Consider the following 115,343-nt stretch of genomic DNA (forward strand, 5'->3'; position numbering starts at 1 on the left):
CAATATCAGAACCAAGGCCTTACATTACCCGATTTGATCAACGAGGGCAACCTCGGCCTGATCAAAGCCGCACAGCGCTTTGACGAAACCCGTGGATTTAAATTTATATCCTACGCCGTTTGGTGGATCCGTCAATCGATTTTGCAGGCTTTGGCCGAGCAATCACGTATCGTACGTTTGCCCTTGAACAAAATCGGTTCCATCAACAAGATCAATAAGACTTTTGCTTTCTTGGAGCAGGCTCACGAACGTATGCCCAGTGCCGAAGAAATTGCCAAGGAATTGGATATGACCGTCGAAGACGTAAAACAATCCCTGAAAAACTCCGGTCGCCATGTATCTATGGATGCACCTTTGATCGACGGTGAGGATTCCAACCTGTATGATGTACTTCGTAGCGGGGAATCGCCCAACCCCGATAAGGAACTTTTGCAGGAATCGCTTCGGGTAGAGATCGAACGCTCTTTGGAGACTTTGACCCCAAGGGAAGCCGATGTCATCCGTTTGTATTTCGGTCTCGCCGGACAACATTCGATGACCTTGGAAGAAATCGGCGAAACCTTTGACCTTACCCGGGAACGCGTTCGCCAGATTAAGGAAAAAGCGATACGACGATTGAAGCATACCTCTAGAAGCAAGATATTAAAAACCTATTTAGGTTAAATAAATGCCGTATCGAGCCAAAAAAATTGTGCGTTAAATAATCCTTAAATTGGAAAATTGGCATATAAGTTGTAATTTTAAAGTAACAACAGTTTATCATGACTGTTCGTTTTTTGATTGATGAATAAACTCCGGCTGATTACCGGAGTTTTTTCGTTTCGGTGGCAGCCCTTCTTTACAACTTTGACAAAGTTTAATCGGCAATTTTTACTAGAATGACAACTGCTTACGTATTTTTGTTTTGATTATGAAAAACAAGGCATCAAACCAGCCCAACAACCCACTACACGGAGTAAAGCTAACGGATATTCTTGAACAAATTACCCAGAAATACACTTGGGAGCAGCTCGCCGACCGTATTGACATCAACTGCTTCAAAAGCAACCCTACTATAAAATCATCGCTAAAATTTTTAAGGCGCACACCTTGGGCTAGGGAAAAAGTCGAACACCTCTATTTAAAATCCATCAAAAAATAATGGCGTTCAACATTGTGCTTATTGAACCTGAAATACCTAATAATACGGGAAACATCGGCCGTTTGGCTTTGGCAACCGGTTCACATCTACATCTTGTAAAACCCTTTGGATTCGAATTGATCGATAAGCGCCTAAAACGTGCAGGACTTGATTATTGGCAGTACTTGTCAATATCCATTTATGAAAATAGTGATGCATTTTTCTCCCAGCATTCGGATAAAACCAAGGTCTATTTTTCAAGCCATGGCGAAAGGAACCATTGGTCCATTGATTATAAGGACGATCTTTTTCTGATTTTTGGGAAGGAGTCCGTTGGGCTATCCGAAGAAATCACTGAAAAGCATAGGGACAACCTGTATAAGATTCCACTTTATAGCGAACACATACGCAGTTTGAATTTGGCGAATGCCGTTGGTATTGTGGTTTATGAAGGGTTAAGGCAACAAACGAACCCGTAGCGAAACTCCCTTGGGCCAGCATAGCAATGAGATGAACCCTGAAAAAGTCTATCCCACAGTCACAATCAAAGCTATTCGCCATAATCGTTTTAGCAAATCCTAAAGAGTGCAACGTATTCACTTCCTCCACCACAAAAAAACCATCATTGCCTTGAGACTGATATAAGGGCATAAAGATAAAAGCATCCCAAACGCTTCGGATGTTCGCTCCGTTTTGAATAGCCGAAAATTCCCCTTTTTTGATGGACTGAAAATTATTATAACCGGGTTGCATCCCGAACTGGTCGTATTCTTCAAGACTTTGCCTATGAATAATTTCAAAAGTCCTTTGATTACCAACTTCTTGCACGGAGATGCAGGGCAGGCTGTCGGAGGAAGTGCTATGGCAATCCAAGAAATATCTTTTAGGCGATTGCGCCTTGAGCGCATCGATAATCTCGAACATTTCTCCCTTCCCATTCGTATCTTTGGCTCCCGAATCCACATTTTTTTCGATCCAGGTCCGATTAAGGTTCTTGTCTATGTAGCGTAGCGCTTCGAACGCCCACAATTACGTACCTTTGTATTTTATTTATAATAAACCGATGTGTTAAAGTATACCGATGAGCGAAACAAAAATAGCCCCTTCCCTACTCGCCGCCGATTTCGGCAACTTACAGCGAGATATCGAACTGGTCAATAAAAGTGAGGCAGATTGGCACCATATCGATATTATGGATGGCCTCTTCGTACCCAATATCTCCTACGGTATGCCCGTAGTAAAGACGATTGCCCAATATGCCACAAAACCTTTGGACGTACATTTAATGATTGTAGATCCCGACCGCTACATCAAGACTTTTGCAGAACTGGGAGCCACAAACCTCACCGTACACTATGAAGCCTGTACCCATTTGCACCGAACCATACAGGCTATCAAAGCAGAAGGTATGAAAGCTGGTGTAGCCCTGAACCCACATACCAATATCTTGCTTTTAGAGGATGTTATAAAGGATATCGATGTCGTACTAGTCATGAGTGTAAACCCGGGCTTCGGTGGGCAGTCCTTTATCGAAAATACCTATGAAAAAGTAAGGGCATTGCGGGAACTCATTACGAACAAAAAATCAAAGGCTCTTATCGAAATCGATGGAGGAGTTACCTCTAAAAATGCGAAAAACCTTGTAAAGGCAGGCGCAGATGTACTGGTCGCCGGCAGTTTTGTTTTTAAGAGCGATGACCCGACCGCGACTATTAAAGAACTTAAAGAAAGTGCAGACCAATGAAGCAGTTTGATGTCATTATTGTAGGGGGCGGCCCCATCGGAATTGCTTGTGGTCTTGCGGCGAAAACGAAGGGACTGAGCTACGTAATCCTTGAAAAAGGGCCCATTGTAAATTCCCTTTTCTACTATCCGGTAAACATGCAATTTTTTTCTTCATCGGAAAAGCTTGAAATCGATGGAATTCCCTTTATCAGCAACGAAGCCAAACCGAAGCGCAACGAGGCCTTGGAATATTATAGAAGGATTGTCACTTCGAACCAATTGGACATCCAGCTTTTTGAGAAGGTGGAAAACGTTGAAAAAAGGGATGGTCGATTTACCGTTATTTCCAATAAGAATAGTTATTCGGCTTCCAATGTGATAATAGCCACGGGCTTCTACGATTTGCCGAACAGAATGAACGTACCCGGGGAGAATCTTCCAAAAACTTCACACTATTACGACGACCCCCACTTTTACGCCAACCAAAAACTGGTCGTTGTGGGCGCCAGCAATTCCGCGATCGACGCGGCCCTGGAATGTTGGCGGAAAGGAGCGGAAGTTTCCCTGATTATCCGCGGATCTGAGGTGGGGCAGCGGGTAAAATATTGGGTGCGGCCCGATATCATAAACCGAATCGAAGAAGGCAGCATCAAAGCCTACTATAACACCACCATACAAGAAATCAGGGAAACGGAAATCCTTATTGATACGCCTGAAGGACCGGTTACCCTCGAAAATGATTTTGTGCTGGCGCTTACTGGGTACAAGCCGAATTTTGCTTTCCTCAAAAAACTGGGTATCGAACTCTCCGACGATGAGAAAAAACTACCGCAATACAATCCCGAAACCATGGAAACCAATGTTGACGGACTCTATCTGGCCGGCGTTATCTGCGGGGGCATGGAAACCCACAAATGGTTTATCGAGAATTCGAGGATTCATGCGAAGATTATCATGAACGCCATACTTCACGAAAATTCCAAGATCGTGGAGGCATAACGACTGACAGAGAAATACGAATCGGCTTAAGCGCTGACTAGGATAATCTCAACAAACAGTCTAAAGATAGGGACAATTGAGTCCAGATTTTTCAATTCACCTCGGATTCCTTTAAGACTGCGAGAATATCGATTTTTCGGGTTTTAGCCCAACCCCGATACTTCAAGCCTATCGTAAAGCACCGTTATGCGTATGTGTTAAGACCTAAGTCAAAACAAAAAATAAATCCTCTAAAGATGAATCAACTTTTTTCCTTGGCAATACATGGCGGGGCGGGTACCTTGGTGAAAGGCCAAATGACCACTGAAAAAGAAATCGCCTATAAAAAAGTTCTGGAATTTGCCCTTGACGAAGGCTATGCCCTTTTAAAAGAGGGAGCATCGTCAGTAGACGCCGTGGAGCGGGCCGTTGAAGTACTCGAAGATTCCCCACTCTTCAACGCGGGCAAGGGCAGCGTTTTTACCGCCGATGGAAACCACGAAATGGATGCCGCCATCATGAACGGAAAAACTTTGGATGCCGGAGCAGTTTCACTAATTCATGGTATTAAAAATCCCATTAGGCTAGCCCGCGACGTCATGGAAAAAAGCGAGCATATCTTTTTGGCGGCAGAAGGCGCGATGCAGTTTGCCCAAAGCCTGAATTACAACTTAGAGGATGCTTCCTATTTCTATGATGAATTTCGTTATCAACAGTGGCAGGACATCAAGGGCACCGACAGTTTTCAATTGGACCATTCCGGCAAAAAAGAATCCAAATTCGGCACCGTTGGCGCCGTGGCCTGCGATCAACAGGGCAATCTTGCCGCTGCTACCTCGACGGGAGGTATGACCAATAAGCGCTTTGGGCGTGTAGGTGACAGTCCCATGATTGGCGTCGGCAACTATGCAAATAACAAAACTTGTGCCGTGAGCTGTACCGGTAGCGGTGAATTTTTTATAAAGGGAGTGGTAGCCTATGATGTATCTTGCCTTATGGAATACAAAGGCCTTTCGCTGAGCGAAGCAGCTTCAGAAGTAATCAACAAACGTCTGTTGTACATCGGCGGTGATGGCGGACTGATCGCGGTCGATAGTAACGGCAACATCGCTATGCCTTTCAATACAGAGGGAATGTATCGGGGGAGTAAAACATCATTAGGGGAAAAAAAGATTTCAATTTATGGGGAGTGAAAAATTTTTAGTCCACCATAAAAGCTTTATCGGAAGGCACAACTTTTAGGTTCCGCTCTTGAATATTGAAGCGGTCACCATTGGCCAGAATATGGGTCTTGAGGTTTGAAATCGACATCGGCATCCCTTTATTCAATAACTTTTCGTTATTGTGCCTAATTTCGCTCGGATCAAAGAGAATGACCATGCCCGAGCCGATTACCTCGAAGGTATTGCAGTTTTTGATGACCAAACCGGTATCCTCGGCAAGACCGACACCCAGAAGCTCTGGAAACCTTGCTATTGCTTCTGCCAATCGTCCAAAACGCCCTCGTGTAATGAAATGAGAGTCTATGACCAGGTTAGGTATAAATCCCATACCCTGCCTCATTCGCACGGCCCCTTTAATAAAAGCCTCTTTACCGCTACCCCCAGAAATCATTTCCATTGACATGCACATGGCACCGGCACTGGTTCCCGCTATTACTATTTTCTCGTTTTTATACCGTTCCGAAAGAATATTGTGAAGCGTGCTTCCCCCGATCTTTTGGACGATTTTAAATTGACTGCCACCAGAAAACATAACACAATCCGCCTGTTCAATGGTAGCGATATTTTGCCGATTTTCGGAATCTTTTTGCTCTCGGATATCGACGATATTGACATTAGCGCATCCCAATCTATCGAAGGCCTTTATGTAGTTATCCGAAACTTCGTTGGGTATGCTTGAGGCGGTCGGAATTACGGCGATCGATTTATCACATCCCCCACATTCCTTGGCCACCCTGGCCAAAATACCCTCCTCAATAAATTCAAGATGATATTTTTCCTTTGTTTCTATCCCTTTATCTTCGTTTCCCCCGATGGGAATCAGTATACCTTTTATTTGCATCAAAAATTTACAGTTTTGAACGCAAAAATACGGGTATTGTTGTGGAATTTAGGATTATATTTATAAAATTCCAGATATGCACTAATAATCATTACATGAAAATACGAGAAATAAATGCCATGCGCGGCCCCAACTATTGGTCTATTCGCAGAGAAAAACTGATAGTAATGGTCCTTGATCTTGAAGTGATGGAAGAGTATCCGACGAACGAGATTTCCGGTTTCGGGCCACGGCTTAAAAAAATGTTCCCAAGCATGTATGAACACCGCTGTTCCGAGGGCTGTGAAGGCGGATTTTTCATGCGAGTGGAAGAGGGTACTTGGATGGGACATGTGGTCGAGCATGTCGCCCTCGAAATACAGACCATGGCGGGAATGGATACCGGTTTCGGGCGTACCCGGGGTTTTGGAGAGAAAGGGGTTTATCACGTTGTCTTTTCGTATATCGAGGAAAATGCCGGACGTTATGCGGCCAAAGCAGCAGTGGCCATTTGCGAAGCCTTAATTTCAGGGAAGGATTACGATCTGGACGCCGACTTGCAACGTATGCGTGAATTACGGGAAGCCGAACGCTTGGGACCCAGTACAGGTTCAATCGTGGAGGAAGCTGAGAGAAGGGGCATTCCGTGGTTACGCCTGAATAAATATTCGCTTTGCCAACTGGGCTATGGCGCGAATCAAAAACGTATACAAGCCACCGTCACCAGCGAGACAAGTAGTATCGGGGTCGAACTGGCCTGCGACAAGGAAGATACCAAATATCTTCTGGAACAGGCGGAGGTACAGGTACCCCGAGGCGATATTATTTCGAAGGAAAGCAGTCTCAAGACTGCTTGCGATTTTATCGGCTTCCCATTGGTCATCAAACCCATTGATGGCAATCACGGCCGTGGTATATCAGTGGACATCAACACCTACGATGATGCCCTCAAAGCCTTTCGTATCGCCAAGGAAATATCGGACCGCATTATTGTAGAAAATTATATCACCGGTCAAGACTATCGCCTGCTGGTAATTAACAACGTATTGGTAGCCGCAGCCCTACGCTCTCCCGCCCATGTCATTGGCGATGGAAAATCTACCATAGACAACCTGATTGCCGATAAGAATAGAGATCCTAGACGGGGCTATGGCCATGAAAAGGAACTGACCATAATCACGATCAACGATTTGACCAAAACCATCATCGATGATGCCGGATATACCTTGGATTCCGTACTTCCGGAAGGCGAAAAATTGGTATTAAAGGATACTGCCAATCTTAGCACAGGCGGTACGGCGGAAGATGTTACTCATATCGTACACCCTGCCAATGTTGCCATGGCCGAACGCATCTCGAAAATTATCGACCTCGATATCGCCGGTATCGACATCATGACCACAGATATCAGCAAACCGCTATCGGATACCGGTGGTGCCGTACTCGAAGTAAATGCCGGCCCCGGTTTTCGAATGCACTTGGCCCCTACCAAAGGGCTACCCAGAAATGTGGCTGCCCCCGTAGTGGACAAACTTTTTCCACATCAAATGGACAAGGGACGCATTCCCATAGTGGCCATTACCGGTACCAATGGCAAGACGACCACCACCCGATTGATGGCGCATATGGCGAAAATGTCAGGGTATCGCGTTGGCTATACCACCAGCGATGGGGTCTACATCAAAAACAGGTTGCTTATGAAAGGGGATTGTACCGGCCCCCAAAGTACGGAATTCGTATTGCGCGACCCGACCGTAAACTTTGCGGTATTGGAATGTGCAAGAGGGGGGCTTTTACGGGCCGGGCTCGCCTTTTCCAAATGCGATGTCGGCATCGTCACCAATGTAGCCGCCGATCATTTGGGTTTAAAAGGCATTCATACGATAGAGCAATTGGCTCAAGTAAAGGCCGTCATTCCTGAAACAGTGCTGCCCGATGGCTATGCCATTTTAAACGCAGATGACGATTTGGTCTACGATATGCGCAAGGGTTTGGAATGTAACGTCGCGCTTTTCTCTATGGACGAGGATAATCCTAGAATCAAGGCCCTCCAAAGAAAGGGGGGCATTACCGCTGTCTATGAGAACGGTTATGTTACCCTATGTCGCGGTGCTTGGAAAATGCGGATTATGAAGGCAGAAAATATTCCGCTTACTTATAGCGGAAAGGCCAAGTTCATGATTCAGAACATCTTGCCGGCCATCATCGCCTGCAATGTTAAAAACATTACCATTGAAGACATGAAGGCGGGATTGGAAACCTTTATACCATCCGCATCCCAGACCCCCGGACGCCTTAATCTCTTTAAGTTCGAGAAATTCCAAATTCTGCTCGATTATGCCCATAATCCCTCCGGAATGCGGGCTCTTCAAAAATTTACCAATCAGATCGAGGCTACCCACAAGCTGGGTATCGTTGCAGGTATCGGGGATAGACGTGTAGAAGATAACAACCTGATTGGCAGTATCGCCGCCGAAATGTTCGATGAAATCATCATACGACAAGACAAACATTTGCGGGGAAAGTCGGAAGAAGAATTGATCAAGATGTTGAAAGACGGTATCACTTCCAAAAATCCCGACATAAAAACTACGATCATCACATCGGAAAAGGAAGCCATCTTCTACGCAATGAAAAATGTGCCTGAGGGGGCGTTGATTATTTTATGTAGCGATGTGGTATCAGAAGCCCTGGAACTCGTGGAAGACCTCAAGGAACAGGAACAAAAAGGAGCTTCGCTTATGGAGGAAGGATAAAAGCCAGCCACGTTATAACCGTTTTAAGGTATGGTAATTTCCCTAAAATAGGTTGCGTTTACCCCGTCTGGATACCTCTAATTGGTAAGGCCAGAAAAAATTAAATCTATATGGTCGGCACAGAAGCAAAACTAAAAGAGCGCATCAAAGAACTTACCTGTCTCTACGAGGTTACCTCCATCATCGTGAACTCCGACTATGATCAATTGCAAACTTCGCTCGAAGCTATTATTTATTGTCTAAAAAGAGCGTGGCAATTCGATGATGATACCGAAGTATTTTTACAAAACGGGGATTTTCATATTGAAACAAATGGATTTAATCAAGATTTATTTCTTATCAAATCAAATATACGGGTCTTCAACAAATCTGACGGATGTATTCAAGTAGGCTATCCAAAGGATAAGTATCGGCCATCCGATTTTTTGGAGGAAGAGAAAAAATTGCTTGAAAATGTTGCCTTGGCGGTAGGCAACTTGTTGGAAAGGAAACAAGTACATGATAGTGAAGCAGCCATTAAAAGACAAGTAGAGCGCGCGGACCGTCTTCATATCTTAGGGGAAATTACGGCGGGCATCGCCCATGAACTCAACACGCCACTTGCGAATATTCTGGGCTTTACGGAACTATTGAAGGAGAGGATGAGCGATCCCAACGGCATTCGTGACTTAGAGAAGATTGTGGACAATGCCATTTTCAGTCGTGAGGTGGTCAAAAAATTGATGTTCTTTGCTTGTGAAATGCCGCAGCAAATGAAGTCGGTATCTTTAATTCCCGTTGCAGAAAATGTATTGAAACTGCTGGGGCCTTCCCTACAATCCAAAAATATCAAACTGACCAAGGCTTTTAGCGATACAACTATAAAACTGCGCGCCGATACCGTACAGTTGACCCAAGTGCTTTTCAACCTTATCATGAATGCCATCTACTTTTCGCCGGAAGCCGGAAGCATTGATATTAGTATTGATGGACTTGGCAAAATGGCACAAATCCGAATTTCGGACGAGGGAACCGGGATTGCTCCCAAAATTGGGGATAAGGTTTTTGAACCTTTCTTTACGACCAGACCGGTCGGCGAAGGTTCCGGTTTAGGGCTTAGCGTAGTTCATGGAATCATCAGCAGTCACAAAGGCGCTATTTCACACGGACCGAACTTACCAAAAGGTACTATATTTACCGTCGACTTTCCTAAATTGTAGGCATGGCATTGCGCAAAGAAAATATTCTTATCGTAGACGATGATATCCATATTCTAGAACTGCTACAAAGGCACTTACAGTCTATGGACTATCATACTTTTAAGGCCATTTCCGTAAAGGAGGCCCTGTTCATTCTTAAGGACACCGATATCGATTTATTGATTACGGACATTCGGATGCCCGATGTGAACGGTCTACAACTCCTACAATTTGTGAGCGAGCACTATCCTGAAATACCTAAATTGGTCGTCACCGGATATCCCTCAGTGAACGGAGCATTTGAAGTTATCAAATCAGGGGCTATAGATTATCTGAGTAAACCGTTCACAAAAACTGAACTGAAACAAATTGTAGAAAAAACGTTCGCAAATGCTGCTCAAGATCAAAAACAGAAACCTGTTTCCCAAAACATACAAACCAATGATTACGCTGACATGGTCGGGGCGTCGGAGGCGTTCGGCTCAGTAATCAATAGTATAGACCGGGTAAAGAACAACAAGGCCACCGTCATCGTAAAAGGGGAAAGTGGTACTGGTAAAGAATTGGTAGCACGCGCCATTCATTATTCCGGTAAGTTTTCTCGTGCGCCCTTTATAGCGGTCAATTGTGGTGCAATACCCGAAAATTTACAAGAAACCGAACTTTTTGGCTACAAAAAGGGGGCCTTTACAGGGGCCAATGAAAATCGGAGCGGTTTCTTTCAGGCCGCTGAAGGCGGTACTTTATTTTTAGATGAAATCGGCACGGCTTCCCTTACTGTCCAGACCAAGTTACTTCGCGCATTGCAAGAAAAAGAAATAACGAAGGTCGGTTCGCAAAAAGTGGAGAAGGTAGATATTCGCATTATAGCCGCCACCAATGCTGATTTATTGGAAAACATTAAGAACAAAACCTTCAGGGAAGATCTTTATTATCGTTTAACGGTCGTTGAAATCAATGTGCCGCCTTTGCGGGAACGAAAATCCGATATTCCGCTATTGGTGAAAAAGTTTTTACGCAAATACGGGGAAGAATATAAAGACCGGCTCTTTCGGATTTCCGACGAAGCCCTAGGAATCTTAAAACGCTATCAATGGCCGGGAAATATCAGGGAGCTCGAGAATATAATCCAGCGTACCGTCATCATGTCCGATGGTCTTATCGATGTGAAAGACCTTCCCGATTTTCTAAAATTTCAAATTGAGTTTCCCGAGGCAGATTTTCTACCCTTGGGGGAAATGGAAAAAGAATATGTACGTCGCATACTAATCCACACCAAAGGCAATAAGACCAAAGCGGCCGAAATTCTTCAAATAGACCGTAAGACTTTACGCAATAAATTGAGCTGATGAATCGGGGAATCATTCCTCACTCGAGGAATAATTCCCCGATTCAGAAATACCACTTTTTAAAAGATAAAATTTACGTATTGATTATCAATTACTTATGTGTATATCCAATTCCATTCTTTCAAAGGCATGCTTTTTGTATCTAACGGGACGAACCAAGTCTGATCAATTTACAGATCGGAGATTTTTTTGAAATCGATACTCTGGAAAAAAAGTACAAATAGATCGATTTCGCAATACCAAGTTCATCTTCGAAGGATGTGGCATCGCCAGCTACAAAGCCGCGAAAAAGATAGAGCAGTACAAACCCATGCAGCGCATACGTTCACCATCTGATAAGGATTACATACCATTATCAATAGACTCGGCTAAAACGACAAGTTTTAACCCTAAAATTCAAACAAAGAGAACTTCTGTTAAAATAAAAAATAATGACAACAAGAGTAACAAAACAAAAAAAACAACATAAACAGGGTATGCTAGACAATGTCATGCGCCAGTTTGACAATGCTGCGGATATTATAGGCCTTAATCCTAACATTCGAAAGATACTAGAGGTTACGAACAATGAACTTGTGGTCCACTTTCCCGTTCGGATGGACAATGGCGAGGTAGAGGTCTTTACCGGATATAGGGTGCAACATAATAATGCGTTAGGCCCGTATAAGGGAGGATTGCGGTATCACCCAACCGTAGACATTGACGCCGCTAGGGCATTGGCCATGTGGATGACCTGGAAAACATCACTAGCGGGACTTCCCTATGGTGGTGCCAAGGGGGGAATTCAACTAGATCCCACCAAATACTCAAATTCAGAGTTGGAACGGATTACCAGACGGTTCACCTATGCCTTGGGCGATAATATAGGTCCCGAACTGGACATTCCCGCACCCGATGTCAATACCAATGCACAGACGATGGCCTGGATATTGGACACCTACATGTCAACAAAATCACCGGCCGAGCGTTCGACGAACATGCATGTGGTTACTGGAAAACCCATCGGAGCAGGAGGTTCAGAAGGCCGGGACAGGGCAACGGGCTATGGCGTTTTCCTGACCATAAAATTCTGGACGGAAAGCAAAAAAGTCGATTTGAAGGATAAGAAATTTATTGTTCAGGGCTTTGGTAATGTGGGTTATTGGGCCGCACATTTTCTAGAAAAGGAAGGTGCCGTTTTGATAGCAGTACAAGATGCTTACGGAAGTATTACAAACGAAAGCGGAATATCGGTAGAAAAACTTTTCGAGTTTTCCCAAGCAAATAAAGGAAGCATTCTTGGTTTTAGCGATTCCCACGCAATCGACAATACCGATTTTTTCGGATTAGACTGCGATATCATAATTCCCGCGGCGCTGGGCAACCAGATAACGGCAGAAAATGCACAGCATATTAAAGCCTATCTGATCGCCGAAGGCGCCAACGGGCCTACCGACGTGGAAGCCGAAGAAATCCTATTAAAAAAAGGAATTGATATCATTCCCGATATCCTTTGTAATTCTGGCGGAGTAATCGGCAGCTATTATGAATGGCTACAGAATCGCAACGGCGAAATATGGCAATTGGAAGAGGTTATGGAAAAATTGGAGAAAAAACTAAGGGAATCATTTTCCAAAGTATCCGAAATATCCGAGGATAGGAAAGTAGATATGCGCACTGCGGCCTTTATCATAGCCATTGAACGTCTAGAGAAAACGTATGTACAACGGGGAATTTTTCCATAAATAAATAATAAAATGAAATACAAAAATCTGATTATAGAAAAAAAAGAGTATGTGCTCTTAAAACGGTATATGAATCTCTCGGGATACTACCAAGACGAAACCTTGCGTAAATCGGTAAGAAAATTATTAGGAGAACTGGACTCGGCACAGATATGCGACGAGGCCGATATGCCGAAAGATGTCATTCGTTTCAATACCATGGTTACCATCGTTTCGAAAAAAGGATGGCACAAAACATTCACGTTGGTCTTGCCGACGGACAGCGATATGAAAAATGATAAGATATCCATTCTTACTCCGATGGGTGCAGCAGTGATTGGATATGCAGAGGGAGATTCGGTAACTTGGGAATTCCCTTCGGGCGAACAGCAGCTGATCATTGAAAAAGTGGAGCAAGAGAACAAGTACATCAAGGCAAATATGATAGTATGAGCGAGAAAAAAATATTTTATAGTCATGAGCCCGACAGTAAGATTATGGTGAAAAAAGATAGGGCTGAAGTCAATAACTGGACGGATGATCTGGAATATATCATTCAGGAGCTTGAATATCTGTTGGGTATCGAAGACCGAGTGTTAAACAATAGGCCACTGTATCTTCAGTTACATGACCTACGACGTGAAAACCAACTGAAATTAGGGATATTATATAGATATGAAGCAAGCATGCGAAACGCTATCGAATGTGATACCACCGATTGTGATGCCTTCTATCTGCACAAACACGAACAAAACCGGAACGTCTATATCGACCATCTAAAAAAATATAGACGTATTAAATCGGACGTTCTGTCAAAGATTCTCCAATTTGTCGAGAGGTAAGAATACATGAGAAACAGCGAATAGCAGAAGAATACACTTATACATCACAAATTCACCATAATGGGAAAGAAGCTATTGTTGACAACCGATTTTTCAAAAAACTCCTGGGATGCCCTAGTGTACGCCCTAAAATTACATGCCGATCAAGAATGCGATTTTTACATTCTGAATACTTATGTTAAAGATACTTCCGGTATAGACAGTATAGCCTTTTTAGATCCCGACGAGGCGTTCAACAAACTCTACGAAAACCGTTCAAAGGAAGGGCTGGGCGATATATTGCAACGTTTGACCTTTTCCGAAGAAAATACAAACCATCGGATGCATGTGTTATCACGTTCGACGCCATTTGTTGATGCAGTCAAAGATGTGGTGGAAAAGATGCAGATCGATATGATAATCATGGGTGCCAAGGGTATGAAAAATGAACGGGCGCGTAAATATGGCAAAAATACGCTAGCCGTTATTGGGAGCGTAAGAAAGTGTCCCGTTCTAGTAGTGCCAAGAAATGTAAGTTTCAATCGACCCGAAGAAATAGTTTTGGCGACAAATTTTAAAACCGATTTCAGAACTTCCGAAATTAAATATTTAGCTGAAATCGCCAAAAGAATGGAAGCCAGTGTGCAGATACTTAGCTTAGCGGATAAAGGCAAATTCACTCAAAAACAAGAAACTAACAAAAAGCGTTTAAAAAAATACTTTAAGGATGTAAATCATAGTTTTAACATGCTGCATAATGTGAAAATGTCCGATGCGTTGAATTGTTTCGTAGAGATACGCCACAGCAACATAATCAGCTATATAGACAAAAAACCATCGTTTTGGGAACAATTAGGTTTTAGCGAGCCTACTTTGGGTAAATTGGGGTATTATGAAAAGGTACCGGTGCTGGCATTGAACGATAAATAAATATCATAAAAAAGGCCTTGCATTTGCAAGACCTTTTGTGACCGCGGAGGGATTCAAACCCCCAACCCTCAGAGCCGAAATCTGATGCGCTATTCAGTTGCGCCACGCGGCCGTTTATTTTGTTCGCAGTTTGTGGTCTCGGCGGTTCTCCGTTTATACGTGTCATGCACCACTGCTACTGCAAACCGATACCTTTATGATAATTTCTTCTTCACAATAGTCGAAATCGTCTTCCCATCGGCCTGCCCGGCCAATTTTTTGGAGACCATCCCCATGACCTTACCCATATCTTGCATGCCCGACGCACCCGTTGATTCGATGGTCTGCACGACTACTTTTTCGATATCTTCCTTAGAAAGCTGTGCGGGCAAGAATTGTTCGATAACCGCTACTTGCGCCAATTCCGGCTCAGCAAGATCGTCCCTACCCTGCTCCTTAAAAATGGCTGCACTGTCCTTACGCTGCTTTACCAGTTTCTGAACGAGTTTCACCTCGTCTTCTTCGGTCATTTCAGCAGCGGAACCGGTCTCGGTCTGCGCCAACAGCAAAGCGGACTTAATGGCTCGCAAGGACTCCAAGGCAACTTTGTCCTTGGCCTTCATGGCGGTCTTCATCTGTTCCATCACTTGTTGCTGTAAGCTCATTGTTTTACTAATTTTCGGACTGCGAATATAGAAAATATCCCAAGATATAGGATGCAAAAAACCCGAAAAAATTAGATTTTTCCGGGTTTGGGTTTGAGCTAGTAAAGTGTTAGGGTTAAAAACGTTAATCTACATTATCATGTAAAAATGAATTGTTCGAACGCAACTGTATCTCATCGTTGCTATCTTCGCCGAGCGTGGTGCGCGATACCTTGCTGTCTTGCCTTGGGCTGTTACTCAAATCAATACCTTGTCGCTTGTAGGCAGGCTCCTTTTCGATTTCATCGATACTGCTTACGCTATTTTGGAACTTATAATTGAAATCTTTCAATTTTCTACGTCGCTCGTCGGCCCGCTCTTTCAACAAGGCATCGATAGGGCTGTCCATCGGATCAACAGCACCAAACGATTCCTCTTTTGGCGGGTTAGTTTCGGGCATCGGTTTCTTTTCTGGCACTTTAGCTTCGACGATCGGTTTTCTTTCGATCTGCATCTCTTCCTCGACTACTTCCGGTTTATTTTGGGAAGTTATCGATTTTGCACTGGTCAGTCTATTTTCTAAATCCATATAATCGTCTAGACTGTAACGGGTCTCGCCTTTTTTATTGTATTCGAGCACTGTGATTACTTCTACGGGATTTTTCACTTCGATGTCCTTTACATCATCGTCCAGGCTAAAGGTAATCACGTTATCCTGTTCCTCTTTTTCCTCCTCTTCTTGGGTCTCTGCCAAGGGCATATCAAAACTCATAGCCATCTGCTCTTCTTTCAATCGCTCGTATGCCACGGTCACTGGATCGACCACTACCATGTCGTGGAGAGCATCTTTAGAATCTATAATCACGAAATCATCATCGCTATCGCTTATGTGGGCGACTTCTTCGACAATCTCTTCGTAAAACACATTGAAGTTCTTGATGTAGTTGGAAGTGGGTATTAAATCCATACCGGGTTCTTCGACCTCATCGATTAAGGTATGTTTGATGACCTTGGGCTTTGCAGCCTCCGGTTCCGCCAAGGTATGTACGATATTCCTTCTTTCCGTAAGGTCGCGATGGGCCTTTTGCTCGTCTTCAAGGGTATGGATTATCTTTTTTGCCTCGGTATTTACGATTTCGTTCTGTTGGTCGACGTCAAAACCCGTAGCGATAATGGTTACGGCAATAGCTTCGCCTAGATCTTCATCTTCTCCGACACCCATGATAATATTGGCGCCATGGCCTGCTTCTACCTGAATGTAGTCGTTGATCTCTCCGATCTCGTCGATAGTGATTTCCTGTCCGCCGGAAACGATCAGCAATAAAACATTCTTGGCCCCGCTTATTTTATTATCGTTCAAGAGCGGAGAATCCAAGGCTTTGGTAATCGCCTCACTGGCTCGCATGGAGCCGGTTGCCGTGGCGGAGCCCATAATAGCGGTACCGCTATTTGACAACACCGTTTTTGCATCCCGAAGGTCAATGTTCTGCGTGTAGTGATGCGTAATTACTTCTGCAATACCTCTTGCGGCGGTCGATAAGACCTCGTCTGCCTTAGAAAAACCAGCTTTGAAACCGAGGTTTCCGTAGACTTCACGCAACTTGTTGTTATTGATAACAATCAATGAATCTACGTTTGCACGAAGCTTTTCGATACCGATTCGGGCCTGTTCACAGCGCATCTTACCCTCGAATTCGAAGGGCATGGTAACGATGCCTACGGTAAGCACGTCAAGTTCCTTGGCTTGTTTGGCAATTACGGGAGCTGCTCCGGTACCCGTTCCGCCTCCCATTCCAGCGGTAATAAATATCATTTTGGTGGTTCGGGCGAGCATCTGTTTGATCTCTTCCATACTTTCCAAAGCGGCCTGTTCCCCTACTTCGGGATTGGCACCAGCACCCAATCCTTCGGTCAATGAAACGCCCAATTGTATTTTGTTCGGCACGGGGCTGTTGTTCAGTGCCTGGGAGTCGGTGTTGCAGATGACAAAATCCACACCATTGATGCCCGACTGAAACATGTGGTTTATGGCATTACTGCCACCGCCGCCCACGCCGATTACTTTTATTACATTGCTTTGATTCTTGGGGAGATCAAAGGAGATTCCCTCAAATTCAGTATTGTTCATAGTATTTTTTATTACTGGTTAAATTTTATATTTTTTACTCCGCATTGTCCAAAAAATCCTTCAACTTTTCGGACCATTTATCAAAAACGGATTTTCGTTCTCTCGTTGGCTTATTTAGGCCTGCCAACTCTTCCTCCTCTTCATGACCGGCCAAGACCAGTTCCTCTTCTTGGTCCTTTACGGCTTTGGCTGCCTTGGCCTTACCTCCGTTAGAAACGGCATTCATCAAAAGACCTACGGCAGTAGCGTAAAGGGGACTGGCAATTTCGGGATCGGAATCACCCGCCAAATGTTCGTTGGGGTAGCCGATTCGCGTATCCATCCCCGTGATATATTCCACCAATTGCTTTAGATGCTTCAATTGGCTTCCACCACCGGTCAGGACTATACCGGCAATCAATTTCTTTTTCTGCTCTTCGTGGCCGTAGGTCTTGATTTCGGTATATACCTGTTCGACAATTTCTACCACGCGGGCGTGGATTATTTTGGATAGATTTTTAAGCGTAATTTCCTTAGGCTCCCTACCGCGTAGACCGGGAATGGACACTATCTCATTATCTTTATTCTCCCCCGGCCATGCCGATCCGAATTTAATTTTCAGTAGTTCCGCCTGTTTTTCGATGATGGAGCATCCTTCTTTAATATCCTCGGTAATCACGCCCCCACCAAAGGGAATCACGGCCGTATGGCGAATGATACCATCCTTGAAAATGGCCAAATCCGTTGTACCCCCACCGATATCCAATAAGGCCACACCGGCCTCTTTTTCTTCCTTGCTTAAAACGGCATCGGAAGAGGCCAAAGGTTCTAAGGTAATGTTACCCAATTCGAGACCGGCACTTTTAATGCACCTTCCGACATTCTTAATGGACGATACTTGCCCTACGACCACATGAAAATTCGCTTCCAAACGGCCACCGTACATGCCGATGGGCTCTTTTATTTCCGCCTGCCCATCCACCTTGTATTCCTGCGGCAGCACGTGAATGATTTCTTCGCCCGGTAGCATCACCAATTTATACACCTGGTTACAAAGCTTGTCGAGATCTTCTTCGTTAATCACCTCTTCGGAGTCCGCCCGCGTAATGTAATCGCTATGGTGCAAGCTGCGGATATGTTGGCCGGCAATGCCTACGACAACGGTGCCGATTTTTAATCCGGCATTGGCTTCCGCCTGTTCGACGGCCTGTTGTATCGATTTGATCGTTTGGGTGATGTTATTCACCACCCCGCGGTGCACCCCCAAACTTTTGGATTGGCCGATACCCAGCACCTCAATTTTTCCATATTCGTTTTCCCTGCCGATGATGGCGACGATCTTGGTCGTTCCTATATCTAATCCTACCGAATAATTTATTTCCATAACTTAAATTTTGGTGCACACTACTTGATTGTTAAACTCCAGGCTGACGATGTCATAGTTCTCCAAGGTATCGTCCTTATTCGCCTTGGCATAAAACGCTTTGAACTTATTGAACTTTTTCTCAAGATTTTCAACGCCACCTAAGTTCACGGTGAACTGTTCGGTACGAAAACGCAGCTGATACCTTCCCGCTGCTTCGACGTGAATACCTATCACATTTTTACGAAGAAAATCATCGGCGTTGATAAAATTCAATATTTCATAGGCATCCTCAAGACTATCGCCTGTTATTTTGCCCGTAATTATGGGTACCCGAGCGGAATGGCTCGTCGACAACGGCATGCGCTTTCCATCTTCATCGAGATAAAATTTCGCGTCTGCCTCTACACGCCCGATAGGCTTGCGTTGCACGATTTTCGACGCAAGTTTACCGCTGACGGAAAGGAAGACCTGGGCGTTTTTTACCATTTCATTGGCCTCGATGGTTTTTTCGATAGTGTTCAAAGCTAATTTTTCTTTGGGCACATTTTCAAGACTGCCAAATTTTTGTATCAACAATTTATTAACTATTCCCTGTGTGATGTATAAATTTTGGTCTCCGACGAATTCGATGTCGATTCCGTGTATTGTTTTATGTTCGCTTCTGTCATTCGAAAAGGCGTAAAGCCCAGTGATTACTGCCAACAAGGCCATAAATTTTATGTAATTCCAATTAATCTGCATTTTCAAGCGCTGTTTTTAATTTTGTTATTTCGAGTCCGATATCTCCGGCACCCATGGTGACGAGTATTTCAGGGTTCTGTTTTTTAATCTCTTTTATTAGATTGGTTTTTTGTAGGACTTTTTTCTTTGAATGGTCTATCTTTTCCAATAACCATTCAGACGTAATTCCTGCCATCGGTTTTTCCCTTGCAGGATAGATATCCAGCATTAGGATGCTATCGAATTGGGATAGACTTTTTGCGAAATCATCGGCAAAGTCCCTCGTTCTTGAGAACAAGTGCGGCTGAAAGACAGCTAGTATTTTTTTTCCGGGATGCATTTCGGATATCGCCTGATATACCGCATCGATTTCGGTGGGATGATGGGCATAATCATCGATAAAAATGAAATCCTTGCGTTTAATTTTGTAGGAAAATCTACGCTGCACCCCTTTGAAGGTTTCCAAGGCTTTGGCCAAATCACTGGGCGCAATACCGGTCTGTGTTGCCATGGCAAAAGCTACCAATCCGTTGAGCAGGTTATGCCTTCCAGGCTTGTTGAATTTTACTTCGGTCAGGATGGTTTCCGTGGTTATAATATCAAAGATGTAAGTACCCTTTTCAATCCGAATATTTTGAATACAAAAATCCGAACCGTCTTCGATGCCGTAGGTGATGCCGTCTAGTGGCAATCCCTTTCGCACGAACAGTTTACCGCCAGGTTGTATCCGTTCCGTAAATTCCTTAAAGGATTTTTTCAGCTCGTTCTCGTCTCCATAGATATCCAAATGATCGGCATCCATGGAGGTTACACAGGCCACATCGGGAAACAACCGTAAAAAGGAGCGGTCGAACTCGTCGGCCTCGACGACGGAGTAGTCCGTGCCTTCAAAGACAAAATTGCTATTGAAGTCTTCGGATATGCCCCCTAAAAAAGCGGTAAACGAGGTATTCGTTTCCTTCAGCAAATGGGCCAAAATACAGGAGGTGGTCGTTTTTCCATGGGTTCCCGCGACCGCAAAGCAAAAGCTGTCTTTGGTAATTAGGCCCAATACTTCGGAGCGCTTTTTCAATTCGAAATCACGGTTCAAAAAATACAGGTATTCGGAGTGATCTACGGGTACGGCCGGTGTATATATGACCAAGGTGTTGGTCGTATCGTAGAATTTCTCTGGCACCGAATGTATGTCATCCTCGAAATGTACGTCGATTCCCAGACTACTTAGTTCTAGGGTCAGGGGCGTTTCGGTCTTGTCGTACCCTGCCACGTTCTTGCCAATGAACCTGAAATAACGCGCCAAGGCGGACATACCAATGCCTCCAATGCCGATGAAATAGACGTTATTTAGGGTTTTTAGGTTCATGGTTAAAGTTCAAGTGTCAAGTTCGACCCCTCGACTGCGCTCGGGGTGACATTTAATTCAAGTTCAAAAGTTCAAAAGTTTATGGGTTTATGGGTTTATGGGTTTATGGGTTTATGGGTTTATGAAACTAATTTTAAAATTTCATCAACAATATCGCTTGTGGCATTCGGCAGGGCCAGTTTTTTGATGTTGGCGCCTAATTCCCTTTTTTTGTCTTCGTTTTGATGTAGCTCCGCAAACTCCGCTTCAAATTGCGTATCCAAATCCGTTTCACTGATCATTAGCGCCGCGTTTTCGGCGACTAAGGCTTGTGCGTTTTTGGTCTGATGATCCTCCGCTACATTCGGCGAAGGAACAAATAGCACCGGCTTGCCTACAATGCACAGTTCGGAAACCGAACCTGCGCCGGCCCTTGAAATGATGATATCGGCCGCACTGTACGCGTAATCCATCCTATTTACAAAATCGAGGACTTTTACAGTATCGGAGGCGTATTTTTTATACTCCTCGATATACAATTTGCCACATTGCCAGATTAATTGGATATCCCGTTTTTTAAAAAAATCCAAATTTTCAGCGACCAATTGGTTGATACGTCTTGCGCCGAGGCTGCCCCCTAAAATCAGCAGGGTAGATCTATGGCTATCCAACCTAAAGTGATAGAGGGCCTCGGACTTATCTTTAAAATTTTCTACCAAATCGCCACGAACGGGGTTTCCGGTCTTTACTATTTTATCTGCAGGAAAAAATTGGTCCATATTATCATAAGCCACACAGATCTTGGCGACCCTATCCTTTAGCAGTTTATTGGTAATGCCGGCGTAGGAATTTTGTTCCTGCAAAACACACGGAATACCCCTGCCAGACGCCACTCTCAAGGTAGGCCCACTGGCAAAGCCACCGGTGCCGATAACGGCATCCGGTCGAAACTTCTTTATTATTTTACCTGCTTTCAACAAACTACTTATCAATTTAAAGGGAAACATCAAATTTTTCAGGGTGAGTTTCCGCTGTAACCCAGTAATCCATAATCCTTTTATCTCGTATCCCGCTTGGGGCACTTTTTCCATTTCCATGCGATCTTCCGCTCCTACGAACAAAAATTCCGCATCGGGATGTCTTCTTTTCAACTCATCGGCAATGGCGATGGCCGGATAAATATGACCGCCCGTACCCCCACCGGATAATATGAACCTATAATTGCCCACTCAGTACTTCTAAAGGGTTGTTTTCATCGATTTTTACCTTGGCGTTCGAAACGGCACGCTCGCTAGTCTTAACACTTACGCTGAGTATTATCCCGATGGCCAAACAGGTCATCCAGCTACTGGTTCCGCCACTACTGATCAAGGGCAGGGTCTGGCCCGTTACGGGAAACAGTTCAACCGCCACGGCCATGTTCAACAAGGCTTGAAAAACGATGGGCAATCCGACGCCCAAGGCCACCAGTTTTCCAAAAATAGAGGGGCTACTATGGGCCACGATAACGATACGAAAAAGCAACAGCAGGTAAAAGAACATGAGGGCTATACCGCCTATGAGTCCGTATTCCTCCACAATGATCGCATAGATAAAATCGGACGAACTCTGCGGAAGAAAATTCTTTTGTATGCTTTTTCCGGCGCCTTTGCCCATAATGCCTCCTGTGGCAATCGCGATCTTGGCCCTTTCTATCTGGTAATCGGCTTCGGTATCCTGTCCATCGGTAAAGCTTTCAATGCGGCTCGACCACGTATCCACACGGTTCGGGAATACACCGGGAAACGCCTTTGCCGTCAAGATGAAAAGGGTCAATGACAGCATTCCCGTTCCAATAATTCCCAATAAATATTTCATGGGATATCCTCCTAAAAAACAAAGCAACAGCACCATGGAAAAGATGATCCCAGCGGTCGAAAAATTGGCCGGTAGTATCAGGGCGATGACCAGAAATACAGGCATCCATAACGGGAGGATGCTTTCTTTAAAAGTGACGGTCTTATCCTTTATTTTGGTCAGGTAGCGGGCGACATAAATCATCAAAACCACCGCTGCCAAATTAGAGGTCTGGAACGAAATACCCACCAGCGGCACACTGATCCACCGACTGGCATTCGCCCCGTCGATTGTGGTGCCCTGCGCCAAAGTGAATGCCAAAAGCACCAATACAATCGGCATGGCGATAATGGAAAGTCCTTTAAAAAAACGCGCTGGAATACTGTGAACACCATAAATGATTCCGAAGCCCAAGGCCAACAAAAGGGCATGCTTCACCAAATATCCAAACGTGGTTCCACTGCCGACCACATACACCAGATTGCTACTTGCGCTGTACACCGGCAAGAACGAGAACAGCCCCAGTAGCGTTACAACGGCCCAAATGGTCTTATCTCCTTTTATATTTTGTAATATTCCCTTCACGAACTATTGGTTACTGGTTATTACTTAGTTTTTGCGTATCTCAAATTCTATGCTTCGCTATAGGTATGGAAACTGCCTACCTACCTTCTTCTACAAATTTTTAATCGCCTCCTTAAATTGATTACCCCTATCCTCATAATTTTTGAACAGGTCAAAACTGGCACATGCGGGCGATAACAATACGGTGTCGCCGCGCTCTGCAATTTTATAGGCCACTTTTACGGCCTCGGACATGGCGTAGGTCTCGACCAATAGGTCTACTACGTTTCCAAAAACGTCTTTGATCGTTTCATTGTCCATACCCAAGCATACGATGGCTTTTACCTTTTCGCGTACCATGCTCATCAACGGCTTGTAATCATTACCCTTATCCTCGCCGCCAACGATCCAAACAATCGGGGTCTTTATACTGTCTAATGCATAAAATACGGAATTCACATTGGTCGCTTTTGAATCGTTGATATATTGAACGTGATGTATTTTCAATACCTTTTCCAATCTATGGGGCGCCCCCTCAAAATTGGCTATGCTCTCTAATAGGCCTTGCTTGCGTATGCCCACCAACTTTGCAGCGGTCATACCTGCCATGGTGTTCTTTAGATTGTGTTTTCCTTCTAATGTCAGTGCGTCAGTCGTCATTTTTAGTGTCTCGTTTTTGGTTTGTATTCGTATGTTATTTTTTACTAAGTCCGCTCCTTCTTCTACTTCTCGTTCGATAGAAAAAGGAAGTAATTTTGATTTGATCGGATGTGTTTTGAGCCAGTCCCCGATGATCGGGTCATCGGCATCGTAAATGAGAAAATCATCTTCGGTCTGGTTTTCGGCGATACGGAATTTCGAGTCGATATAGTTCTCGAAATTATAATCGTACCGGTCCAAATGATCCGGGGTAATATTCGTCAGAATGGCGATATGCGGCCTGAAATTCGTAATACCGTCCAATTGAAAACTACTGATTTCCAAAACGTAGAAATCAGGGTCGTTCTCGGCCACCATCTTGGCAAAACTGTCTCCGATGTTCCCTGCCATTCCCACATTTAAACCGCCTTGCTTTAAAATATGGTGCGTGAGCATCGTAGTAGTGGTCTTGCCATTGCTTCCCGTAATACCGATAATGGTGGCATCGGTGTAACGCGATGCAAACTCGATTTCGGAGATTACTGGAATTCCCTTTTCCCGTAAGGCTTTCACTAACGGAACGGTATCCGGTATACCGGGACTCTTCATCACCAAATCGGCATTCAGGATTTTTGCCTCCGTATGCTTTTCGGCTTCCCAATCCATATCAAAATGTTCAAGAACGTCTTTGTATTTATCTTTAATTTTTCCTCTGTCGGAAACGAATACCTCGTATCCTTTCTGCTTCCCAAGGATGGCCGTGCCGATACCGCTTTCCCCGGCTCCAAGGATAACCAGTCTGCTTCCTTTTATTTTATCATCCTTCTTCATCCAAGCTTTACCAACATTGTATTTTATCCTAACCTATCGTACCCTCTGCTTTTTAGGCCTTCATCCCGCTTCATCAACACCCGAACTTTTTAGTTCCTCTCCTTTTTGACACTTTACATTTTTTATTACCGCACCTTCAACGTTACGACCGTTATAATCGCCAACAATATCCCCACGATCCAAAATCGGGTAACAATCTTACTTTCATGATAGCCCTTGACCTGATAATGGTGGTGCAGCGGCGACATTAGAAAAATACGTTTGCCTTCGCCCAACTTTCGGCGGGTATATTTGAAATAACCCACCTGCAAAATCACGGAAAGCGATTCGGCGAAGAAGATGCCACATAGCAGGGGAATCAACAGTTCCTTTCGGATAATGATGGCGATCACTGCAATGATCCCACCGATTGTCAAACTGCCCGTATCACCCATAAACACTTGTGCCGGAAAGGCATTGTACCAAAGAAAACCTACAAGTGCCCCTACAAAAGCGGTTATGAACACCACTAGTTCACCGGAGTTCGGAATGTACATGACATCCAAATAGTCCGAAAAAATGACATTACCGGAAACAAAGGCGAAAATACCCAGCGTAAATACGATTATGGCCGAGGTACCGGCCGCGAGTCCGTCGATGCCGTCGGTCAGGTTCGCACCGTTGGAGACAGCGGTGACAATCAAGATGACAATGGGAATAAATATCAACCAGGCATAATTTTTTGCGTTCTCGCCGGCCCAACCGAGAAATTCGGCATAATCAAGCTCGTTGTTCTTAAGTAGCGGTACCGTCGTTCGTGTCGATTTAATTTCAAGTCCCTCGATCTTTTTTACCTCATTTTGTTCGGTAGTTACGGTCGTGCCCTCTTCTTTCATGGTCACCTCCGGATGGAAATAGAGCGTCGCCCCGACTGCAAGCCCCAATACAATTTGACCCATTATTTTAAACCTGCCCTTGAGACCCTGTTTGTTTTTCCTGAAAACTTTGATGTAGTCATCGGCAAAACCGATCAGACCCATCCAAACAGTAGTGATTATCAACAAAATGATATATACATTATCCAACCATCGGGCGAAAAGCAATACAGGAATCAGCGTGGCCATAATAATGATCAACCCGCCCATAGTAGGGGTACCCGTCTTTTGTTTTTGGCCCTCAAGTCCTAAATCACGAATGCTTTCACCGATCTGTTTCCTTTGTAGGAATACGATGATGCGCTTACCGTATGCCGTAGCGATCAACAATGAAAACAGAATAGCCATGGCCGCGCGGAACGTAGTGAACTGAAACAAGCTCGCCCCGGGCAACTGGTATTCCTTTTCCAAATATTCGAAGAGATAGTACAGCATCGTTCGTTTTATTGTTTGGCGTAATGGGTTTGGTGTTTATTGTTTTTGAGCTTAAAAATTATGTGGTCCATTTTAGTATATTATGATACTGGTCCTTTTAGAGTATTTTCTCATAACTCCCTTCGCCCAGTTTTTTTTCATTTCTCATTTGTTCAAATCTTTCAACAGTTCCTTTACAATTTTAAAATCATCGAAATCTACTCGGGTTCCGTTGGTCTCTTGATAGGTTTCGTGGCCTTTTCCGGCTACTAATATGATGTCGTTGGCATCGGCCAATTGGCAGGCGGTCTTTATGGCTTGTTTCCGGTTTTCGATGGATAAAATTTTCTTTACGTTCTGAGGCTCCACCCCTGCTTCCATAGCCGCTATGATTGCGGCGGCGGATTCCGTTCTCGGATTATCCGAAGTGAAAATTGCCTTGTTGCTCATCTCGGAGGCGATATGCCCCATAACGGGACGTTTCGTCGTGTCCCTATCCCCCCCACATCCTACCACGGTGATGACATTTTCATTTCCGGTCCTTAAATTAGCGATGGTTTCCAGTACGTTTTTTAGCGCATCGGGCGTATGGGCATAATCGACAATGGCGGTGATTTTCTTTTCGGAAATAAAATATTGAAAGCGCCCATCTACCGTTTCCAGTTCACTCAAAAGGCGAAGGGTCTCTAGGTGTTCCAGGCCTAATAAATCGGCGGTCGCGTAAATCGCCAACAGATTATAGGCGTTGAAATGGCCGATCAACCTTGACCAGACCTCTTTGTCGTTAATCTTTAATAATTGACCGCTGAACTGGGCTTCCAGCACCTGCCCGCGATAATCGGCGTAGGTTCGTAGCGCATAGGTATGTTTTTTGGCCTTGGTGTTCTGCAACATCACCGCACCGTTCTTATCATCTATATTGGTCAGGGCGAACGCCTTTTTCGGCAATTCATCGAACAGTATTTTTTTGGTATCCCGGTATTCGGCGAACGTCTTGTGATAGTCAAGATGATCGTGCGACAGATTGGTGAAAACCGCTCCGGCGAAGACCAAGCCCTTGGTCCTTTTCTGATGGATACCGTGCGAGCTGACTTCCATAAAACAGAATTCCACGCCCGCGTTGTTCATTAACGATAAATATTCGTTGATGGTTAGGGCATCGGGCGTCGTATGGGTGGTTTTGTACTCCGTTTCGTCTACCAAGATTTTAATGGTAGACAACAATCCCACTTTGTATCCCGCTTTTTTGAACAATTGGTACAATAGGCTGCTCACGGTCGTTTTTCCATTGGTACCCGTTACCCCGACCAGCTTCAAATTTTTGGAAGGATTGTCGTAGAAATTGGATGCCATTACGGCCAAGGCGGTATTCCCGTCCTTCACCTCAACATAGGTTACCCCGTTCACAATTTGCTCCGGGAGGGTTTCACAGACTATGGCCTTGGCGCCCGTATCGATTGCTTTTGCGATGAACAAATGACCATCGGTCAGGGTACCCTTTATGGCAACGAACACATCGTCCATGCCCACCTTTCTGGAATCGAAACGAACGTCGTTTACCAATATATCGGTCGAACCGTTTACCGCGGAAAGGGATACTCCATATAATATGTCCTTTAATAGTTTCACGATAGCTCGAGGGTTATACTGTGTACATTTTTAAGGTCCGTTCCGTGTGAAATGGACTGCTTTTTTACCTTTCCGTTGCCTTTGACTTCCACTTGAATTCCTAGGTTTTCCAAGATAGAAATGGCATCCATACCGCTCATTCCCTGTACGTTGGGCATTTTATGATAAGTCTTTTGCGCCTCGACGTAATATTTTTGATAGGATGTTTCCAAATTTTCATCCTTCATCTTGTCCATATCGACCTCATCGGTCAAGGGCGAAGTGGCATATACTTTTTGTGCGATGGACTTAAACACCGGTCCGGACACATCGGCACCATAATAGCCAACACTTTTGTCCGGTTCATGGATGACCACGATACAGGAATACTTGGGTTCATCTGCAGGAAAATACCCTGCAAAAGTTGAGATGTATTTCAATTTATCCGGGTCCTGCGACGCATAATTCTTCTGTGCCGTACCTGTTTTACCGGCCATCGAGAAATTGGGCGAATACAATTTATGGCCCGTGCCGTGCTCATCCTCGACCACCTTTTTGAGTAGATCTTGGGCCATCGCCGCAGTTTCCTTGGAACAGATGGATGCACTGATCACTTCCTTATCGAATTTTTCGATGGTCTGGTCCCACTCCCTGACCTCCTTAATCAGCCGAGGCTTTACCATTTCACCGTCATTGGCAATCGCATTGTAAAAGGTCAGTGTTTGCAAGGGGGTCAAGGAAACCTCATATCCGTAGGACATCCAAGCCAGCGAAATTCCGGACCATCCTTTATCCCCGGGAGAGCGAATCACCGGTTTTCCTTCCCCTTTAATAGGTAGATCGAGTTGTCGGCCCAGGTTCATTTTCAACAAACGGTTGACGTACTTTGAAGGGTCATCCTTATAATTATTGTGTACCATCTTCGCAAAAGCGACATTCGACGATACCTCAAAGGCCCTGGCCAAGGAAATTTTTCCGTACCCGCCCCATTTGGAATCCTTTACCGTGCGGTCATAGAGGCGCCACCGTCCCTTTTCGGTATCGATAACCGCGCTGGTATCGATTACCTTGTCCTCAAGCGCGGCCACCAAGGACATCAACTTAAAGGTCGAACCGGGCTCATGCGACTCGCCGATGGCATAATTGAGGCGCTCATAATACTTGCCGTCCTTAGTCTGTCCCAAGTTCGAGATGGCCTTTACCTCCCCGGTTTCCGTTTCCATAACGATAACACAACCGTGGTCGGCCTTATACTTTTCAAGCTGGCCCAAAAGCGCGTGGTGGGCGATATCCTGTATATTGATATCGATGGTGGAAACCAGGTCGTAACCATCCTTTGGCTCAACAATATTATCCCATCCGATAGGCTTCCACTGATTATTTGCGATTTTTTGTTTTAGGCGCTTTCCTTCGACACCCCTTAAATAGGGACCGAAAGCCCGTTCAAGGCCGACGCCGGAGTAGTAGCCGTTGTCATCTACATGTTCGTAGCCTACGCTGCGTTCGGCGATTTTTCCCAGAGGATGTTCGCGCACCGTCTTCTGCTCGATGATCAAACCACCCTTGTAGGGTCCGCGATTGAAAAGCGGAAAATCTTTAACGGCCATATACTCCGAATAATCGAGATTTCTGGCGATCAGCGCATACCGATTTTTATGGGCCTTTGCCTTTCGCAACAGCTGTTGGTAATGGGATGATGAACTGCCCAGCATACCCGAAAGGGCATCTGACAGGGGAACGATATACTTTTTGAAATCCGCATCACTCACGGTTACCGCATCAAAACGGATGGTGTATCGGGATACGGAAGTAGCCAAAAGACTACCGTCATCGGAATAGAGATTACCGCGGTTCGGGTCAATTGTGAACATTTTTTCGGTACGCTTCATAGCCAAGGCCTTGTACTTATCGCCTTGTACTACTTGTATGTTCACCAATTTGAACAAAACGGCAAAGGCGAATAGGAACATGCATGTCGTGACGACATACAAACGGGTCATAATATTTTTGTCATTAGTAGGCATTATTCTTTGATTTGGGGTTTTGAATTGATTTGGGGTTTTGAATTGATTTGGGGTTTTGAATTGATTTGGGATTTTACTTTTATTTGCTTCGGGGGCACCTCTGATGGGTAGAGGCCATTTCCTTCGACGATGTGCATTACCGTCGATTCCAGTTTTAACTGCTGCATATCGCTTCGCACATCAACAAACTCGCTGCGTAGCTCTTTGACCTCTTCGTTCAAAGCGGCAATCTGGTGGACTTTCTTATCGGCACTGTGCGAACTGCCGATCATCACGGTCGCCAAAAAGGAAGTGAAAATGATAAACAACCAGTTTTTGGGCGCGTCCCCGCTGATCAGGAATGTTCCTTTTAGGATGTTTAATAGTCCGGTTTTCACGATTGTGCTTTTAGTTGTCTTTTCTACTCTATGGCTCCGCTCAGGAAAAATTTCGGCGGGAATCTTTTTATTTGTCTATGCTTTCTTCTCTTTTTGTTTTATCCTCTCTGGTCGTTTTAAATCTTGACCGCAATTCGCAATTTGGCACTTCGGGCCCTATTGTTTTGCGCTATCTCTTGTTTTGAGGGAACTATCAATCCCCCTACTTTTTTAAAGGGGACGTCGATATTCCCGTAAAAATCCTTTTCCGGCTCTCCTTCGAACTGGCCTGCGCGGATAAAGCGTTTGACCAAGCGATCTTCTAAAGAGTGATAGCTGATAATACTGAGCCTCCCTCCTTCTTCCAACAACTCGGGCATTTGTAAAAGGAACTCTTTAATCACCGCTATCTCTTGATTTACTTCGATACGAATGGCCTGATAGATCTGCGCCAGTACTTTATGCTCCCTCCCTTTGGGCAAAAATTGTTGCAATACCTCTTTTAGTTGCTCCGTGGTCTTTATCGGGGATTGCTCCCGTTGACTCAATACCACCTTGGCCATGGCGTTCGCATTTCGCAGATCGCCGTATTGAAAAAGTACCCTTCGCAATTCTTCGTAATCGTATTTGTTCACCACTTCAAAGGCCGACAGTACACTGCGCTTGCTCATTCGCATATCTAGGCTGGCCTCGAAGCGGGTCGAAAATCCACGTTCGGCGGTATCGAACTGATGCGACGAAACGCCGAAATCTGCCAAAATACCGTCTACTTTCCGTATGCCATAGAACTTTAAAAACTGGGTGACGAACCTGAAATTCTCGTTAATCAGGGTAAAGCGTTCGTCGTCGATCCTATTTTCAAGAGCGTCCTCATCTTGATCGAAGGCGAACAACCGGCCTTTACCGCCCAGCCGTTTCATTATTTCTTGCGAGTGTCCGCCACCGCCAAAGGTGACATCCACATAGGTTCCATCCTTTTTAATATCGAGTCCGTCTACGGACTCCCGCAACAAGACCGGATTATGATACATCGTCATCGTCTCCGTCATCACCCATTACCTCTTCCGCGAGAGCTGCAAAATCCTCGGCCGTATCGGCCAACACTTTTTCGTAGCTATCCTTATCCCAAATCTCAACGATATTGATCGCGGAGGTCAAAACAACCTCTTTATTAATATTGGCGATTTCCACCAAGTTCTTCGGGATCAACAACCTTCCCGTAGCGTCAATTTCAACCGTTTTGACCCCTGCCGAAAAACTGCGGATAAAATTGGCGTTCTTTTGCTTGAAACGGTTTTTCTTCTTCATTTTCTGCATCAACTGGTTCCATTCCTCCATCGGATAGAGCTCCAGACACGGCTGAAAAACCGATCGCTTAATGACAAAACCTTGATTCAAAATCGGGGACATCTGATTTTTTAGGGCAACCGGCAGCATTACCCTACCTTTGGAGTCAGCCTTACAATCATATGTTCCGATGAAATTGATCACGTAGTAATTTTGATATGTGTTAACCGTTAAGGGCGACCCGAAAAGCAACCTACTCACGGTTTTACAGTACTATAACTCAAAAATACAATTTTTATTACCACATTTTACCACAAATTACCACATTGTTAATAAATAATGGCTTTGAGGTCCAGTTTTCTGTGGCGTTTACTGAAAAAACGAAGGGTTGTTTTTCTGACGAAAGAACCATTACAGCAAAACAAACTCCATTTGTATTCCTTTGAATTGTCTATATTTGGCGAACGTGCATTTACCTTTCGTTTGTAACCGAAAAAAAAGTTAGGACGCGTTCGAGTAACCATCAGAATCATTTTGAATGGAAGATAAAATTATCAAGGAAGGGAAATATAGGTATATCGAAAAAGGGGAAGGCACCCCTATCATTATACTACATGGGCTCATGGGTGGCTTAAGCAACTTTCACGGGGTTACCGACCATTTTCCTGAAAAAGGCTATAAAATATTACTGCCGGAGCTTCCGATTTACGGCATGCCGATGTTAAAGACCAATGTAAAACAGTTCGCCAAGTTCGTAGAAGGGTTCATCGAATTTAAAGGATTAGAGGATGTCATTCTGCTGGGTAATTCATTGGGAGGACATATCGGGCTACTACACACCAAAATGTACCCTAATAAAGTCAAAGCCTTGGTAATTACGGGAAGTTCAGGACTCTACGAAAGTGCTATGGGCGATGGATATCCGAGACGCGGCGATTATGATTTTATCCAAAAGAAGGCAGAAAATGTATTCTACGACCCTAAAATAGCCACAAAAGCAATCGTCGACGAGGTATTCGCTACCGTGAACGATCGGAACAAAATTTTAAAAACATTGGCTATTGCCAAAAGTGCGATTCGCCATAATATGGCCGATGATTTACCGGCAATGCCCACCCCGACCTGTATTATTTGGGGGAAAAACGATAATGTAACCCCACCTGACGTAGCCGAACTTTTCAACGAGCTTTTGCCCGACTCCGAGCTTTTCTGGATCGATAAATGCGGGCATGCGCCCATGATGGAACATCCTAACGAGTTCAATGCTATTTTGGACGCTTGGTTGGAGAAGCGCGGGTTTTGAACTTGAACTTTTTCAGCCCATGCACATAAAATCCGCCAATTTTGTCATCAGCAACACCGATGTGGCCAAATGTCCCAACGAGCCGCTGCCCGAATATGCTTTTATCGGCCGTTCCAACGTCGGCAAATCTTCCCTGATCAATATGCTGACCGAACGAAAGAGTTTGGCCAAAACATCCGGCAGACCCGGCAAAACGCAATTGATCAACCACTTCAAAATCAACGGCAATTGGTTCTTGGTCGATTTACCCGGATATGGATATGCGAGGGTTTCCAAAAAAAGTAAGAAGACCTTCCAAAAGTACATCACAGACTACTTCGCCAAACGGGAGCAATTGGTCTGTGCCTTCGTTTTGGTCGACATTCGTCATGAGCCCCAAAAAATCGATTTGGAATTTATGGAGTGGCTGGGCGAAAATGCGATTCCGTTTTGCATCATCTTCACCAAGGCCGATAAATTAAAGCCGAAAGCCCTTGAACGGCAGGTAGAGGCCTATATCAATGAATTACTTTCCGGAGTTTGGGAAGCACCGCCACAATATTTCATTACCTCGTCTTCGAAGGGTATCGGGCGAGAGGACCTATTGACCTTTATCGATGGCGTCAATATGCAGTTTTTTGAAAACACCAAATAAAAAACGGATACCTATTTCGTTGTTATTGGTATGTTCAGAAATATCACGTACAAGCGATGGCTAATTTGTAGTTAGCTAAATAGCTAATACCATTTATAAATTCCTCATCCATTTAAACTTGAATTTACATTTTGACAATATCTCACCATTGAAAATGTTAAAGTATCAATAAATCACCCCTTTAGATTCGATTTTTGTATCCTCTATCCTTTCCTTTTTAGTATCTTAATGTCCCGTTTGATTGGAATAATTTAAAACTACATATATCATGGAAACAATGGAAGAAAAACGAACCACGGTCGAGAGGCCGGAGTTTAAAAAACAATATGAACACTTTATCGGTGGCGAATGGGTGAAACCCAGCAGTGGGGAATACTTTGACAATATTAGCCCCATTGACGGTAAGCCCTTTACAAAGGCCGCCAGGGGTAACAAGAAAGATGTGGACTTGGCCTTGGATGCCGCCCATGCCGCATTTAAAACTTGGTCGGTAACCCCGGCGGCAGAACGAAGCAACGTGTTACTTAAGATTGCGGACATCATCGAAGAAAACCTTGAGTTTTTGGCAAGGGTAGAGACGGTAGATAATGGGAAGGCTCTAAGAGAGACCCGCGCGGCCGATTTACCGCTGGCTGTAGACCATTTTCGATATTTTGCGGGTGCCATCCGCGCAGATGAAAGTTCAATGTCCGAACACGATGCCAATACGGTCAGTATCAATCTTCAAGAGCCGCTTGGCGTAGTCGGTCAGATTATCCCCTGGAATTTTCCATTGTTGATGGCCACTTGGAAAATCGCCCCTGCCCTAGCCGCAGGTTGTTGTACCGTCGTAAAACCAGCGGAACAAACGCCTACCAGTATTATGGTGCTTATGGATCTCATAAAGGATGTGGTGCCCAAGGGCGTGTTGAACGTCGTTACCGGATTTGGACCCGAAGCCGGAAAACCCTTGGCCTCTTCCCCGCGAATTGCCAAAGTAGCCTTTACCGGCGAAACTACGACCGGGCGATTGATAATGCAATACGCATCCGAAAACCTGATTCCGGTTACGATGGAACTGGGCGGAAAAAGTCCCAATATTTTTATGAAAAGCATAGCCGATGCCGATGATGCCTTTTTCGATAAGTGTATTGAAGGGGCCGTGATGTTTGCCCTAAACCAAGGCGAGGTTTGCACCTGTCCCTCGAGAATATTGGTCGACGAATCTATCTACGACAAATTTATGGATAGGGTGGTAGAGCGTACCAAAGCAATTAAAATGGGACATCCGCTTGCGGAAGATACCATGATGGGTGCCCAGGCATCGAACGACCAATTCGAAAAAATCCTTTCGTATTTCGATATCGGAAAAAAAGAAGGCGCCGAGATTCTATGTGGCGGAAAAGCAGCGGAACTTAATTCCGGTCTCGAAAACGGATACTACATCGAACCGACGATTTTTAAGGGTAAAAACAACATGCGCGTGTTTCAGGAAGAAATTTTTGGCCCTGTCGTCTCGGTCACAACTTTTAAAGATGCCGATGAGGCCGTTAAAATCGCGAACGATACCCTATATGGATTGGGTGCGGGACTATGGACACGCGATGCCCATGAAATCTACCAGATTCCCAGAGCGATTAAAGCAGGTCGGGTATGGGTGAACTGCTATCATGCCTATCCGGCTCATGCCCCTTTCGGCGGGTACAAGAAATCCGGTTTCGGTCGTGAAAACCATAAAATGATGCTCAATCATTATAGAAACACCAAAAACATGCTTATCTCTTACGATAAGAATAAGCTAGGCTTCTTTTAGGAGCACGTAGGGTTATTAGTTAACTGTATGGGAAGGCTTCGGCCTTCCCTTTCGTTTAAATTATGCGATATGAAGAATACAAAAATAGAAAGAGTATCCGCAACCCAGGAGGCCCTCAAGGTTATAGAAACCTTGCAAAAGCGCTTTGGCCCGCTAATGTTCCACCAAAGTGGGGGCTGTTGCGACGGCTCCACGCCCATGTGTTTCGAAAAAGGTGAATTCAAGACCGGTGACAGCGATATACTACTCGGCGAAATAGCGGATTGTGAATTTTACATGTCCCGCGATCAGTATGAATATTGGAAGCATACCCATCTTACGGTAGATGTAACGGAAGGACGTGGCTCAAGTTTTTCTTTGGAAATACCTATGGGTGTTCGATTTATTATCCGTTCCCGGGTATTTTCGGAAGAGGAATATGAAATTTTGAAAAAGGAAGATGCCGTTGATGCCGGCTCGTAATATTTAACTAAAGTTTCATTGCCTACGGGTTACGTAACATCAGTATTGAATTTACACTTTTCGTCGACATTAATTATGAGTTAGCACTATGCTTAAATAATTTTCTTATCTTAAACCTTTCCCCTGATATATAATTGAGATTTAGATGCATAAGGGCGATACTTTTTCTTCAGGATTTCAAAAAAAATCCACAGAGGATACACTGATCGACAAGTTAACGGAAGAAATTGCGTCGAATCTTGACAATGATCAATTCGGGGTCGATAGTCTTGCCCAAGCGGTCAGCATGAGCCGATCTAACCTACATCGGAAACTCCACAAAAAACTGGGCATCTCCACCAGCCAATTTATCAGGGAATTTCGGTTAAAAAGGGCTTCGGAAATGCTGAGGGAAGAAAATATTACGGCTTCGGAAGCGGCGTATCGGGTAGGGTTCAGTAGTGCAACTTATTTCAGTACCTGTTTCCATAAATTTTATGGATATACCCCCGGGGAAGCCAAATCAAGAAATACCGATATAACTGAAGAGGGCAATGAATCCTCCATCCCTGAAATAGAGACTGCCCAACCCGCCAATTCTGAAAATTCCAGAACCGAAAAGAGCGGCGCTAAAAAAATCTTGATTTGGGCAGCGTTGATTATAACTATAGTATCGACAGCTTCATTTTTTTATAGCACCACTTCAAAGGAAAATGTCAAAACCAAGGGAATCGCAAAGACACTAGATGAGAAATCGATTGCGGTATTGCCTTTTAAAAATTGGACCGGAAATTCCGATCTGGAATATATTAGCGATGGCATGACTGATGCCGTTATCTCGCGACTGACGAAAATCGGGGCCCTTGATAAGGTAGTTCCATTTACTTCTACATTGAAGTTTAAAGAAACTGATAAGACAACTAATGAAATTGGGACCGAGCTAGGGGTGGTAAATCTTTTACAGGGCAATCTTCAGATTTCGGGCAACCAAATTAAAATTAATTTACAAATGATAGATAGTCGTTCGAACAAGCATCTTTGGTCGGATGAATATATAAGGGAATGGAAAAGCGACGAGATTTTCAAAATGCAGTCCGAAGTGGTAGAGGACATCGCCGGTAATATGAACGCCTTTATCGCCAAAGATGAATTGGCCGTTATTAAAAAAATACCTACAAGAATCAAGCAGGCCTATTCGTATTATCTTCAAGGCGATTTTCAAAGAAATAAAGCAAACCAACTATCGTATTCCAATGCCATTGATTTATATGGCAAAGCTATAGCAATAGATTCAAATTTTGTACAGCCCTATTTAGATATGGCGAATATTTATAACTTGGGAGGTGCCGTATGGGGGTTTTATGATGAGCATGCAGCTTGGAAAAAGGCCAAGGTACTTTTAGAAAAAGTATTGGAAATCGAACCTGAAAATCGGCAAGCTGAAGAAGAATTACATACTGGGGAATTTTTTTATGATTGGAACTTTGAACTTGTAGAAAAATATTATCAAAAAATTTTAAATAATCTTTTCTTCGACAAATCACCGGTAATTTCACTTGATTACGCTATAAAGACAGGAAGGTCCGATGAGGCCTTGAGAGCAGTTGAACATCTTATTTTGATTGATCCATCAAATGTATTTTTTCCCTTTTTCAAGGCAGAGGCATTGATGTTTTTAGACTCCAAAAATGAGGCCATTAAATTGTTAAATTATTCAGACCCTTTATATAGCGACAACTGGTTTTATTTAAGGGAGTCCACAAAATTGTATTTCTATCTTGGAGAATCTGAAAAATCCAAGATACAGCTTGAAAAAATATTGTCCAAATTTTCCGACTACCCCCCTATTCTAATGTGGATGAACGCCGTACATGCCCAAAGGGAAGGTGATTCTAAAAAAGCGATACAATGTTTGGCGGAGCTAAAAGACGAGTACAAAAAAGGTTCATCAGGCAGCCCCGCTTGGTTTATCGCATTATATTACTGCACCTTGAAAGATTACGAACAGACTTTTTATTGGCTACAAAATTCGTATGACAGGCATGAGGTAGAAATGACCTGGCTTAGGGAAGAAACCCTATTAGCTCCAATAAGAAATGATCAGCGGTACAAAGAGCTGTACGACAAAGTCGGATTTTCTAGTATCGGACTATCCAGAAAACCTTCTTCAGAAAATTAATACTCCCCGTACTCATTTCAACGTCATTTAAAGGTTCTGCACCATAATTTAAACTGCTGAACAAAAATTTGACACGCTTTCAACATGCCTGTTAGGCTTCATATTAGCATTCTTTCCATCTTTGGTTCATCAATTTATAGTTCAAATTCTAAGGTTCTTTAGTATAAAATCAAGTGTATACTTAAAATCAGGATTTTGGAATTAAACTGAGAAAAATTAAGCGGATTAATTAGAAATATTTTACCTAAATGAACTCAGTGCCGCATTAACATATTGCACCCTATATAAACCAAACTTTATGAAAAAAGTACTTGTAATCCTTTACGGAATCATCGCTTATGTCGTCTTTCTAGCCGCCTTTCTTTACGCTGTCGGCTTTGTGGGAAATATGTTCGTTCCCAAAACGATTGACAGCGGGGAAGAAATACCGATCCTTACGGCCCTGCTCATAAACGTAGCCCTTTTAAGTCTCTTCGCACTCCAGCATAGCGTGATGGCACGCCCGGCGTTCAAGAAATGGTTTACGCAATACATTAATCCAGCTATAGAGCGTAGTACTTATGTACTGCTTACCAGTCTATTGTTGCTACTTATCTATTGGAAATGGCAGCCCATGGCCACCATTGTCTGGGAGACCGAAAATGCGGCGGCAGTGGTTTTAACGATTCTATTCTTCTCCGGTTGGGCCATCGTTTTCCTATCCACCTTTATGATCAGCCATTTCGAACTTTTCGGCCTTACGCAGATTTTTCAAAATTTCAAGGAACAAAGCCTGACCTATCCCAAATTTCAGGTCAATTGGTTCTACAAATTAGTACGGCATCCGATTATGCTGGGATTCATCATCGCATTTTGGTCCGCACCTACCATGACCACGGGGCATTTTTTATTTGCGGGAGTTACCACGGCCTATATTTTGGTAGCGGTAAAATTTCTGGAAGAAAAAGATTTGAAAAAACTCATTGGAAAGGACTATGAGACCTACCAAAAGAACGTACCGATGATATTGCCGCTTACGAAATTTAAGAAAGGGTGCAAGTGACATTGATGACCACAACTCAGACTTTACATAGCGCTTTTCAGATAATTCTATAAGATTTAATTAATCATAAAACCAATACGTATGAAAATGACCCTAGCATTATCAATTGTTCTTTCTGCCTTTATGTTCCTGTTTGGCTGTAAAGAAAACCAAGAAAAAAACGTCCATGAGGAACCTAAAACGGACTTGATTAAAGATAATTTTCCCGATAAGCAAAAAGAAGTTAAAGCAGTTTTGGATAGTCTGTTTGTCAGCATTCAAAATAGGGAAATAGAGGAACTACTTTCCTATCATTTGTACTCCGATAAGTTTACCGAATTTACGGACGGACTTCCCAGAACCGGTTCAATCGAAAATAAAAAAAATGAGCGCCAATTGATCGAGAACATCGCTGCCTTTGATTATGACCTTGGCGCGCTGAAAATAGACGTTTTCGACGATGTGGCAATCGTAACGTTCAATGCCGATTTTCGGCCAAAAATAGGAGACAATGTCGTTCAACTCTGGAGGCAGGGAACTATAGTTTTTGTGAAATATAACAATGTTTGGAGGATTACCCATGAACATTTTTCGCCTATAAACGTGAAGGAGAACGAAAATTAGCACTGTGCAACACCAAAATATTAGGAGTTTTGGAGCTGAATACTTCACGGGAGTTGCTGATAAATGTGCTTTTAATCCCAGCGGGATTTTATTTAGAGCATTTATCAAAAAGTCCCGAGTAAAACCTTCCCAGTTCATCTATACTTTGAAATTAAGGGTGCACTATAATAACCAACCTTACCAACAATAAAATGCGACGGCCCTACTATAATTTTCTGTTATTAATCCTGCTATCTACCCTATTGCCATCGTACGGCCAAGAAGATATCATCGGGAAAGTGTATGACGAAGCAGGTTCGCCGATAGCCTTTGCGAACGTACTATTGCTAAAGGCAAATGATACCGTTTTCATCAAGGGAACGATAACCGAGGATAGCGGAGCCTTCCAGCTACCGGATATTCCACAAGGCCGATACAGGGTATCGGCAAGTATGCTGGGATTTCGTCCGAAGTCTACCGACCCGTTCGAATTTGATGGAAGTTCACGGGTAACACTGCCACCGATCACGCTTGCGGAAGGCTTGGAATTGGATGAAGTGGTCGTGACATCGAAGAAAAACCTATATGTACAAAAAATAGACCGTATGGTTATCAATGTGGCGAGCAGCATTCTTTCGGGCGGTTCTTCGGCGCTCGAAATCCTTGAACGCTCACCAGGTGTTCTCGTCGACCGGCAGAACAGTTCCATTTCGTTATTAGGCAAAAGTGGAGTTGTCGTTATGATTAACGGCAAACAAAGCTATATGCCGGCATCAAGTCTCGTATCGTTGTTGGAAGGTATGAATGCCAGTAATATAGAAACCATTGAATTGATTACTACGCCACCTGCCAATTTCGATGCCGAGGGAAATGCCGGTTTCATCAATATCGTTTTAATAGAACAGACCGATACCGGTCTCAATGGCTCGTATGCCTTGTCGTTTGGTGTGGGGAACGGCACCATCACTTCCAACAATGTCAACTTTAATTACAGAAAAAACAAGGCCAATCTATTTGGCAACTATTCCTTTTTAAGGGATTCCCAAGGTCAGTTCTTCGAAATCGACCGGAGCTTTTTGGATAACCATGAAAATATGATCGCTATCTTGACGACCTCTGACCGCGAACCCATTTTAAAAAGTCATAATATACGTACCGGGCTTGATTATCAACTATCGGAAAATACTGTTATGGGCTTGTTGTTATGGGCCAACAATAATAAATGGACGATGGATGCGATAAACCAAAGTAGAGAATCGGAAAACGGTATGCCATCGGCCTTTGTCAACTTGTTGCTGACCGAGCGGAACCAACTGCAAAATTTTGGGTCTAATATCAATCTGAAGCACAATTTTAAAGAGAACGGATATTTTAGTATCGATTTGGACTTTTTGAAATATCGTCTTGAAAACCCAACGGAGTACACGAACCGATTTTTCGATGGCAATACTAATTTTTTGAGGGAAGAACTTACCCAGAGCGATAAAACCACCCCGATCGGCATAATGGTCGGTAAGACGGACTATAGCAACCGCATAAGCGACAAGGTTAAGTTAGACCTGGGAATTAAGGGTGCTTTCAGCAATTTTGATAATGAGGTGGACGTAGGGACTTTTCAAGGTTCCGATTTTGTCGAAGATCCCGAACTTACAGAGACCAGCTCCCTTAAAGAAAGGATACTGGCCGGTTACGGTAGCATCGATTACACCATAAGCGATAAGACCAGTTTGCAGGTCGGTCTGCGCTACGAACATACCGATTCTGAACTTATATCCGATAAACAGGGGGAAGTGGTAGACAGGTCGTTCGGCGAACTGTTCCCAACGGCCTATCTCTCCCACAAGGTGAACGATAGCCTCAGCTTTAATTTTTCTTATTCCAGACGTATAACCCGGCCTACTTTCAACGACATGGCGCCGTTTGTGATTTTCATTGACCCTACCACTTTTTTTGCGGGAAATCCGGCCGTTCAGCCCGCTATTTCCAATTCGGTGAAATTGGACCTCAATTACCTCTCCTTTATATTTTCGGCACAATACTCCGTTGAGGACGGGACCATCTCAAGATTTCAGTCCCGATTTGATGAAGCCAACGAACGCTTGGTCTTTGGGGCATCGAATTTAGACCATACCAAAATTTTCACCCTAAGCTCGGGTCTGCCCACAATTTTCACGAATTGGTGGAAAATGCAGAACAACATTACTTACCTGAATACCAGAATTTCGAATAGGGTAGACGGTTCATTGTTGAATTTTGACCAGAATACCTTTAATATTAATCATACCCAATCGTTTACTATGTCCAAAAATCTAAGTTCCGAGATCAACGTCAACTATAATAGTCCATCGATCATGACCTTTACGGGAACCGATATTTTAGAGGCGTTCTATGCTGTGAATTTCGGAATCCAAAAGAAATTCGGCGAGCGCGGGGGTACCTTATCCTTCAAGGTCAACGATTTGTTGGATTCCATGAAATGGAAATTAACGAACGATAATCCTGAACAGAACCTGAATACCACCAACACTTTCGATATGTTCAACCGAACCTTTTTGTTTACCTATACCAACAGTTTTGGAAACAGCAAATTAAAGTCCGCAAGGCAAAGAGGTACAGGTGCCGAGGAGGAAAAGAACCGGGTACAGTGACAATTTAGGTATTTTTAGAATTAATCCACAAAATATATTATACCGAGTAATGTTGAAATAGAACTAAGAGTATTACAAATTTCAAACAAAATCCACCTCGCCAACAATAACAAAATATGGGACAACTTCGGCGACCGCTTCGGCAACCCCAATACCGAAAAGAATGCAGAAGATTTCATAACTTACCAAAACAAAGCCCTACGGAAAAGGTTTTTGCCCTAGATTACACTGGCGAACTCTGAGGCCTAGTCGGTTTTTAATCCTTTAATAAGGATATATATCGAAAATCGGCCGAAATCGCGTTTTGGATCGGCAAACCTTTTTGGGGTCAAAGGTATTGCCACAAAATCAGTCGAATTGATTACCAAATTTGCTTTTGACGTATTAAATCTGATTCGAATCTTTGCAAACATTTTTAAATATAATGCAGAGGCTATGAAAGTTTTGGAAAAAAAAATGTTCTCAGAAAGAGGGCATAGCTAAAAAGGTGGTCTTCAAGAACAACCAAATTTGGAAGGAGCATCGATATTGCAAGCTCAATGAATTCTAAATAGTAGTCCATGCGAAAAATAATCTACTACGTAGCCATTTCAATCGACGGTTTCATCGCCGGCCCTAACGACGATGCCAGCGGATTTATGGCCGCCGGCGATGGGGTCGCAAAATACCTGGAAGACCTAAAGGATTTCAAGACCGTAATGATGGGAAGGCGAACCTACGAGTTCGGCTATAAATATGGTTTGGAACCAGGTCAACCGGCATACCCGCACATGCAGCATTATATTTTCTCAAAAACCTTACAGTTCGAAAAGCAAAGCGAACTGCTTACACTTTGCCATATTGAGCTTGACATTATTAAAGAACTCAAAATAACATCGGAAACTGACATCTATCTCTGTGGAGGAGGCCAGTTTGCGGGGTGGCTGTTGGAAAATGAAATGGTCGACGTTCTTAAAATAAAACTCAATCCCCTAATTTTAGGAGATGGCATTCGTGTATTCGGGGTTTCCCAAAAGCAGTATCAACTTCGACTGACCCAAAATGATATTTTCAATGATGGGCTGGCCCTATTAACCTACGAAATCGACTATTGAGAATGCCTATTTCAAATCTAACTCAACCCTCTTTCCGTTAGGAATTTCAACAAAAGCTGCCCTAAACTCCCCCTAACCCGGAACTTATCTACTTTTAGCGGAACAGTTTTGCAATATTAATGTAATCGGCTTACATTCACCGGATTTAAGAGCATACATAATTATGAAAAGCAACTACAGCAAATGGTACCATCCCTACAAACCGGCAAAGGAATTCAATAAAAGGGCCGCCTATTTCAGTATGGAGTTTGCCATTCATCAAGGCCTAAAGACTTACTCGGGTGGATTGGGCTTCTTGGCGGGGTCTCACATGCGCTCGGCCTTTGATATGAAACAAAATGTTATCGGCATCGGCATGTTGTGGAAATATGGTTATTATGACCAAGGAAGGAACCACGACCAAACGCTACAGGTCAATTCCATAGAAAAAAATTATAGTTTTTTAGAGGATTCCGGATTGGAGGTCGAGGTTCGGATCAATGGCAATGGTTCGGTTAAAGTGCGTGCCTATGTTTTGAAACCGGAAACGGCGCAATCGGCACCAATCTATTTTCTGACCACTGATGTGGAGGGCAACGATTACCTTTCCCGAACGATCACCGACCGTCTGTACGATGGCAATGATGATACCCGTATCGCGCAAAGCATTATTTTGGGCATAGGCGGGGCCAAAATCGTCGAGGCGTTGGGCGGTGCCGATGTATATCACCTTAACGAAGGGCATGCACTACCCGCGTTCTATTATTTGCGCGACCAGGGTCTTAAAAAGTCGCAGATGGTCTTCACCACCCATACCCCCGAAAAAGCAGGAAACGAGGAACGGGGCGGTCATCAACTGAACGATTTCGGCTTTTTCGGAAAAAAATTATCGAACCAAGAACTGAAAAAAGAAACCATCGATGGAGGTCTCCTGAATTATACAGTTTCGGCATTAAGGCTTTCCAAAAAGGCTAATGCGGTCTCAAAACTACATGCCAAGGTCTCTCAAGATATGTGGAAGGATTTTAAGGACACCGCCGAAATTATACCCATCACAAACGCTCAAAACGATGGGTTTTGGCAAGATGTCGGACTCAGAAAAGCCTGGCAAAAGAAAAACGGTAAAACCTTTAAAGAGAAAAAGGTGGAACTTAAAAAAGAGTTATTCGATATCGTACTAGATCAAACTGGAAAGCTCTTTAATCCCAATGTCGCCACAATCGTTTGGGCCAGAAGGTTCGCGGCCTATAAGCGTGCAGATTTGCTGCTTCACGATTTGGAACAGTTCCGTCAACTTGTTTCAAACAACAAATTTCCGGTTCAGATTATCTGGGCGGGCAAGCCCTACCCTACCGATCACGGTGCAATAGAAACTTTCAATCGCTTGGTACACTTTAGCAAACACACCTCTAATCTCGCCGTTCTTACAGGCTACGAAATAGAACTCTCAAAAAAGCTGAAAACGGGATCTGATGTATGGCTCAACACACCAAGGATTACCAGAGAGGCTTCTGGCACAAGTGGTATGACCGCCGCCATGAACGGATCGGTAAATTTAAGCACCAATGATGGATGGATACCTGAATTTGCCAAAAACGGGAAAAACTGTTTCGTGCTGCCCAATATAGACCATACACTGCCAGAATGGGAACAGGACAATCTTGATGCAATCCAACTCTACAAAATCCTGACACAAAAAGTGATGCCGACCTTCTATGATAATCCCGTTAAGTGGCAACAGATCGTATTTAAGGCCATGGAAGATGTTTCGCCTGAATTTTCCAGCCATCGGATGGCAAGGCAGTATTATGAGGAGATGTACAGTTGAACCGGAGTATAGTAAGCCAAACCTATTTCAACTCCAACTTCTCCGCAAAATACGCACAGAAATCCTTCGTGGTCGGTATTTTTTTGGTCTTGCGTGGCTGTTAGAAACTAACAAGTAGCGAGGTTCAAATCAATTTTCTCATCGTATTGACCATTTTCAACCCTTTAATATTGTCAAAAAAATTTCCATGGACGGTCACAGTCGTTTACCCATACGCCAAGGTTAAGTTAACTTAAGATAGTTAACATCGGAACAAGTATAATAAAAATTGTAAAAGTCACTTCAAAAAAAACCGGCCCAAATATTCTGGGCCGGTTTTCTATAGTAAGGTAACCAAACATTTTAAGGCTCCCAGTCAAAGGTTACATAGGCATCTTTACTATGCGAGGTAGTCTTGAAGATATAGGTCGAAAAATACCCCAGTATCGCCCGATCCGATGTTACCATGCGTATGCCATAGGCACAGGCTACGTTTGCTCCGGCGTCGATCATATCAACGCTGGTTAGTTGGGTACCGTTACCGGGATCTGTGGCGCCTATGGTGCCATGATCGTCCAACACTAAAGGTGCTTGATCGTACCGGCTGGCCGCTGGGGTGATGCTAACTCCAGATGAAGCTAAATTGCCCCCGAACAACTCCAAGGAATACGCATTAAAGTGTTGGTCATGGAAATTTCCATAGACTACAACCTTTTCGCCACCCACATATTTACCACATTTTTTTATGGCTACCGCACCGTCCTTGACGATTACCCCTTGCTGTGGTATCGTAGAACCGATGAATGAATAGTGGTCGACATTTTGATTGTCCAGATAAACCGTTACCTGGCAAGCTGGCCCGGCGATCGGATTTTTAAAGAGGTCGGCCAGTTCCAAGCGAATAATATACTTGCCACTTCGCGTTCCGGAATGCCATTGGGCAACGGGGGTGTCGCTATAATTGCCCAGATCGAACAGATAGGTGTTTTTGCTGAACCAGCCATTCGCATCTGGTGTTCTAAAGCCCACTGTGAAATTATTGATTTTATACCTTCTCTTATCGGTGACGGTATTCCAAGTGGTTCCATTATCTTCGCTATATCTCATGCGATAATAGGCAGCTGCCGGGACATTTACATTGCCCCAGATCGCAATAATGCTTCCGAAGGGACGATTGAATAGGGTAGGTGAAAGGGTTGTATCATCTATAACCTTTCGGGCATATCCCTGAACATTGATATCCTCTACCAATATTTTATTGACGTGTTGGATCTCACATTTCGCACCTTGTCCGGTTCTTGGTCTTATCTGTATGTTGCAATTCAGGACATTGCCCCAGGCCGGTTTGTAGCTTGGCCCAGTGGGAGCTACCTCCCAGCTCAAAATAGCACGTACCCTGACGACATTTTCTTCCTTGCACCGCTTCAACTTTTTATCCATATCCCGGATCCGAAGGTTGACGGCGTACATCAAAGGATTTTCTTTCCGCTTTATGTCGTGGGCCTTAAAGAAGGTGGTGCCTTCGTGTTGATAGCCTGACCCATCGCCCCAATCCACATAAAAGGCGACATATTCCTCGCTGCCAACGGAACAGAGATTCCCTTTATAGCCGGTCTGCCTTGTAACGGCAACGGTGGCCTCTAGTGTATCGCGCTCAGGGTACAACCCTACACAGGTCAGTTTTTCATAGTCGGTATTGTAGATAATGGGTTTTACCGGATAGAGCCATTTGGGATCCACCAACATGGGCTTGAATTTCTCCAAAATCTCCGACGGTAGGCTATTCACGGCTATGATCGCATCCTGAATGTTGTTCTTGTCCGCCAATCCTCCGTAATAGTTGGGATTCTTCAAGATATTCTCTTTGAACAATATTCGATGCTCTTCAACATCTTCCTTATTATAATCCAAGGAAGCTTTCAATGACTCGATGAGCTCTTTTTTTGAAGTTTGAAGATCGCTATATGATTTTATCAAGTTTAATTCCTCAAAGTCCGAGGTAACGAGCTGCCATGCTTTTTTTACCGGATCGATCTGTATCCATGCATCCTCGGAATTTCCCCATGTCGGAATATAATTGGGTCCGGCGGGGGGGACATTCCAACTCAGTATGGCCCGTAACTTTATAATAAAAGGCTCCTGGCACTTTTTCTTTTTAAAATCGACCGATTGTTTTACGGCATAACAAAGAGGTCCTCTACGAACAGCCGCGAGGTTGTGCGTATTCATCGTTACGGCCGGTCCGACGGGTTGAAAACCAGTACCGTAGTCGATGTAGAAAGCTATGTATTCCTTGCTCCCATCGCTACAAAGATTTCCGCCAAAGCCATAGGGAAGGTTTACTTTAAAGACCGCTTCAACCTCATCCCTCTCCGGGAATAGGCCAATGCACTCCAGTTTTTCGTACCGGGTATCGCCCTGCTTGGGAAAGACAATCGGTGCAATCTCTTTAATTTCCGACTTTTCAAAAGAACCGAAATAATTGGGATTGATGTTCACCAGTGATTTGAAATGGTATCTGGTGTAGTCGAAAGCCGCAGTTTCTACCGCAGCTTCAGGTACTTTGACCTCAAGATCTTCCCAAGATCCGCTATGTCCAAAAACACTTTCTGTTTGCACTGAAATGACATCCCCTTTACGGTTCAGGATCTGAAGATAAATTTCAGACTCCGCTTGGTTAAAATCGGAAGTCTCATAAATAATGCTAAACCGTCCATCCTTATCCGTAATATTCGATTTAACCTGTTCGTTCTTGCGCAGGTCTTTGTGCAGTACTTCGACGGTCAGTCCTTCAAGGGGTCGCCCATTCTTTTCTCCAGATACGAGACCCTTTAGTATCTGTCTTTCTGTTTTAGCCATGACTTTATCTTTAATTAATCTATTTGTTGATCGGCCATTGGGGAGTTTCCCCGTGGTCACTATCTTGTATCGAAGTCTATATGGACCGAGGCAGTCGAGGCTGCCTGATACTTTTAGTTATTCCTGGGGGAATCTAATTAGACGTGCATTTGGCGCAAAGAAAGGGGGAAGGACGTATTCGAAGGAATTTTTAAAATTGAACAAAAACCGCAAGTTGGGTCTTGATCAAATCTATCCTCACAAATTATTTACATCCAAAACACGCTTATACAATTATCGTTTGTAGTTAGGGATGTTGTCAAATCGATAATAAAAGTAATCTTTTACGTCTCTTTGTATAAGGAGTTTTGTATAGATAGTATGGGATAATGTACGTTTGGTTCCTGTTGTCGTACTACTTGATGCGCCGCAGCTTTTCGGGATATCCTTTTTTGGAAGAATGCCCTTCCAGTCTGCCAATCTGCTCGTATTTACCCTGCTTGTCCTGTACTCCACCATGCAGCACATTCTCCAGAATCGCATGTTCTCCTTGTCCTGGGTAACGAAAAAGGCTCTTTGAAGGTGAGTCTTGTATAGATGGGCAAAGGCGATTTAGGCTTTGTCCATAACATAAAAGCTTCTGATATGGGTTGTATTCTTTCGGCAATTGGGATGCCTTCCAAACGCTAATATTCATGTCGGGACAAACGGAACGTCATATAAGGCCGATGAAAGAGATGATAGAACATGAAGGGTTTTCCTCGGATAGGAAATAATCCTATTCCTAAGTTTTGAGAGGCAGCACGACGTCCTCTTTGGAAGAGCTATTTAATTGAAATGTCATTTTTAAAAAACCAAGGCTTCCCTATGACTCCTCTAACTCCAACTTCTCCGCAAAATACGCACAGAAATCCTTCATCGTAGCGGTCATCTTTTCATCTTGGGTCGCCTTCATAAAGGTATCGGAAAGGGATACCAAAGTCTGGTGAAAGAAAATTTTCATTTCTTCTACAGGCATATCCTTCGTCCACAAATCGATTTTTAGCGATTCTTGGTTCTTGCTGTCCCAGACCGAAAGCAGCATCGCTTTGGCCTCTTCGTTGTCGATACCGCCATCTTGGGCAGACCACTTGAGCTTTTCGGGAACCCTGTTTTCATCCAGGCCTACCGTTAAAGTTATTTCCGAGGTATGTAGTTTTGCCATTTTATTTTTTTGGTTTGTAGTTCGATTTTTTAAATATTTCTTCCGCAGAAACGGGTAGCATTTGCTGCAGGGTCATACCGTTCTTTTCCATAAATGCCCTAACGATCTGCCATCCTATAAAACGACCGACGCGGCCGGGGGATGCATTGTCGAGCTCGAGTCCGAATTTCGAAAACGGCGCGGGATCCAAAAAGCGTTGGGCCAATTTAGTATCGGTGCTGTACAAGTATTCGCTCTCAATAAAGTTACGCCAAATCTGCTCTTCGTTGGCCTCGGCCCAAGCCAATTGTTCTTCGGAATAGTTTATTTTTTGCGCGTCGGTTATAAAAGGGACCAGTTTATCCTTGGCAACCAATTCTTTACCGTAGTAGACCATTTGAGCTAGAAAACTACGGTCTTTAGGTTTGGGAACCACCTGTTTTGCGAAAGCATTCGCCACATCGCTTACCAAATACTGTTTGTCCAATCCCGCCGCAATATATTTTGGGAAGTTTTCGTAGAATTTGTGTTCCGGCCCCAAATAATTGTCAAGTCCGATCAATAGCAAACTATCGGTCATAATTATTCGACTGTTGTATCTAACATCCGAGGTTACCGTAACTACCTTGGGCAAAACGTAGTCGGGAAAATAATATTTGATGTGTTTAAAGAGGAGGATTAGATCATCCCTTTCTTCCGAGAAATCGGAGAAGGTAGCACCAACCTCGGATAAAAGCTCGACTTGAAGACTATCTTGCAACTTAGCGACCCAAACGCTGTCGGTGTATTGTGCAGGAAATAAATAGGGATATGCCTTTTTGAGCACGGGAATATCCAAAGGTTTGGCTTTTGCGAATTCACGATCAAACCTGGCGACATCTAAATCGACTTCAATCGTATCGATTTCCTTTTCGACTTTATCGCTATCGCTACAGCTTATATAACAGACAGAAATTATCAATATGATAAAAATCCTCTTAGCGTTGTAAAGTAATTCCCTATACATTTTATAATTTACGGTCAAGGCGTTATTTTTAGCCTACAAAGTTAATCGATCTAGACAAAAAGAAAGGGGTATGCAAACAGAAAAGGTAACGGCACATATTGTAGACTGGCTAAGGGATTATGCCGAAAAGGCAAAAATGAAAGGCTTCGTCATAGGGGTTTCAGGAGGTATCGATTCAGCGGTCACCTCTACCCTGTGCGCTAAAACCGGACTGGAACTGCTCGTTCTGGAAATGCCGATACACCAGGCCGAAAGTCAAGTAAGCCGCGCTTCTAAGCATATTGAATGGTTGCAGGAAAATTTTGACAGTGTAAAAAGACTGCCCATCGACCTCACCCCTGTCTTCGATAGTCTCGTCAATACGTTGCCGCCGGTAGCGAACGAAGAAGAGCGATTTATGTCGTTGGCCAATACCCGTGCACGGCTTCGTATGACAACGCTGTATTATTTTGCTGCCTTAGATTCACTTTTGGTAGCCGGAACCGGAAATAAGGTAGAGGATTTCGGAGTGGGATTTTACACCAAATACGGCGATGGTGGGGTAGATTTGAGCCCTATTGCCGATTTGTTGAAAACCGAGGTATACGAAATTGCGAGGTTCCTGAAAATTAACGAGGAAATACTAAAGGCTGCTCCTACAGACGGACTTTGGGGCGATGACAGAACCGACGAGGACCAGATCGGCGCCTCCTATCCGGAATTGGAATGGGCCATGAAAATGGCAGATAAAGGAAAAAGCGCAAATGATTTTGCAGGAAGGGAAAAGGAAGTATTCCGTATCTTTAAGAAATTCAATTCAGCTAACCGACATAAGATGATTCCGATACCCGTATGTGAGATTCCGAAAGTGTTAAAATAGTAATTTGACCTAAAAGCGTGTAATCTAATCGAATAAAATTACGAATATGCTGGTTTTCAAGAAAAATAAATCACTTTTGTTAAACAACTTAGATTTTAAAGCCTTACATTGCATGTCAGTATTTTTACACGTGCTACCAGTGTTTTTTATCTAGATAAAAACTTTCAAAAATGATTAAAGTAGTAATTGCCGACAACCACCCCATCATTCGTATGGGTGTTACCAAAGTTTTGGAAGACGCCAATGGATTCGAAGTTATCGAAGCTGTAGCTACCACTTCCGAACTTTTCGAAAAATTAGAAAACGTTAGTCCCGACGTCTTAATGCTGGAAATGGACATTCCCGAAATCAACGGTATTGCCACGTTGCGGAAAATCAAGAAGGAATATCCCGAAATCAAAGTCCTAATGTATAGTGGACAATCAGAGGATGTTTACGCCTTGAGCACAATCAGGGCCGGTGCTTTTGGTTATCTCTCAAAAGCTTCGGACATCGATTACATCATCTCGGCCGTAAGAAAAGTTAGCGAAGGCAACATGTTCATTACCAATGAACTTGCGCAACGTTTGGCTTTTGACGAAGGTACGCAGAAACCACGAAGATTCTTTAGAAAGCTTTCCACCCGAGAGGTAGAAGTTTTGAAATTGTTAGCCAGTGGCAAACGCAATAAAGATGTGGCCATCGGTTTGAATCTCAACGAAAAAACCGTTAGCACTTACAAGGCACGCCTAATGAAAAAACTGAACGTTGACAATATGGTCGACCTTTTGCAGCAGGCGAAGGCATTGGAACTTTATTAAAAATTTCTTTTTAAAAGCACAAACCCCAAAGGCTATGATACCCTTGGGGTTTTTGCTTTTTAGGGGGCAATTCGAGCATTACGCGATACGCGTTTCATCAGTCAAAACAGATAGGGCGTTTGACGTAAAGTGATATGTGGATTGCCCGAAAAGTAAAATTGTTGATAAAACCCTTTGCGACCATTCCGTTTTTACCTATTCTATAAAGGTACATCGCTTCAAGACAACACCCGATTCAACTTCTTGTTCAAGAGCTTGTTGAGGTTCAGATAATTCATAATTTCCTCCAAGGTCTCGCGGTGGTCCTCGGCGCTTTCTTGCGTATCGCTTTGAAGGGCCAGCATTCTTTTCTTGATCAAAAAACAGCGTAGGGTCAAAATGGTCTCGCTGACCAATTGTGCCACACCGGCCTCCTTCTCTTTCGGATAGATGTCTTTCCGCTCCCAATTATGCAGGACATACTTTTCTTCTTCCATCAAAATGGAAGAAATTTCCGATACCATTTTCTGATCTAAATCTGACAGGAAAGTATTGATGGAAAAATCATCGTTCTCATTGAGCGCTTCGATTAATTTGTAATAGATATCCCTAAAATGCTCATTGGCAAGCTCGATTTCATCTTCCTGAAGATCTAGGTATATTTTCTCGTAAACCTTGGCATCCAAAGACAGCGGTTCTAAAATCAAATCTCCGGCATCATTTTCTTTCAACACCAAGTCTTCGAATTTTTGTTCCTCATTGCCGTAAAGCAAAAGTATTTCTATGATTTTACGTTCGAGTTCATATTGCACATCGACTTTTTCAACAGTAGTTTCATTCTTCACCACGTCGAAGGCCTTCTGCTCTTGTTGCGCTTTTTTGGCTGTATCGGTTGCATCCTTCATATTGATCTGCGCCAATGTGCTGAACAGAACACCCTCGGAAACGTTCATAATATGTGCACATTCTTGAATATAGATTTCCCGTTTGATAGGGTCGGGAATCTTAGCGATGCTGTTCACGATATCACGCACCGTTTCCGCGCGTTTTATAGGGTCATTGGCAGCCTCTTCGGCCAAGAGGTTGGCCTTGAACTGAATAAAATCCTTCGCATTGTCGGCGAGATATTTCTGTACTTCCTCTAGTTCGTTATTTTTTGCGAAACTATCGGGATCCTCTCCTTCTGGAAACGTACAGACCTTTACGTTCATGCCCTGTTCCAAAATCAGGTCGATACCTCGAACGGATGCGCGAAGACCCGCGGCGTCACCATCGAACAAGACCGTAATATTTTTGGTAAGTCGATTGATCAACCGAATTTGTTCGGGGGTTAATGCCGTACCACTGGAGGATACTACGTTTTCTATACCTCTTTGATAAAATTGAATGACATCGGTATACCCTTCCACCAAATAGCAATTGTCTTCTTTGGCAATAGCTTGTTTGGCGAAAAAGATACCGTACAGCACCTTGCTTTTGTGATAGATATCGCTTTCGGGGGAATTCAGGTATTTCGCCGCCTTTTTATCGATTTTGAGGATGCGCCCTCCAAAGCCCAACACCCTGCCGCTCATGGAATGTATCGGGAACATCACCCGGCCCTTGAAACGATCGAACGTTCTGGGATTGTTCGGATTTTGAGAATCTTCCTTGACAATGGTAAGTCCCGTTTTGTCGAGATAATTAAGTTGATATCCTTTATGTAGTGCCGCTGTGGTGAAGCCGTCCCATTGATCGAGACAGTAGCCGAGTCCGAATTTTTTGATGGTTTCGTCGGTAAAACCGCGTTCCCTGAAATAGCTCAGGCCGATGGCCTTACCTAGTTCGGTATCCCATAGCATTTCCGAAAAATGGTTGCGGGCGAATTCGGATACCAAGTACATACTCTCGCGTTCGTTGGCTTCCTGTTTTTGCTCATCGGTACGCTCCGTTTCCTCGACTTCTATATTGTATTTTTTTGCCACATATTTGATGGCCTCGGGGTAGGTAAAATGCTCGTGTTCCATTAAAAAGGCAATGACGTTTCCACCTTTGCCACTACTGAAATCTTTCCAGATCTGCTTTACCGGTGATACCATAAAACTCGGTGAGCGCTCATCCGTAAATGGACTTAAGCCTTTAAAGTTTGCCCCTGACTTTTTCAATTGCACAAAATCCCCGATTACCTCCTCTAAACGGGCGGTTTCGTACACTTGGTCTATGGTGGTTTTTGAAATCAAAACAATTGATTTAAAATAAAAATAGAGCCTAAAGGTAAGGCTCTATTTTCATTTTTATAGGAGTGATAAGATTAACTGAACTATTTAACAGCCACCCTCCAAAGAATTCCATTATCATCATCATTGACCAACAATGAGCCATCGGGCGCGATTGTGACCCCAACCGGTCGACCGTAGACGTCTCCAGCCTCTTCATCGGCAATAAAACCGGTCAGAAAATCCTGGGGCTTTTCGGGTTTTCCGTTTTCGAAGGGAACAAACATTACCCTATATCCTGCGAACTCCGCCCGATTCCAAGAACCGTGCTGACCGACAAAGGCTCCGTTTTTAAACTTGGCGGGGAATTGATCGGCCGTATAGAACGCAAGTCCCAGCGATGCGGTGTGACTGCCCATCGGCACATCGGGTACGATGGCCTTATCGACCAGATCTTGGTGGGGATCTTCTTCCCAACGTGGGTCGTTGATGTTGCCATAATAGCTATAGGGCCAGCCGTACCACCCACCCTTTTTGACGCTAGTGATATAATCGGGAACCAAATTATTACCCAAGTTATCGCGTTCGTTAACGGCCGTCCAAAGGTCTCCGGTAATCGGGTTCCAGTCCATTCCAACGGGATTTCTGAGTCCGTTGGCGTAAACTATTTCGCCGCTACCATCGGGATTCACTTCCAGAATATTGGCACGGCGCTCTTCCTTTTCCATACCTTGATCGCCTACGTTGCTGGCCGATCCGACGGAGATATAGATTTTGTTACGGTCTTTGTTGGTGATGATATTCCGCGTCCAATGATTGTTGTAGCCACTCGCCGAAAGTTCAACGATTTTTTCGCCTTCCCCCTCCAGTTTGTTCTGTCCCTCTTTATAGGGATATCGGTAAAGCCCATCCGTATTGGCCACATAGAAATAGTTATCCAAAACCAACATCCCGAAATTTTGGTACAAGCCTTCGCGGAAAATATGTCGCTCGTCGACTTGCCCGTCGTTATCGGTATCCCTAAGCAAGGTAATGCGGTCCGCACTATTTCTGGTGTTCGCCTCCGCTACAAAAATATCGTTGTTGGGTGCGATATACGTCCACCTTGGGTGTTCCAGTTCATCCGCAAATCTTGTAACCGTAAAACCATCCGGAGCTACCGGAGTTTTATCATCAGGCCATCCGACAACGTCACTATTTTTAGAAACCAATTCCGAAGAAAAGGGAGCCACCAATTCTAATGGGCCGATAGCGGTTTCCACCGTCGTTGGTCCGTTGTCCGCCAAATCTTCCTTTGTATCCTCGGAGACATTTTTTTCATTTTTACACCCGAAGACAAGACCGGTAAAAACCAATATATAAAGTACTTTTTTCATGTTTTTTGTTTTAAGGGAAGATAATTCATACGCATGCATGTAAAAAGACATTCATCTTCTTTAATATTAGTTTAACAAGTATTTGTAATAGTTTTTATTTAAATTAGAACACGATGATTCTCTTCTTAGGCACCCGTTCCGGCAAAACAGAAATCGAGCAGCTTTACGGTTGCTCTTGCCCCTTTTGTGAACAAGTAGGCACACTGACCGTATCAAAAACCACTATTTGGTTTCACCTATTCTGGATTAAACTATTTCGAATATCCTCGAATACCGTTTCTGAATGTTCACATTGTAAGCGGGTTTATTATCAAGAAGATTTTACCGAGCCGATGCAAAAAGCTATTGAGGCACATTAATTAAGATCGAACCTTAACCCCAAGGAAATGTTGTGTTGTTCGACCGTAGCGTCTTGAAAAATGGGGTTCAGGTCGTATTTCACATACAATAGAATACTATCGAATCCCGCATAGGCACTCAGACCATAGACCAAATTAGTGGTATTGTAATCCCGTTTCAGTTTATCTTTAACGTTGTCGCCATCGATTTCATACTTCAACTTTTGGCGTGTGCCCAAGTTAAATCCGCCATAGGCTCCGATACCGAAACGGAACTGGTTATCGATAAAATAGCGGATAGTATCATCGTTTTGTCTTAGTTTTGAGGGGCCAAATTCAAAATGTACCGGGAAGACCAGATTATCCATGCGGAGTTTTGATTTTTTAAGGTCGAACGCAAATTCCTCGAGTTCGGGTTGGCCATCATTGACTACAAAGTATTGATTTCCTTGCGGTTTTAACCCGTTGAACTGAAATGATGCCCCATAATGCAGTCGCAAGGCATTGGAATTTTTGAATATCCTGGTATTCCAGGCCCATCCTATTTCAAAAAACCGGCTACCGCCAATTTTATAGGGCGAGTCGTTAAGGGATTGCCCTTCAATAATGGCATTGTTCAGGCCAAAGGCGATAATGGGATCCCCGTAGGTCCGTCGATCATAGATTTCCTTTTTCTGGTTTCCCAAATTGTATTTGATTCCGAAAAGTACGTCACCCTCACTGTCATCGGCACCAAAACCGATTTCAATACTATTGATGTCGGTATTCAGGTCTACAGCTCCCTTTCGTTTTACCAATTCAATGGTATTCTCTAAAATGGCTACTTTGTTCCCGATATTTTTGGCTCGTTTTTTGGCCGCCTCCGTTTTGAGTTCCTGTGATTTTTCTTTGGATATTTCACCGTTGTCAAGACGTTTATTTATCATTTCCACCTCGTTTTTCAGGGCTTCGCGTTCGACATGGGCAACGGTCTCCTTTTTGCGCTCTAACTGCTCTACCTTGTATTTTAAGGTCTCGTCGTCTTGTGCCAGAAGTTGTTGTGAAAACAATGAAACGAATACAAATACTAAATACGTGATACTAGTTCTCATGACTTTTTGATTTTGAAAGTCCCCCACCCAGCCTCCCTCGAATGGGGAGGAGTTCTTATTGGACTTGATTAATGATTGATGATGAACGGTAATGATTGATTGATGAATAAACTCCTCCCTGCGCCCTTTCGTGGATTGCACCGGGAAAAATGGGATGATTTCCGATTTTGGATTATTGATTGCGGTCTGCGACGGCAGTTCTGATTTTTAAGAAACCGTCTTTCAAGGCGTCAAAAATCTGATCTCGGAACGAGCGGTCAATTTCGTTTTCTACATCTGCCAAAAGTGCCATGGCGTCTACCGATTTGTCACTTCTAAAAATTTTATCTTTCAATATTTGCCGTTGCGCGCCCCGTAAAAGAGAATCAATTTCTGCATCGGTTACGGTACTGTTCTCCGTTTCCAATTGCTCGACTTGTGCGACAACTTCGGCTATCTTGGTTTCTATAAGTGCTTCGGACGTGTTAAATCGAACAACTACTTTTTCCATTTTTGTTTCCTCTGCCTTTGAACTGGCCAAAGCATCCTCCATGCGTTTATTCGCATTGCCTTTGCTAGTATTTGGGATGGACTTTTCTTCCTGAACTTGGCTTTCTACGACTACCGGATTTGCCTTTGCTTTTTCCACCTCGTTCATCTCGGGGTTTGTAGTTACTGGAACAGCATCCATTTTAGAATTGGTTATTTCGGTTTCCGGAATACTAGTTGTTTCGTCCCGTGTAAAATAGAGGACAGCAACGAACAAAATCCCGATAAATCCGGCGGCAATGCCATACCATCGAAATGGAATGGATTTCGCTTTCCCGGAATCTTCCAATTGCTGCGAAATTCTATCCCAAGCCGCCTTGGAAGGCTTTATCTCCCGTTTCTGCAACTGCTCTTTTAACTGTTTTTCAAATTTATTCCGTCCCATATCCTATCCTATTTTGTTGCTTTAATTTCTCCTGTAACACCCGTCGCGCCTTGAACAACTGCGATTTTGAGGTGCTTTCCGAGATATCCAGCATTTCCGCGATTTCTTGATGTTTGTACCCTTCTATGGCATGTAGCACAAAAACGGCGCGATATCCATCCGGAAGGGAATCGATCAGGGATTGAATGTGCTCCGTGTCCCAATCGAACGAATCCATCGGGGTTTGCGGATGTGCCTGTTCCATCACCGTTTCGTCGTACACTACGAACTGGTTTTTGCGTAAATGCGAAATACTTTCCCGAACCATGATTTGCCGTATCCATCCCTCGAAACTGCCCTCATGCCGGAAGGCTTTTAGGTTTTTAAAGACTTTTACAAAACCCGATACCATGACGTCTTCGGCAAAATGTAAATCTTTGATATACCGTCTACATACGCCCAGCATTTTTGGTGCATACTTTTCGTATAAACGCCGCTGCGCATCCCGATTACCGGAGGCCGATTTTTTGATCAGCTGCTTTTCGGTTTTGTAGAAGGGTATGATTTTCAAAGCTCTTTAGTTGTCTCCTATTTGTATAGACGCGGCGAGATATGAAATAGTTGCCTAGAAGGTTGGCTTTTTATTATTTTACAGGATATTGACCTTATTTCTTCCGATCAACTACATAGCTGACCATCAATTCCAAGGCGCTTTTGTATTCAGAAGGTGGATAAGCAGCCAATAACGCCAATGCTTCTTCCTTAAAGGTTAGCATTTTCTGCACCGCATAATCCAATCCACCGTGATCACGGACGAATGTGATGACTTCCTTTACCCGTTTTTTGTCCTTATTATGATTCTTTACGGAATTGATAAGCCACTTTTTTTCGGATGCAGAGCAGTTGTTCAGCACATAAATTAACGGAAGGGTCATTTTCTGCTCTTTAATATCAATACCGGTGGGCTTTCCAATCTTTTTGGCACCATAATCGAACAGGTCGTCCTTGATTTGAAAGGCCATTCCGCAGAGTTCCCCAAATTTGCGGAAGGTTTCCACATCGGGAGATTCCGGTTTTACGGAACAGGCGCCGAGGCTACAGCAAGCAGCGATCAAGGTGGCCGTTTTTTGGCGAATAATGTCGTAATAGACTTCTTCGGTGATATCCAAACGCCTGGCCTTTTCAATCTGTAGCAGCTCGCCCTCGCTCATTTCACGAACGGCCACTGATATAATGCGCAGTAAATCGAAATCCGCATTGTCGATGGATAACAATAGTCCCTTCGACAGTAGATAATCCCCCACCAAGACAGCAATTTTGTTTTTCCAGAGGGCATTGATGGAGAAGAAACCACGGCGTTTATTACTTTCGTCAACCACATCGTCATGGACCAAAGTTGCGGTGTGAATCAGTTCGATGACCGATGCCCCGCGATACGTGCGCTCGTTGACCGCCCCATCGTTCAACAATTTAGCGGTCAAAAAAACGAACATAGGGCGCATTTGCTTGCCCTTACGGTTCACGATGTAGTAGGTAATCCGATTTAATAGTGCCACTTGAGACGACATAGCATCCCTGAACTTCGTTTCGAAAAGTTCCATCTCCTGCTCGACAGGCTGCTTTATCTGGGATACTATTTTCAAGTGTTAAGGTCTATCTGATTCAAATTTCTAAAAATAGGGAAAATGCAGGGATAAAAAGATACGAGGTTCGAAATACGAAAGTTGTAGTTTTAAATACAGGGTAAAAGCGATGAAGTTGAAAATTGCATACCGCAACAACTACTGCCTACTTTTTATTCGCCAATTGCCCGCAAGCCGCATCGATATCCTTTCCCCTTGAACGGCGAACCGTCACGATGATACCGTTGCGCTCTAACGTATTTACATACATATCCAAGGCCTTATTAGTTGCTTGGCGAAATTCCCCATCGTCGATGGGATTGTATTCTATCAAATTCACCTTCGAAGGCGCGAACTTGCAGAATTCGACCAAGGCATCCACATCGTTTTGCGTATCGTTGATGCCCTGCCATACCACGTACTCGTATGTAATTCGACTTTGGGTTTTAGTATACCAGTGTTCCAGGGCTTCACGCAGGTCGGCCAGCGTGAAGGTAGCGTTAAAGGGCATTATAGAGGTACGGATTTCATCGATGGCGGAATGCAAGGAGACCGCCAGCTTGAACTTCACCTGGTCATCCGCCATTTTTTTTATCATCTTGGGCACCCCGCTCGTGGAAACCGTGATGCGCTTGGGCGACATGCCCAATCCTTCTGGCGAGGTGATTTTATCGATGGCCTTTAATACGTTGTTGTAGTTCATCAGAGGCTCGCCCATTCCCATAAAAACAATATTGCTTAAGGGTCGGTCGAAGTATAGCCGACTTTCGTTATCGATGGCGACCACTTGATCATAAATTTCATCGGGATTTAGGTTCCGCATGCGTTTCAATCGGGAGGTGGCGCAGAAAAGGCAATCTAAACTACAGCCTACTTGGCTCGAAACACAGGCCGTTGTTCTCGTTTTCGTGGGAATAAGTACGGACTCCACAATCAGATCATCATGTAGGCGAACTGCATTTTTTATAGTGCCGTCATTACTGCGCTGCATCTGATCGACCTTGATATGGTTGATGACAAAATTGGCATCGAGCATATCCCGTGTATCTTTCGAAAGATTGGTCATGCCTTCGAACGAGTGTGCGGATTTCTGCCAGAGCCATTCATATACCTGAGTGCCCCGAAAGGCCATATCGCCCTCTGATACAAAGAAATCGCGAAGCTGTTCTTTGGTAAGGGCCCGGATGTCTTTTTTTTTGGTTTGGTTCACCATATTTTCAAAGATAGAGAATCAAAAAATCCCGTTTACCATTTTTATGGTTAAAACGGGATTTTAAAAGTATTTGCGATTTTCTTGCCTCGACCTCGACTACACTCAATAATCGAAAAAGAAATACCAAAGGACTACTGGCATCGTTTCAATGAGAATTAGTAGCGGGATTGATATTCTCGCTTAAGCGGGAGTGACAAGAAAATAATTTAGATAATTAACATCGCATCACCGTACGAATAGAATTTATACTGCTCTAAAATAGCTTCTTTATAGGCTCTTTTCATCAGGTCGTGCCCCATGAAGGCCGATACCATCATTAAAAGTGTCGATTTAGGCAAATGAAAGTTGGTAACCATTGCGTCGGCAATACTGAACTCGTAGGGCGGAAAGATGAATTTGTTGGTCCAACCGTCATGTGTATTCAGTAAATGATCCGAAGAAACGGCACTTTCCAGTCCACGCATGGCGGTAGTACCTATGGCACATATTCTTTTCTTTTTAGCTTTCGCCCTGTTCACGATATCGGTCGCTTTTTCGTCGATAATGAGCTCCTCGCTATCCATTTTATGTTTTGACAAATCTTCGACCTCAACGGGGTTGAAAGTACCCAGACCTACATGCAAAGTGACCTCGGCAAAATCGATACCCTTGATTTCCAAACGTTTCAATAGGTGCTTTGAAAAATGGAGTCCGGCTGTAGGTGCTGCAACGGCCCCTTCATGCTTGGCATAAATGGTTTGGTACCGTGTCTCATCTTCAGGCTCAACATCCCTTTTAATATATTTCGGAAGTGGTGTTTGGCCCAAGTCACGTAATTTTCTTCTAAAGTCAATATACGACCCATCGTAAAGAAAACGTAAGGTTCTCCCTCTTGAAGTGGTATTGTCGATAACCTCTGCCACCAGATCTTCATCGTCACCGAAATACAGCTTGTTTCCGATACGGATTTTCCGGGCTGGATCGACCAGAACATCCCAAAGGCGCTGCTCTTCGTTGAGTTCACGCAATAAGAATACCTCGATCCTCGCTCCGGTCTTTTCTTTATTACCATACAAACGCGCCGGGAACACTTTGGTATTGTTCAAGACCATCACGTCGTCTTCTTCAAAATAATCGATCATGTCCTTGAACATTTTATGCTCGATTTTTCCGGTTTCCCGATGAACGACCATCAGTTTTGATTCGTCCCGGTTCTCAGCGGGATATTCGGCCAGCAAATTATCGGGCAATTCAAAATTGAAATGCGATAATTTCATCTTCTGGTACTTATTCGGTTTTATAGGCATAGTTCGTATTTCTTGGATATATGATGTTTGCGTACTATTTTTTGCGGCTGCAAATATACGACCCGCAGATAGGGGATGTCAAGTAAAAGGATGAATATATTATGGTTCTATTGGAAATGGTCCGTTACAAGGAACTTCAAGTCCTATAATTTATCGACCCAAGGTTTATTGACAGATGATAATAAACCCAGAAATGATGTAATGGATAATGGATGCTGATAATGCTGATATTCCAAATAAAAATCTCTTTTAGATTTCATTTACATCAAATAGAAGGCTTTTGAGATCTTTCCAAAAATCAGGATAAGATTTGGACACTACCTCGGCATCGTTGATGACTAAACATGTTTTTAGGGCCAAGGGTGCAAACGCCATTGCCATTCTGTGGTCGTTGTATGTATCTATGGCCACGTCTTTTTTTATACTGGTCGACGGGCGGAGTGTCAACGCTTTATCCGTGACCGAAATATCGGCGCCCAATTTGGTGAGTTCGGTATGAAGGGCCTCTAGCCTATCGGTTTCCTTAATTTTTAGGGTGTGAAGTCCTGTAAGGTGACAACCGATTCCCAAGCCGAAACAAGTGACCGCAATGGTTTGCGCGATATCCGGGGCATTGGCCAGGTCACAGTTTACCGTAGTCAATTCACAGTCGGCGGTTTTTTTTAATAGGATGTAATTATTTGAGAAGGAAGTCTCTACGCCAAAATCCGTGTAAATATCGGAAAGAACGCCGTCGCCTTGCAGACTATCTTTTTTATAGGCGGAAAGTTTAATTTCACTACCCACATCGCTTAAGGCTACAATACTGTAATAATAGGATGCAGAACTCCAATCCGATTCTACGGTCAAAACGGTCGGCGCCACCTTCGCCTTCGGGGATACTGTGATGATATTGTCCTCGAAGGTACTTGCTACCCCGATCTGGGACAACAACCCTAAGGTCATTTTTATGTAGGGTACGGAGGTTATTTTTCCGATAAGCTCGAGTTCAAGTCCGTTTTCAAGACTTGGCGCAATCAACAATAAGGATGAAATGTATTGGCTGCTGATATTGGCCGGAAGGCTGACCCGATTTTTAACTAGTTTTTTTCCCTTTATACGTATCGGGGGATAGCCTTCGTTTTTTTCGTAGGCAATATCCGCACCTAAACTTCGTAAGGCCTCCACCAAAACTTTTACGGGACGCTCGGTCATGCGTTGCGAGCCAGTCAGCGTAACTTCTTTGCCTTCTTGGGATGCAAAATACCCGGTTAAAAACCGCATGGCGGTGCCGGCGTGGTGAATGTCCACTACTCCATTTTCAACCTGCAACCCCTTTTCCATAACTTGTGCATCATCGGAATTGGATAGGTTTTCTATGCTAATTTCAGGATATAGGGCACGGAGCAACAACGAGCGATTGGACTCGCTTTTAGAGCCGGTGATTTGAATGCTTGCAGTGATATGGTTATTGGGGTGCTTGGAAAGATGTAGTTTCAAGGTCTTGATTTCTTTGATTATTGTATTCTGTAACAGTACTATTCGAGAAGTTAACAAATACATTTTGTGAACTCTGCACTTTCTTCACGTCTTTGCGATAAATTTAAAAATCAAGTTCGCCAAGAATGCTCACGGGGCGCTAAAATTTCATTCCATAAAGTAACGTCTAAAATAGTAAGCATGCTAACAAGCTTATTTCAACTTTTCATTATTCTGGTGCCGGTCGTGGTCACGTTTTGCTTTTAGCTTCAATTTTTTATCGAAGGCTTCCTGCAAATCAACTCCCGTTTGATTGGCAAGGCACAGTACGACAAAGAGGACATCGGCCAGTTCTTCGCCCAAGTCTTTGTCTTTATCGGATTCCTTTTCGCTCTGTTCCCCATACCGGCGGGCAATGATGCGTGCTACCTCCCCCACCTCTTCGGTAAGCTGTGCCATATTGGTGAGTTCATTGAAATAGCGAACGCCGTGTGCTTTGATCCAGCTATCTACCTCTTGTTGTGCCTTTGTTATGCTCATTATTCCTTGTTCTTGGTATCGATTATAATGGTAACGGGACCGTCGTTCAACAGATCAACCTTCATATCGGCCCCGAAAATTCCGGTGCCTACTTTTTTGTTCAAATCCTTCTCTATTTTTCGGATAAAATTTTCGTAGAGGGGTATTGCCACATCGGGTTTGGCTGCTTTGATATACGATGGCCGATTGCCCTTTTTGGTAGAGGCATGTAACGTAAACTGGCTTACTATAATGGCATTACCATCAATTTCTAAAAGTGATTTGTTCATCACTCCGTCGGCATCGTTGAAAATTCGCAGGTTGACAATTTTTCGGGACAGCCATTCGATATCGGCATTGGCATCTGCATCCTCGATACCCAATAGAATTAAAAGCCCGGACTCTATTTTCGAAATAATTTTGCCATCCACCGTGACACTTGCCCGTGATACTCTTTGGATTACAGCTTTCATCTGGTAAATTCGGTATTTGAAAATATCCCCGTCATTTATATCCTACAAATTATGATAAACACGTAACCTGCAAGCGTTACTTAGTATTAATTATCGGGAATCGATTTCTCCATAAAACATCTTTTTAAGTCATCGGGCCTTAGTCATCGGTCATTCGACCAATAATCACTTCTGCCCATGAATGTCGATCCTATAATTCTCATCCTCCCCCGTTACCATTTGCACATAGCTGCGGTATCGGCTCCACGAGACCTTCTCATTTTCCAAGGCATCCTTGACGGCGCATTGCGGTTCGTTCAAATGCAGGCAATTGTTGAATTTACAACCGTCCTTAATGGCGAAGAACTCTGGAAAATAGTCCCCTATTTCTTCCTTTTCCATATCCACAACACCAAAACCTTTGATACCAGGGGTGTCGATGATACGACCTCCGAAACTGAGATCGTACATTTCGGCAAACGTCGTAGTATGCTGCCCTTGCAAATGTTGCTCTGAAATGGCGGCTGTTTTCAGGTCCAAACCGGATTCCAGAGCATTGACCAAGGTAGATTTTCCAGCTCCTGAATGCCCTGCGAACATGCTGGTATTTTCCTTCATCAACCCCCTGACTTTTTCAATATTTTTACCTGTCAGGGCCGATATTCCAATACACGTATGGCCAACCTCGCGATACAGGGCGGCCAAAAATTTAATCTCGCCCAGTTCTTCTTCATTGTATGTATCGATTTTGTTGAAGAGTAGAACTACAGGAATATCGTAAGCCTCGGCAGTCGCCAAAAAGCGATCGATGAAAAGTGTGTAAGTGGTCGGATTGTTAAGCGTCACCAATAGAAACACTTGATCGAGATTAGCGGCAATGATGTGGGTCTGTTTCGAAAGGTTGACCGATTTTCGAATAATATAGTTCTTTCGGTCTTCGATAGCTGAAATCGTACCTACCTCATCGTCGCCCAATTGCTCGATCTCGAACCGAACCACATCGCCAACGGCAATCGGATTGGTGCTTTTGATGCCCTGTATACGGAACTTGCCCTTGATTCGGCATTCGACAAACCTACCGTTTTCGGCCTTTACACTATACCAACTTCCAGTGGATTTATAGACGGTTCCTTTCATGCCAATATCCTATCAAACATAACTACGCTTTGTACGCCTAACGGCAGTAAAGCCATTTTTTCCATTAGCCGTTGATCACCTTCTCCTGATGATTGATCGATTCTTGGTGAATGGCCTTGAAGAGTTTCAAAATAAATTCTTCGCTCAACCCCTTGGTTTCGCCTTCCAAAATCATTGCGCCCAAAATCTCGTTCCAACGGGTGGATTGCAAGACGGCTACGTTTCTTTTCTTTTTCAAGGCTCCGATACCGTCGGAAATCTTCATACGTTTCCCCATGGTTTCGATGATCTGATTATCCAGTACATCTATCTGCGCCCGTAGGTTGCTTAATTTGGTATTGTATTCCGCCTCAGGCGAACTTTCTTTTCGAATTCGCAAGTCACGCATAATCTGTTGTAAACGATCGGGAGTCACTTGCTGGGCGGCATCGCTCCAGGCATTGTCGGGATCTTGGTGGGTTTCTATCATCAGACCATCGAAATTCAGGTCTAAAGCCGTTTGGGAAACATCGAAGATCATGTCTCGCTTTCCAGTGATATGCGACGGGTCGTTAATAATGGGCAAATCGGGGAAACGGGTCTGCAGATCAATGGCCAATTGCCATTCGGGAATGTTTCTGTATTTCGATTTCTCGTAGGTTGAAAACCCGCGATGGATAACCCCTAACTTTTTGATATTCGCGGTGTGCAAACGTTCGACCGCCCCCAACCACAAGGAAAGATCAGGGTTTACGGGATTTTTGACCAATACCACCTTATCCGTGCCTTCTAAAGCGTCTGCAATTTCCTGAACGATAAACGGACTCACCGTTGACCGTGCCCCGATCCATAACAGATCGATATCGTGTTCCAGCGCCAGCTCAACATGGGCGCGATTGGCGACTTCGGTCGCCGTTTTCATTCCTGTTTCCTTTTTGACCTTTTGTAGCCATTTGAGACCCAATGCACCAACGCCCTCAAAATTTCCGGGGCGGGTACGGGGTTTCCAAATACCGGCGCGGTAGTAGTTGACATCGGTGTCTTTGAGGCTATTGGCGATTCCCATTACCTGTTCTTCGGTCTCCGCACTGCAAGGCCCTGCGATTACCAGTGGATGATCTAGGTTCATATCGTCTAACCACGATCTCATTTCTTTTTTGTTTTCCATTTTCTTTACTGTTTAATTTTCGTAATTTATTGTAAACTTTCGAAGTAGACCTACAAGGATCGCTCGTGCCTCGCTTATACTTTGAGAGTCACTTTTTAAATCTTAATTTCACTTATTCAAAGGTATCCCTTTCAAAATTTCCTTGATTCGGTTGGTGTCGTTCATTTCGTTGTAAATACCCTCATAATCATCATTTTCTAGCAATTGTTTGAATTCTTGGAGGTTTTGAATGTATTCATTTAGCGTATCCAAAACATTATCCTTGTTGTGCTTAAAAATAGGCGTCCACATGGCGGGCGAGCTTTTGGCCAGGCGTACGGTGCTCTCAAAACCACTGCCCGCCATGTCAAAAATATCGCGTTCGTTCTTCTCTTTTTCAATTACGGTCTTTCCCAACATAAAAGAACTGATGTGTGACAAATGCGACACATAGGCAATATGCTTGTCATGCGCTTCTGGATTCATATAACAAATGCGCATACCCATCTCGTGAAAGAGATCCAAAGCTTTTTCCTGCAGTTTAAAGGCTGTTTTTTCTACTTCGCAGATGATATTCGTCTTTCCGGCGTATAAATTTTCGATGGCTGCGGATGGTCCGGAAAATTCCGTTCCGGCAATAGGATGTGCGGACAAATAGTTTCTTCTTTTAGGATGATCCGCTACCGTTTTACAGACCAGACCTTTGGTAGAGCCACCATCGAAGACCACACAATCGTCGTTCACGGCATCCAATATTTTGGGAAGCTCCACGACCATGGCATCCACGGGAACCATTACGATTACCATATCGGCGATATCGAGTTCGTCATAGCTCGATTTAACATCGATAATGCCCAAAGTCAAAGCCTCCTCCTCATGCGCCGGATTGGCATCTATCCCATAAATCTTAGCTTCCGGACGTAAGCGTTTGATATCCTTTGCGAAAGAACCCCCGATCAAGCCGATACCGATAATGAAAATTTTCATTTTTTATAGATTTTTGACCCTTCGATTGCGCTCAGGGTGAAAGGTTACCTACTTATGATTCGTTTTTGCTCAAAATCTCGCTATGGCCTCCCGAATCTTATCCTCGGTAACACAAAGCGAAAACCGGATATAGCCCTCGCCATTGCTTCCGAAAATCGTTCCGGGCGCAATGAAAATATGCTTTTCGTATAATACCTCATCGATGAATGCTTCTGAAGATTTACTTCCTTCGGGCAACTTGGCCCAAACGAACATTCCGACCGCTTCTTTATCGTAAGTGCATTGTAGCTTGTCGGCCAGTTCAAAAATCAAATCCCTTCTCTTTCTATAGACTGTATTCAATCCATCGAACCAAGCCTCAGCACTATTCAAGGCGGTAATCGCCCCTTTCTGAATGCCGTAGAACATTCCTGAATCCATATTACTCTTCACTTTCAAAACGGCATCGAGGTGTTCGGCGTTGCCGAGAACCATGCCGACCCGCCATCCGGCCATGTTGAAGGTCTTGCTTAGGGAATTGAGTTCCAAGGCGACCTCCTTTGCGCCATCTACCGACAGAATACTCATCGGCGTTTCATTCTGCACAAAACTATAGGGATTATCGTTGACCAGCAAAATGGAATTCCGCTTGGCAAAGGCCACTAAGTCTTCAAATTGTTTCGCATCGGCCGTTGCTCCGGTCGGCATATGCGGATAGCTGACCCACATTAGCTTTACTTTGGACAAATCGTGTTGCTGTAAAATTTTCAAATCGGGAAACCATCCGTTTTCCTCGGATAAGTCATAATATTTAGGTACCGCCCCCACCAACTTCGTGACCGAGGTATACGTAGGATAGCCCGGATTCGGAATCAGTGCCTCATCCCCAGGGTTGAGAAAGGCCAAGCTAATGTGCATGATGCCTTCCTTAGAACCCATTAGCGGCAGTATTTCGTTCGTTGGATCGGCATGGACACCAAACTTATCCCTATAGAATCCGGAAATGGCTTCCCGCAATTCGGGAAGTCCCTGATAGCTTTGATACTGGTGCGCCCCAGCATCTAATACGGCGTTCTGAATACTTTCTAAAATCGCTTTCGACGGCGCCAGATCGGGGCTTCCTATGCCCATGTTTATGATTGGCCGACCTTTGGCCATAAGGCCGCGAACTTCCCGCAACTTTTTTGAGAAGTAGTATTCCTCAACGGTCTGTAACCTATCCGCCGTTCGTATTTTAGAAGCTGTCATATCCTTACATTTTTATATTCCCCCAAAACCTTAAAGTCTTCCGACATGATGTCCAACAAGGCTTTTGCCTTCTCAAAATGGGTATATCCCTCGAAAGTAACATCGACGAAAAAGGCATATTTCCATGGGGTCTCGATAATCGGAAGGGACTGTATCTTGGTCAGGTTCAGATTACAATCGCTCATTACATTGAGCACGGCAGCCAAACTGCCGCGTTTATGGTCGGTCACGAAACGCACGGAAGCCTTATTGATTTCCTTCTTGGGAATTACCTTGTTTTTTGTACTGACAATGATAAATCGGGTTGCATTGTTTTTAATCGTCTGAATCCGTTCCGCTACGATGTCCAAATCGTAAAGATCGGCCGCTACTTCGGGTGCGATTGCCGCAATATGCTTCAATTGCTGCTCTTGGATGCGCTTTGCAGTTTCAGCGGTATCTACATCCTCGACTAATTTTATGTGAGGATAATCCCGGAAAAACTCCTTGCACTGCAATAAGGCCATAGGATGCGAACGTACCTCTTCGATATCGCCAATCTTTCGTCCCTTCAGCACCATCAGGTTATGATTGATGTTCAAATAATGTTCTCCTATAATATGCAAATTGTTGTGGTACACCAATGCATAGTTGGGAATAATGGAGCCAGCAATCGAGTTCTCAATGGCCATTACGCCCATATCGGCAGTTTTGTCCAACAATCGATCGACCAGGTAATCGAAAGACATGCTCTCGACCAGCTCGGTATCATCTCCAAAAAATTCTCGAACCACCTGATGATGGTTAGAACCTTTAATTCCCTGTATGGCTATTCTTCTTTTCATTGTTTTTTCACCGCTCCCTTCAGAAAACGGGACGTTTGTATGCTACGCTTAGCGAAAAATTAAATTTTGTTTTCGCACATGTATTTTGGATTTCGTTCAAAAAAAAGTCCCGCTTTCGGCGGGACTTCATTTGTCTATATGTTCAAATATATCACAACAGCCCCGCTTCTCTTTTAAAAAAGAAGTAAAAAAAGAAACCGTTATAGAAATATTGTTTCGACATGGTACACTTAAACTTTGGCTAAAGTAATAATTTTAATTATAAATCAAATCCTTTCGAACTATTTTTTTAATTTTTGGCGTTATTAATTGGGTAAGACAAATACCTTAACTTTGAACTATGGCAGCTATACTTCAACATTTTAAAATCAATCAAATCGAAAGTGCATGCACTTTTTGAACTCGAATCACTCTAGACAATTGCGAAATGAAGGTAGCGGAACTTGCCATCCAAAAAATCAAACGTCAAGTTAGATAGCTATGTCCATAACCGTCAAAAACATCACCAAATCCTTCCACAATCAAAAAGTACTTGACCATATCTCCTTTGAATTAAAAAAAGGAGAGATAGTAGGTTTTTTAGGGCCGAACGGGGCGGGCAAGTCTACTATGATGAAAATTCTGACCACCTATCACCCAGCGGATGAAGGCGAGGCCAAGGTCAATTCTTTTGACGTTGTTACCGAAAGAAAGAGCGTTCAAAAAAGTATCGGATACCTGCCCGAACACAATCCATTGTATTTGGATATGTATGTAAAAGAATATTTGGCATTTAATGCCGAAGTGTATAAAACCGATAAAAACCGGATTGCAGAGGTCATCGAACAAACGGGACTCACCTCTGAAGACCATAAAAAAATAGGACAGCTTTCCAAAGGATATCGCCAACGCGTCGGATTGGCAGCAGCGCTGTTGCACGACCCCGAAGTCTTGATCCTCGATGAACCTACAACGGGACTCGATCCTAACCAATTGTTGGAAATCAGAAAACTAATCCGCGGAATCGGTAAAGAAAAGACCATCCTACTTTCGACTCACATCATGAAAGAAGTGGAAGCCGTTTGTGACCGGGTGCTGATTATTAACAAAGGCATTTTGGTAGCGGACAAGAAACTTTCCGACCTGCGCAACGATGAAGAACAGATTATCGAGGTGGAATTCGATTACCGGATAGAGGAAGCTTTTTTAAACCAGCTACCCCATGTTACGCGCGTAAAAAACCTTGTTGGATTCCTTTATGAAATTACCTTTGACACTTCAAAGGATATGCGACCTGCAGTTTTCGATTTTGCCCACGACAACCAACTCAAGACCTTACAGCTCAGCCGGAAAAATAGGAATTTGGAGAGTTTGTTTACAGAGTTGACCGGGTGAAAAATTAGGGGAAAAGAAGTACTTTTGAAAAATACAAATAGAACTCATTTTGACTGTTTCTTTTACCTACGAATAGCAGATTTGGAGGCCCTATTTCCTCATTTTTGGAAACCGTAGCCCCGCTAACCTGCTAAAAAGTGACTTCATCTGACCTCAAAAGCCGATATTCTCGGTTCCAGACAATGCCTCTAAATGAGTTCATACCTAAGAAACTGCTTCCCCTAAAAATTTTGTTTCCTAAAATCTACACCATTAAAACTTCAACGCCAACCCTGTACCGTTTTGATTGCTAACAGGGACTAGGTGAAATGAAGTGCCATTACCAACGCTATCGTTGTAATCTAAAATGGCCATCCGTTTCTTATCGGATGAGGCTTTAAAAAATATCATCCCTACAAGTCCGGTGCCGGCGGCGGCGATAATAGGGCCTGTCAGAGGCTTGTTCTGATCCAAATTGCTTACGAGCCAAATTGTAGAACCCAAATTGGCCAATCCGAAGCCCAGACCTCCCAATGCCAGTTTTTTCGATTTTTGCCAGTTCGCCTCGGCGACTTGGCTTTCCATCATAATCTTGTTGACTTCTTTCCAACTCAGTTTAGCCTTATCTTGATAGAACTGCTCGCCCCAAGAGCCGGGGAAGACAGTAATTTCTTGAGCGGAAAGGTTCGTAGAGAATATGGCGATTATGCCCAGAGCCAAAATTGTTTTTAATGTTTTCATAACAATGATTTATATTTCGTTGAACGAAAGTACTAAAAACCTTAGACAACTTTGACTTTTTCGAAACGTATTTTATTTCAAATGGTTTTCGACACATCAAACCGCAGCTTTTGTAAGGACGAACAATTTGAAGATTAATCCATCAAGTTCAACTTTAGGGTCACCGTCGCGTTTGGTCAAGTATATTTTCTGCTCTGCGGATGCAGTATGTCTCAGATTGACCTGACCCGAGATGTCGGATTGGGAATTAAGAATTTATCCTATCCGTCTGTAATTTTGTAGTGGTTAATAAAGCGTCTACCACATCATCTAATTCTCCCTGAACCTTCGGATCCGTACAATTCACCAAAATGGCAAAAACCATCCTCTCTTCAGGATATACGAAAAAGTTGGAATAGCCCCCTACACCACTTCCGACGTGTCCATAATATGGTCTTCCCTTGGTATCTGCGCTAACTTGCCAGCCCAGGCCGTAGTAAATGGGTTTACCCTTCACGGTCTGGGAGGTCAAGAACTGCGAGCGTATGTCTTCGGGTAGGATTGTCCCATCTAAATATGCCTGTCCCAATTTAGCGATGTCCGCGGATGTGGAGAGATAGCCTCCGCCCGCCAATTTGTAAAAGTTGTTTACGGGGATGGCAGTTCGGAAGCCTAGACGGTTTTTGGAGTAGAATTTTGTCTGGTCTTGCCTGTTTTGTCCGCTAAAAAATGCTGTCGACTCCTCGTCACGAGGCGCCTCCCCAAAACCTCGAGTGCTATTGGGATGACATTCTGCGAACGTATTTTCCAATTCCAACGGATGCAAAACTTTTTGCCGTACATATTCTTCGAACGGTATACCGCTTGCCTCTTGCATGGCCAGCGAAACCAATACCCAATCAAAGCTGTTATAGAAATAGCCCCTGCCCGGCTCAAAAATCAGGTCGTCATCCTTAAAAATAGCGATACTTTCCTTGATGGTGTAGGGACGGTTCAAGCCATATTCGACACCCTTATAACCGCGGATGCCTGCGGTATGGCTCGCCAGTTGTCGGATGGTGAAATCCCATTTTTTCTTGGGATAATAGGGTACATATTCGTAGAAGGAAATATCTAAATCAATACTACCGTCGAAGACCATACAGGCCAAAGCCGTAGCAGCAATGGGCTTGGATACGCTTGCGATACGGAATATTGTTTTTGCGGCATCAACGGGAATTTTCCTTTCCAAATCGGCATAGCCGTAGCCTTTTTGCAGCAGGGTTTTTCCTTCCTTTAAAACCGTAATTGAAAAACCAGGTACTCTTTTCTCGTTTATTAAATTATTTAGAACCGTGTCCGCTTTGACCAAGCCCTTCAAAGTCGGATCATTACCAATGACGCGCTGTTGGGCAAAAATGCTTTTAAGATAATTTTTAATAGGGTTCATTGCATCTGAAATTGCCAGTTAAACGGCATTAAGGCGTCGTTCGCGCGGCAATCTGTAATATAGTATTGAATCTCACCTAAAAATTAACCGCCCTTTATATAGCGCCTCGACCGCCACGGTATCGGGTCGATTCGAACTGATAACATCACCGGTACCCCGTATGGTGCCGCTGATATTGCGTTGTGGATTTACGAACATATCATTCGCCCCCCGGTGGTTCAGGCTAACGCTCTGGGCCGTTAAATTCCCCGCTTCGATACGCGAATCCCCCGCAGCAATGGTCAACCGGAGGTTCTCGGTCTTTCCTTTCAATTGAAAATAGGCGATACCGTTGACCACGACGCCCAAATTTTGAGTGTCTACCTCCAAATCGAACTCCCCATCCGTTGTTTCGGATTCCGGATTGTTAAAACTTTCGGACAACAAAGTCAAGTTCGCATAGGCCAACACGCCATCGCTTTTAATCAACTGACCCGTACTACTACGAATTTCAGTGATATTCGGGGAAGTGATATAAACAGTGGTCAAACCATATTCGCGAAAGTAATTGCAGTCATTGGTATCTTTTATCAACAAACGATCACCTTCTACGGTTGCGGATACTTCATCACGCAGATATTCTCCCGTGGCTATCTCGACCTTCTGTACGCCGCCTTGTTTTAATACCAAGGCTACATTTTCGAAGACGGTGATTTTCGTAAACTCGGATAGAGCGACTTCCTCACGGATAAGATTTCCCGAATTTTGTAAGCAATCGGGCGCATTTTCGGTGTTGCAGCTCGCGAATAAAAGTATAAAAATTATATAGACGTGGTTTCTGTACCCCGGGAAAAACGAACTTTGGTAGTTCCTTTTATTTATTTCGACATGACCATTGAGGGAAGCTACCGAATTCTCGGGATTGTTGTTCTTTTTCAACGTTGCAACACCTTTGACCGATACCCCCCTCTGCCAACCTATAAGTCGTGCCTTCCTAGTCGGTGAGCCCTCAAGCGGGGATGTATTTCTCCCCCTACGTAAAATCCCGATTTTCATTCCCATTGGTTCTTTAACTCCTTTCCGTTTGCACCCCTTTCCTTCCCATTCTAATCATTATAAGCGTACACCAATTCCAAATTCCACGGCTTCCGCGGCGGCACCGTGCGATTTAAGGCTGATGACACCGAACACCCTATCCCCAAAATAGCGCTTTAAACCGAGCCGATTGTACACCCGTCCCTCAAAATCAAATGGATAGTATACGTAGTACCCCAATTGGGTTATTATGGATAGCTTGTTTATAAACAGCTCGTGGCCAACAAAAAGTCCGACTCTTTTGTAATCGGTACCGGCGGCGATGTTGTTTTCTGGGAATGCTATGGATTGAAATTCGATTAATTCTTTAAGGAAATTACTGAAAAACACATCTGCACCTGCTTGAACGGCGCTTTTTCTGCCCAGACGTTTGTCGGCGTACCCTGAAAAAATAAAGAAGGGGTACTGCCCGTGCCCGATATTGTCACTTTCGTTGGCCCCGCCCCTAAAGACCAGATTATATTTGATGGGTTCTGTAATCTTCACTTTTTCTTTTCGGATGTATTCGGTTTCAGCCTGCTCTAAAGTATAAACCAATCCCGCATTAAAAGCAATCGTATTGGTCGAGGTATTGGGAGCCTTCACGTTGGCATTGGAATAATGTATGATGGAAATACCCGTCTTAAAACCCAAATTTTTATAGATATTTTCTTTGTGGTAATTGAACATCATAAAGGAGGAACTCAAAAAGCGAGATCCATAGGCGTTGTTACGAAAATTAGTATTTCGGTCGTAGGGATTTGTGGTGTAGGCAATTCCCTGTCCTATACGGAACTGGAGATTCCGCTTAAAAAAATAAAAATTGAAATGAGCGTACAGGCTATAATTTTTTCCCAAAGTAGGGTTGACCATATCCTGATAGATAAAGGATGCTCCTAAATCGGGATAGTTATAGCCTTGTTGCCAATCTTCCCGGCCATAGGTTTTTCGGCTGTATCCCAGAATCAATCCTGCAGGATGCGCGGTAATTAAATGGGAGATATCTGGATTGTGTAAATATATCGAACCATAAAAGGTGTTGGCATCGAAGCTGTAGTTATTTTTCGTTGCACCCTCTTGGGCGAAACAACATCCTGCAACAAACAAAAACAAGAGAAATACCCGTTGGCTCATGGGGCGCAAATATAGGTACGAATTTTAAAACACCTTCTCGGCAATAGCTTTTATGTTATCCGATTTTCCCATGGAGTAATAATGCAGTACGGGAACACCCGCCGCTTTAAGTTCTTTGGATTGCTCGATACACCACTCCACCCCTACTTGGCGTACGGCCTTGTTATCTTTACAGGCATCCACAGCGTCTATCAAGTCTTGAGGAATATCGATACGGAATACCTGGGGCAGCAACTGCAAATGGCGTTTTACGGCGATGGGTTTGATACCGGGAATGATTGGTACGTTGATGCCCATTGCTTTGGCGGCATCGACGAACTCAAAATATTTTTGGTTGTCGAAGAACATTTGGGTGACCACATAGTGGGCCCCGGCGTCGACTTTTTCCTTTAAGCGTTTTAAGTCCGATTGTAGGGAGGGTGCTTCCAGATGTTTCTCGGGATAACCCGCCACCCCGATACAGAAATCCGCACAATGTTCTGTCTCGACCGTGTCGTGTAAGTAAGTACCGCAGTTCAAATCGTGCAATTGCTTCACGAGTCCCGTAGCATATTCATGCCCGCCTTCTGCCGGCTTAAAATATTTTTCATCTTTCATGGCATCGCCCCGCAAAGCCATCACGTTGTCGATGCCGAGATAATGGCAATCGACCAGCACATATTCGGTTTCTTCTTTCGAAAACCCCCCGCAGAGCAAATGTGGCACGGTATCGACATCGTATTTGTGACGTATGGAGGCGCAGATACCTACCGTGCCGGGGCGCATACGGGTCAATTTTTTGTCCAGAAGTCCGTCGCGATCGATATAGACATATTCTTCTCGGGAAGTGGTCACATCGATAAACGGCGGTTTGAACTCCATTAAAGGATCAATGTTATCGTAAAGTTCCTGAATTCTATGGCCTTTTACAGGCGGAATGATCTCGAAAGAAAATAAGGTCTCTCCTTTGGCGTTTTTTATATGATCGGTTACTTTCATGTTTGCTGCCCCGTTCCTTCGGGGGATTTCAAAATTCTTGGTTCATATACTATTTGGGCGTCCGGGCGGGCTTTCCGCTATATTTTTTTTGCCAAAAAGCAAAAAAAGATGCCGCTGCAATCCCTGACGCACAATTTCGCTTTTGTTCGACTTACATTGTTTAAGAAACCTTCTGGGTTTTGCAAATATATTAATCGTCGGCCATATTGGGCGCCAACCATTTCGTCGCCTTTTCCAGGGATATCCCTTTTCGTTCGGCGAAGTCCGCTACTTGGTCTTCCTTTATTTTACCGAGTCCGAAGTACTTTGCTTCGGGGTTGGCGAAATAATAACCGGAAACCGAGGAGGCGGGCCACATGGCCAAACTGTCGGTGAGCTTTACGCCAATGCGTTCCTCGACTTGCAACATATCCCAAATGGTCAATTTTTCTAAATGATCGGGACACGCGGGATAGCCCGGTGCGGGGCGGATGCCCTTATATTTTTCACCGATAAGGGCTTCATTGTCCAATGCTTCGTTTGCCGCGTAGCCCCAATGTTTCATTCGGACTTCCTTATGCAAATATTCGGCGAAGGCTTCGGCTAGACGGTCCGATAGTGCCTTTATTAGTATCGAATTGTAATCATCAAGATCTTTTCGGTATTTCTCCGAGAGTTCATCGGTACCGAAACCGGTGGTGACGCAAAAACAACCGATATAATCTTGTTTTCCCATTTCTTTGGGCGCGATAAAATCCGCCAGGGCGAAATCGGGTACGCCTTCGCGACGTTGCAGTTGCTGGCGAAGGGTTCGGAAAACGGCTTTATGATGAGCCTCGTTGCCCCCTTGCGGAGCCTCCTCGCGCTGTGAGGGGTCGTCGACCTCATTGTTCTCGGCCGCATTCGAATCGATCTCGATTTCGCCTGCCTTGCGGCCAGGCAGGCGAGAACTGACATACGTAACTTCGATATCGTCGTGATTGGCCAAGGTATTGGCGGGAAATAATCCGAATATGCCCTTGCCCTTCAATTTCTTTTCGGCCAAGACCTCTTTAAGCATTTTTTGAGCATCCGCGAAGAGTTCTATGGCTTGCTTTCCTACGATTTCATCCTCTAAAATATCAGGATATTTGCCGTGTAGTTCCCAGCTTCGAAAAAAGGGTGTCCAATCGATAAAAGGGATTAATTTTTCCAAATCCACTTCCTCGATGACCTGAATTCCCAATTGCTTGGGCTTTACGATTTCCGAAGTATCCCAATCGATTTTAAATCTGTTGGCACGGGCCGCCGCCAAAGCTTTGTATTCCTTATGCTGGGAGCGGTTCTTAAACTTTTCCCTAAAAACCTCGTAATCCTCCTTAATTGATTTTTTATAGGCTTTAGAGGTCTCTTTTTGCAGCAGGTCGCCCACAACGGTTACCGCCCGCGAGGCATCGTTGACATGTATGACGGATTGGCTATACTGCGTATCGATCTTGACCGCGGTATGGGCCTTACTGGTCGTAGCACCCCCGATCAACAAAGGTACCGTGAAGTTTTTACGCTGCATTTCCTTGGCGACGGATACCATTTCATCCAACGACGGGGTTATAAGTCCACTCAGTCCGATGGCATCTACGTTATGCTTGATGGCCTCGTCCAATATTTTTTCCAAGGGTACCATCACTCCTAAGTCGATGATCTCATAATTGTTACAGGCCAAAACTACGCCAACGATATTTTTACCGATATCGTGAACATCCCCTTTAACGGTAGCCATTAAAATCTTACCATTACCTTCGGTGTCGCCTTCTTGGGGGTTTAAAAGCTTTTCTTCCTCGATATAAGGAAGCAAATAGGCCACAGCTTTTTTCATGACCCGTGCGGATTTCACCACTTGGGGCAAAAACATTTTTCCGCTGCCGAAAAGGTCGCCGACCACGTTCATACCGGTCATTAAGTTCCCTTCGATGACCTCGATGGGCTTGTCGGCAACTTGCCGGGCCGCTTCGACATCTTCTATAATATATTGATCGATGCCCTTAACCAGGGCCCGGGTAATTCTATCTTGTAGGGGTTCTTCACGCCAAGAAAGATCTACCTTGCTTTCCTTGGCCGTTCCTACGACGGACTCGGCAAAATCAAGCAAACGTTCAGTAGCGTCCTCCCTTCGATTTAGGATGACATCTTCGACGCGTTCCAATAAATCCTTTGGAATATCATCATAGATTTCCAACATCGTCGGATTCACGATACCCATGTTCATTCCCGCTTTGATCGCATGGTACAAAAAAGCAGAATGCATGGCCTCACGAACGGGATTATTGCCCCGAAAACTAAAGGACACATTACTCACACCTCCGCTGACATGGCAATAAGGTAGATTAGACTTGACCCATTCCGTGGCTTGGATAAAATCAAGGGCGTTGCGCTTATGCTCATCCATTCCGGTCGCAACCGGAAAAATATTAAGGTCGAATATAATATCCTCGGGCGGAAAACCAACGCGGTCTACCAGAACATCATAAGATCGTTTAGCAATGGCTATGCGACGGTCGTAGGTGTCGGCCTGACCCGTTTCGTCAAAGGCCATTACGATGACGGCGGCACCGTATCTTTTAATTAGTTTGGCATGATGGATGAATTCTTCTTCCCCTTCCTTCAAGCTGATGGAATTCACCACGCACTTCCCTTGCACCACCTGTAAGCCCGCTTCGATAATCTCCCATTTTGAGCTATCGATCATAATCGGCACCCGAGAGATATCGGGCTCGGCGATGACCAGGTTGAGGAATTTGACCATGGCTTCCTTACCGTCGATAAGACCATCATCCATATTGATATCGATGACTTGGGCACCGCCTTCCACCTGTTCGCGGGCCACATCTAAAGCCTCTTCGAACTTTTCCTCCTTAATGAGCCGCAGGAATTTTTTGGAACCGGCCACATTGGTACGCTCCCCAACATTGACGAAATTACTCTCCGGAGTTACTATGAGCGGTTCAAGTCCGCTTAATTTCAAATATTTTGATCGCGTTTTTTCCATCTATATACTTTCGACCAGCGTAGGTCTTGGATCATAATTTTTAACTAGGTTGGCAATGGCCATAATATGTTCGGGGGTCGTGCCACAGCATCCTCCGACGATATTGACCAAGCCCTTTTCTAAATATTCCTTGATCTGCTCGGCCATCTGCTCCGGTGTTTCATCATATTCGCCGAAGGCATTGGGCAGACCGGCATTGGGGTGGGCAGAAACAAAATGCTCGGATTTTTTGGCCAATACCTCCAAATGTGGCACCAATTGACCGGCACCCAAGGCACAATTGAAGCCAACGGACAATAGGGGAATATGGGATATTGAAATCAAAAAGGCTTCCGCTGTTTGTCCGGACAAGGTTCTGCCGGAAGCATCTGTAATCGTACCGCTGACCATAATGGGCGGATCGATGTCGCGTTCTTCCTTGACCTCTTCAATGGCAAATAGTGCGGCCTTGGCGTTGAGCGTGTCAAAAATGGTCTCGACCAAAAGCAGATCGGCACCACCATCTAACAAAGCTTCCACCTGCTGTTTGTAGGCGATACGCAATTCATCAAATGAAATGGCGCGAAATCCAGGGTCGTTGACATCGGGGGACATACTGGCCGTTTTGTTGGTCGGGCCGATACATCCAGCCACGAATCTAGGTTTGTTGGGCTCATTTGCAGTAAATTCATCGGCTATTCTTTTGGCGATACGGGCGGACTCGTAGTTGAGTTCATAGACCAGCTCTTCCATATGGTAATCGGCCATCGCGATCGTGGTTCCTGAAAAGGTATTGGTTTCCACAATATCGGCCCCGGCGGCAAAATATTTGCGGTGTATCTCGGCAATGGCCTCTGGCTGGGTGAGCGATAATAGGTCGTTGTTGCCTTGCAGGGGATGTTCCCAAGTGGCAAACCGTTCGCCTCGGAAATCCTCCTCTGTAAACTTGTAACGTTGCAGCATAGTGCCCATGGCGCCGTCGAGAATCAAAATCCGCTGTTCTAAAATGTCCCTGATATTTTTCATCTTTTTTCTTCTCTACTTTGACAATGCTTACTGCCCCAGACTAAACCTATCGGCTTTACTTCACCTGAAAATTATACAGCGTAAGTAAATATTTTCCGTACCTGCTCAAAAACCTTATAAGCTTGCCTAAATTCAAACCGGCCGACAGGTAATTGTATTAAGTATCAAGTAAAGTAAGGATAGACAGCATGTCTTTTTCTAAGTTATCTGTCACGCCTTTGGCGGGATAGAACGTAGCACCTTCTTTAAGTAAAGGGTTGCTAAGGCTTCATAGGGTCTAATCCCTCCGCCTTTCTTGATAACGTTTCAATTTTTTGAAAGAACTCACTGCAAATTAACGATACAGGTAGATGAAAAGCAAGGAAACTTGCCTGTTTTTGGTAGTTTTCTGGGGGTCTCGCTTGGTATTCCCGACAATTGGAAGAGATCATGGCAGGCCTTACCGGAACCGATTGACCTGCCCACCACAGACCTACGAGTAGGCCTCGTGCGCGATACTATCTTGCAAATTCGTGAATCGAGAAAAAATACGTATCAGGTCTCTTTAAAAATTAGGCAATACTCTGCACCACCTCTTTTTTCGCCTCTTTTTTAGAGCCATCGAATCCGGTAACACCGCCTACCGTGGTATACTTCATCACGTAGCGTTTTCCAGGATTTATAAGTTGATACGCAAACTGGCACATGACGGCAGCCTCGTGAAATCCGGATAAAATCAATTTTAATTTGCCCTCATAGGTGTTGACATCACCTATAGCAAAAACACCGGGAATATTGGTCTGATAATCTTTGGCATTGTTGACCTTGATGGCGTTACGTTCGATTTCCAGTCCCCAATCACCGATGGGGCCCAATTTTGGGGAAAGACCGAACAGGGGGATGAAATTGTCGACCTCAACATAAGTCTCGCCTTTTTCCGAATCGTTATGTTTCACCACCACGGCCTCTAAATGTTCGTCTCCATATAGTTTTTTGACTTCGGCTTCAGTGAAAAGCCTAATTTTTCCTACTTTGGCCAGTTCGGCCGCCTTTTCGACGGAATCCAAAGCCCCTCGGAACTCCTTTCTACGGTGTACCAAAGATACCTCTGAAGCTACATCGGCCAAAAATATGGCCCAGTCCAAAGCGGAATCGCCGCCACCGGCAATCAATACCTTCTTGTTCCGATAGACCTCGGGGTCTTTGACCATGTAGGCCACGCCCTTATCCTCAAAATCGATAATGTTCTCAATGGGCGGTTTTCGGGGTTCGAAAGAACCCAAGCCACCGGCAATAACCACAACGGGAGCTTGGTGTTTTGTGCCCTTGTTGGTCGTTACGATATAGGAACCATCGGCTTGCTTATCCAAGGTTTCGGCACGCTCGCCCAAGGTAAATCCGGGTTCGAAGGGCTTTATCTGTTCCATTAGATTATCGACCAAATCGCCCGCCAAGATTTCCGGGAAGGCCGGAATATCGTAAATGGGTTTCTTGGGATAAATTTCTGAGCATTGCCCACCGGGTTGTGGTAATGCATCAATCAAATGACACTTCAATTTCAACAATCCCGCTTCGAATACGGTAAAAAGTCCGGTTGGGCCTGCGCCTATAACTATAAGATCTGTTTTAATCATTTTTAAAAGTTTTACCTACAAAGTATTCGATTGAAAATATGGACTAAAGAATCATGTCTTAGTACGCCATATCAACTTCTTTGTATTCATTATATTTTTGGTGGATTTCAAGAATTTGCTCCCTATGCCTTACCACCTCCCCAATAACAATAATCGCCGGATTGGCCAATTCTTGCCGTTGGACTTCCCTTTCTATGGATGCTATCGTGCCTATGCCTACTTTTTCATCTTTTCGGGTGCCGTTTTGAATGATGGCAATAGGCATTTCCGATTTTCCTTCCGTTTTGAAAAGTGCTACAATTTGGGATAGTTTTGACATGCCCATCAAAATGACCACCGTAGCACTGCTCTTGGCCGCCAAACGCACATCGTCGGACAATTTATGTTCTTTGGTGGTACCCGTGATAACCCAAAAGCTTTCCGCTGCGCCCCTCTTGGTGACGGGAATGTTTTGCGCGGCCGGCACCGATAAACAGGAGGATACACCCGGCACCATGGCTACATTTAGTCCGTGTTCGGCGGCGTATTCCATTTCTTCTGCGCCCCGGCCGAAGACAAAAGGGTCTCCGCCTTTGAGACGTACGACATGGTCTTGCGATTTTCCCCGGCTTACGATCAGCTCGTTGATTTGTTGTTGCTGGTAGGAATAGCAACCCTTTCGCTTCCCGACAAAGATATGCTCGGCCTGCGGTGCATACTCCAAAAGTTCGGGATTCACCAAGGCATCGTACAAAACCACATCGGCACTTTTCAAAGCTTTTACAGCTTTTAGGGTGATGAGTTCTAGGTCACCGGGACCTGCCCCGATGACGGTCAAAAAACCTCGGCCTTGGCTTGGGCCATGACCAGCAATTTTTTCATGCACTGCCTTCGGGATACTATTTTCTATATTTTTTTGTTCGTTTTTCTTCATAACCCCTATACTTCCGCCAATTCTTGTTCCCTGAATTGCTCTACGGATTTCAGAAATCCTTTCGAATCCTTTAAGTAGTTTTTTGCAAAGACTTCGGTGGGCTCATTTGTTTTTAGTTGTAAGACCAAAGCTTCGAACCCACCTGCAACCGGGATTCTACCATTGGCAACGAATTTTTCGTCGAAATCTTTTAGGATACTGGCATGGGTATTGACTTTTACTTTTTCGGAGGTCAGCAACGCCTTTGCAGAATTGACCATCGAGGAATACGAATGGTAGATGCTCGCCGCCCATTTTCCTTCATCAAGACTTTCTTGCGCATTTTGAATCTTTTCTTCGCTTTCGAACAGCAAGGTTGCAATGAGATCGATGACCACGCCCGCACATTCACCTACTCCAATAGCTTTTTTGTATCGCTCCGTGTTGCCCCAGTCAATAAAATCTTCGGGTGTCAAGTTATCTGTAGCCGATAACGGGGTCAAGAAATCATAGAAATACATTTGCCCCTTTTCCGCGTAATAATCAGCGTAGGATTTTCCGTTGCCGTTTTGGTCGAAATCGTCCAAAATCAAACGCAAAGCTTCCGGGCCACGTTTGCTGGGCACCTTGACCACTTTGTCGGCAAAGCGGCCTTCACCGTGACCTAAATTACCGCCGCCCAATAAAACCTGTAGCGCCGGGGCGACCAATTTGTTCTTGGTTCTAACAGACATACCCTGAAAGCCAATGTTCGCCATATTGTGTTGTCCGCAGGCATTCATACAACCGCTGATCTTGATGGCCACATCGGGATTGGCGATGTACTGCGGATAATCCGCTTTGATAATCCGTTCCAGTTCTTCGGCGATGCCGGTACTGCTGGCGATACCGAGGTTGCAGGTATCCGTACCCGGGCAGGCAGTGATATCCAAGGCGGTGTTATAACCTATTTCGGTAAACCCAAGTTTTTGTAGTTCGGTATAAAAGAAAGCAAGCGATTCTTCCCTTACATAGGGAATCAAAATATTTTGACGCAACGACAACCGGATTTCTCCCCCGGCATACATGGCGACCAAATCGGCCAACAAACGGGCTTTATCCGTATAAAAATCACCCAATAGAACCTTGATGCCGATGGCCACATAACCTTCCTGTTTTTGCGGAACAAGGTTGGTCGATTTCCATTTTTCAAAGGTTTCCATATCGGAAATGCTTGTTTGGGGCACTTCTCTTTCGGCAATTTTTACGGTGGGATAGGCTTTCGCGTCAATGGGAAACGTATGGTACGGAACGGCCTTTTGCTCTTCCTCCAACAATTCCTTAAAACCGGCAAGACCTACATCCTTAATCAAAAACTTCATACGTGCCTTTGCCCTACTTTTACGTTCCCCGTAACGGTCGAAAACACGGATAACACCATCCATAAGAGGGATTATTTTATCCGAAGGAAGGAATTCGTAAAGCATATCGGCATGTCGGGGCTGTGAGCCCAATCCGCCACCTAACATGACTTTGAATCCTCTTACATTGTCCTTTATTTTAGCAATAAATCCGAGATCGTGCATATAGGATAATCCCGTATCGGCATCACTGGCCGAAAAGGATACCTTGAACTTTCGGCCCATTTCTTGGCTTATCGGATTCCTTAGAAAATAGTTAAAAAGGGCGTCCGCATAGGGGGAAACGTCAAAAGGTTCGTCGATATCAATACCCGCAGTTTCGCTGGCAGTAACATTTCGAACCGTATTTCCACAGGCCTCGCGAAGGGTGACATCGTCTTTTTCCAACTGCGCCCAAAGTTCGGGGGTACGGTCAAGGTCGACATAATGGATCTGTATATCTTGCCGTGTAGTTATGTGTAGTCGACCTCTGGAGTACTCATCGGAAACATCGGAAATTCTATGCAACTGCTTGGACGTTACCTTGCCATAAGGCAATTTGATACGGATCATCTGTACGCCTTCTTGCCGCTGGCCATAAACGCCACGCGCCAAACGGAGGCTGCGGAATTTCTCCTCGTCCAGTTTGCCTTCCTTGAACTGGTGGATTTTTCTATCCAGTTCGAGGATGTCCCTTTCGACTATCGGGTTTTCTATTTCTGTTCGGAAGCTTTGCATTTTTGTTAGATTCTAGGTGTTAGACTTGCGTGTCGGCAGACAGGTTTGGAACCTGGGATAGTTGACCAATCGCTATCTGCCAATAAATCCCGCGCCAACCGTATTATTCGATTGCATATCGATCAGAATAAACGAACCGTTGGTACGATGTTTCTTGAACTGATCGTAAAAAATCGGTTTGTTCAACTTAAAGGTGACCTCGGCAATATCGTTCATGCCCAGACTGTCGGCCTTCTCATCGATCCCGGAATAATCGGGATGAATTTTATGGTTGATGGTCGCCACTTTGGCCAGCACTTTATTAACACCGTGCTGCACCACATATTTTTTTCCTGGGATAAGATTTTCGGAATCCATCCAAGATATGGTTGCCGTAAACTGTTTATCGATGGTGGGCAAATCGCCCGCCTTGACCAACATATCGCCGCGACTCAGGTTAATTTCGTCTTCCAAGGTTATCGTCACCGATGAGCGCCTAGACGCAGTCTGGTATTTTTTATCGTGGAAATAGATTTCCTTAATTTTAGACCGTGTTTGGGATGGAAGCGCTACGACCTCATCGCCCACGCTCAACTCACCGCCGTATACTTTTCCTGCAAAACCCCTGAAATCATGATGCTCATCCGTTTTTGGCCGGATAACATATTGTACGGGAAAACGTGGCGTTCCCACATTGGAAACTGCCGCCAGATCCAGACCTTCTAGATGTTCGAGCAAGGTTTCGCCTTTGTACCACGTCATACTTTGAGATCGGTTGACCACATTATCGCCTTTTAGGGCACTGACCGGTATAAAGGTGATTTTTTGATCTTCATAATCGCGTTTGGCCATCAATTGCTCAAAGTCGGCCTTGATTCCGTTGTACCTTTCCTCGGAAAATTCTACGAGGTCCATTTTATTGATTGCCACGATAACCTCTTTTACCCGAAGCAGGTTGTTGATGAAAAAATGACGGTTGGTCTGCTCTATGACCCCCTTTCGGGCATCGATCAATATGATGGCGGCCTGCGATGTCGACGCCCCTGTGACCATATTTCGGGTGTATTCGACATGACCGGGCGTATCGGCGATGATGTAGCTTTTCTTCTTGGTCGAAAAATAGATATGGGCCACATCGATGGTGATACCTTGTTCCCGTTCCGCAACCAGACCGTCGGTCGCCAAAGAAAAATCCAGGTAATCGTACCCGTTTTTCTTACTTCTTTTTTCGATGGCCTCCAATTTATCGGTGGTCAAGGATTTTGTGTCGTACAGCAGCCTACCGATCAGGGTACTCTTGCCGTCGTCTACACTGCCTGCGGTTGCTATTTTTAAAACTTCCATTTTTTTAGTAATTAGTTGTTACTGCTAACTGCGGTGGTCAGCTGTTCAGTGCTTACCTTTTAATTGCCTACTGTACCGCCACTTTTCACAAGTTTAGCCAAGTTCGACAGATTCCCGCCAAAATTTATCCTCAGCATTTCGACTAAGCTCAATGTAAACTCCGTCGAAAGGCGGGATTGACAAAAACCATTTAAAAATATCCTTGCTGCTTCCGTTTCTCCATAGCGGCTTCCGAGCGTTTGTCGTCGATACGGGCACCGCGTTCCGAGATAGTGGAATCACGGATTTCGGCGACTACGGATTCAATATCCGAGGCTTCCGAAAACACGGCTGCGGTACAGCTCATGTCGCCCACGGTTCGAAAACGCACCATTCTTTCCAATACTTCTTCATCTTCCTCTTGATATACATAATCGGAATGCGACCATATCAGTCCATCCCTTAAAAACACCTTTCGTTTATGGGCGAAATAGATGGAGGGAATTTCTATTTCCTCTTCCTTAATATAAGACCAGACATCAAGCTCCGTCCAGTTTGAAATCGGGAAAACACGAACATTCTGTCCCAATTCGATCTGGCCGTTCAGCATATCGAAAAGTTCGGGACGTTGACTGCGCTCGTCCCATTGGCCGAAATCATCGCGTACAGAAAAAATACGTTCCTTGGCACGTGCCTTTTCTTCGTCGCGTCTTGCACCGCCGATACAGGCATCGAATTTGAATTCATCAATAGCATCCAAAAGCGTAGTGGTCTGTAGGGAATTCCTACTCGAATACCTTCCGGATTCTTCCTTGACCTTACCTTGGTCAATAGAATCCTGAACGCTTCTTACGATCAGCTCCAATCCTAATTCCTCGACCAATCGATCGCGAAACTCAATGGTTTCGGGAAAATTATGACCCGTATCGATATGCATCAATGGAAAGGGAATCTTAGCCGGCCAGAAGGCCTTTTGCGCCAGACGTACCAACGTAATCGAGTCTTTTCCGCCAGAAAACAAAAGCACAGGCTTCTCAAACTGCGCCGCCACCTCGCGGAAAATATAAACAGCCTCATTCTCAAGGGCATTGATGTGGGAAGTATCTTTCATGAAAAAGTTTATAAGTTTATGAGTTGAGGAGTTTGGTTTTTTGTCTTCGACCTGTCTATCCTCACTTTTCTATTTCTTATTATGTATGCAACCCACATTCCCGATTCTCCAAAACCTTGGTCGGATCGAAATATTTGTGTTCGTTGGGTAGATTATATTGTTTCAGATAGGCATCTAATTGGGTATCGCTCCAATAGTAAAACGGACTCACCTTCAAAACGCCGTCTTTGCTTAGACTTAAAATATCTAAAGAATCACGTAAGGCGGTCTGACCTTTTCTAAGATTGGTAAACCAAACGTCGGGTTTGTGTGCGGCCATTGCCCTTCGAAAAGGCTCTAGCTTTACCTGCTCGGTGAACTCGGCGTGCTTCGGGTCGTCGATTTGGGGAATTCCCATCACACTGTCCCGATGCGCCGTGGTCTGCTGGGGCACATACAGATCGATGTTCAGGTTCAACCTTTTGATAAGCTCCTCTGCATGTCTATAAGTATTGGGCGTATTGTAACCCGTATCGCACCAAATGACCGGAATATCGGTCTTAACAACGGAAACAGCATTCAAAATCGCCACCTCGTAAGGACGGAAATTCGTGGTCACCACAGGATGTTCCGCATGCTTTATCGCCCACGAAATAATTTCTTCCGGCGGAATACCCTTGAACTGTCCGTTCAATTTTTTAATCGATTCTTGTGAAAATCCCATAGTTTACAATTTTATCTGCCCCATCCGATTTTGTTCCATGCACGTTCGTGGAAAAAGTAGAGAACCATCTTTGTAATAAAGTCAACGGAAGCTATTGATGCGGCGATTGCGACCTCTTTGGTTAGCAAATACGAAATCAAAAGTGTATCCAAAGTGCCTATCACGCGCCAGCTAATCGCTTTGGCAACACTGCGAACGGGTCGCTCGGATTTTTGGTCCTCGGCAAATTTTTTCTTCGATGCGCCTTTATCTAAAATCAATTGGTCTACAATCATTGGTTCACAAATCTAATTACCCCATCAACTTAATAGAGTAAACAAAAATAAGGCGAAAATAGTATGCCTCCCAAAGAATTGTAGTCAAAATAGATTATTATCCTATAGATTTAGTAGATTGATAAAATCAAGGGCTTATAATTAAGGATTTTTCATCGGATTCAGGAATTTTTGAAGGGAGGATGGGGAAATGGGGATTGCGGCCGATGATTTTTATAGAATACGGAAAATTCAATAAGATGTGTATCAGCAGCTAAAAGATAATCAATCCCTTAGGATAGAATAAGGAAGAAACAGGGAATGACAGAAAACTAAATAATTAAATCCGCCAAGGTATTATTGCGATAGACATCCAAATTGGCATCCCTGACCATAAGCATCAATTTATTCACGGAACAAGTAGCTTCATCGGGACAGTCATCACATTTTTCGTAAAAATTAAGGCTTACACAAGGCACCATGGCAATGGGACCTTCGAGTATGCGCATCACATCGGTCATTAAGATTTCTTTGGGGTATTTAATAAGATAATACCCTCCCCCCTTTCCTTTCTTAGAACCCAAAAATCCGGATTTACGGAGGGAAAGCAAAATACTTTCCAAAAATTTTTGGGAGATATTTTCCTTTTCCGAGATTTCGGCGATCTGAACCGGCGTATTTTCTTTCTGGGACGCCAAGTAAGTCAAGGCTTTTAGGCCGTATTTGGTCTTTTTGGAGAGCATGTCGCTAAGATAGGGAAAAAGAGTTAGCAGTGGGCTATGGCAGTGAGCAGTTGTACATTGCGAAATCTGTAATGGAAATTTTGAAAACAGGTGTTGCTCGATTTAGAAAAGCGTTCCAATATCATCGGTTAAATAAATTTATAGGTTCCGTAAAAGGCGAATTGACGAAACTATACAACGGCTGCCAGGTTGCATATAATTCCGGTCGATTATTTTTAATCGTTGAATTAGTCGGTACTTTTTAGCTGCGCAAAAGATTTAGCCCAATATAAAATCGAGAAAATTACTCTTCCCAAAGATTGGATTGGTTTTTCATTCTAATTAACTTTCACTCAATCGATTCTCTAAATTTGTCGATTTTGAGTTTATTCCCTTTAATGTAGAGCATATCATTTCTAAGCAATTTTTCACTGGGGCCTACATTGCTGATCATCTTATCATCCCTCATAATGCTCAGTATATTTACCCCGAACTGATCCCTTATGTTGAGTTCACCAAGAGTCTTTCCAACGATTGCACTATTGTCCGTTTTTACTTTTAGGCAGGAGATGTTGAAGTCCGGGAAATTGGTCGGTCTGAATGTCCTTGGAATACTTTTTTTGTTCTTGAACATACTATAATTGTCAGATCTGGTCATTTCTATGAAGTATTCGATATCATCTTCTGGGACAAGGAAATTATGCAAGGTCCTCGCAAAAATTTCTATGGAGGTTTCGAATTCTTCAGGTATCACATCGTCGGCCCCTAGGGCAATCAGTTCCGGAATTTCCTTTACGTACCTTGTCCGTACGATTAAATGAACGGACCGGTTGATTGAACGGACACTGCGTATAATGTCCCTTGTTGCAATCGCATCGGAAACAGCTACAACGGCCACACGGGCACTGGAAAGATTTACAAGATCAAGGATATGGTCCTGGGCGGCATCCCCGAATATAATCGGAACACCTTCCTTGCGCTTATTTTTTACTAATTCTGCATTGAACTCAATTATTGTATGTGGGATATTACTAAATACGGCTGCCTTGGCAAGATTACTCCCATTTATACCGTATCCGATTATGACCAAATGGTTTTCCAGCCTTTCAGTAACCGTAAGGTCCGACAGATCATCGGATGAATCGGTATTTTTGTTCATCCTCTTAATGTGTTTGAACCGCATCATTCCGAAAGCTATATTTTCAGAGAAGATAATTACGAAAGGTGTAAGAAGCATCGAGACAATGGATACGGCCAAAAAATACTGGTTCGTCCTATCGTCCAATAATCCATTTTCAATACCTACTTTTGAAAGGATAAATGCAAATTCACCTACTTGAAATAGGGCAAGTCCGGTTAACAAAAACGTCCTCGGCGGATATTTCAAAACTGCAACGGCCAAGGCTGCGATTATGGATTTGAGCAAGAAAACGGCCAATACGATAAGAAGTATGGTAATAAAGTGCTGTCCGAAGAACCCGAGGTTCAACAGCATACCTACGGATATGAAAAAGAAACTGGTGAACAACTCCCGAAAGGGCAGGATAATACTCGTTGCTTGATGGCTGTATTCCGATTCGGAAATAATAAGTCCTGCAAGGAATGCCCCTAATGCCAATGAAAGTCCAGCTGTCGAGGTTAAAAAGGCCACGGCGAAACAAATGGTAATGGTCGTTATCAAAAAGAGTTCCTTGCTGCCTGTTCTCGCGATCAGATGCATCAACCTTGGCACAAGATACCTGGCACTAACAATGGTGATAACGATGACTATCCCCGTTTTCAAGATCAGCATAAGAACACTTTCCATTACATTGTCGGACTGACCAGCTATTATGGGAGTAAAAAGCATCATGGGCACCACGATAATATCCTGAAAAATAAGGATGGCTAGTGCGTTACGTCCATGGGGTGATGACATTTCGTTTCTATCTTGCAATACCTTGAGCACAATGGCCGTACTTGAAAGTGAAAACAGAAATCCTACAAAGAGGGATTCTTGCCAAGGGTTGCCAAGGAAATAATAGAACGCCCCTGAAACAACAACGGTCAGGCCTACTTGCAATGCTCCCCCAATGAAAACCGTATTTTTTATCGAAATCAGATGTTTAATGGACAGTTCCATACCGATGACGAACAAAAGTAATATCACCCCTATTTCCGAAATTATCTCTATTTGTTCGGTTTCGGTAACTAGCCCCAAGGCATGGGGTCCAATCAAAATCCCAGTAATCAAAAACCCTAGGATAGAGGGCAATTTCAAACGTTGAAGTACAAATACAACGACGACCGAGAAGCCGAGTAAAATCAAAAAATCCTCTAAAAGTGTTAAATGCATATTCAGGTGGTTAAACAGGAAACTAAAGTTTTTTTACCCCAACGCCTGCCCAACGTCCCCAATTATATCATCAATATGCTCCAGCCCTACCGAAACCCGTACCATACCATCGGTGATACCGGTTTCGGCCCGTTCTTTGACCGTTAGTTTGCTATGCGTGGTCGATGCGGGATGGGTGACGATACTTCGCGTGTCTCCAAGGTTGGCGGACAAGGATAACATCTTAATGGCGTCGAAGAATCTTTGCCCGGCCTCCAATCCTCCTTTAACCTCAAAAGCAACCACACAGCCGCCGGCTTTCATCTGCTTTTTGGCAATTTCGTATTGGGGATGTGATTTTAAAAAGGGATATTTTACCCAGTTCACCTTTTCGTGGCGCTCTAGATATTCCGCAAGTTTCAGTGCATTGTCACAATGTCGGTCGACGCGAACGGCCAAGGTTTCGAGGCTTTTGGAAAGTACCCAGGCATTGAAAGGGGATAATGCGGGTCCGGTGATTCGCGAGAAGCGGTAAATTTTATCGATCAATTCGGCACTGCCTACAGTAACGCCGGCCAGTACCCTGCCCTGCCCGTCCATCAACTTGGTACCGGAGTGGATGACCAAATCAGCGCCAAACTGTATCGGTTGTTGTAAATAGGGCGAGGCAAAACAATTGTCGACAATGAATATCAGATCGTGTTTTTTTGCTATATCGGCCAAGGCTTCCATATCCAAAACATCGACTCCAGGATTGGTCGGCGTTTCTACATATAGGATTTTTGTATTGGGACGTATCAGTTTTTCAATGTTTTCAACCTCATCGACCTTAAAATAGGAATGATCGATATTCCATTTTGGGAAAAAATTCATGAACAACGAATGGGTAGACCCAAAAACGCTGCGCGCCGAAACGATATGATCGCCACTGTTCAGCAAAGCTGCAAAGGTCGAAAATACGGCAGACATGCCCGAGGCAAAAGCAAAGCCCGCTTCGGCCCCTTCCATTTGGCAGACTTTCTCTATAAATTCAGAGGTGTTGGGGTTGGAGTATCGCGAGTAAATGTTCCGATTCTTTTCTTCCGCAAAGGAAGCGCGCATATCTTCTGCATCCTCGAACACAAAGCTCGAGGTCAGGTATATCGGTACGGAATGCTCCAAATTTTCGGTGCGTTCAAGTTGGGTACGGATCGCGTTTGTTTCGAATTTTTTATCCATTTTTTATTTCGTACTTGTAATTTTTATCCTTTCTCCGCAATCCGCAAAATATCCCCAAAAACCCCTCTTGCAGTAACCGCAGCCCCGGCACCGGCGCCTTGAATGACCAGGGGATGCGCTCCGTAGGATTCCGTATAGATTTCGATGATGGAATCGGAGCCTTTTACCTGCCCAAGGGCACTTTGCTTGGGCACGGAAATCAATTTCACTTCCAAAATACCTTTTTCCTTTTGCAGGTCGCCGTGCAAATCACCTACATAGCGGAGTACATGATTCGGCTTTTGTTCCTTTTTAATCGCGTCGAACTTTTTGTCTAGAATATCGAGATTCTGTAAAAAATTGGCTACCTCCCCTTTTCGTAAGGATTCGGGAATGAGATTTTCGATGTCAATATCGGAGAATTCATTGCTCAAATCGAGTTCCCGGGCTAGAATCAATAGCTTGCGGCCTACGTCATTGCCCGAAAGGTCTTCCCTTGGGTCCGGTTCGGTATAGCCGCTATCCATAGCATCCCTTAAAATCTCGGAAAAGGTTTGGTCGGACTCGGAAAAGGTATTGAAAATATAGCTCAGCGAACCTGAAAAAACGCCTTTTATCCGGGTAATGTTCTCGCCAGAGAGATGTAACAGCTTGATGGTGTCTATCAACGGAAGTCCCGCCCCGACGTTAGTCTCATAAAGATACTGCTTTTGATTCTTGACCAGTTCACCGCGCAACGACCGATAGTAATCGAACCCTAAAGTGTTCGCAATTTTATTGGAGGATACCAGATCAAATCCGTTTTTGACGAAATCGACATAGTGCGTCACAAAATCTTGGCTGGCGGTATTGTCAACGGCAATCAAGTTTTCGAGATGGTTTTCGCGGGCATAGGTGATAATATCCTCAATTGTATAGGGAATCCCCTTTTCCTCGATGCCCTTTTTCCAATTTTTGGATATGCCCTTTTTGTCCAAAATGACCTTGCGGGAATTGGCAATTGCAAAAATCTTTACATCAATGCCCTTTCTCTTTTCGATGGTTTTGGCGGATTTCAAAATCTGATCGATAAGCGTACCCCCAACGTTTCCATGGCCGAACAAGGCCAGGTTTATTTTATTGCTGATTCCAAAAATCCGGCCGTGCATGACGTTCAAAGCCTTGTGGAGATCTATTTTTTTGACTACAAGACTGACGTTCTTTCCGGAAACCGTATTGTTGAACAACAGCGGTACAATCTGATTTTTGATCAAGGCATTATACGGAAGGTGAAAGGTACTGAGATCTTGACCTACAATAGAAATGACCGATACTTCTTCTAAAACCGTGATCATGTTAATATCCCTGCTCACATAGTCGCCCTCGAACTCGGCATCCAAGGCCTTTTTGGCCCGTTGCGCCTTATCGGATTCCACGACAAGTCCGATACCTCGCTCCGAGGAGCCTTGCGATATGATACTAACACTGATGTTGTTTCTTTCAAGCGTCTTAAAAATACGGGCATCGATGCCTACTTTTCCCAGAAGTCCCCTACCCTCCAGATTGATCAGGGATACATTTTCGATTACGGAAAGGGATTTTATGCCGTCTTTTTCGGTCTTGGCACTGATCAAGGTACCCTCGTTATCATTGTTGAAGGTATTCAATATCCGAAGTGGAATGTTCTTTTCTATTAACGGGATGATGGTTTTTGCATGCAAAATCGTCGCCCCGAAATTGGCCAGCTCGTTGGCCTCACCATACGAGAGGTTGGCAATTCGCCGGGCATCGGATACCATATCGGGATTGGCAGTGAAAATACCATCGACATGGGTATAATTCTGAAGTTCCTCCGCATTTAGGAAGTTGGCGAACAAGGCGGCGGAATAGTTACTGCCGTTCCTTCCCAAAGTGGTAGTATCCCCATTTTCATCGGAAGCGATAAACCCGGTGATAATGGGTATCGCGTCGTGATCAAGCCGCTCGAACCTTTTCAGGATATTTTCTTTGGATTCCGCTTCCAGCACCGAGGCGTCCCCAAAATTGGAATCCGTTTTCACTAACTGCCTTGTATCCAGCAACTGTGCATTTATTCCTTTTTCCTGTAGCAATTGGGTGACCACTTTTCCGGAAATCAGCTCCCCGAAAGAGAGCACCTGGTCTTTTGTCTTTGCACTGTAATCCCCCAAAAGCGTCACCCCTTCAAGAAGTTTTGCCAAGGCTTTAAACTCGGTGGAAAGGTCAATATTTTCGAAGCTGTGTTGCTGATATTTTTCGAGGGCCTCTAAATCCTTTTTATATGCTTTTCGCTTGGCGGCCTTGTTCAGCAGTGTTTCCAGCTGGTCGGTCGCTTTTTCCCTAGCGGACAAGACTACCGCGATGTGTTCTCCTGCCTTCACCTTGCCAGTGACAATATCCAGCACCCTGTTGATGCCTTCACCATTGGCTAATGATCTTCCCCCGAACTTCAACACCTTGATACGTTCGGCCTTTCCGTTCGTATCAAAAACGGGCTTTAGCAACTGCTCCATTTGCTCGAACTCGATCAAAAAGGCATCATGGCCGTGCAGCGAATTGACCTCCCCGTAGGTGACGTTGCTGCGGGCCTGCGCAAGGCGTTTAAATGTATCCTTATTTTCCTGCGCCGTAAAAAACAGGTCTGAATCGACGCCGATGATATGGATGTTGGTATCACTATTCTGCAAATTGGCAAAATTGTCCTGTCCGTTTCGGGTGACGTCGATAGTCTTTAGCAATTGGTTCATCAATTTGTAGGCGGACAACTGAAAGCGTTCCTGTAATTTGTCCCCGTGATGCATCAGCCAACTTTCGACGTTAAAGACCTGGAGCTCTTCGTTAGTGCTTCGCTTGAAACGCTGCTTAAACGATTCTGGCGTACGGTAGCACAACATGGCATGCATGCGCGCGTCGTGTACAGGCTGTTTCGAGTTCACCAAAAACTGCTCCTGTATCTGGCAATTAGCGATCAACCAGTCGGTAGATTTCCAATCGGAGGCCACCGGAACCAAATGCTCCGTAATTTTGGGATTCATGGCGGCCATCTCCCAAGCGATGCCTCCGCCTAAAGATCCGCCGATAATGGCAAAAAGCCTGTTGATCTTCAGCTGCTTCAATCCCCATAAAAAAATACGGGCCATATCGCCGGCCACAAAATCCTTGTAATTCTCGATGATGAATTTGTCATGGCCGTTACCGGGTATATTGAACGATAGTATCGTATATTTATCGGTATCGATGCGCTTACCTTCCCCGATAAGGGCCGACCACCAGCCCTCTTCTCCCGTTACGTTGGAATTCCCCGTCAGGGCGTGGTTGACTAGAACAATGGGTGCGGAATGCAGGTCGCGGCCGAACAGTTCGTACGAAAGTGTTATGTCTTGGGTGACACCGCTAAGCGTGGTGTAGCCTTTTAGTTTTAAGTGGTAAAGCATTGAAGCAAAATCTAGATTAAACCTGTCAGGTTAATAGGTTTGTTTTAAGCAAGACATGTTACCTTCCTATCGGTAATGGACTTTCCCTAAAACCTGACAGGTTATAGTAGTAGGCCAAAACCTATTTTTCAAGGGTCGCAAAGGCAGTTTCAAGATCGGCTTTCAGGTCTTCAAGATCCTCAAGGCCTACCGACAAACGGATCAGGTCTTTGGTAACGCCCGTAGATTCCTGAGCGGCATCGTCCAACTGTTGGTGGGTGGTGCTCGCGGGGTGGATGATCAAAGATTTGCTATCCCCGATATTCGCCAATAACGAAAAGAGCTTGGTGTTGTCCGCCATCTTTTTTGCCGATTCGAATCCGCCTTTGACCCCGAAAGTTATCAATCCGCTTTGCCCTTTGGGTAGGTAAGCCTGGGCTTGTTTGAAATATTTGCTCGATTTCAGTCCCGGATAGTTGACCCAGGTCACCTCGTCCCTTCCTTGCAGCCATTCGGCAAGTGACAAGGCGTTTTCGCTGATATGCTTCATACGCACACTGAGCGTCTCCAAGCCCTGAATGATCTGCCAAGAATTGAACGGACTCGCGGCCCCCCCAAAATCCCTTAATCCTTCAATTCTTACTTTGGCTATAAAGGCCGCCGGCCCCAAAGCTTCGTGATAAACCAGGCCATGATAGCCGGCCGAAGGTTCCGTAAATTCCGGAAACTTACCGTTACCATAATCAAAGGTACCCGCATCGATAATAGCACCACCAAGGGCAGTACCATTACCGTTAATATATTTGGTAAGGGCATGGATGACGATATTGGCCCCGTATTCGATCGGATTCAAGAGCGCAGGAGTGGCGACGGTATTATCAACGATAAAGGGGATTTTAGCGGCTTTTGCCACGGAAGCAATGGCCTTTAAATCCAATACATCCAATTTCGGATTGCCTAGGGATTCCACAAAAACGGCTCTCGTATTTTCCTGTATCGCATTGGTGAAATTCGCGGTATCCGAAGCATCGACAAAAGTGGTCGTGATCCCCAATCTTGGCAGGGTTACGCTCAATAAGTTGTAGGTACCCCCGTAGAGACTGTTGCAGGCGACGATATGGTCGCCCGTTCGTAAAAGCGTCAAGAGCGCAGTCGAGATGGCCGACATGCCGGAGGCCGTCACCACGGCGGCAATTCCGCCTTCCAAAGCTGCCAAGCGCTGCTCGAGCACATCGTTGGTAGGGTTGTTTAGACGGGTGTAAATAAATCCGGTTTCCGATAAGTTGAAAAGATTCGCCGCATGATCGGAGTCATTGAACACATACGACGTATTCTGATAAATGGGTACGGCACGGGTACCGCCATGGGCCTTTACGTCATGACCTGCATGTAAGGCGTTCGTTGAAAATTTTGGATCACTCATTATTTTTGGTTTTAATTGTTAATATTTTGCTTTAAAGCATTCGGAACATCGTACCCAAAGGCAGACCATCCTATATAAACAGGATAGCCAAAATTAATTAGAGATAGTTTTGAAATATGTGATTGAATTTTTTATAGGCTTTTTTGTGCAGTACTAGACAAAATTTTCAAGCATAGCAGGGCTACAGTTTAAAATTTTAACGACGTAATGCGCAAAAGAAGACATAAAAAACAATCGACGTGTTTTAAAACAGTCTCTGGGCTATGAAGAAAGAAAATTACGGGAAGTAATTCGTTTATGTTATCTGCCAAGATACTGAAAACCCCCAATTTTGGGGCAGCACTTGATAGAATGTAGCACCTTCTCCAAGCATGCCGATAAGTATCGGAAGCCAGAGGGTTGCTAAGGTTTCAAAGGGTCTAATCCCTCCACCTTTCTTGATAACCGATCAGTATGTGTTTGAACTTTTGAAAAACAAATATAAGGATGGAAATCTATTTAATGCGCAATTCTTTAAAAAGATTGCCCGAAAGGTGATCATTACCTTTAAAGTTCTTCTTTTTATTTTTATAAATCCGTATTAAGCAAATGAAAACTACAACCCAAAAGCCGCTTTAACCTCCTCGACCCTATCCAACTTCTCCCAAGTAAACAGCTCTACTTGCTTTTCAACCCTACCACTGTACGGCGATTCAAAGACTTTGTTGACCGTTACAGGTTCTTTGCCCATATGCCCATAGGCAGCCGTTTCCAAATAGATCGGATTTCGTAATTTTAGGCGTTTTTCAATGGCAAAAGGACGCATATCAAACAATTCGGCCACTTTTATGGCGATTTCACCATCGTTCAATGCTACGTTCGAAGTGCCATAGGTATCCACATAAATAGAGGTAGGCTCGACGACCCCGATGGCATAACTAACTTGAACCAACAGTTCTTCGGCCACCCCGGCGGCGACCAAATTTTTAGCGGCATGACGGGCGGCATAGGCAGCACTTCGATCGACCTTGCTGGGGTCTTTTCCACTAAAGGCACCTCCGCCATGGGCGCCTTTTCCACCATAGGTGTCCACAATAATTTTTCGGCCCGTAAGCCCGGTGTCGCCGTGTGGGCCTCCGATGACGAATTTTCCGGTGGGATTAATGTGATAGGTGATTTGATCGTCGAACAGTTTTTGTATCGCAGGCGGCAACTGTGCCTTGACCCTGGGTATCAAGATAGAAACAATATCCTTTTTAATCCTTGAGAGCATCTTTTCGTCGTCGGTGTCGAACTCGTCGTGTTGTGTAGAAACCACGATGGTGTCAATACGCTGCGGTAGGTTATCTTCCGAATATTCAATGGTAACTTGAGCCTTGGCGTCGGGCCGTAGATAATCAATTTCCTTATTTTCCCTCCGTAAATCGGCCAGCGCCTGAAGTATTTTGTGAGAAATATCCAAAGCTAGGGGCATGTAATTGTCCGTTTCCTTTGTGGCATAGCCGAACATCATTCCTTGGTCTCCCGCGCCCTGCATCTCCTTTGATTCCCGATCCACGCCTTGATTGATATCCTTCGATTGTTCATGAATGAGTGAAATCACCCCGCATGAATCACCGCTGAACTGATATTCACCGTTCGTATATCCAATTTTATTGATAACATCCCTGGCAATTTGCTGTACATCTAGGTAAGTGGTGCTCTTTACCTCACCGGCCAATACGACCTGCCCGGTGGTGACCAAAGTTTCACAGGCTACCTTACTTTCGGGGTCGAAAGCCAAAAAATGATCTAACAAAGCATCGCTGATCTGGTCGGCAATTTTATCGGGATGACCTTCACTAACGGATTCTGATGTAAATAAATAGGACATAACTTTCACTTTTTAGGATAGAAACGGATTTGAAAGTATCGCCAAAAGAAGATGATAAAAACTAATTTATCAACTGCTTTAGCATTTTTTATGCTGAATTTATTTCAGCACCTAGCCCGATCGAAGCTGGCTGCCGAACTGGTTTCAGCATCTCACTTCCTTAAAAGCTAGGTCCTGAAACAAGTTCAGGACAAGAGGTTGCAATCAGTCAAATCCTTCCTCTTTTAATAACAGTTCAAAAGTACATAAATGCCAAGGAAATAAAAATTATAAGTCCATTGGATTAGAAATTTTTGAGCTTGTTTGCGTTTATAATCGCAACGCATTCTTCATCTTCCCCAAGATACTTTGTATATTGTACTCCCCATTTACCACTAACCCTTAATCTGATTCTTTATGCATATTGCGGTCGCAGGAAATATTGGTGCAGGCAAAACTACGTTGACGCGACTGTTAGCCAAGCATTATCATTGGGAGGCGAATTTCGAGGATGTTGTAGACAACCCCTATCTCGACGATTTTTACAATCAAATGGAACGCTGGAGCTTTAACCTTCAGATCTATTTTCTCAATCAGCGGTATCGCCAGGTGCTAAAAATCAGGGAAAGCGGCAAAGACACCATTCAAGACCGCACGATTTACGAGGATGCCTATATCTTTGCCCCCAACCTTCACGCCATGGGGCTGATGACCAATCGTGATTTCACCAACTATAAAAGCCTGTTCGAATTGATGGAAACTTTGGTGCAGCCGCCCGATATTTTGATCTATTTACGGAGTTCGATTCCCAATTTGGTTGGTCAGATCCATACACGGGGGCGGGAATATGAGAACAGTATCTCCATCGATTACCTCAGCCGGCTCAACGAGCGCTACGAGGCTTGGATACATCACTATGAGAAGGGAAACCTGTTGATCATCGATGTTGATGACATCAATTTTGTGGATAAGCCCGAAGATCTGGGTACGGTCATTAATAAGATCGATGCGGAAATTAATGGATTGTTTTGATCAAATAAATCCGTTTGCCGTCGCATGTTCGATCGCCTGCTCACTACTTTCCACCAAAAGCACAGGTGTTACCTTATATTTTTCAAAGAGCCCTTTTACCCGCTCCATCTTCCGTTTATGGTCAACGCTTCTCAGATAAATGGCCAAGATGTTATCGGGATGTAATTCTGCAATTTCCTTATAGATATCGGCGTCATGTTCTCCGCTATCGCCGATAAGAATAAATTTGAGATCAGGGTAGGTTTTTAGGATGTTGATGATTTCCTTCTGCTTTTGAGGTTTTTCGCCCCCCGAACCGAGGCCGCCCCATGTTGGAAAATTCCGAAGCAAAACGGGTCCTTTAGGAAAATTGTTTTTGGTCAGGAAGAGTTCTAGGTACCGGTATAGGTTCCAGGGACTGTGACTGACGTAGAAAATAGGATTGGCGGCCTTGCCCGATTTCCCACGGTGTAGCTGTCCGTAAAACTGGGCGGCCCCTTTTAGGGGCGTGCGTTGATCCGGTCTTTTAAAAAAGGTATTGAACACCACTTTCCACTTTAGCGAAGACACCACCCCGGTTTTCAGAATGGTGTCGTCAATATCGCTGATTACACCGAAATCGGCTTTTTTTGAAGGAATCAATAGTTCTCCCGGAAAACGGTTCTGGTGTAGGATTTCTCTTTTCAAAGCGGTATCCGAGTACGAAATTTCATAGTTTACCCATCCCTCATCATTGGCTAAGCGGTTCAGACTTTCGACCGTTGTTTCCACGCGATAGTAGCCGCGTTTATCCGTAGTTCCCGTGATGGCTCTGCCATCCTGAAATTGTATGGTAATGTCGGTATTACGAATCTCGTCGACCTCGAAGCGTTTCACAGAATTCCACAGCAGGTTGAAAAAGCCTTTTTTCGAAAGGTCGATTTCTTCATCTTCCAAGGCCCTGCCCCGGGCATAAAAATGCGTGTCGGTGCCGTAGCTCTGAAAAGTGATGATCTGAAGTTTGTCTTTTTTGCCGAACCAAGCCATAGAGGTCAAATATAGGGAAAAGCAGCGGAGGTTGAAGGTTGCGGGGAGCGCTTTGAAAACTCCCGTTCCCTCACCCAAAAGGACGGCTTACTCATTGCTCATTTTGTACACAGGATGTTATGCTTAGGTTTATGTCATGTTTAACCCGCCTGTCAGTCGTCAGGCCAAAAAATATCAAAAAAAAAGAAGCCATCGTATTTATTTCGATGGCTTCCCCTATATTTATAATGTGAGACTTTATGCTACTTCCGAATATCAATACTTTCGATAGTAACCTCGGTCTCGGAACCTTTCGATTCAACGGTTCTATCCTCAAAAGCCTGCAATTGGCTTTTAACCTCGGCCTGTGTACCCCTGAATGCCTTTTCCTGGGTTACTTTTTCGCCGTTTACAACTGCCGTATAAGCAATGGTCGCTTCGGCCAAGTCGCTGTTGTCGGACTGCATTTCAATCTTGATTTCTTTTGCACTCTCCGTAGTGGCCACGCCGGTTTGGGTCATGGCGATACTTGGGGCGATAACGAGTGCGACAACGGACATCAATTTTAAAAGGATGTTTAACGAAGGTCCGGAAGTATCCTTAAAAGGATCACCGACCGTATCGCCTACTACCGCCGCTTTGTGGGCATCGGTACCTTTACGGCCGTCTGATTCGATCATTTTTTTGGCATTGTCCCATGCACCACCGGCGTTGGATTGGAAAATAGCCATCAAAACTCCGGCTGTAGTTACCCCTGCGAGCAAACCGCCCAACATTTCGGCACCACCGATAAAGCCGACCGCAACGGGTACGGCGATCGCCAACAATCCGGGTAAAACCATTTCCTTTAGTGAGGCCTGCGTAGAAATTTCCACACATTTTTCGTATTGGGCAACCCCATCGGCAGCATCGAAAATCGCTCGATCTTCTACCGTTGCCTTAGACATATCGGAATCATATTTTCGCATAACCGCTAAAGCGGCTTTCAGTTCGGGAATATCACGGAACTGACGACGTACCTCTTCAATCATTGCCAAAGCGGCGCGCCCGACCGCGTTCATCGATAGGGCGGAGAATACAAAAGGAAGCATCCCCCCTACCAGCAGTCCGGCCATGATATCAGGTCTTGATACATCGATCGTTTGCACATTGGCGACCTTCATAAAGGCGGAGAACAACGCCAAGGCGGTCAAAGCCGCCGAAGCGATGGCAAAACCTTTTCCGATGGCAGCTGTAGTATTTCCAACGGCATCCAACTTATCGGTACGTTCACGAACTTCGCTCGGCAATTCGGCCATTTCGGCGATACCCCCTGCGTTATCGGAAATCGGTCCGTACGCATCAACGGCCAATTGGATACCTGTATTCGCGAGCATCCCAACGGCAGCGATGGCAATACCGTACAATCCCGCAAAATGGTGCGAAATCAATATGGCAGCGGCAATCAATAAAATAGGTATCATAGTGGACATCATGCCAACGCCGAGACCGGCAATTATATTAGTAGCGGCGCCCGTTTCAGATTGCCTAACGATGTCGTTTACCGGCTTCATGCCCGTTCCCGTATAATATTCCGTAATCTTACCGACACCAAGACCGGCAACCAGACCCGCGATCGTTGCCCAAAAGATGCCCATCGCACCCATAGGTAGACCTTCTACGGATTCAGGAATCAAGGCGTGGATTATAAAATAAGAAGCGGCGACCATCAGTCCGGCAGATAAAAATTCCCCAATGTTCAATGCCGTTTGTGGATTTCCGCCATCCTTTACCTTAACGAAGAAAGTTCCGATAATGGACATGATTATTCCAACCGCGGCAAGTACCAACGGCAGGTAAACGGCTCCCAATCCTCCGAAATCCGGAGTAATAATAAAAGCGCCCAAAACCATGGTTCCGATGATAGAACCGACATACGATTCAAAAAGGTCGGCGCCCATTCCGGCGACGTCACCTACGTTATCGCCTACGTTATCGGCAATAGTAGCGGGGTTCAAAGGATGATCTTCGGGAATGCCCGCTTCCACCTTGCCCACCAAATCGGCCCCCACATCGGCCGCTTTCGTATAGATACCTCCACCCACACGGGCAAAAAGCGCTATTGATGAAGCGCCCAAAGAAAAACCGGAGAGGACGTTGAGTACCAATTGCAAGTTCTCGGCACCGGGCCAAATACTCTGGTAGATCATGAAGAGTCCGCTTAATCCTAGAACGCCGAGGCCTACCACGCCAAGGCCCATTACAGAACCGCCGGCAAAGGCCACTTCCAAAGCCTTGCCCAAAGAAGTTCGGGCCGCTTGGGTCGTTCTAACATTGGCTTTGGTAGCGACGCGCATCCCAATAAAGCCAGCCAAACCTGAACAGACCGCACCTACAACGAATGATAAGGCTACCATTCCGTGTGATCCGGCTTCGGCGCTTCCTTTAAAATAAAGTAGAACGGCTACAGCCAAAACAAAAATCGAGAGAATCTTGTACTCCGCTTTCAAGAACGACATCGCCCCATCGGCGATATTTTTGGCGATTCGCGCCATCTTGGCATCGCCCTCATCTTGCTTGGCGACCCAAGCATTTTTAATAAAAACGAACACAAGGGCCACAATTCCGAAAACCCATAAATAATTTACTAGTATTTCCATATTCAGTTAGGTATTTTTTAACGGGGGCTAAAGTAATAAAATTGACTAGAATAAAAAAAGCCATCCTTATTTATAAAGATGGCTTTTTCTACGCTTAATTTTCAGGGAGAATTTTATCCTCTAAATCATAAAGGTTCGTCGGTCTTTATGGTCGCTTTCTACATATCTTTTTACACATTGGTGGTATATCTCGACGGCTTCATCGACATTGCCCCAGCCACCGGTATCGACCTTTTTCTTTTCGAGGTCTTTGTAGACCTTAAAAAAGTGCTCTATCTCTTTTAAACGATGTGGATTCAAATCGCTGATATCGTTGTTATTGCTCCATATCGGATCGGAAACGGGTACGCAGATAATTTTTTCGTCAGGTCCCTTTTCATCGGTCATGTGAAAGACGCCGATCGGCCTCACCTGCATCACCACCATCGGATAGGTCGGTTCGGCACCCAGTACCAGCACATCGAGCGGATCTTGGTCCAATGCGAGCGTCTCGGGAATAAAGCCATAATCGCCTGGATACATCATCGAGGAAAAAAGCATCCGATCAAAACGAATTTTGTTCAGCGTAAAATCATACTCATATTTATTTCGGCTCCCTTTAGGGATTTCAATAAGCACGTCGAAGGTTAGATCTGCTTTTTTGGACATTTCTTTGGATTTTTAGTTCTGCAAAGGTACGAAAATGAGATTAGTGAATGAGCGCTTTAAAGTATGCCTTTTTTACGTTAACTGGATATTCGCAGGTAATATCGTTAGAAAATCCGACTAAAACCTGACACCCCTGTGAAAACTTGGCAGATATGGCATGTGGAGAAATCCGACAGGTCTTCGAAAACTTGGCAGATTTGGGTCGGGGGAAAATCCGAAAGGTCCTAGAGACTGCTAGAGACTGTTTTAAATTGTGCGTTAAAAATTAAATCCGAACGTTCCCGTCACACTGAAAGGCCTCGCTTCGGGGGCATCCAAATAATTGCCCCTGAAGTTGAAATCAATTCTAAAAATCTTGAAAATATTGCCAATGCCAACTGAATATTCATAATAGATTTTATCGTTGGGTGCCTGCAAGGGTATGTTTGTAGGGGCATTCAGGGCGATGTTCTCGTCTGACAGTTCGCCCCAGACTCCCCTTAATCCTACAATTTCCCGCAGGTCGAGCTTTCGCAAAATGGGTATCCTCGAAAACAAGCGGCCGTTGAAATTATGTTCTAAATGAACGGAGACATACGTATCGGTCACAAACTCATAAAAATCGAGATTGGGAAAGGTGTTGTACAACGAAAATAGGGTCTGATTTCCGGGGATGACGTTCAAGAGGCCGAGCGGCACTTCCCCAAAGGTCTTTCCTACTTCCACGGTACTCCGCAATCGTCCGAAACCACCTAGTACCCAAGGTTGGCTATAGGAAAACTGGAGTTTACTATAATTGAAATCACTTTCCAGAAAACCTTGCAAGCCTCGGGTGTAGTTCAATAACAGCGTACTATAATCGTCATTGATATCACTGCGTTCGACCCCAAAACCGATGGTACGCTTGCCAGGCGTATATATCAGCGTGGTATTCACGTCGAACTGTTGTATTTCGGAGGATATACCGCCCGCAGCATTGGCATCGACATAATCAAGACTAAAGGCATCGGGCAATGCGGAACTCAGTGTACGGAACGAATTACCGATACGTATTCGAAAATTGGAAATCGGTTCCATCTCTATATTAAAAGTACTCAGATTGATATTGGTCAACCGATCGTTCGCCCCAACGGTAAATACCGAAGAGGATGCGATACTCCGCCCCAAAACATCATTGGTAGCGGTCAGGTTTAGTCCCAATTGTTCAATATCACGGCGATTGCCCCCGGAAATGATCAAGCGGGACTTTTTATCGACCAGCCACTTTCCGGATACCCCATATTTGCCTTTTTGATCCTTAAAGCCATAGGCCATATACCCTTCCAGGCGCCAAAGGTCGTTCTGGCCGAAATAAGTGCGCGCCCCGCCACGTAGGCGAATACCCTCTGCATCGTTATAGCCAAAAACACTATAAACATCGCCGATATCCATGTTCCATTTATCGACTTCTATGTAGCCGGAACCCAAAATACTGACAATATTATAGTAAGATTTGAACTTGGGAACTGTCTTTAAGGTATCCAATAGTTGATAGACCCCTTTTTCATCCTTGTTTAAGGATTCGAGGCGGTTGTTGGTCCAAAACGTCGTGTCCCGCGTCATTACGATCGGGTCGAACGGATTGCTCTCCGTTTTGTAGAAATCCCTTGGTCGCTCTTGGTCGAACTGGTGGCGGTCGTAAACGGTCGTCCGCTTTCCGTAGATACCGCGGGATTTTTCCTTTTTGCTGTAACTGAAATCCGTCAGCATATAATCCCGCTTCAACAGAAAAACACTATCGTTGAGCACGTCGAAATCCTGCTCGATATAAACGTCCTTGACCCAGTTCAGATTGGCACTTTTGACCACCTGCAGATTGATATTCTTGATAGCATAGGTAGTATCGTTGACCCAAAAATCGCCCTTAAAGGTCAATTCGTTCTTACGCCTGGGATAATACACGATATTATAGCACCATTTGTTATCGATGAAAGCACTATCGCGCAACGCGTAATTATAGACGTCAATGCCCGTTTTGGAAAGGGGACTCGTAAAACTCTTGTCAAAAAATTTGATGTAGTTATTGTACACATTGTATTCGGCGTACATGTCTTGCACAAAGGCGGTAATGGACTGATTGTTCTCGAAACCGGAGTTTTTACTGCCGAGTACATCTTCCTTTTCGGTCTGTAGGATATTATCGCCATACACTTTCGAAAATTTTTCGTTCAGAAATATCGGCAGATAGGTCTTTCCGGTTATTCGAGAGGTATCAAGGTCTTTGAACATGAATTCAAGGCCTTTGAAGACACGGCTCTTAATGACCGAACTGTCGATGGTGTTCAGATCGAACTCCACCTTTTCATATTTGTCATATTTATACTGATCGAATAAACTGAGTCCGTTTCGGCGTTTCTTTTCCCAGATTTTTCTGAGGATATCGATAGCGGGATTGTTCTTTTTGGACTGTTTGCCCGCGATTAGCACCACTTCTTTCAGCTGCTCGCTCGACTCGACCATGGTGATTTTCATATCATAGTTCACCTTTTGGGACAAGTTGATCTCTTGGGTCTCGTAGCCGATAAACGATACGATCAGCGTTGGATAGGTAGTGTCCGATTCTAGATAGAACCTGCCATCGTCGTTGGTAATCGTACCTTCCTGCGAATCTTTAAAGAGCACGTTGGCGAAGGGCACCGTCACGCCAGCTTCGTCAATAATGACGCCACCGACCTTGGTCTGCGCATACGAAAATGCAACCATGAGCAGGAAAATCGGTATGAGGATTCTTTTCATCTAAATTATTTCGTTGACGACACCCATGGTACAACTAACGTATCACGAACTCCTTTGCAATGGAGGTTTTGATTTGAAAACCGTCCATAAAAAATGCTCCGCCGACCTACGTCAACGAAGCAAAAGTACCCTTAGTATCTGTATCCTTTATTTATATAACACTTTCTTAACAGCCTTGATCACATCTTGGTGGTTCGGCAGCCACTCTTTCAATAACACCGGGGAATAGGGCGCCGGTGTATCGGCAGTGTTGATTTTTTGGATGGGTGCATCCAAATAATCGAAAGCGTGCGCCTGAATATGGTAGGTAATTTCGGTAGCAACGTTCCCGAAAGGCCAAGCTTCTTCCAAAATGACCAGTCGGTTGGTTTTCTTGACAGATTTGAGTACGGCCTCATAATCTAAAGGATATACGGTGCGCAGGTCGATGATCTCACAGCTAATATCCTCCCTTTCAAGTTCTTCGGCGGCTTTATAGGCCTCCTTTATGATTTTTCCGAAAGATACAATGGTCACGTCCGTACCTTCCCTTTTAATATCGGCCTTTCCGATCGGGATGGTAAATTCGCCCTCAGGCACATCCCCTTTATCCCCGTACATCTGCTCCGATTCCATAAAAATAACCGGGTCATCGTCACGGATCGCCGATTTCAGCAATCCCTTGGCATCCGCAGGATTGGAAGGTACGACGACCTTCAAACCGGGACAGTTGGCATACCAACTCTCGAAAGCCTGGGAATGCGTGGCGCCCAATTGCCCCGCAGAGCCCGTGGGACCACGAAATACGATGGGGCAGGGAAATTGCCCACCGGACATCTGACGGATCTTGGCCGCATTGTTGATAATCTGGTCGATACCCACTAAGGCAAAGTTAAAGGTCATGAATTCGATAATCGGTCGGCAGCCCGTCATGGTAGAGCCTACCCCGATACCGGAAAAACCCAGTTCGGAAATCGGCGTGTCGATAATGCGCTTGGCGCCGAACTCGTCCAACATCCCTTTTGACGCCTTGTAAGCCCCGTTATATTCCGCCACTTCCTCGCCCATAAGGTATATGGACTCATCATTCCGCATCTCTTCGGACATCGCTTCGACAATGGCTTCCCTAAATTGTAACGTTTTCATAAGCTTAATCTTTTCCTGAGGCTTTTAGCGCAAGCAAAAATAGGAAAATATATGGCAACCCATCACCCCATCCCATCAAAAAAGGGATAAAATTTATTATGCATGCATAGCTTTTTTCGGAATTTATAGCTATCTTCGTAGAGACAATTTTAAAAGAGTAAAGGAAATGAAAATATTGGTTTGCATAAGTAACGTACCCGATACGACATCGAAAATCAATTTTACCGATGGCGACACGAAATTCGATACCAACGGGGTGCAATTTGTCATTAACCCCAACGATGAATTCGGACTCACACGTGCCATGTGGTTCAAGGAAAAACAGGGAGCTACCGTACATATTGCGACGGTCGGTGAAGCTACGGTCGAACCGACTATGCGCAAAGCTTTGGCCATAGGTGCCGATGAAGGCATTCGGGTAAATGTGGCACCTACCGATGGATATTTTGTAGCCGAGCAACTGGCGGCAGTGGTGAAAAATGGCGAGTACGATTTAGTAATCGCCGGACGGGAATCCATCGATTATAACGGTGGGATGGTGCCCGGTATTTTGGCCACGATGTTAGGTATGAATTTTGTAAACACCTGTATCAGCCTTGAAATCGAAGGGGATACGGCAACCGCAATCCGTGAAATCGACGGTGGAAAAGAGACGGTAAAAACCGCCTTGCCGCTGGTCATTGGCGGCCAAAAAGGTTTGGTAGAGGAAAGCGACCTGAAAATCCCCAATATGCGGGGTATCATGATGGCCCGGAAAAAAGCGCTCAACGTTGTCGAACCCGTTGACGCCACGAAAGCCACCCAAGACGTCAGTTTCGACAAACCGGCTGCAAAAGGGCAGGTTAAACTGGTCGACTCGGTCGATGAGTTGGTAGATCTGTTGCATAATGAAGCGAAGGTGATATAAATTCCAAACAAAAAGAAACATGTCCATATTAGTATATACAGAATCCGAAAACGGAAAATTTAAGAAGAACGCCTTTGAAGTGGCCTCTTATGCCAAAGCAGTGGCCGATCAGATGGGGACTTCGGTAACCGCGATATCCTTCAACGCTTCCGAGCACGAAAACTTGGGAGCCTATGGGGTTTCGAAAGTTTTGAACGTGACCCATGATATTTTAAAAACTTTCAACGCCGAGGCGTATGCCAAAGTGATCGCCCAAGGGGCAGAAAAAGAAGGCGCCAAGGTCGTGGTGGTCAGTTCAAGTGCCAACAGTAAATTTTTGGCGCCCATTTTGGCCGCCAAACTGAAGGCCGGCTACGTGCCGAATGTAGTAGCGGCCCCCGATAGCACATCCCCTTTTAAAGTGAAACGTACCGCTTTCAGCAACAAGGGTTTCGCACATACCGAAATCAGCACTGATATCAAGATTATTGGAGTCTCTAACAACGCATTTGGACTGAAAGAAAACCAGGCCGATGCCCAAGTAGAAGATTTCAGTCCCGAATTGGGCGACGGTGATTTCTCCGTCAAATCAGTGGATATCGATAAGGTGGCCGGCAAGGTCACCATCGCCGATGCCGAGATAGTAGTATCCGGAGGACGCGGAATGAAAGGACCGGAAAACTGGGGAATGATCGAAGAATTGGCCGATGTGCTAGGGGCGGCTACCGCCTGTTCCAAACCCGTCTCCGATATGGGATGGCGCCCACACGGCGAGCACGTGGGGCAAACCGGCAAACCTGTTGCCGCTAATTTATATGTAGCGGTAGGTATCTCGGGAGCCATTCAGCACTTGGCGGGAGTCAGTGCCTCAAAGACCAAAGTGGTCATCAACAACGACCCCGAAGCCCCTTTCTTCAAGGCAGCGGACTACGGAATCGTCGGCGATGCCTTTGAAGTGGTACCCAAACTCGTCGAAAAATTAAAGGAATTTAAAGCGCAAAACGCGTAATATTTGTTAATTTGCGCGCCCAACGGGGCTACTTAAAATGTCTGGAAAGCCCGATATTTAAGTAGCCTTTTTGTATTTTTATAGCCTATGAGCTTAGTACGATTAAAAATTAAGGGAATTTCCTATAGTCAAACGCAGAACGGCGCCTATGCCCTCATTTTGAACGAGGTAGAAGGTGACCGTAAATTGCCTATAGTCATCGGAGCCTTCGAGGCACAGTCGATAGCCATCGCCCTTGAAAAAGAAATCAAGCCTCCACGACCCTTGACACACGACCTATTCAAGAATTTCGCCGATCGCTTCGAAATCGTCATCAAACAGGTCATCATCCATAAATTGGTCGACGGCGTCTTTTATTCCAGCATCATCTGTGAGCGAGATAAAATTGAGGAGATTATAGATGCGCGTACCAGCGACGCCATCGCTTTGGCCCTCCGTTTCAATGCGCCAATTTTCACGTACAAGACCATTTTGGACAAGGCCGGTATCTTTCTTAAATTTTCGTCCAAGGACAGCAAAAAAGAAGGCAATAATGAAAGCATCGTAGTCGACGAAATCTTACAGGAAGGGGATACCGTCGAAATCGAATCCGGTGCCTCCGACGGATATACCGAACTTTCGATAGACGAACTCAACAAAGAACTCGATAAGGCCGTCGCCAATGAAGACTACGAAAAGGCCGCCAAGCTTCGCGACGAGATTTCCAAACGCAATTAATTTAGCAAACGTTTAATGAAACGCACCCTCTGGATTCTCTTGCTGGCCCTTTTTTTTATTTTTCCGGCCGTAGCACAAGATTCTCTCGGTCTGGATGCCGTTGAAGGAGTAATTATCAATGATGTGCTTTCCGAAAACGCCGCGGAAATCGTTCCCAATCAAGGTATTTCCATTAGTAGCGTTTCCCGGGGTTTACTGGGGATGTTGGTACTTCTTTTACTATCCTTTTTGTTCAGTTCGAACCGTAGAGCGATCAATTGGAAGACCGTGGGGATTGGGCTGGCACTTCAATTGATTATCGCCATAGGCGTTTTGAAAGTTACCTTTATTCAAAAAGGATTCGAGGCCGTAGGGGAGGTTTTTATCAGTATTTTAGGATATACGAGGGCAGGAAGTAAATTTTTGTTCGAGGGGCTCGTGGTCGATACCAACACCTTCGGCTATATATTTGCTTTTCAGGTACTGCCGACCATAATCTTTTTTTCCGCCCTGACCTCCTTGCTTTTCTATTTGGGCGTTATTCAAAAGGTAGTAAAAGCGCTGGCATGGCTATTGTCCAAAAGCCTCGGCATCTCCGGACCGGAAAGCCTTTCGGTAGCCGGAAATATATTTTTGGGCCAAACGGAAGCCCCGTTATTGATCAAGGCCTATCTTGAAAAAATGAACCGATCCGAAATCCTACTCGTGATGATCGGCGGGATGGCTACCGTAGCGGGAGCCGTATTGGCCGCCTATATCGGGTTTTTAGGAGGAGAGGACAAGCTACTGCAGCTCGTCTTTGCCAAACATCTTTTAGCCGCATCGGTGATGGCGGCTCCTGGTGCCATTGTCATCTCTAAAATGCTCTACCCCCAGACCGAGCCTGTAAACACCGAAGTAGAAGTTTCCAACGCCAAAATAGGTTCGAATGCTTTAGATGCCATCGCCAACGGCACCACCGAAGGTCTCAAACTCGCGGTAAACGTAGGCGCCATGCTTTTGGTATTCGTTGCCCTGATCGCCATGATCAACGGCATCTTGGGATATGCCGGCGACCTCACCTCCCTCAACGGATGGATTGCCGCCAATACCACTTACGAAACCTTTTCTTTGGAAGCGATTCTAGGCACCCTCTTCGCCCCGCTCATGTGGCTCATTGGTGTCGCCAACGAAGACATCATGCTCATGGGCCAATTACTAGGAATCAAATTGGTCGCCAGCGAATTCGTCGGCTATATTCAACTGGCCGAACTCAAGGACCTCGCCACAGGCGCCAATTTATCCTATAACAAATCCGTCATCATGGCCACCTATATGCTTTGTGGCTTCGCCAACTTCGCTTCTATTGGTATTCAGATCGGCGGTATCGGTTCATTGGCTCCCGGACAACGCAAAACGCTTTCCGAATTTGGGTTGAAGGCCGTTTTAGGCGGGTCTATCGCTTCACTGCTTTCGGCAACGATTGCGGGGATGATATTGGGGTAGTGAGGTTGTCATCTTTTGACTTATAAACTCCAACCCAAATTTTCAAGTTCGTTCGGTAGGTCTTTTTGTCAGGTAATGTAGAATACACCCTTTTTTCAACAATGAACCTCATCCACCTACGATAATTTGACTTTATGATTAAATGAGAAAATTCAGCATAAGTGTCGAAAATACACTATATTTAGATGCTATATTTTTAAATCCACTCCTTATGAATCCTATGCTAAGAAATTTGACGAAAACAGCGCTATATGTTTTGTTATTTATATTTGCCGAATCAATATGGGCTCAAGATGGAACGATTACTCCATTAGAAGCACCGAAAGAGCCAAACGCCATTCCGCTCGGCACTGGTGGTGTCGATGATCAACCTGCCAAAGAAACTTGGTTCCGCCAGTGGGGAGACCCGATGGCCCGAAACATTACCACTGCGACCCTAACCCCGTTTCTGCCCGAACCCGGCACCGCAAACGGCGCAACCGTGATTGTGGCACCAGGTGGAGGCTTCCGATGGCTTTCGATGGGCAACGAAGGATGGGAGGTAGCAGAGGCCCTTGCCAAAAAGGGCATCACCGCGTTTGTACTCAAATACCGGCTACGCCCAACCGCAGAATCGCTCGATGACTTCAAGGCTTGGATGAATCGGCCAAGAACCCCACCTACCGAATCTGCAGCGTCTTCCGATTCTACCAAAGCGGTAGCGCCACCACAACCACAGCGAGATGACTTGTCCGACCAACTTGAGGATGCCGAGGCAGCCTACGCCCTTATACTCGAGCGTGCTGAGGAGTGGGGCGTGGATACGGACCGAATCGGGATGATCGGTTTTTCTGCCGGTGCCGGTCTCACCATGCACTCAACGTTGAATTCCACAACAATGGACTTGGCTTTTATCGGTCCAATTTACGGTGGCATGGGTGCCGTCGAAGTTCCCGAGAACGCTCCACCCATGTTCAATGTAATCGCCACCGATGACTTTCTTTTCAGAGGTCAGTTTGGCGTTATTGATTCATGGTATAAAGCGGGGATCCCCGTTGAGTTTCACTTGTACCAAAATGGAGGTCATGGTTTTGGTCTCGGAAATCCCGATCGAACCAGCAACCGTTGGTTTGATGCGTTTGTATACTGGTTGGATGTTAATGGCTTTATGGCGGCCAAATCGGCGGAGTGAGAAAATTACATACGGGGATTACGATTTTGATCGTAATTGCTTTGATAGCCTATCGTATCGATGCAAAACCTTTCGCCATGTAAAATAATATGCACTTCGAGTGAGAAAGGAAAATGGCGAGCAATAAGTGAAATACATACAGCCGTATTCAAAATAGAACACGCCAACTTGAAATTTTTAATTCGCTATGCAAATCTGTATTATTACTATCCAAAAACAATGAAACCACTAAAATCTTTCTTTACTTCATTTTATTGAGCTGACAAAGCCAAACCAAAAATGGAATAAACACCGAAAACGGTGTTGACCAAAGCGTTTTAGAAATGTGGAACGCCTTTACCGAATCAAACCCAGAATTTAAAAAAGAAGAACTACCTGAATCGACATTTTTCCATGACAATGAAGCGGACGCCAATCGCTTAGCGGAATTGATTGTAAACGGAAAAAAGAAAGCAGGTTCTAATTTATATCATTGGTACGAAGAAGTTAATGCCGATTTACCAAAAATCGGAACAAAAAGTATTGTAACGGATTTTGATGGAAAAGCAAGGGCGATAATTGAAACCATAAAAGTAGATACCATTCCTTTCCATCAGATTTCCGCAGCATACGCTGAAATGGATATGGGTACGACCATTGAACCGCTCAAAAAATGGAAAAAAGCACATTGGGACTTTTTTGCGAACGCTTTGGAAGAAAGCGGAAAGAAGCCGACCGAAGATATGCTCATAGTCTGCGAAAAATTTGAAACCATTTGGCCAAAAAAATAGGGATTATCCTTTCAACTATTCCCCCTCTTATTTACATAGATGTCAAGCCGTATTATAGCCACGAATAACTAACTATGGCCTTCGTTAAAAAGCCCGTTTAAAAAATGCCCTTTCTGAAAGCAAGTTTATGAGGTATTACCCTTTACTCTTCTCTTGGCAATCGTGATTCCCGCTCTGCAATTTGATACACAAGTGCCGCAATTACCGTTGCATTTATCATCATATCACGTTCTGGAACATATTCCAAAGCATCTAAATTGGTGTGGTGTGTTACGGTACTATAGTTTAATTTATCTTGAATGATCTGAAAACCGGGAATTTTGTAATAATCGAACACGTCATGATCCGTAAAATTTGTGTTTTGAATAGTTAGATTATTGACATCCAAATGTTCATAGGGTGACAGCATTTCCTCAAAAATAGGTTTTACCGCTTCGTTTCCTTGCAAATACAGCCCTCGCATTTGTCCGGCACCATTATCCATATTAATATAGGCCGAAATTTTTTCAACCTCTTTTTTTCTAGAGGTCTCATGTACCTTTCCGTAGTGATTTTCTGCATAGGCCATAGAACCGAGATAGCCTTGCTCCTCACCGCCCCAAAGTGCAATTCTAATAGTTCGTTTTGGTTTTAAACCGGAAGCTTTAATAATTCGCATCACTTCCATCATCACTGCCGATCCCGCTCCGTTATCCGTAGCCCCGGATGCCGGGTGCCAAGAGTCAAAATGTGCCCCGATCATAACAACCTCATCCTTTAATTTTGAATCTGAACCTGTAATCTCTGCGATAATATTCACATTGTTTTCAGGTTTTAAATAGAGTTCCGAATCCAAATGAAATTTTATCTTTGGATTGATTTCCCGATCAATCAAGCGTTTTAATTTTCCGAAACTTTCCGGCGAAATGGCAAAATAGGGAACTGATTTTTCATGGCTTTCCCTAAAATTATAGGAGCCGCTCGGATGTACAATGCCCGGAAAAAATGGTGTAGTCCCTAAAATACTTAAAGCGCCTTCCGTTTTTAGGAATGAAAAAAAGGCATCGTCTTTTCTCATAAAACTTTCGAAAATAACCTCTAGATCCTCGATCAAATCCATATCCCCCGCTGACGGCCCCAAGGGATTGTTCGGTACCGGTACAATTGATTTTTCAGCTTCGGCAATTTGGTCGTCGGTAAATCGTGTTGAAAGTACCTCGAATAGCATATTCTGTTCTGGCACCGATCCTACCAATATGGTCTTTCCCTGTAATTTTCCGCTCCATTGCGTTTTTACTTTTTCTAAATCCGTATAACTTTCAATCCAAATCAAATCCCCGATTTGAACACCATCTGAGCTTTCTGTCCACGCATACGGATACGCTTGTATTTTCATATAGGCAGGTTCCGTCATTTCTACATTAAACGATTTTACTTCCCAACCCATGCAGTCTTCG

Annotated in this window: 94 protein-coding genes, 1 tRNA gene, 1 pseudogene and 2 riboswitches (2 of these 98 cut by a window edge); of the genes and pseudogenes, 35 read left to right on the forward strand and 61 right to left on the reverse strand. The window is 44.4% G+C overall.

Going from position 1 to position 115,343, the window contains the following annotated elements; translation table 11 throughout:
• The 7 genes from BLT07_RS16365 to BLT07_RS16395 form a co-directional block, all read left to right on the forward strand.
• A protein-coding gene (locus BLT07_RS16365) for a sigma-70 family RNA polymerase sigma factor (protein ID WP_091871742.1) crosses the window boundary here: on the forward strand, positions 1-663 show its 3' portion. Its footprint begins 201 nt before the window's first position; 663 of the gene's 864 nt are visible here — the last part of the coding sequence; its start codon lies off the left edge, out of view; the stop codon is at positions 661-663.
• A 247-nt stretch (positions 664-910) separates the two neighbouring features.
• Positions 911-1,141, forward strand: a complete 231-nt coding sequence (locus BLT07_RS16370; RefSeq protein ID WP_091871743.1) for a VF530 family protein — start codon at positions 911-913, stop codon at positions 1,139-1,141.
• Complete coding sequence (locus tag BLT07_RS16375) at positions 1,141-1,599, forward strand: tRNA (cytidine(34)-2'-O)-methyltransferase (RefSeq protein ID WP_091871752.1); 459 nt, start codon at positions 1,141-1,143, stop codon at positions 1,597-1,599. The genes BLT07_RS16370 and BLT07_RS16375 overlap by 1 nt, the downstream gene beginning before the upstream one ends.
• A gap of 307 nt (positions 1,600-1,906) precedes the next feature.
• Positions 1,907-2,131 (forward strand): hypothetical protein, encoded by a 225-nt coding sequence (locus BLT07_RS21075; protein ID WP_175455357.1) that lies wholly within the window; start codon positions 1,907-1,909, stop codon positions 2,129-2,131.
• 70 nt (positions 2,132-2,201) lie between these two features.
• Positions 2,202-2,864 (forward strand): ribulose-phosphate 3-epimerase, encoded by a 663-nt coding sequence (gene rpe / locus BLT07_RS16385; protein ID WP_091871754.1) that lies wholly within the window; start codon positions 2,202-2,204, stop codon positions 2,862-2,864.
• Positions 2,861-3,844 (forward strand): YpdA family putative bacillithiol disulfide reductase, encoded by a 984-nt coding sequence (locus BLT07_RS16390; RefSeq protein WP_091871755.1) that lies wholly within the window; start codon positions 2,861-2,863, stop codon positions 3,842-3,844. The genes rpe and BLT07_RS16390 overlap by 4 nt, the downstream gene beginning before the upstream one ends.
• Before the next feature lie 236 nt (positions 3,845-4,080).
• Complete coding sequence (locus BLT07_RS16395; RefSeq protein WP_091871756.1) at positions 4,081-5,016, forward strand: isoaspartyl peptidase/L-asparaginase family protein; 936 nt, start codon at positions 4,081-4,083, stop codon at positions 5,014-5,016.
• 7 nt (positions 5,017-5,023) lie between these two features.
• Here the strand turns inward: BLT07_RS16395 and BLT07_RS16400 are convergent, their stop codons facing one another.
• Positions 5,024-5,887 (reverse strand): cyanophycinase, encoded by an 864-nt coding sequence (locus tag BLT07_RS16400; RefSeq protein WP_091871760.1) that lies wholly within the window; start codon positions 5,885-5,887, stop codon positions 5,024-5,026.
• A 95-nt stretch (positions 5,888-5,982) separates the two neighbouring features.
• Between BLT07_RS16400 and cphA the strand changes: the two genes are divergently transcribed.
• The 7 genes from cphA (at position 5,983) to BLT07_RS16435 (ending at position 14,603) form a co-directional block, all read left to right on the forward strand.
• Positions 5,983-8,622, forward strand: coding sequence for a cyanophycin synthetase (cphA, locus tag BLT07_RS16405; RefSeq protein ID WP_091871761.1), 2,640 nt, complete (start codon positions 5,983-5,985; stop codon positions 8,620-8,622).
• Between the two features lie 110 nt (positions 8,623-8,732).
• Positions 8,733-9,821 carry a sensor histidine kinase gene (locus tag BLT07_RS16410; RefSeq protein ID WP_091871762.1) on the forward strand — a complete coding sequence of 363 codons (1,089 nt, stop codon included), beginning with the start codon at positions 8,733-8,735 and terminating at the stop codon, positions 9,819-9,821.
• Between the two features lie 2 nt (positions 9,822-9,823).
• The gene (locus BLT07_RS16415; RefSeq protein ID WP_091871763.1) at positions 9,824-11,149 is read left to right on the forward strand and encodes a sigma-54-dependent transcriptional regulator; all 1,326 of its coding nucleotides are present in this window, start codon (positions 9,824-9,826) and stop codon (positions 11,147-11,149) included.
• Positions 11,150-11,580: 431 nt separating this feature from the next.
• Positions 11,581-12,873 carry a Glu/Leu/Phe/Val family dehydrogenase gene (locus BLT07_RS16420; RefSeq protein WP_091871774.1) on the forward strand — a complete coding sequence of 431 codons (1,293 nt, stop codon included), beginning with the start codon at positions 11,581-11,583 and terminating at the stop codon, positions 12,871-12,873.
• A 12-nt stretch (positions 12,874-12,885) separates the two neighbouring features.
• On the forward strand, positions 12,886-13,305 hold the full coding sequence (locus tag BLT07_RS16425; RefSeq protein WP_091871777.1) for a GreA/GreB family elongation factor: 420 nt from the start codon (positions 12,886-12,888) through the stop codon (positions 13,303-13,305).
• Positions 13,302-13,694, forward strand: coding sequence for a hypothetical protein (locus BLT07_RS16430; RefSeq protein WP_091871780.1), 393 nt, complete (start codon positions 13,302-13,304; stop codon positions 13,692-13,694). Before BLT07_RS16425 ends, BLT07_RS16430 begins: the two co-directional genes overlap by 4 nt.
• 60 nt (positions 13,695-13,754) lie before the next feature.
• On the forward strand, positions 13,755-14,603 hold the full coding sequence (locus BLT07_RS16435; protein WP_091871789.1) for a universal stress protein: 849 nt from the start codon (positions 13,755-13,757) through the stop codon (positions 14,601-14,603).
• Positions 14,604-14,641: 38 nt separating this feature from the next.
• On the opposite strand, the gene BLT07_RS16440 is transcribed toward BLT07_RS16435, so the two are convergent.
• The 15 genes and pseudogenes from BLT07_RS16440 to mraZ all read right to left on the reverse strand — a co-directional run bounded on the left by BLT07_RS16440 (position 14,642) and on the right by mraZ (position 31,438).
• A tRNA-Arg gene (locus tag BLT07_RS16440) sits at positions 14,642-14,715 on the reverse strand.
• A gap of 82 nt (positions 14,716-14,797) precedes the next feature.
• The gene (locus BLT07_RS16445; RefSeq protein ID WP_091871793.1) at positions 14,798-15,247 is read right to left on the reverse strand and encodes a GatB/YqeY domain-containing protein; all 450 of its coding nucleotides are present in this window, start codon (positions 15,245-15,247) and stop codon (positions 14,798-14,800) included.
• Positions 15,248-15,371: 124 nt separating this feature from the next.
• Positions 15,372-17,354, reverse strand: a complete 1,983-nt coding sequence (gene ftsZ / locus BLT07_RS16450; RefSeq protein WP_091871801.1) for a cell division protein FtsZ — start codon at positions 17,352-17,354, stop codon at positions 15,372-15,374.
• Between the two features lie 34 nt (positions 17,355-17,388).
• The gene (gene ftsA / locus BLT07_RS16455) at positions 17,389-18,717 is read right to left on the reverse strand and encodes a cell division protein FtsA (RefSeq protein WP_091871802.1); all 1,329 of its coding nucleotides are present in this window, start codon (positions 18,715-18,717) and stop codon (positions 17,389-17,391) included.
• A 3-nt stretch (positions 18,718-18,720) separates the two neighbouring features.
• On the reverse strand, positions 18,721-19,440 hold the full coding sequence (locus BLT07_RS16460; protein ID WP_091871813.1) for a cell division protein FtsQ/DivIB: 720 nt from the start codon (positions 19,438-19,440) through the stop codon (positions 18,721-18,723).
• On the reverse strand, positions 19,430-20,782 hold the full coding sequence (gene murC, locus BLT07_RS16465; RefSeq protein WP_091871815.1) for a UDP-N-acetylmuramate--L-alanine ligase: 1,353 nt from the start codon (positions 20,780-20,782) through the stop codon (positions 19,430-19,432). Before murC ends, BLT07_RS16460 begins: the two co-directional genes overlap by 11 nt.
• Before the next feature lie 119 nt (positions 20,783-20,901).
• On the reverse strand, positions 20,902-21,990 hold the full coding sequence (gene murG / locus BLT07_RS16470) for an undecaprenyldiphospho-muramoylpentapeptide beta-N-acetylglucosaminyltransferase (protein WP_091871816.1): 1,089 nt from the start codon (positions 21,988-21,990) through the stop codon (positions 20,902-20,904).
• Positions 21,977-23,182 carry an FtsW/RodA/SpoVE family cell cycle protein gene (locus tag BLT07_RS16475; RefSeq protein ID WP_091871817.1) on the reverse strand — a complete coding sequence of 402 codons (1,206 nt, stop codon included), beginning with the start codon at positions 23,180-23,182 and terminating at the stop codon, positions 21,977-21,979. Before BLT07_RS16475 ends, murG begins: the two co-directional genes overlap by 14 nt.
• Before the next feature lie 90 nt (positions 23,183-23,272).
• Positions 23,273-24,631: a UDP-N-acetylmuramoyl-L-alanine--D-glutamate ligase gene (gene murD, locus BLT07_RS16480; RefSeq protein ID WP_091871818.1), complete on the reverse strand. Its 1,359-nt coding sequence runs from the start codon at positions 24,629-24,631 to the stop codon at positions 23,273-23,275.
• A 125-nt stretch (positions 24,632-24,756) separates the two neighbouring features.
• Positions 24,757-25,980, reverse strand: a complete 1,224-nt coding sequence (mraY, locus tag BLT07_RS16485) for a phospho-N-acetylmuramoyl-pentapeptide-transferase (protein ID WP_091871819.1) — start codon at positions 25,978-25,980, stop codon at positions 24,757-24,759.
• Between the two features lie 144 nt (positions 25,981-26,124).
• Entirely contained in the window at positions 26,125-27,588 is a 1,464-nt protein-coding gene (locus BLT07_RS16490; RefSeq protein ID WP_091871820.1) for a UDP-N-acetylmuramoyl-L-alanyl-D-glutamate--2,6-diaminopimelate ligase, read from the reverse strand.
• Positions 27,585-29,591: a penicillin-binding protein gene (locus tag BLT07_RS16495; protein WP_091871826.1), complete on the reverse strand. Its 2,007-nt coding sequence runs from the start codon at positions 29,589-29,591 to the stop codon at positions 27,585-27,587. The genes BLT07_RS16490 and BLT07_RS16495 overlap by 4 nt, the downstream gene beginning before the upstream one ends.
• A 68-nt stretch (positions 29,592-29,659) precedes the next feature.
• Positions 29,660-29,968 (reverse strand): annotated as a pseudogene (locus BLT07_RS16500) (FtsL-like putative cell division protein); the annotation flags it as partial.
• A 116-nt stretch (positions 29,969-30,084) separates the two neighbouring features.
• Complete coding sequence (gene rsmH / locus BLT07_RS16505) at positions 30,085-30,996, reverse strand: 16S rRNA (cytosine(1402)-N(4))-methyltransferase RsmH (RefSeq protein WP_245726578.1); 912 nt, start codon at positions 30,994-30,996, stop codon at positions 30,085-30,087.
• Positions 30,968-31,438: a division/cell wall cluster transcriptional repressor MraZ gene (gene mraZ / locus BLT07_RS16510; protein WP_091871838.1), complete on the reverse strand. Its 471-nt coding sequence runs from the start codon at positions 31,436-31,438 to the stop codon at positions 30,968-30,970. The genes rsmH and mraZ overlap by 29 nt, the downstream gene beginning before the upstream one ends.
• Positions 31,439-31,772: 334 nt before the next feature.
• On the opposite strand from mraZ, the gene BLT07_RS16520 reads away from it, so the two are divergent.
• The 10 genes from BLT07_RS16520 to glgP all read left to right on the forward strand — a co-directional run bounded on the left by BLT07_RS16520 (position 31,773) and on the right by glgP (position 44,756).
• Entirely contained in the window at positions 31,773-32,537 is a 765-nt protein-coding gene (locus tag BLT07_RS16520) for an alpha/beta fold hydrolase (RefSeq protein ID WP_091871856.1), read from the forward strand.
• Between the two features lie 19 nt (positions 32,538-32,556).
• On the forward strand, positions 32,557-33,171 hold the full coding sequence (gene yihA, locus BLT07_RS16525; protein WP_091871866.1) for a ribosome biogenesis GTP-binding protein YihA/YsxC: 615 nt from the start codon (positions 32,557-32,559) through the stop codon (positions 33,169-33,171).
• A 268-nt stretch (positions 33,172-33,439) separates the two neighbouring features.
• The gene (locus BLT07_RS16530) at positions 33,440-34,963 is read left to right on the forward strand and encodes an aldehyde dehydrogenase family protein (RefSeq protein ID WP_091871867.1); all 1,524 of its coding nucleotides are present in this window, start codon (positions 33,440-33,442) and stop codon (positions 34,961-34,963) included.
• A gap of 69 nt (positions 34,964-35,032) precedes the next feature.
• Positions 35,033-35,425 carry a DUF779 domain-containing protein gene (locus BLT07_RS16535; protein WP_091871868.1) on the forward strand — a complete coding sequence of 131 codons (393 nt, stop codon included), beginning with the start codon at positions 35,033-35,035 and terminating at the stop codon, positions 35,423-35,425.
• A 145-nt stretch (positions 35,426-35,570) separates the two neighbouring features.
• Positions 35,571-37,583: a helix-turn-helix domain-containing protein gene (locus BLT07_RS16540; protein ID WP_091871874.1), complete on the forward strand. Its 2,013-nt coding sequence runs from the start codon at positions 35,571-35,573 to the stop codon at positions 37,581-37,583.
• 298 nt (positions 37,584-37,881) lie between these two features.
• Positions 37,882-38,625: a methanethiol S-methyltransferase gene (gene mddA, locus BLT07_RS16545; RefSeq protein WP_091871882.1), complete on the forward strand. Its 744-nt coding sequence runs from the start codon at positions 37,882-37,884 to the stop codon at positions 38,623-38,625.
• An 81-nt stretch (positions 38,626-38,706) separates the two neighbouring features.
• Positions 38,707-39,228, forward strand: a complete 522-nt coding sequence (locus BLT07_RS16550) for a nuclear transport factor 2 family protein (protein WP_091871885.1) — start codon at positions 38,707-38,709, stop codon at positions 39,226-39,228.
• A gap of 191 nt (positions 39,229-39,419) precedes the next feature.
• Positions 39,420-41,855, forward strand: a complete 2,436-nt coding sequence (locus BLT07_RS16555; RefSeq protein WP_091871889.1) for an outer membrane beta-barrel family protein — start codon at positions 39,420-39,422, stop codon at positions 41,853-41,855.
• 560 nt (positions 41,856-42,415) lie between these two features.
• The gene (locus BLT07_RS16560) at positions 42,416-42,949 is read left to right on the forward strand and encodes a dihydrofolate reductase family protein (RefSeq protein ID WP_091871893.1); all 534 of its coding nucleotides are present in this window, start codon (positions 42,416-42,418) and stop codon (positions 42,947-42,949) included.
• 163 nt (positions 42,950-43,112) lie between these two features.
• A complete protein-coding gene (gene glgP, locus BLT07_RS16565) occupies positions 43,113-44,756 on the forward strand; it encodes an alpha-glucan family phosphorylase (protein WP_091871896.1) in 1,644 nt (547 codons plus the stop codon).
• A gap of 342 nt (positions 44,757-45,098) precedes the next feature.
• Here glgP and BLT07_RS16570 read toward each other — a convergent pair whose 3' ends face one another.
• The 3 genes from BLT07_RS16570 to gldB form a co-directional block, all read right to left on the reverse strand.
• Positions 45,099-47,594, reverse strand: a complete 2,496-nt coding sequence (locus tag BLT07_RS16570; RefSeq protein WP_091871900.1) for a hypothetical protein — start codon at positions 47,592-47,594, stop codon at positions 45,099-45,101.
• An 844-nt stretch (positions 47,595-48,438) separates the two neighbouring features.
• Entirely contained in the window at positions 48,439-48,777 is a 339-nt protein-coding gene (gene gldC, locus BLT07_RS16580) for a gliding motility protein GldC (RefSeq protein WP_091871908.1), read from the reverse strand.
• 1 nt (position 48,778) lies between these two features.
• Positions 48,779-49,762, reverse strand: coding sequence for a gliding motility lipoprotein GldB (gene gldB, locus BLT07_RS16585; protein WP_091871912.1), 984 nt, complete (start codon positions 49,760-49,762; stop codon positions 48,779-48,781).
• A gap of 70 nt (positions 49,763-49,832) precedes the next feature.
• Here gldB and nadE point away from each other — a divergent pair, with 70 nt between their 5' ends.
• A complete protein-coding gene (gene nadE, locus BLT07_RS16590; RefSeq protein WP_091871916.1) occupies positions 49,833-50,621 on the forward strand; it encodes an NAD(+) synthase in 789 nt (262 codons plus the stop codon).
• 170 nt (positions 50,622-50,791) lie between these two features.
• A complete protein-coding gene (locus BLT07_RS16595) occupies positions 50,792-51,421 on the forward strand; it encodes a response regulator (RefSeq protein WP_091871919.1) in 630 nt (209 codons plus the stop codon).
• Between the two features lie 218 nt (positions 51,422-51,639).
• Here BLT07_RS16595 and dnaG read toward each other — a convergent pair whose 3' ends face one another.
• The gene (gene dnaG, locus BLT07_RS16600) at positions 51,640-53,619 is read right to left on the reverse strand and encodes a DNA primase (RefSeq protein WP_091871922.1); all 1,980 of its coding nucleotides are present in this window, start codon (positions 53,617-53,619) and stop codon (positions 51,640-51,642) included.
• Positions 53,620-53,699: 80 nt separating this feature from the next.
• Positions 53,700-54,971, reverse strand: a complete 1,272-nt coding sequence (locus BLT07_RS16605; protein ID WP_091872300.1) for a PQQ-dependent sugar dehydrogenase — start codon at positions 54,969-54,971, stop codon at positions 53,700-53,702.
• Positions 54,972-55,084: 113 nt separating this feature from the next.
• Between BLT07_RS16605 and BLT07_RS16610 the strand changes: the two genes are divergently transcribed.
• Positions 55,085-55,330, forward strand: a complete 246-nt coding sequence (locus tag BLT07_RS16610) for a zinc-ribbon domain-containing protein (RefSeq protein ID WP_091871926.1) — start codon at positions 55,085-55,087, stop codon at positions 55,328-55,330.
• On the opposite strand, the gene BLT07_RS16615 is transcribed toward BLT07_RS16610, so the two are convergent.
• The 14 genes from BLT07_RS16615 to BLT07_RS16680 form a co-directional block, all read right to left on the reverse strand.
• On the reverse strand, positions 55,327-56,400 hold the full coding sequence (locus tag BLT07_RS16615; protein ID WP_091871930.1) for a flagellar hook assembly protein FlgD: 1,074 nt from the start codon (positions 56,398-56,400) through the stop codon (positions 55,327-55,329). The genes BLT07_RS16610 and BLT07_RS16615 overlap by 4 nt on opposite strands.
• A gap of 172 nt (positions 56,401-56,572) precedes the next feature.
• A complete protein-coding gene (locus BLT07_RS16620) occupies positions 56,573-57,313 on the reverse strand; it encodes a hypothetical protein (protein ID WP_091871935.1) in 741 nt (246 codons plus the stop codon).
• A complete protein-coding gene (locus tag BLT07_RS16625; protein ID WP_091871940.1) occupies positions 57,300-57,863 on the reverse strand; it encodes an RNA polymerase sigma factor in 564 nt (187 codons plus the stop codon). The genes BLT07_RS16620 and BLT07_RS16625 overlap by 14 nt, the downstream gene beginning before the upstream one ends.
• A 94-nt stretch (positions 57,864-57,957) precedes the next feature.
• Complete coding sequence (locus BLT07_RS16630) at positions 57,958-58,935, reverse strand: polyprenyl synthetase family protein (protein WP_091871943.1); 978 nt, start codon at positions 58,933-58,935, stop codon at positions 57,958-57,960.
• A gap of 145 nt (positions 58,936-59,080) precedes the next feature.
• Positions 59,081-60,127, reverse strand: coding sequence for a dual-specificity RNA methyltransferase RlmN (gene rlmN / locus BLT07_RS16635; RefSeq protein WP_091871946.1), 1,047 nt, complete (start codon positions 60,125-60,127; stop codon positions 59,081-59,083).
• Between the two features lie 206 nt (positions 60,128-60,333).
• Positions 60,334-61,383, reverse strand: coding sequence for a tRNA preQ1(34) S-adenosylmethionine ribosyltransferase-isomerase QueA (gene queA / locus BLT07_RS16640; protein ID WP_091872305.1), 1,050 nt, complete (start codon positions 61,381-61,383; stop codon positions 60,334-60,336).
• A 279-nt stretch (positions 61,384-61,662) separates the two neighbouring features.
• Positions 61,663-62,892, reverse strand: a complete 1,230-nt coding sequence (locus BLT07_RS16645) for a 3-phosphoshikimate 1-carboxyvinyltransferase (protein ID WP_091872310.1) — start codon at positions 62,890-62,892, stop codon at positions 61,663-61,665.
• 192 nt (positions 62,893-63,084) lie between these two features.
• Positions 63,085-63,411 (reverse strand): nucleotide pyrophosphohydrolase, encoded by a 327-nt coding sequence (locus BLT07_RS16650; RefSeq protein WP_091871951.1) that lies wholly within the window; start codon positions 63,409-63,411, stop codon positions 63,085-63,087.
• Entirely contained in the window at positions 63,411-63,863 is a 453-nt protein-coding gene (gene dtd, locus BLT07_RS16655; protein ID WP_091871955.1) for a D-aminoacyl-tRNA deacylase, read from the reverse strand. The genes BLT07_RS16650 and dtd overlap by 1 nt, the downstream gene beginning before the upstream one ends.
• A 165-nt stretch (positions 63,864-64,028) precedes the next feature.
• On the reverse strand, positions 64,029-64,979 hold the full coding sequence (gene rsgA, locus BLT07_RS16660; RefSeq protein ID WP_091871960.1) for a ribosome small subunit-dependent GTPase A: 951 nt from the start codon (positions 64,977-64,979) through the stop codon (positions 64,029-64,031).
• Between the two features lie 64 nt (positions 64,980-65,043).
• Positions 65,044-66,126, reverse strand: coding sequence for a bifunctional 3-deoxy-7-phosphoheptulonate synthase/chorismate mutase type II (locus tag BLT07_RS16665; RefSeq protein WP_091871963.1), 1,083 nt, complete (start codon positions 66,124-66,126; stop codon positions 65,044-65,046).
• A 108-nt stretch (positions 66,127-66,234) separates the two neighbouring features.
• Positions 66,235-67,092 (reverse strand): prephenate dehydrogenase, encoded by an 858-nt coding sequence (locus BLT07_RS16670; RefSeq protein ID WP_091871966.1) that lies wholly within the window; start codon positions 67,090-67,092, stop codon positions 66,235-66,237.
• A 69-nt stretch (positions 67,093-67,161) separates the two neighbouring features.
• A complete protein-coding gene (locus BLT07_RS16675; protein WP_091871970.1) occupies positions 67,162-68,319 on the reverse strand; it encodes a pyridoxal phosphate-dependent aminotransferase in 1,158 nt (385 codons plus the stop codon).
• A complete protein-coding gene (locus BLT07_RS16680; protein ID WP_091871973.1) occupies positions 68,316-69,143 on the reverse strand; it encodes a prephenate dehydratase in 828 nt (275 codons plus the stop codon). The genes BLT07_RS16675 and BLT07_RS16680 overlap by 4 nt, the downstream gene beginning before the upstream one ends.
• A 480-nt stretch (positions 69,144-69,623) precedes the next feature.
• On the opposite strand from BLT07_RS16680, the gene gldA reads away from it, so the two are divergent.
• Positions 69,624-70,517, forward strand: coding sequence for a gliding motility-associated ABC transporter ATP-binding subunit GldA (gene gldA / locus BLT07_RS16685; protein ID WP_091871976.1), 894 nt, complete (start codon positions 69,624-69,626; stop codon positions 70,515-70,517).
• A gap of 252 nt (positions 70,518-70,769) precedes the next feature.
• Here the strand turns inward: gldA and BLT07_RS16690 are convergent, their stop codons facing one another.
• The 20 genes from BLT07_RS16690 to metK form a co-directional block, all read right to left on the reverse strand.
• Entirely contained in the window at positions 70,770-71,237 is a 468-nt protein-coding gene (locus BLT07_RS16690; protein ID WP_091871979.1) for a hypothetical protein, read from the reverse strand.
• A gap of 247 nt (positions 71,238-71,484) precedes the next feature.
• Positions 71,485-72,645 carry a serine hydrolase domain-containing protein gene (locus BLT07_RS16695; RefSeq protein WP_091871984.1) on the reverse strand — a complete coding sequence of 387 codons (1,161 nt, stop codon included), beginning with the start codon at positions 72,643-72,645 and terminating at the stop codon, positions 71,485-71,487.
• A gap of 72 nt (positions 72,646-72,717) precedes the next feature.
• Complete coding sequence (locus BLT07_RS16700; protein WP_091872313.1) at positions 72,718-73,680, reverse strand: head GIN domain-containing protein; 963 nt, start codon at positions 73,678-73,680, stop codon at positions 72,718-72,720.
• A gap of 57 nt (positions 73,681-73,737) precedes the next feature.
• Positions 73,738-74,832, reverse strand: a complete 1,095-nt coding sequence (locus BLT07_RS16705) for an acyloxyacyl hydrolase (protein ID WP_091871987.1) — start codon at positions 74,830-74,832, stop codon at positions 73,738-73,740.
• A gap of 24 nt (positions 74,833-74,856) precedes the next feature.
• Positions 74,857-75,810 (reverse strand): methylenetetrahydrofolate reductase [NAD(P)H], encoded by a 954-nt coding sequence (metF, locus tag BLT07_RS16710; RefSeq protein ID WP_091871991.1) that lies wholly within the window; start codon positions 75,808-75,810, stop codon positions 74,857-74,859.
• Positions 75,811-76,000: 190 nt separating this feature from the next.
• Positions 76,001-78,814: a methionine synthase gene (gene metH / locus BLT07_RS16715; RefSeq protein WP_091871994.1), complete on the reverse strand. Its 2,814-nt coding sequence runs from the start codon at positions 78,812-78,814 to the stop codon at positions 76,001-76,003.
• A complete protein-coding gene (locus BLT07_RS16720; protein WP_091871999.1) occupies positions 78,815-79,819 on the reverse strand; it encodes a homocysteine S-methyltransferase family protein in 1,005 nt (334 codons plus the stop codon).
• A 200-nt stretch (positions 79,820-80,019) separates the two neighbouring features.
• A riboswitch (SAM riboswitch) is annotated at positions 80,020-80,124 on the reverse strand.
• A gap of 246 nt (positions 80,125-80,370) precedes the next feature.
• Complete coding sequence (locus tag BLT07_RS16725; RefSeq protein ID WP_091872002.1) at positions 80,371-81,432, reverse strand: NAD(P)/FAD-dependent oxidoreductase; 1,062 nt, start codon at positions 81,430-81,432, stop codon at positions 80,371-80,373.
• A 58-nt stretch (positions 81,433-81,490) separates the two neighbouring features.
• Positions 81,491-82,345 carry a uroporphyrinogen-III C-methyltransferase gene (cobA, locus tag BLT07_RS16730; RefSeq protein WP_091872005.1) on the reverse strand — a complete coding sequence of 285 codons (855 nt, stop codon included), beginning with the start codon at positions 82,343-82,345 and terminating at the stop codon, positions 81,491-81,493.
• Positions 82,346-82,350: 5 nt separating this feature from the next.
• Entirely contained in the window at positions 82,351-84,441 is a 2,091-nt protein-coding gene (locus BLT07_RS16735; protein ID WP_091872008.1) for a HEPN domain-containing protein, read from the reverse strand.
• 72 nt (positions 84,442-84,513) lie between these two features.
• Positions 84,514-85,764, reverse strand: coding sequence for a sulfate adenylyltransferase subunit 1 (locus BLT07_RS16740; protein ID WP_091872011.1), 1,251 nt, complete (start codon positions 85,762-85,764; stop codon positions 84,514-84,516).
• Positions 85,765-85,954: 190 nt separating this feature from the next.
• Entirely contained in the window at positions 85,955-86,854 is a 900-nt protein-coding gene (gene cysD / locus BLT07_RS16745; RefSeq protein WP_091872015.1) for a sulfate adenylyltransferase subunit CysD, read from the reverse strand.
• Between the two features lie 79 nt (positions 86,855-86,933).
• Positions 86,934-87,557: a phosphoadenosine phosphosulfate reductase domain-containing protein gene (locus BLT07_RS16750; protein WP_091872020.1), complete on the reverse strand. Its 624-nt coding sequence runs from the start codon at positions 87,555-87,557 to the stop codon at positions 86,934-86,936.
• Positions 87,558-87,568: 11 nt separating this feature from the next.
• Complete coding sequence (locus BLT07_RS16755) at positions 87,569-87,832, reverse strand: DUF2061 domain-containing protein (RefSeq protein WP_091872024.1); 264 nt, start codon at positions 87,830-87,832, stop codon at positions 87,569-87,571.
• Between the two features lie 311 nt (positions 87,833-88,143).
• Entirely contained in the window at positions 88,144-88,554 is a 411-nt protein-coding gene (locus tag BLT07_RS16760; RefSeq protein ID WP_091872028.1) for an RrF2 family transcriptional regulator, read from the reverse strand.
• Between the two features lie 328 nt (positions 88,555-88,882).
• The gene (locus BLT07_RS16765) at positions 88,883-90,868 is read right to left on the reverse strand and encodes a monovalent cation:proton antiporter family protein (RefSeq protein ID WP_091872032.1); all 1,986 of its coding nucleotides are present in this window, start codon (positions 90,866-90,868) and stop codon (positions 88,883-88,885) included.
• 33 nt (positions 90,869-90,901) lie between these two features.
• Entirely contained in the window at positions 90,902-92,065 is a 1,164-nt protein-coding gene (locus BLT07_RS16770; RefSeq protein ID WP_091872037.1) for a trans-sulfuration enzyme family protein, read from the reverse strand.
• A 23-nt stretch (positions 92,066-92,088) separates the two neighbouring features.
• Positions 92,089-95,475: a bifunctional aspartate kinase/homoserine dehydrogenase I gene (gene thrA / locus BLT07_RS16775; RefSeq protein ID WP_091872041.1), complete on the reverse strand. Its 3,387-nt coding sequence runs from the start codon at positions 95,473-95,475 to the stop codon at positions 92,089-92,091.
• A gap of 121 nt (positions 95,476-95,596) precedes the next feature.
• Positions 95,597-96,877, reverse strand: coding sequence for an O-acetylhomoserine aminocarboxypropyltransferase/cysteine synthase family protein (locus BLT07_RS16780; protein WP_091872044.1), 1,281 nt, complete (start codon positions 96,875-96,877; stop codon positions 95,597-95,599).
• 297 nt (positions 96,878-97,174) lie between these two features.
• Positions 97,175-97,324: riboswitch (SAM riboswitch) on the reverse strand.
• A 148-nt stretch (positions 97,325-97,472) separates the two neighbouring features.
• Positions 97,473-98,729 (reverse strand): methionine adenosyltransferase, encoded by a 1,257-nt coding sequence (gene metK, locus BLT07_RS16785; RefSeq protein WP_091872048.1) that lies wholly within the window; start codon positions 98,727-98,729, stop codon positions 97,473-97,475.
• Between the two features lie 396 nt (positions 98,730-99,125).
• On the opposite strand from metK, the gene BLT07_RS16790 reads away from it, so the two are divergent.
• Positions 99,126-99,740, forward strand: coding sequence for a deoxynucleoside kinase (locus BLT07_RS16790; protein ID WP_091872051.1), 615 nt, complete (start codon positions 99,126-99,128; stop codon positions 99,738-99,740).
• Here the strand turns inward: BLT07_RS16790 and BLT07_RS16795 are convergent, their stop codons facing one another.
• The 5 genes from BLT07_RS16795 to BLT07_RS16815 all read right to left on the reverse strand — a co-directional run bounded on the left by BLT07_RS16795 (position 99,741) and on the right by BLT07_RS16815 (position 107,890).
• Positions 99,741-100,745, reverse strand: coding sequence for an App1 family protein (locus BLT07_RS16795; RefSeq protein WP_091872054.1), 1,005 nt, complete (start codon positions 100,743-100,745; stop codon positions 99,741-99,743).
• A gap of 242 nt (positions 100,746-100,987) precedes the next feature.
• The gene (locus BLT07_RS16800) at positions 100,988-103,363 is read right to left on the reverse strand and encodes a sodium-translocating pyrophosphatase (protein WP_091872057.1); all 2,376 of its coding nucleotides are present in this window, start codon (positions 103,361-103,363) and stop codon (positions 100,988-100,990) included.
• Positions 103,364-103,483: 120 nt separating this feature from the next.
• Positions 103,484-104,011 carry an inorganic diphosphatase gene (locus BLT07_RS16805; protein WP_091872060.1) on the reverse strand — a complete coding sequence of 176 codons (528 nt, stop codon included), beginning with the start codon at positions 104,009-104,011 and terminating at the stop codon, positions 103,484-103,486.
• Between the two features lie 258 nt (positions 104,012-104,269).
• Positions 104,270-106,765: a DUF5686 family protein gene (locus BLT07_RS16810; RefSeq protein WP_091872063.1), complete on the reverse strand. Its 2,496-nt coding sequence runs from the start codon at positions 106,763-106,765 to the stop codon at positions 104,270-104,272.
• 147 nt (positions 106,766-106,912) lie between these two features.
• Entirely contained in the window at positions 106,913-107,890 is a 978-nt protein-coding gene (locus BLT07_RS16815) for a pyruvate dehydrogenase complex E1 component subunit beta (protein ID WP_091872066.1), read from the reverse strand.
• A 166-nt stretch (positions 107,891-108,056) separates the two neighbouring features.
• On the opposite strand from BLT07_RS16815, the gene BLT07_RS16820 reads away from it, so the two are divergent.
• From BLT07_RS16820 to BLT07_RS16845, 6 genes are all read left to right on the forward strand, one after another.
• A complete protein-coding gene (locus BLT07_RS16820; RefSeq protein ID WP_091872069.1) occupies positions 108,057-108,797 on the forward strand; it encodes an electron transfer flavoprotein subunit beta/FixA family protein in 741 nt (246 codons plus the stop codon).
• Between the two features lie 19 nt (positions 108,798-108,816).
• Positions 108,817-109,785 (forward strand): electron transfer flavoprotein subunit alpha/FixB family protein, encoded by a 969-nt coding sequence (locus BLT07_RS16825; RefSeq protein WP_091872072.1) that lies wholly within the window; start codon positions 108,817-108,819, stop codon positions 109,783-109,785.
• An 87-nt stretch (positions 109,786-109,872) separates the two neighbouring features.
• Complete coding sequence (locus tag BLT07_RS16830; protein ID WP_091872076.1) at positions 109,873-110,502, forward strand: bifunctional nuclease family protein; 630 nt, start codon at positions 109,873-109,875, stop codon at positions 110,500-110,502.
• Between the two features lie 15 nt (positions 110,503-110,517).
• The gene (locus tag BLT07_RS16835) at positions 110,518-111,966 is read left to right on the forward strand and encodes a NupC/NupG family nucleoside CNT transporter (protein WP_091872080.1); all 1,449 of its coding nucleotides are present in this window, start codon (positions 110,518-110,520) and stop codon (positions 111,964-111,966) included.
• A 211-nt stretch (positions 111,967-112,177) separates the two neighbouring features.
• Positions 112,178-113,137: an alpha/beta hydrolase gene (locus tag BLT07_RS16840; RefSeq protein ID WP_091872084.1), complete on the forward strand. Its 960-nt coding sequence runs from the start codon at positions 112,178-112,180 to the stop codon at positions 113,135-113,137.
• 323 nt (positions 113,138-113,460) lie between these two features.
• The gene (locus BLT07_RS16845; protein WP_091872088.1) at positions 113,461-113,907 is read left to right on the forward strand and encodes an ASCH domain-containing protein; all 447 of its coding nucleotides are present in this window, start codon (positions 113,461-113,463) and stop codon (positions 113,905-113,907) included.
• 142 nt (positions 113,908-114,049) lie between these two features.
• On the opposite strand, the gene BLT07_RS16850 is transcribed toward BLT07_RS16845, so the two are convergent.
• On the reverse strand, positions 114,050-115,343 hold the 3' portion of the coding sequence (locus BLT07_RS16850) for a M20/M25/M40 family metallo-hydrolase (protein WP_091872092.1). Its footprint extends 257 nt past the window's final position; only the last 1,294 of its 1,551 coding nucleotides appear in the window; its start codon lies off the right edge, out of view — the gene reads right to left on this strand; its stop codon occupies positions 114,050-114,052.

Source organism: Pricia antarctica, from assembly GCF_900101815.1.
GTDB lineage: Bacteria > Bacteroidota > Bacteroidia > Flavobacteriales > Flavobacteriaceae > Pricia > Pricia antarctica.

Bases quoted from the DNA above. Each gene is read 5' to 3' on its own strand.
- BLT07_RS16370 (WP_091871743.1), top strand. From the start codon at position 911: ATGAAAAACAAGGCATCAAACCAGCCCAACAACCCACTACACGGAGTA.
- BLT07_RS16375 (WP_091871752.1), top strand. From the start codon at position 1,141: ATGGCGTTCAACATTGTGCTTATTGAACCTGAAATACCTAATAATACG.
- BLT07_RS21075 (WP_175455357.1), top strand. From the start codon at position 1,907: ATGAATAATTTCAAAAGTCCTTTGATTACCAACTTCTTGCACGGAGAT.
- rpe (WP_091871754.1), top strand. From the start codon at position 2,202: ATGAGCGAAACAAAAATAGCCCCTTCCCTACTCGCCGCCGATTTCGGC.
- BLT07_RS16390 (WP_091871755.1), top strand. From the start codon at position 2,861: ATGAAGCAGTTTGATGTCATTATTGTAGGGGGCGGCCCCATCGGAATT.
- BLT07_RS16395 (WP_091871756.1), top strand. From the start codon at position 4,081: ATGAATCAACTTTTTTCCTTGGCAATACATGGCGGGGCGGGTACCTTG.
- BLT07_RS16400 (WP_091871760.1), bottom strand. From the start codon at position 5,887: ATGCAAATAAAAGGTATACTGATTCCCATCGGGGGAAACGAAGATAAA.
- cphA (WP_091871761.1), top strand. From the start codon at position 5,983: ATGAAAATACGAGAAATAAATGCCATGCGCGGCCCCAACTATTGGTCT.
- BLT07_RS16410 (WP_091871762.1), top strand. From the start codon at position 8,733: ATGGTCGGCACAGAAGCAAAACTAAAAGAGCGCATCAAAGAACTTACC.
- BLT07_RS16415 (WP_091871763.1), top strand. From the start codon at position 9,824: ATGGCATTGCGCAAAGAAAATATTCTTATCGTAGACGATGATATCCAT.
- BLT07_RS16420 (WP_091871774.1), top strand. From the start codon at position 11,581: ATGACAACAAGAGTAACAAAACAAAAAAAACAACATAAACAGGGTATG.
- BLT07_RS16425 (WP_091871777.1), top strand. From the start codon at position 12,886: ATGAAATACAAAAATCTGATTATAGAAAAAAAAGAGTATGTGCTCTTA.
- BLT07_RS16430 (WP_091871780.1), top strand. From the start codon at position 13,302: ATGAGCGAGAAAAAAATATTTTATAGTCATGAGCCCGACAGTAAGATT.
- BLT07_RS16435 (WP_091871789.1), top strand. From the start codon at position 13,755: ATGGGAAAGAAGCTATTGTTGACAACCGATTTTTCAAAAAACTCCTGG.
- BLT07_RS16445 (WP_091871793.1), bottom strand. From the start codon at position 15,247: ATGAGCTTACAGCAACAAGTGATGGAACAGATGAAGACCGCCATGAAG.
- ftsZ (WP_091871801.1), bottom strand. From the start codon at position 17,354: ATGAACAATACTGAATTTGAGGGAATCTCCTTTGATCTCCCCAAGAAT.
- ftsA (WP_091871802.1), bottom strand. From the start codon at position 18,717: ATGGAAATAAATTATTCGGTAGGATTAGATATAGGAACGACCAAGATC.
- BLT07_RS16460 (WP_091871813.1), bottom strand. From the start codon at position 19,440: ATGCAGATTAATTGGAATTACATAAAATTTATGGCCTTGTTGGCAGTA.
- murC (WP_091871815.1), bottom strand. From the start codon at position 20,782: ATGAACCTAAAAACCCTAAATAACGTCTATTTCATCGGCATTGGAGGC.
- murD (WP_091871818.1), bottom strand. From the start codon at position 24,631: ATGAAGAAGGATGATAAAATAAAAGGAAGCAGACTGGTTATCCTTGGA.
- mraY (WP_091871819.1), bottom strand. From the start codon at position 25,980: ATGCTGTACTATCTCTTCGAATATTTGGAAAAGGAATACCAGTTGCCC.
- BLT07_RS16495 (WP_091871826.1), bottom strand. From the start codon at position 29,591: ATGCCTACTAATGACAAAAATATTATGACCCGTTTGTATGTCGTCACG.
- rsmH (WP_245726578.1), bottom strand. From the start codon at position 30,996: ATGACGGAGACGATGACGATGTATCATAATCCGGTCTTGTTGCGGGAG.
- BLT07_RS16520 (WP_091871856.1), top strand. From the start codon at position 31,773: ATGGAAGATAAAATTATCAAGGAAGGGAAATATAGGTATATCGAAAAA.
- yihA (WP_091871866.1), top strand. From the start codon at position 32,557: ATGCACATAAAATCCGCCAATTTTGTCATCAGCAACACCGATGTGGCC.
- BLT07_RS16530 (WP_091871867.1), top strand. From the start codon at position 33,440: ATGGAAACAATGGAAGAAAAACGAACCACGGTCGAGAGGCCGGAGTTT.
- BLT07_RS16535 (WP_091871868.1), top strand. From the start codon at position 35,033: ATGAAGAATACAAAAATAGAAAGAGTATCCGCAACCCAGGAGGCCCTC.
- BLT07_RS16540 (WP_091871874.1), top strand. From the start codon at position 35,571: ATGCATAAGGGCGATACTTTTTCTTCAGGATTTCAAAAAAAATCCACA.
- mddA (WP_091871882.1), top strand. From the start codon at position 37,882: ATGAAAAAAGTACTTGTAATCCTTTACGGAATCATCGCTTATGTCGTC.
- BLT07_RS16550 (WP_091871885.1), top strand. From the start codon at position 38,707: ATGAAAATGACCCTAGCATTATCAATTGTTCTTTCTGCCTTTATGTTC.
- BLT07_RS16555 (WP_091871889.1), top strand. From the start codon at position 39,420: ATGCGACGGCCCTACTATAATTTTCTGTTATTAATCCTGCTATCTACC.
- BLT07_RS16560 (WP_091871893.1), top strand. From the start codon at position 42,416: ATGCGAAAAATAATCTACTACGTAGCCATTTCAATCGACGGTTTCATC.
- glgP (WP_091871896.1), top strand. From the start codon at position 43,113: ATGAAAAGCAACTACAGCAAATGGTACCATCCCTACAAACCGGCAAAG.
- BLT07_RS16570 (WP_091871900.1), bottom strand. From the start codon at position 47,594: ATGGCTAAAACAGAAAGACAGATACTAAAGGGTCTCGTATCTGGAGAA.
- gldC (WP_091871908.1), bottom strand. From the start codon at position 48,777: ATGGCAAAACTACATACCTCGGAAATAACTTTAACGGTAGGCCTGGAT.
- gldB (WP_091871912.1), bottom strand. From the start codon at position 49,762: ATGTATAGGGAATTACTTTACAACGCTAAGAGGATTTTTATCATATTG.
- nadE (WP_091871916.1), top strand. From the start codon at position 49,833: ATGCAAACAGAAAAGGTAACGGCACATATTGTAGACTGGCTAAGGGAT.
- BLT07_RS16595 (WP_091871919.1), top strand. From the start codon at position 50,792: ATGATTAAAGTAGTAATTGCCGACAACCACCCCATCATTCGTATGGGT.
- BLT07_RS16605 (WP_091872300.1), bottom strand. From the start codon at position 54,971: ATGAAAAAAGTACTTTATATATTGGTTTTTACCGGTCTTGTCTTCGGG.
- BLT07_RS16610 (WP_091871926.1), top strand. From the start codon at position 55,085: ATGATTCTCTTCTTAGGCACCCGTTCCGGCAAAACAGAAATCGAGCAG.
- BLT07_RS16615 (WP_091871930.1), bottom strand. From the start codon at position 56,400: ATGAGAACTAGTATCACGTATTTAGTATTTGTATTCGTTTCATTGTTT.
- BLT07_RS16620 (WP_091871935.1), bottom strand. From the start codon at position 57,313: ATGGGACGGAATAAATTTGAAAAACAGTTAAAAGAGCAGTTGCAGAAA.
- rlmN (WP_091871946.1), bottom strand. From the start codon at position 60,127: ATGGTGAACCAAACCAAAAAAAAAGACATCCGGGCCCTTACCAAAGAA.
- queA (WP_091872305.1), bottom strand. From the start codon at position 61,383: ATGAAATTATCGCATTTCAATTTTGAATTGCCCGATAATTTGCTGGCC.
- BLT07_RS16650 (WP_091871951.1), bottom strand. From the start codon at position 63,411: ATGAGCATAACAAAGGCACAACAAGAGGTAGATAGCTGGATCAAAGCA.
- dtd (WP_091871955.1), bottom strand. From the start codon at position 63,863: ATGAAAGCTGTAATCCAAAGAGTATCACGGGCAAGTGTCACGGTGGAT.
- rsgA (WP_091871960.1), bottom strand. From the start codon at position 64,979: ATGAAAGGAACCGTCTATAAATCCACTGGAAGTTGGTATAGTGTAAAG.
- BLT07_RS16665 (WP_091871963.1), bottom strand. From the start codon at position 66,126: ATGGAAAACAAAAAAGAAATGAGATCGTGGTTAGACGATATGAACCTA.
- BLT07_RS16670 (WP_091871966.1), bottom strand. From the start codon at position 67,092: ATGAAAATTTTCATTATCGGTATCGGCTTGATCGGGGGTTCTTTCGCA.
- BLT07_RS16675 (WP_091871970.1), bottom strand. From the start codon at position 68,319: ATGACAGCTTCTAAAATACGAACGGCGGATAGGTTACAGACCGTTGAG.
- BLT07_RS16680 (WP_091871973.1), bottom strand. From the start codon at position 69,143: ATGAAAAGAAGAATAGCCATACAGGGAATTAAAGGTTCTAACCATCAT.
- gldA (WP_091871976.1), top strand. From the start codon at position 69,624: ATGTCCATAACCGTCAAAAACATCACCAAATCCTTCCACAATCAAAAA.
- BLT07_RS16690 (WP_091871979.1), bottom strand. From the start codon at position 71,237: ATGAAAACATTAAAAACAATTTTGGCTCTGGGCATAATCGCCATATTC.
- BLT07_RS16695 (WP_091871984.1), bottom strand. From the start codon at position 72,645: ATGAACCCTATTAAAAATTATCTTAAAAGCATTTTTGCCCAACAGCGC.
- BLT07_RS16700 (WP_091872313.1), bottom strand. From the start codon at position 73,680: ATGAAAATCGGGATTTTACGTAGGGGGAGAAATACATCCCCGCTTGAG.
- BLT07_RS16705 (WP_091871987.1), bottom strand. From the start codon at position 74,832: ATGAGCCAACGGGTATTTCTCTTGTTTTTGTTTGTTGCAGGATGTTGT.
- metF (WP_091871991.1), bottom strand. From the start codon at position 75,810: ATGAAAGTAACCGATCATATAAAAAACGCCAAAGGAGAGACCTTATTT.
- metH (WP_091871994.1), bottom strand. From the start codon at position 78,814: ATGGAAAAAACGCGATCAAAATATTTGAAATTAAGCGGACTTGAACCG.
- BLT07_RS16720 (WP_091871999.1), bottom strand. From the start codon at position 79,819: ATGAAAAATATCAGGGACATTTTAGAACAGCGGATTTTGATTCTCGAC.
- BLT07_RS16725 (WP_091872002.1), bottom strand. From the start codon at position 81,432: ATGATTAAAACAGATCTTATAGTTATAGGCGCAGGCCCAACCGGACTT.
- cobA (WP_091872005.1), bottom strand. From the start codon at position 82,345: ATGAAGAAAAACGAACAAAAAAATATAGAAAATAGTATCCCGAAGGCA.
- BLT07_RS16735 (WP_091872008.1), bottom strand. From the start codon at position 84,441: ATGCAAAGCTTCCGAACAGAAATAGAAAACCCGATAGTCGAAAGGGAC.
- BLT07_RS16740 (WP_091872011.1), bottom strand. From the start codon at position 85,764: ATGGAAGTTTTAAAAATAGCAACCGCAGGCAGTGTAGACGACGGCAAG.
- cysD (WP_091872015.1), bottom strand. From the start codon at position 86,854: ATGAAAGATACTTCCCACATCAATGCCCTTGAGAATGAGGCTGTTTAT.
- BLT07_RS16750 (WP_091872020.1), bottom strand. From the start codon at position 87,557: ATGGGATTTTCACAAGAATCGATTAAAAAATTGAACGGACAGTTCAAG.
- BLT07_RS16755 (WP_091872024.1), bottom strand. From the start codon at position 87,832: ATGATTGTAGACCAATTGATTTTAGATAAAGGCGCATCGAAGAAAAAA.
- BLT07_RS16760 (WP_091872028.1), bottom strand. From the start codon at position 88,554: ATGCTCTCCAAAAAGACCAAATACGGCCTAAAAGCCTTGACTTACTTG.
- BLT07_RS16765 (WP_091872032.1), bottom strand. From the start codon at position 90,868: ATGCATTTAACACTTTTAGAGGATTTTTTGATTTTACTCGGCTTCTCG.
- BLT07_RS16770 (WP_091872037.1), bottom strand. From the start codon at position 92,065: ATGGATAAAAAATTCGAAACAAACGCGATCCGTACCCAACTTGAACGC.
- thrA (WP_091872041.1), bottom strand. From the start codon at position 95,475: ATGCTTTACCACTTAAAACTAAAAGGCTACACCACGCTTAGCGGTGTC.
- BLT07_RS16780 (WP_091872044.1), bottom strand. From the start codon at position 96,877: ATGAGTGATCCAAAATTTTCAACGAACGCCTTACATGCAGGTCATGAC.
- metK (WP_091872048.1), bottom strand. From the start codon at position 98,729: ATGTCCTATTTATTTACATCAGAATCCGTTAGTGAAGGTCATCCCGAT.
- BLT07_RS16790 (WP_091872051.1), top strand. From the start codon at position 99,126: ATGCATATTGCGGTCGCAGGAAATATTGGTGCAGGCAAAACTACGTTG.
- BLT07_RS16795 (WP_091872054.1), bottom strand. From the start codon at position 100,745: ATGGCTTGGTTCGGCAAAAAAGACAAACTTCAGATCATCACTTTTCAG.
- BLT07_RS16800 (WP_091872057.1), bottom strand. From the start codon at position 103,363: ATGGAAATACTAGTAAATTATTTATGGGTTTTCGGAATTGTGGCCCTT.
- BLT07_RS16805 (WP_091872060.1), bottom strand. From the start codon at position 104,011: ATGTCCAAAAAAGCAGATCTAACCTTCGACGTGCTTATTGAAATCCCT.
- BLT07_RS16810 (WP_091872063.1), bottom strand. From the start codon at position 106,765: ATGAAAAGAATCCTCATACCGATTTTCCTGCTCATGGTTGCATTTTCG.
- BLT07_RS16815 (WP_091872066.1), bottom strand. From the start codon at position 107,890: ATGAAAACGTTACAATTTAGGGAAGCCATTGTCGAAGCGATGTCCGAA.
- BLT07_RS16820 (WP_091872069.1), top strand. From the start codon at position 108,057: ATGAAAATATTGGTTTGCATAAGTAACGTACCCGATACGACATCGAAA.
- BLT07_RS16825 (WP_091872072.1), top strand. From the start codon at position 108,817: ATGTCCATATTAGTATATACAGAATCCGAAAACGGAAAATTTAAGAAG.
- BLT07_RS16830 (WP_091872076.1), top strand. From the start codon at position 109,873: ATGAGCTTAGTACGATTAAAAATTAAGGGAATTTCCTATAGTCAAACG.
- BLT07_RS16835 (WP_091872080.1), top strand. From the start codon at position 110,518: ATGAAACGCACCCTCTGGATTCTCTTGCTGGCCCTTTTTTTTATTTTT.
- BLT07_RS16840 (WP_091872084.1), top strand. From the start codon at position 112,178: ATGAATCCTATGCTAAGAAATTTGACGAAAACAGCGCTATATGTTTTG.
- BLT07_RS16845 (WP_091872088.1), top strand. From the start codon at position 113,461: ATGTGGAACGCCTTTACCGAATCAAACCCAGAATTTAAAAAAGAAGAA.